104 protein-coding genes, 1 tRNA gene and 1 pseudogene (2 of these 106 only partly in view) are annotated in these 113606 nt (G+C 63.2%); 50 read left to right on the top strand and 56 right to left on the bottom strand.

The window, feature by feature from the left end; all coding sequences use genetic code 11:
• Positions 1 to 731 carry the 5' portion of an alpha/beta hydrolase gene (locus Q0D44_RS01655; RefSeq protein WP_294131416.1) on the bottom strand. It extends 139 nt beyond the left edge of the window, so 731 of the gene's 870 nt are visible here — the first part of the coding sequence; its start codon is at positions 729 to 731; its stop codon lies off the left edge, out of view.
• A gap of 37 nt (positions 732 to 768) precedes the next feature.
• Between Q0D44_RS01655 and Q0D44_RS01650 the strand changes: the two genes are divergently transcribed.
• The 10 genes from Q0D44_RS01650 (at position 769) to Q0D44_RS01605 (ending at position 11662) form a co-directional block, all read left to right on the top strand.
• On the top strand, positions 769 to 2157 hold the full coding sequence (locus Q0D44_RS01650; protein ID WP_294131413.1) for a protein adenylyltransferase SelO family protein: 1389 nt from the start codon (positions 769 to 771) through the stop codon (positions 2155 to 2157).
• 822 nt (positions 2158 to 2979) lie between these two features.
• Positions 2980 to 4413: a succinylglutamate-semialdehyde dehydrogenase gene (gene astD / locus Q0D44_RS01645; RefSeq protein WP_294131411.1), complete on the top strand. Its 1434-nt coding sequence runs from the start codon at positions 2980 to 2982 to the stop codon at positions 4411 to 4413.
• Positions 4414 to 4496: 83 nt separating this feature from the next.
• Entirely contained in the window at positions 4497 to 5300 is an 804-nt protein-coding gene (gene cobA, locus Q0D44_RS01640; RefSeq protein WP_294131408.1) for a uroporphyrinogen-III C-methyltransferase, read from the top strand.
• Positions 5297 to 5593 (top strand): DUF2849 domain-containing protein, encoded by a 297-nt coding sequence (locus Q0D44_RS01635; RefSeq protein ID WP_294131405.1) that lies wholly within the window; start codon positions 5297 to 5299, stop codon positions 5591 to 5593. The genes cobA and Q0D44_RS01635 overlap by 4 nt, the downstream gene beginning before the upstream one ends.
• Positions 5594 to 5596: 3 nt before the next feature.
• Positions 5597 to 7228: a nitrite/sulfite reductase gene (locus Q0D44_RS01630; protein WP_294131402.1), complete on the top strand. Its 1632-nt coding sequence runs from the start codon at positions 5597 to 5599 to the stop codon at positions 7226 to 7228.
• On the top strand, positions 7221 to 7346 hold the full coding sequence (locus Q0D44_RS01625; RefSeq protein ID WP_294131400.1) for a hypothetical protein: 126 nt from the start codon (positions 7221 to 7223) through the stop codon (positions 7344 to 7346). The genes Q0D44_RS01630 and Q0D44_RS01625 overlap by 8 nt, the downstream gene beginning before the upstream one ends.
• Position 7347: 1 nt before the next feature.
• Entirely contained in the window at positions 7348 to 7788 is a 441-nt protein-coding gene (locus Q0D44_RS01620; protein WP_294131397.1) for a DUF934 domain-containing protein, read from the top strand.
• Positions 7781 to 8566: a phosphoadenylyl-sulfate reductase gene (locus Q0D44_RS01615; protein ID WP_294131395.1), complete on the top strand. Its 786-nt coding sequence runs from the start codon at positions 7781 to 7783 to the stop codon at positions 8564 to 8566. The genes Q0D44_RS01620 and Q0D44_RS01615 overlap by 8 nt, the downstream gene beginning before the upstream one ends.
• 354 nt (positions 8567 to 8920) lie before the next feature.
• Positions 8921 to 9832 carry a beta-1,6-N-acetylglucosaminyltransferase gene (locus tag Q0D44_RS01610; protein ID WP_294131393.1) on the top strand — a complete coding sequence of 304 codons (912 nt, stop codon included), beginning with the start codon at positions 8921 to 8923 and terminating at the stop codon, positions 9830 to 9832.
• A 36-nt stretch (positions 9833 to 9868) separates the two neighbouring features.
• Complete coding sequence (locus tag Q0D44_RS01605; RefSeq protein ID WP_294131392.1) at positions 9869 to 11662, top strand: DUF885 family protein; 1794 nt, start codon at positions 9869 to 9871, stop codon at positions 11660 to 11662.
• 130 nt (positions 11663 to 11792) lie between these two features.
• Here the strand turns inward: Q0D44_RS01605 and Q0D44_RS01600 are convergent, their stop codons facing one another.
• The gene (locus Q0D44_RS01600; RefSeq protein ID WP_294131390.1) at positions 11793 to 13280 is read right to left on the bottom strand and encodes a replicative DNA helicase; all 1488 of its coding nucleotides are present in this window, start codon (positions 13278 to 13280) and stop codon (positions 11793 to 11795) included.
• A gap of 122 nt (positions 13281 to 13402) precedes the next feature.
• Between Q0D44_RS01600 and Q0D44_RS01595 the strand changes: the two genes are divergently transcribed.
• The 7 genes from Q0D44_RS01595 (at position 13403) to Q0D44_RS01565 (ending at position 22499) form a co-directional block, all read left to right on the top strand.
• Positions 13403 to 13885 carry a UPF0262 family protein gene (locus Q0D44_RS01595; RefSeq protein ID WP_217675067.1) on the top strand — a complete coding sequence of 161 codons (483 nt, stop codon included), beginning with the start codon at positions 13403 to 13405 and terminating at the stop codon, positions 13883 to 13885.
• A gap of 29 nt (positions 13886 to 13914) precedes the next feature.
• Positions 13915 to 14583 carry a GH25 family lysozyme gene (locus tag Q0D44_RS01590; protein ID WP_294131383.1) on the top strand — a complete coding sequence of 223 codons (669 nt, stop codon included), beginning with the start codon at positions 13915 to 13917 and terminating at the stop codon, positions 14581 to 14583.
• Positions 14580 to 15038 carry a cytidine deaminase gene (locus Q0D44_RS01585; protein ID WP_366008798.1) on the top strand — a complete coding sequence of 153 codons (459 nt, stop codon included), beginning with the start codon at positions 14580 to 14582 and terminating at the stop codon, positions 15036 to 15038. Before Q0D44_RS01590 ends, Q0D44_RS01585 begins: the two co-directional genes overlap by 4 nt.
• A gap of 7 nt (positions 15039 to 15045) precedes the next feature.
• A complete protein-coding gene (gene dcd, locus Q0D44_RS01580; protein WP_217675064.1) occupies positions 15046 to 15600 on the top strand; it encodes a dCTP deaminase in 555 nt (184 codons plus the stop codon).
• Between the two features lie 21 nt (positions 15601 to 15621).
• A complete protein-coding gene (locus Q0D44_RS01575; RefSeq protein WP_294131377.1) occupies positions 15622 to 16392 on the top strand; it encodes a metallophosphoesterase in 771 nt (256 codons plus the stop codon).
• Positions 16393 to 16569: 177 nt separating this feature from the next.
• Entirely contained in the window at positions 16570 to 19356 is a 2787-nt protein-coding gene (locus Q0D44_RS01570) for a TonB-dependent receptor (RefSeq protein ID WP_294131374.1), read from the top strand.
• Between the two features lie 2 nt (positions 19357 to 19358).
• The gene (locus tag Q0D44_RS01565; RefSeq protein WP_294131371.1) at positions 19359 to 22499 is read left to right on the top strand and encodes an amidohydrolase family protein; all 3141 of its coding nucleotides are present in this window, start codon (positions 19359 to 19361) and stop codon (positions 22497 to 22499) included.
• A 65-nt stretch (positions 22500 to 22564) separates the two neighbouring features.
• Here Q0D44_RS01565 and Q0D44_RS01560 read toward each other — a convergent pair whose 3' ends face one another.
• Together Q0D44_RS01560 and Q0D44_RS01555 are read right to left on the bottom strand one after the other, a co-directional pair.
• Positions 22565 to 23254 carry an anti-sigma factor gene (locus tag Q0D44_RS01560; RefSeq protein ID WP_294131368.1) on the bottom strand — a complete coding sequence of 230 codons (690 nt, stop codon included), beginning with the start codon at positions 23252 to 23254 and terminating at the stop codon, positions 22565 to 22567.
• Entirely contained in the window at positions 23251 to 23739 is a 489-nt protein-coding gene (locus tag Q0D44_RS01555; RefSeq protein ID WP_217675058.1) for a sigma-70 family RNA polymerase sigma factor, read from the bottom strand. The genes Q0D44_RS01560 and Q0D44_RS01555 overlap by 4 nt, the downstream gene beginning before the upstream one ends.
• An 89-nt stretch (positions 23740 to 23828) precedes the next feature.
• Here Q0D44_RS01555 and Q0D44_RS01550 point away from each other — a divergent pair, with 89 nt between their 5' ends.
• Together Q0D44_RS01550 and Q0D44_RS01545 are read left to right on the top strand one after the other, a co-directional pair.
• The gene (locus Q0D44_RS01550; RefSeq protein ID WP_294131364.1) at positions 23829 to 25106 is read left to right on the top strand and encodes a S8 family serine peptidase; all 1278 of its coding nucleotides are present in this window, start codon (positions 23829 to 23831) and stop codon (positions 25104 to 25106) included.
• 100 nt (positions 25107 to 25206) lie between these two features.
• Complete coding sequence (locus Q0D44_RS01545; protein ID WP_294131361.1) at positions 25207 to 25824, top strand: hypothetical protein; 618 nt, start codon at positions 25207 to 25209, stop codon at positions 25822 to 25824.
• 126 nt (positions 25825 to 25950) lie between these two features.
• Here the strand turns inward: Q0D44_RS01545 and Q0D44_RS01540 are convergent, their stop codons facing one another.
• From Q0D44_RS01540 to Q0D44_RS01530, 3 genes are all read right to left on the bottom strand, one after another.
• Positions 25951 to 26898, bottom strand: coding sequence for an alpha/beta hydrolase (locus Q0D44_RS01540; protein WP_294131359.1), 948 nt, complete (start codon positions 26896 to 26898; stop codon positions 25951 to 25953).
• A 136-nt stretch (positions 26899 to 27034) separates the two neighbouring features.
• On the bottom strand, positions 27035 to 27742 hold the full coding sequence (ctrA, locus tag Q0D44_RS01535) for a response regulator transcription factor CtrA (protein WP_294131354.1): 708 nt from the start codon (positions 27740 to 27742) through the stop codon (positions 27035 to 27037).
• 208 nt (positions 27743 to 27950) lie between these two features.
• The gene (locus Q0D44_RS01530; protein WP_294131351.1) at positions 27951 to 28844 is read right to left on the bottom strand and encodes a LysR family transcriptional regulator; all 894 of its coding nucleotides are present in this window, start codon (positions 28842 to 28844) and stop codon (positions 27951 to 27953) included.
• A 106-nt stretch (positions 28845 to 28950) separates the two neighbouring features.
• Between Q0D44_RS01530 and Q0D44_RS01525 the strand changes: the two genes are divergently transcribed.
• Both Q0D44_RS01525 and wrbA read left to right on the top strand, forming a co-directional pair.
• Entirely contained in the window at positions 28951 to 29670 is a 720-nt protein-coding gene (locus Q0D44_RS01525; protein ID WP_294131348.1) for a pirin family protein, read from the top strand.
• Positions 29671 to 29777: 107 nt separating this feature from the next.
• On the top strand, positions 29778 to 30377 hold the full coding sequence (wrbA, locus tag Q0D44_RS01520; RefSeq protein ID WP_294131346.1) for an NAD(P)H:quinone oxidoreductase: 600 nt from the start codon (positions 29778 to 29780) through the stop codon (positions 30375 to 30377).
• 126 nt (positions 30378 to 30503) lie between these two features.
• On the opposite strand, the gene Q0D44_RS01515 is transcribed toward wrbA, so the two are convergent.
• The gene (locus tag Q0D44_RS01515; protein WP_294131344.1) at positions 30504 to 32483 is read right to left on the bottom strand and encodes an alpha/beta fold hydrolase; all 1980 of its coding nucleotides are present in this window, start codon (positions 32481 to 32483) and stop codon (positions 30504 to 30506) included.
• 152 nt (positions 32484 to 32635) lie between these two features.
• Between Q0D44_RS01515 and Q0D44_RS01510 the strand changes: the two genes are divergently transcribed.
• Positions 32636 to 34324, top strand: coding sequence for a M28 family peptidase (locus tag Q0D44_RS01510; protein ID WP_294131342.1), 1689 nt, complete (start codon positions 32636 to 32638; stop codon positions 34322 to 34324).
• A 98-nt stretch (positions 34325 to 34422) separates the two neighbouring features.
• Here the strand turns inward: Q0D44_RS01510 and Q0D44_RS01505 are convergent, their stop codons facing one another.
• Positions 34423 to 34866 (bottom strand): DUF6265 family protein, encoded by a 444-nt coding sequence (locus Q0D44_RS01505; RefSeq protein WP_294131340.1) that lies wholly within the window; start codon positions 34864 to 34866, stop codon positions 34423 to 34425.
• 114 nt (positions 34867 to 34980) lie between these two features.
• On the opposite strand from Q0D44_RS01505, the gene Q0D44_RS01500 reads away from it, so the two are divergent.
• Both Q0D44_RS01500 and aguB read left to right on the top strand, forming a co-directional pair.
• Entirely contained in the window at positions 34981 to 35967 is a 987-nt protein-coding gene (locus Q0D44_RS01500; RefSeq protein ID WP_294131337.1) for an agmatine deiminase family protein, read from the top strand.
• 2 nt (positions 35968 to 35969) lie between these two features.
• Positions 35970 to 36818: an N-carbamoylputrescine amidase gene (gene aguB, locus Q0D44_RS01495; RefSeq protein ID WP_294131334.1), complete on the top strand. Its 849-nt coding sequence runs from the start codon at positions 35970 to 35972 to the stop codon at positions 36816 to 36818.
• Positions 36819 to 36950: 132 nt separating this feature from the next.
• Here aguB and Q0D44_RS01490 read toward each other — a convergent pair whose 3' ends face one another.
• A complete protein-coding gene (locus Q0D44_RS01490) occupies positions 36951 to 37910 on the bottom strand; it encodes an acyltransferase family protein (protein WP_294131330.1) in 960 nt (319 codons plus the stop codon).
• Between the two features lie 75 nt (positions 37911 to 37985).
• Between Q0D44_RS01490 and Q0D44_RS01485 the strand changes: the two genes are divergently transcribed.
• The 4 genes from Q0D44_RS01485 to Q0D44_RS01470 are packed head-to-tail and all read left to right on the top strand — an operon-like array spanning position 37986 to position 42017.
• Complete coding sequence (locus Q0D44_RS01485; RefSeq protein ID WP_294131327.1) at positions 37986 to 38663, top strand: RNA pseudouridine synthase; 678 nt, start codon at positions 37986 to 37988, stop codon at positions 38661 to 38663.
• Between the two features lie 30 nt (positions 38664 to 38693).
• A complete protein-coding gene (arfB, locus tag Q0D44_RS01480) occupies positions 38694 to 39119 on the top strand; it encodes an alternative ribosome rescue aminoacyl-tRNA hydrolase ArfB (RefSeq protein ID WP_294131324.1) in 426 nt (141 codons plus the stop codon).
• A 1-nt stretch (position 39120) separates the two neighbouring features.
• Positions 39121 to 40854, top strand: a complete 1734-nt coding sequence (locus Q0D44_RS01475) for a hypothetical protein (protein WP_294131320.1) — start codon at positions 39121 to 39123, stop codon at positions 40852 to 40854.
• Positions 40851 to 42017 carry a glycosyltransferase family 4 protein gene (locus Q0D44_RS01470; RefSeq protein ID WP_294131317.1) on the top strand — a complete coding sequence of 389 codons (1167 nt, stop codon included), beginning with the start codon at positions 40851 to 40853 and terminating at the stop codon, positions 42015 to 42017. Before Q0D44_RS01475 ends, Q0D44_RS01470 begins: the two co-directional genes overlap by 4 nt.
• On the opposite strand, the gene Q0D44_RS01465 is transcribed toward Q0D44_RS01470, so the two are convergent.
• Genes Q0D44_RS01465 through Q0D44_RS01455 form a run of 3 tightly spaced genes read right to left on the bottom strand, consistent with a single transcriptional unit; the run spans position 41999 to position 44516 of the window.
• Complete coding sequence (locus tag Q0D44_RS01465; protein ID WP_217675042.1) at positions 41999 to 42844, bottom strand: class I SAM-dependent methyltransferase; 846 nt, start codon at positions 42842 to 42844, stop codon at positions 41999 to 42001. The two genes, Q0D44_RS01470 and Q0D44_RS01465, sit on opposite strands and share 19 nt — an antisense overlap.
• Positions 42841 to 43248 (bottom strand): GtrA family protein, encoded by a 408-nt coding sequence (locus Q0D44_RS01460; protein WP_294131313.1) that lies wholly within the window; start codon positions 43246 to 43248, stop codon positions 42841 to 42843. Before Q0D44_RS01460 ends, Q0D44_RS01465 begins: the two co-directional genes overlap by 4 nt.
• A complete protein-coding gene (locus tag Q0D44_RS01455) occupies positions 43245 to 44516 on the bottom strand; it encodes a glycosyltransferase family 2 protein (RefSeq protein WP_294131311.1) in 1272 nt (423 codons plus the stop codon). The genes Q0D44_RS01460 and Q0D44_RS01455 overlap by 4 nt, the downstream gene beginning before the upstream one ends.
• 104 nt (positions 44517 to 44620) lie before the next feature.
• Here Q0D44_RS01455 and Q0D44_RS01450 point away from each other — a divergent pair, with 104 nt between their 5' ends.
• Positions 44621 to 45106: a GAF domain-containing protein gene (locus Q0D44_RS01450; RefSeq protein ID WP_294131308.1), complete on the top strand. Its 486-nt coding sequence runs from the start codon at positions 44621 to 44623 to the stop codon at positions 45104 to 45106.
• Positions 45107 to 45271: 165 nt separating this feature from the next.
• Positions 45272 to 46363, top strand: a complete 1092-nt coding sequence (locus tag Q0D44_RS01445) for an RcnB family protein (protein WP_294131305.1) — start codon at positions 45272 to 45274, stop codon at positions 46361 to 46363.
• Positions 46364 to 46417: 54 nt separating this feature from the next.
• Here Q0D44_RS01445 and Q0D44_RS01440 read toward each other — a convergent pair whose 3' ends face one another.
• The 3 genes from Q0D44_RS01440 to Q0D44_RS01430 all read right to left on the bottom strand — a co-directional run bounded on the left by Q0D44_RS01440 (position 46418) and on the right by Q0D44_RS01430 (position 51239).
• A complete protein-coding gene (locus Q0D44_RS01440; protein WP_294131303.1) occupies positions 46418 to 48913 on the bottom strand; it encodes an EAL domain-containing protein in 2496 nt (831 codons plus the stop codon).
• A 146-nt stretch (positions 48914 to 49059) separates the two neighbouring features.
• Positions 49060 to 49878, bottom strand: coding sequence for an arginyltransferase (locus Q0D44_RS01435; protein ID WP_294131302.1), 819 nt, complete (start codon positions 49876 to 49878; stop codon positions 49060 to 49062).
• A 113-nt stretch (positions 49879 to 49991) separates the two neighbouring features.
• Positions 49992 to 51239 (bottom strand): threonine ammonia-lyase, encoded by a 1248-nt coding sequence (locus Q0D44_RS01430; RefSeq protein ID WP_294131300.1) that lies wholly within the window; start codon positions 51237 to 51239, stop codon positions 49992 to 49994.
• A gap of 97 nt (positions 51240 to 51336) precedes the next feature.
• Here Q0D44_RS01430 and Q0D44_RS01425 point away from each other — a divergent pair, with 97 nt between their 5' ends.
• Both Q0D44_RS01425 and Q0D44_RS01420 read left to right on the top strand, forming a co-directional pair.
• Positions 51337 to 52206, top strand: coding sequence for an NAD(P)-dependent oxidoreductase (locus Q0D44_RS01425; protein WP_294131818.1), 870 nt, complete (start codon positions 51337 to 51339; stop codon positions 52204 to 52206).
• A gap of 143 nt (positions 52207 to 52349) precedes the next feature.
• Positions 52350 to 54017, top strand: coding sequence for an amidohydrolase (locus tag Q0D44_RS01420; protein ID WP_294131815.1), 1668 nt, complete (start codon positions 52350 to 52352; stop codon positions 54015 to 54017).
• Positions 54018 to 54023: 6 nt separating this feature from the next.
• On the opposite strand, the gene Q0D44_RS01415 is transcribed toward Q0D44_RS01420, so the two are convergent.
• The 20 genes from Q0D44_RS01415 to Q0D44_RS01320 form a co-directional block, all read right to left on the bottom strand.
• Positions 54024 to 55766 carry an MFS transporter gene (locus Q0D44_RS01415; protein ID WP_294131297.1) on the bottom strand — a complete coding sequence of 581 codons (1743 nt, stop codon included), beginning with the start codon at positions 55764 to 55766 and terminating at the stop codon, positions 54024 to 54026.
• 2 nt (positions 55767 to 55768) lie between these two features.
• A complete protein-coding gene (locus Q0D44_RS01410) occupies positions 55769 to 56515 on the bottom strand; it encodes an FkbM family methyltransferase (protein WP_294131295.1) in 747 nt (248 codons plus the stop codon).
• A complete protein-coding gene (locus Q0D44_RS01405; RefSeq protein WP_294131292.1) occupies positions 56512 to 57657 on the bottom strand; it encodes a glycosyltransferase family 4 protein in 1146 nt (381 codons plus the stop codon). The genes Q0D44_RS01410 and Q0D44_RS01405 overlap by 4 nt, the downstream gene beginning before the upstream one ends.
• Positions 57654 to 58934: a hypothetical protein gene (locus Q0D44_RS01400; protein WP_294131813.1), complete on the bottom strand. Its 1281-nt coding sequence runs from the start codon at positions 58932 to 58934 to the stop codon at positions 57654 to 57656. The genes Q0D44_RS01405 and Q0D44_RS01400 overlap by 4 nt, the downstream gene beginning before the upstream one ends.
• 14 nt (positions 58935 to 58948) lie before the next feature.
• Entirely contained in the window at positions 58949 to 59701 is a 753-nt protein-coding gene (locus Q0D44_RS01395; protein WP_294131289.1) for a methyltransferase domain-containing protein, read from the bottom strand.
• A 63-nt stretch (positions 59702 to 59764) separates the two neighbouring features.
• The gene (locus Q0D44_RS01390) at positions 59765 to 60892 is read right to left on the bottom strand and encodes a glycosyltransferase family 2 protein (RefSeq protein ID WP_294131287.1); all 1128 of its coding nucleotides are present in this window, start codon (positions 60890 to 60892) and stop codon (positions 59765 to 59767) included.
• Positions 60893 to 60894: 2 nt separating this feature from the next.
• On the bottom strand, positions 60895 to 62226 hold the full coding sequence (locus Q0D44_RS01385) for a sugar transferase (protein WP_294131811.1): 1332 nt from the start codon (positions 62224 to 62226) through the stop codon (positions 60895 to 60897).
• A gap of 210 nt (positions 62227 to 62436) precedes the next feature.
• Complete coding sequence (locus Q0D44_RS01380; protein ID WP_294131284.1) at positions 62437 to 64332, bottom strand: XrtA/PEP-CTERM system amidotransferase; 1896 nt, start codon at positions 64330 to 64332, stop codon at positions 62437 to 62439.
• Positions 64333 to 64342: 10 nt separating this feature from the next.
• Positions 64343 to 65878 carry an exosortase A gene (xrtA, locus tag Q0D44_RS01375; RefSeq protein ID WP_294131282.1) on the bottom strand — a complete coding sequence of 512 codons (1536 nt, stop codon included), beginning with the start codon at positions 65876 to 65878 and terminating at the stop codon, positions 64343 to 64345.
• A complete protein-coding gene (locus Q0D44_RS01370) occupies positions 65875 to 67098 on the bottom strand; it encodes a TIGR03087 family PEP-CTERM/XrtA system glycosyltransferase (protein WP_294131280.1) in 1224 nt (407 codons plus the stop codon). Before Q0D44_RS01370 ends, xrtA begins: the two co-directional genes overlap by 4 nt.
• Positions 67095 to 68168, bottom strand: a complete 1074-nt coding sequence (locus tag Q0D44_RS01365; RefSeq protein ID WP_294131278.1) for a FemAB family XrtA/PEP-CTERM system-associated protein — start codon at positions 68166 to 68168, stop codon at positions 67095 to 67097. The genes Q0D44_RS01370 and Q0D44_RS01365 overlap by 4 nt, the downstream gene beginning before the upstream one ends.
• Positions 68169 to 68235: 67 nt before the next feature.
• Positions 68236 to 69306 carry a FemAB family XrtA/PEP-CTERM system-associated protein gene (locus tag Q0D44_RS01360; RefSeq protein WP_294131276.1) on the bottom strand — a complete coding sequence of 357 codons (1071 nt, stop codon included), beginning with the start codon at positions 69304 to 69306 and terminating at the stop codon, positions 68236 to 68238.
• The gene (locus tag Q0D44_RS01355; protein ID WP_294131272.1) at positions 69303 to 70151 is read right to left on the bottom strand and encodes an XrtA system polysaccharide deacetylase; all 849 of its coding nucleotides are present in this window, start codon (positions 70149 to 70151) and stop codon (positions 69303 to 69305) included. The genes Q0D44_RS01360 and Q0D44_RS01355 overlap by 4 nt, the downstream gene beginning before the upstream one ends.
• A 44-nt stretch (positions 70152 to 70195) precedes the next feature.
• Entirely contained in the window at positions 70196 to 71647 is a 1452-nt protein-coding gene (locus Q0D44_RS01350) for an XrtA/PEP-CTERM system-associated ATPase (RefSeq protein WP_294131269.1), read from the bottom strand.
• A 21-nt stretch (positions 71648 to 71668) separates the two neighbouring features.
• Positions 71669 to 73270 carry a hypothetical protein gene (locus tag Q0D44_RS01345; protein ID WP_294131267.1) on the bottom strand — a complete coding sequence of 534 codons (1602 nt, stop codon included), beginning with the start codon at positions 73268 to 73270 and terminating at the stop codon, positions 71669 to 71671.
• Positions 73267 to 74181, bottom strand: coding sequence for an AAA family ATPase (locus tag Q0D44_RS01340; protein WP_294131265.1), 915 nt, complete (start codon positions 74179 to 74181; stop codon positions 73267 to 73269). Before Q0D44_RS01340 ends, Q0D44_RS01345 begins: the two co-directional genes overlap by 4 nt.
• Positions 74182 to 74195: 14 nt before the next feature.
• Positions 74196 to 75716, bottom strand: a complete 1521-nt coding sequence (locus Q0D44_RS01335; protein ID WP_294131262.1) for an XrtA system polysaccharide chain length determinant — start codon at positions 75714 to 75716, stop codon at positions 74196 to 74198.
• 2 nt (positions 75717 to 75718) lie between these two features.
• Positions 75719 to 76366 carry an XrtA/PEP-CTERM system exopolysaccharide export protein gene (locus Q0D44_RS01330; protein WP_294131259.1) on the bottom strand — a complete coding sequence of 216 codons (648 nt, stop codon included), beginning with the start codon at positions 76364 to 76366 and terminating at the stop codon, positions 75719 to 75721.
• Between the two features lie 133 nt (positions 76367 to 76499).
• Entirely contained in the window at positions 76500 to 77732 is a 1233-nt protein-coding gene (locus Q0D44_RS01325; protein WP_294131257.1) for a pyridoxal-dependent decarboxylase, exosortase A system-associated, read from the bottom strand.
• Positions 77729 to 79261, bottom strand: a complete 1533-nt coding sequence (locus tag Q0D44_RS01320; protein ID WP_294131256.1) for an acyl-CoA ligase (AMP-forming), exosortase A system-associated — start codon at positions 79259 to 79261, stop codon at positions 77729 to 77731. The genes Q0D44_RS01325 and Q0D44_RS01320 overlap by 4 nt, the downstream gene beginning before the upstream one ends.
• A gap of 50 nt (positions 79262 to 79311) precedes the next feature.
• Between Q0D44_RS01320 and Q0D44_RS01315 the strand changes: the two genes are divergently transcribed.
• Together Q0D44_RS01315 and Q0D44_RS01310 are read left to right on the top strand one after the other, a co-directional pair.
• Complete coding sequence (locus Q0D44_RS01315) at positions 79312 to 80316, top strand: GNAT family N-acetyltransferase (protein WP_294131254.1); 1005 nt, start codon at positions 79312 to 79314, stop codon at positions 80314 to 80316.
• 28 nt (positions 80317 to 80344) lie between these two features.
• Positions 80345 to 80635 (top strand): phosphopantetheine-binding protein, encoded by a 291-nt coding sequence (locus Q0D44_RS01310; RefSeq protein ID WP_294131252.1) that lies wholly within the window; start codon positions 80345 to 80347, stop codon positions 80633 to 80635.
• A 46-nt stretch (positions 80636 to 80681) separates the two neighbouring features.
• Here the strand turns inward: Q0D44_RS01310 and trxB are convergent, their stop codons facing one another.
• The 5 genes from trxB to Q0D44_RS01285 all read right to left on the bottom strand — a co-directional run bounded on the left by trxB (position 80682) and on the right by Q0D44_RS01285 (position 85979).
• Positions 80682 to 81644, bottom strand: coding sequence for a thioredoxin-disulfide reductase (trxB, locus tag Q0D44_RS01305; protein ID WP_294131250.1), 963 nt, complete (start codon positions 81642 to 81644; stop codon positions 80682 to 80684).
• Between the two features lie 184 nt (positions 81645 to 81828).
• A complete protein-coding gene (locus tag Q0D44_RS01300) occupies positions 81829 to 82566 on the bottom strand; it encodes a peptidase (protein ID WP_217675016.1) in 738 nt (245 codons plus the stop codon).
• A 25-nt stretch (positions 82567 to 82591) separates the two neighbouring features.
• Positions 82592 to 83464: a transglutaminase family protein gene (locus Q0D44_RS01295; protein ID WP_294131248.1), complete on the bottom strand. Its 873-nt coding sequence runs from the start codon at positions 83462 to 83464 to the stop codon at positions 82592 to 82594.
• Between the two features lie 21 nt (positions 83465 to 83485).
• Complete coding sequence (locus Q0D44_RS01290; RefSeq protein WP_294131246.1) at positions 83486 to 84418, bottom strand: alpha-E domain-containing protein; 933 nt, start codon at positions 84416 to 84418, stop codon at positions 83486 to 83488.
• A gap of 151 nt (positions 84419 to 84569) precedes the next feature.
• On the bottom strand, positions 84570 to 85979 hold the full coding sequence (locus Q0D44_RS01285; RefSeq protein ID WP_217675013.1) for a circularly permuted type 2 ATP-grasp protein: 1410 nt from the start codon (positions 85977 to 85979) through the stop codon (positions 84570 to 84572).
• A 139-nt stretch (positions 85980 to 86118) separates the two neighbouring features.
• On the opposite strand from Q0D44_RS01285, the gene Q0D44_RS01280 reads away from it, so the two are divergent.
• The 4 genes from Q0D44_RS01280 to Q0D44_RS01265 all read left to right on the top strand — a co-directional run bounded on the left by Q0D44_RS01280 (position 86119) and on the right by Q0D44_RS01265 (position 92437).
• Positions 86119 to 86955, top strand: coding sequence for an alpha/beta fold hydrolase (locus Q0D44_RS01280; protein WP_294131242.1), 837 nt, complete (start codon positions 86119 to 86121; stop codon positions 86953 to 86955).
• A gap of 97 nt (positions 86956 to 87052) precedes the next feature.
• Positions 87053 to 87129: transfer RNA gene (locus Q0D44_RS01275), tRNA-Met, on the top strand.
• Between the two features lie 281 nt (positions 87130 to 87410).
• A complete protein-coding gene (locus tag Q0D44_RS01270) occupies positions 87411 to 91610 on the top strand; it encodes a hypothetical protein (protein WP_294131239.1) in 4200 nt (1399 codons plus the stop codon).
• A 35-nt stretch (positions 91611 to 91645) separates the two neighbouring features.
• On the top strand, positions 91646 to 92437 hold the full coding sequence (locus Q0D44_RS01265; RefSeq protein ID WP_294131233.1) for a hypothetical protein: 792 nt from the start codon (positions 91646 to 91648) through the stop codon (positions 92435 to 92437).
• A 155-nt stretch (positions 92438 to 92592) separates the two neighbouring features.
• On the opposite strand, the gene Q0D44_RS01260 is transcribed toward Q0D44_RS01265, so the two are convergent.
• On the bottom strand, positions 92593 to 93345 hold the full coding sequence (locus Q0D44_RS01260; RefSeq protein WP_294131231.1) for a DUF6118 family protein: 753 nt from the start codon (positions 93343 to 93345) through the stop codon (positions 92593 to 92595).
• A gap of 18 nt (positions 93346 to 93363) precedes the next feature.
• Positions 93364 to 96354: a Ti-type conjugative transfer relaxase TraA gene (gene traA / locus Q0D44_RS01255; RefSeq protein ID WP_294131229.1), complete on the bottom strand. Its 2991-nt coding sequence runs from the start codon at positions 96352 to 96354 to the stop codon at positions 93364 to 93366.
• A 173-nt stretch (positions 96355 to 96527) separates the two neighbouring features.
• Here traA and Q0D44_RS01250 point away from each other — a divergent pair.
• Together Q0D44_RS01250 and Q0D44_RS01245 are read left to right on the top strand one after the other, a co-directional pair.
• Positions 96528 to 96834 (top strand): annotated as a pseudogene (locus Q0D44_RS01250) (conjugal transfer protein TraD).
• A gap of 22 nt (positions 96835 to 96856) precedes the next feature.
• A complete protein-coding gene (locus Q0D44_RS01245) occupies positions 96857 to 97087 on the top strand; it encodes a conjugal transfer protein TraD (RefSeq protein WP_294131226.1) in 231 nt (76 codons plus the stop codon).
• On the opposite strand, the gene Q0D44_RS01240 is transcribed toward Q0D44_RS01245, so the two are convergent.
• Complete coding sequence (locus Q0D44_RS01240) at positions 97084 to 98598, bottom strand: HEPN domain-containing protein (RefSeq protein ID WP_294131223.1); 1515 nt, start codon at positions 98596 to 98598, stop codon at positions 97084 to 97086. The genes Q0D44_RS01245 and Q0D44_RS01240 overlap by 4 nt on opposite strands.
• Positions 98595 to 99047 carry a hypothetical protein gene (locus tag Q0D44_RS01235; protein WP_294131221.1) on the bottom strand — a complete coding sequence of 151 codons (453 nt, stop codon included), beginning with the start codon at positions 99045 to 99047 and terminating at the stop codon, positions 98595 to 98597. The genes Q0D44_RS01240 and Q0D44_RS01235 overlap by 4 nt, the downstream gene beginning before the upstream one ends.
• An 861-nt stretch (positions 99048 to 99908) precedes the next feature.
• Between Q0D44_RS01235 and Q0D44_RS01230 the strand changes: the two genes are divergently transcribed.
• A complete protein-coding gene (locus Q0D44_RS01230; RefSeq protein WP_294131219.1) occupies positions 99909 to 100136 on the top strand; it encodes a hypothetical protein in 228 nt (75 codons plus the stop codon).
• On the opposite strand, the gene Q0D44_RS01225 is transcribed toward Q0D44_RS01230, so the two are convergent.
• Positions 100133 to 100624 (bottom strand): hypothetical protein, encoded by a 492-nt coding sequence (locus Q0D44_RS01225; protein ID WP_294131216.1) that lies wholly within the window; start codon positions 100622 to 100624, stop codon positions 100133 to 100135. The two genes, Q0D44_RS01230 and Q0D44_RS01225, sit on opposite strands and share 4 nt — an antisense overlap.
• A gap of 10 nt (positions 100625 to 100634) precedes the next feature.
• A complete protein-coding gene (locus Q0D44_RS01220) occupies positions 100635 to 101768 on the bottom strand; it encodes a HigA family addiction module antitoxin (protein ID WP_294131214.1) in 1134 nt (377 codons plus the stop codon).
• Between the two features lie 109 nt (positions 101769 to 101877).
• On the opposite strand from Q0D44_RS01220, the gene Q0D44_RS01215 reads away from it, so the two are divergent.
• Complete coding sequence (locus Q0D44_RS01215; RefSeq protein ID WP_294131211.1) at positions 101878 to 102762, top strand: helix-turn-helix domain-containing protein; 885 nt, start codon at positions 101878 to 101880, stop codon at positions 102760 to 102762.
• A 92-nt stretch (positions 102763 to 102854) separates the two neighbouring features.
• On the opposite strand, the gene Q0D44_RS01210 is transcribed toward Q0D44_RS01215, so the two are convergent.
• Positions 102855 to 103157, bottom strand: a complete 303-nt coding sequence (locus Q0D44_RS01210; protein WP_294131208.1) for a type II toxin-antitoxin system RelE/ParE family toxin — start codon at positions 103155 to 103157, stop codon at positions 102855 to 102857.
• Positions 103154 to 103459: a type II toxin-antitoxin system RelB/DinJ family antitoxin gene (locus Q0D44_RS01205; RefSeq protein WP_021316614.1), complete on the bottom strand. Its 306-nt coding sequence runs from the start codon at positions 103457 to 103459 to the stop codon at positions 103154 to 103156. Before Q0D44_RS01205 ends, Q0D44_RS01210 begins: the two co-directional genes overlap by 4 nt.
• A gap of 550 nt (positions 103460 to 104009) precedes the next feature.
• Between Q0D44_RS01205 and Q0D44_RS01200 the strand changes: the two genes are divergently transcribed.
• Both Q0D44_RS01200 and Q0D44_RS01195 read left to right on the top strand, forming a co-directional pair.
• A complete protein-coding gene (locus Q0D44_RS01200) occupies positions 104010 to 104225 on the top strand; it encodes an AlpA family phage regulatory protein (protein ID WP_021316615.1) in 216 nt (71 codons plus the stop codon).
• On the top strand, positions 104222 to 104416 hold the full coding sequence (locus Q0D44_RS01195) for a helix-turn-helix domain-containing protein (RefSeq protein ID WP_096060525.1): 195 nt from the start codon (positions 104222 to 104224) through the stop codon (positions 104414 to 104416). Before Q0D44_RS01200 ends, Q0D44_RS01195 begins: the two co-directional genes overlap by 4 nt.
• Here the strand turns inward: Q0D44_RS01195 and Q0D44_RS01190 are convergent.
• Positions 104391 to 105605 (bottom strand): site-specific integrase, encoded by a 1215-nt coding sequence (locus Q0D44_RS01190; RefSeq protein ID WP_294131183.1) that lies wholly within the window; start codon positions 105603 to 105605, stop codon positions 104391 to 104393. The genes Q0D44_RS01195 and Q0D44_RS01190 overlap by 26 nt on opposite strands.
• A gap of 535 nt (positions 105606 to 106140) precedes the next feature.
• Between Q0D44_RS01190 and Q0D44_RS01185 the strand changes: the two genes are divergently transcribed.
• The 4 genes from Q0D44_RS01185 to Q0D44_RS01170 all read left to right on the top strand — a co-directional run bounded on the left by Q0D44_RS01185 (position 106141) and on the right by Q0D44_RS01170 (position 107300).
• Complete coding sequence (locus Q0D44_RS01185; protein WP_006948571.1) at positions 106141 to 106356, top strand: cold-shock protein; 216 nt, start codon at positions 106141 to 106143, stop codon at positions 106354 to 106356.
• 77 nt (positions 106357 to 106433) lie between these two features.
• Positions 106434 to 106646: a hypothetical protein gene (locus tag Q0D44_RS01180; RefSeq protein ID WP_217675011.1), complete on the top strand. Its 213-nt coding sequence runs from the start codon at positions 106434 to 106436 to the stop codon at positions 106644 to 106646.
• Positions 106647 to 106743: 97 nt separating this feature from the next.
• The gene (locus tag Q0D44_RS01175; RefSeq protein ID WP_294131168.1) at positions 106744 to 106941 is read left to right on the top strand and encodes a hypothetical protein; all 198 of its coding nucleotides are present in this window, start codon (positions 106744 to 106746) and stop codon (positions 106939 to 106941) included.
• Entirely contained in the window at positions 106941 to 107300 is a 360-nt protein-coding gene (locus Q0D44_RS01170; protein ID WP_294131166.1) for a glycine zipper 2TM domain-containing protein, read from the top strand. The genes Q0D44_RS01175 and Q0D44_RS01170 overlap by 1 nt, the downstream gene beginning before the upstream one ends.
• A gap of 56 nt (positions 107301 to 107356) precedes the next feature.
• On the opposite strand, the gene Q0D44_RS01165 is transcribed toward Q0D44_RS01170, so the two are convergent.
• From Q0D44_RS01165 to Q0D44_RS01150, 4 genes are all read right to left on the bottom strand, one after another.
• Positions 107357 to 108286, bottom strand: coding sequence for an FAD-binding protein (locus Q0D44_RS01165; protein ID WP_294131163.1), 930 nt, complete (start codon positions 108284 to 108286; stop codon positions 107357 to 107359).
• Complete coding sequence (locus Q0D44_RS01160) at positions 108283 to 109032, bottom strand: electron transfer flavoprotein subunit beta/FixA family protein (RefSeq protein ID WP_294131161.1); 750 nt, start codon at positions 109030 to 109032, stop codon at positions 108283 to 108285. Before Q0D44_RS01160 ends, Q0D44_RS01165 begins: the two co-directional genes overlap by 4 nt.
• Positions 109033 to 109129: 97 nt before the next feature.
• On the bottom strand, positions 109130 to 110329 hold the full coding sequence (gene sucC / locus Q0D44_RS01155; protein WP_294131159.1) for an ADP-forming succinate--CoA ligase subunit beta: 1200 nt from the start codon (positions 110327 to 110329) through the stop codon (positions 109130 to 109132).
• 146 nt (positions 110330 to 110475) lie between these two features.
• Entirely contained in the window at positions 110476 to 110799 is a 324-nt protein-coding gene (locus tag Q0D44_RS01150; protein WP_294131156.1) for a hypothetical protein, read from the bottom strand.
• A 75-nt stretch (positions 110800 to 110874) separates the two neighbouring features.
• Between Q0D44_RS01150 and Q0D44_RS01145 the strand changes: the two genes are divergently transcribed.
• Positions 110875 to 111273, top strand: coding sequence for a low affinity iron permease family protein (locus tag Q0D44_RS01145; RefSeq protein ID WP_294131154.1), 399 nt, complete (start codon positions 110875 to 110877; stop codon positions 111271 to 111273).
• Positions 111274 to 111284: 11 nt separating this feature from the next.
• Here Q0D44_RS01145 and Q0D44_RS01140 read toward each other — a convergent pair whose 3' ends face one another.
• Both Q0D44_RS01140 and nhaA read right to left on the bottom strand, forming a co-directional pair.
• Positions 111285 to 111464, bottom strand: a complete 180-nt coding sequence (locus Q0D44_RS01140; protein WP_147418732.1) for a hypothetical protein — start codon at positions 111462 to 111464, stop codon at positions 111285 to 111287.
• Between the two features lie 118 nt (positions 111465 to 111582).
• Complete coding sequence (nhaA, locus tag Q0D44_RS01135) at positions 111583 to 112779, bottom strand: Na+/H+ antiporter NhaA (RefSeq protein ID WP_294131151.1); 1197 nt, start codon at positions 112777 to 112779, stop codon at positions 111583 to 111585.
• Between the two features lie 122 nt (positions 112780 to 112901).
• Between nhaA and Q0D44_RS01130 the strand changes: the two genes are divergently transcribed.
• On the top strand, positions 112902 to 113606 hold the 5' portion of the coding sequence (locus Q0D44_RS01130; protein ID WP_294131148.1) for a glycosyl transferase family protein. 684 nt of this gene lie beyond the right edge of the window; 705 of the gene's 1389 nt are visible here — the first part of the coding sequence; the start codon lies at positions 112902 to 112904; its stop codon lies beyond the right edge, outside the window.

The following is a 113606-nucleotide window of genomic DNA, read 5'->3' as shown; positions in this document are numbered from 1 at the left end:
GTCTCTGCGCTCAGCAGGTCGGATCGTTCGCCGCGCAGCAACAGCGTTGGAATATCGCGGAAGGCCGCCATGACCGGCCACATATCGACGCCCGCCTCGCTCCCCATGGCGCGGATCGGTTCGGCGATGCGCATGTCATAGTCCAGCACGATCCGGCCCGCGCTGTTCAGGCGATAGAGGCGCTTGGCCATGGCCAGCCATTGTTCCAGGCCATAGGTGGGATAGACGTCGCGATTGCCCTCCTCCAGCGCGCGGGCGGCATGAACCCAGCTGGGGTGCGACTGATTGACGCCGACATAGGTGCGGATGCGCGCCAGGCCCGCTTCGTCCAGCGCCGGGCCGACATCGTTGAGCAGCGCGCCCGCCAGCCATTCGCGGTGGGTCGCGGCGACCAGCATGGTAATGAGTCCGCCCAGCGACGTGCCAACCGCAACGAAACGGGTGATGGCAAGATCGGCCAGTAACCGGCTGATATCCTGTAAATAAGTCAGCGGCACATAGGTCATCGGGTCTTTGGCCTGGGCGCTTGTCGCGCGCCCCCGCATGTCCGGGCAGATCAGCCGCCAGTCGCCGGCAAACCGCGCGGCCAGCGGCTCGAAATCGCGCGCATTGCGGGTCAGGCCCGGCAGGCACAGCAGTGGCGGGCGGCCATCATGACCCCCGGCATAGTCCCGGTAATGCAGCCGCAGCCCATCGGGGGACCACCAATATGCGTCGCTATAGTCGACCAAGCTTGATCCTTCAGGTGTCGCTCCCCCATATCGCCTTATGAACCATATCCCGCAAGCCGCCAAATATAGCCCCGCCAGCGAAATCGATGCGCTGATGCCCGACATCGCCGATCCGGTGAGCGCGGCGGACTTTCCGCAGACGATCCTGCGCTTCCGCAACGACCGGGCGGCGGCCACGGTGGGGCTGGACGGGCTGAGCGATGAACAATGGATCGCGCATTTCGGGCGGTTCGCGCCGCTGGAGGGATCGCTGCCACGGCCGCTGGCGCTGAAATATCATGGCCACCAGTTCCGCCATTATAATCCCGACATTGGCGACGGGCGCGGATTCCTGTTCGCGCAATTGCGGGACGATGCGGGGCGCCTGATGGACCTGGGTACCAAGGGCAGCGGCCAGACGCCCTATAGCCGCTTTGGCGACGGGCGGCTGACGCTGAAAGGCGGGGTGCGGGAGATATTGGCGACCGAAATGCTGGTGGCGCTGGGCGTGCCGACGTCGCGCACCTTCTCGATCATCGAGACGGGCGAGGCGCTGGAGCGTAACGACGAACCATCACCCACGCGCGGCGCGGCGATGGTGCGCCTGTCCCATTCGCATATCCGCATCGGTAGCTTCCAGCGGGCGGCCTTTCATGAGGATAAGGCGCTGCTGGAACGACTGACCGACTATGCTCTGACGCGGCTCTATGGTGAAGTGCCGGGCGACAATCCGCCCGCGCAACTGCTGGGCCGGGTGGTCGAGCGGACAGCCGATCTGGCGGCAAGCTATATGATCGCGGGGTTCGTCCATGGCGTTCTGAACAGCGACAATATCAACGTGACGGGTGAGAGTTTCGACTATGGCCCATGGCGCTTCACGCCCTTGTGGGACGCAGGCTTTACCGCCGCCTATTTCGATCATCAGGGCCTCTATGCGTTCGGGCGGCAGGCCGAAGCGATCCATTGGGACGTCGCGCAACTGGCGGTGTCGCTGCGCGCGCTGGTCGAGGCCGAGCCGCTGATCGCGCAGCTGGAGCGGTTTCCGGCTTTGTACGGCGAGGCTATGGCGCGGCGCTTTTGCTGGCGGCTGGGGGTTGTGCAGGGGGACGACGTCAACGCGATGGTCGAGGCGGCGGTGCGGGGGATGGTGACGACCGGGACCGGAATCGACCGCTTCTTCCATGACTGGCGCGGCGGGGTTCAGCGCGAAGGCGCGGATTATAGCGATGCGGCCTGGGGGGCGTTTCGGGATGCTGTGGCAGGGTTTGAGGCTGTGCAAGGGGCGCGGGATCATGACTATTGGGCGGACGAAGCACCCTGCTCGATGCACATTGACGAGGTCGAGGCAATCTGGGCCGCGATTGCGGAGGGGGATGACTGGGGGCCGCTGCACGCGAAGGTCGCGGCGGTAAGGCGGATGGGCGCGGCGTATGGGGTAGCCCGTTGATGGATTGGCAATGGATGACCATTTGCAGACATTTTAATCGTCAGGAATCAATCCCCTAACCTGACATTCCAATAAGCCGGAGCATCGCAGGCATGAGGCTTCCAATACGAAACTATCTAACCACGCCCCTGACGATCTTTATCGAACCTGTCTGTGACCAGCATGAGGTCCCGGTTGGCGGCGAAGCGATTGTTACTCTCGAAGACGGGTATCCCCATTCTATCGATGTTCATCCTGATCAGTGGGTTTCGATATGGAATGAAGGCCCCGAATGGGCAAGGGTTGAGATTTTCAGCGAGCATCAATTTTCCATACCAAGCAAGAAAGCCGACTAAGCAATTTCGGCCAAAGCGCGACATTCATAACGCCGACTTGCAGACATTCTGCGCTTTGATACAAAGTTCCGATGGAAGGTTTGTTTTGGTCAGTGATCTTTACGTTGTGGATGGTCATTGTCGCACATTTTGCGTCACCGTGGTGGATGATCGTGCTTTTGACTCCACTGCCCATATTGATGGTTTGCGTTTGGCCGGTCGCGAAAGCAGTTTTCCAAGGCAAGCTTAGAAAACCGGACGATCTTATAGATAGCGAGCGCAACTGACGGAAGCCTACCGGGCAATCGCTTTGAAAGCCGACAGTCCGCTCCCCACACACCTCCGTCATCCCCGCGAAAGCGGGGACCCATCGTGCATCCCACGATCCAATGGTATGAAGAGACATGGGTTCCCGCTTTCGCGGGAATGACGGGTAGAGAAAATTCCCGCTTTTTGCTTCCCGCCCCGCCCCCTTCCTTCCTTAACCTTTTTCCGCCATATCAGCGCCATGGCCGCAACCCTGACATCCCATGAACCCGCCACCGGCGTCCTGCTCTGGCAGGGCGAGGCGGGGGATGTGGAGGCGGAGGTTGCGCGGGCGCGGGCGGCGTGGCCGCGCTGGGCGGCGCAGCCCATCGCCTACCGGATCGAAACGCTGCGGCGCTTCGTCAATGTCGTGCGGCGGAACGAGGATGCGCTGGCGGACCTGATCGCGCGCGAAACCGGCAAGCCGCTGTGGGACGCCCATGCCGAAGTGGCGGGCGTGATGGCCAAGGTCGACATTTCGGTCGCCGCCTATTCCGAACGCACCGGACAGAAGCGGCTGGAGGCGGCACTGGGCGCGCGGCAATCGGTGCGGCACAAGCCCCATGGCGTGATGGCGGTGCTGGGTCCTTATAATTTCCCCGCCCATCTGCCCAATGGCCATATCGTCCCGGCCCTGCTGGCGGGCAATGCGGTGGTGTTCAAACCGTCGGAGAAAACCCCGGCGGTGGGCGAGATGCTGGTGAAGCTCTATCATGAGGCTGGCGTGCCGATCGAGGCGATGCGGCTGTTGCTGGGCGGGCCGGACGCGGGCAAGGCGCTGGCGGCGCATCCCGATGTCGGCGGTATCTTGTTCACCGGATCGGCGCAGACCGGCATCGCGATCAACCGGCAGTTCGCCGCGCAGCCATCCAAGATATTGGCGCTGGAGATGGGCGGCAACAATCCCATCATCGTGTGGGATACGCCCGAAATCAACGCCGCCGCCGTGCTGGTGGTGCAGTCCGCCTTCCTGTCGAGCGGGCAGCGCTGCACCGCGGCCAGCCGCCTGATCGTGAAAGACAGCATCGCCGACGCCTTCATCGCGGAGGTCAAGAAGCTGGCCGACCGGCTGATCGTCGACCATCCCCATGCCGACCCCACGCCCTATATGGGTCCGGTGATCGACAATCCGACCGCTGATGGGCTGACCGAGAGTTTCCTGTGGCTGATGAGCAATGGCGGCAAGCCGATCAAGCATATGGTGCGGCCCAAAAAGGGCCTGCCCTTCGTCAGCCCCGCGATCATCGACGTGACCGCCATGACGGAACGGCCCGATGTCGAACTGTTCGGGCCGTTGCTCCAGGTCATCCGCGTCGCTGAATTTGGCGATGCGATCGCGGAGGCGAACAATACGCGCTATGGCCTGTCCGCCTCGCTGATTGGCGGAACGCCTGACCAGTATAATCAGTTCTGGGCCAATGTCCGCGCGGGGGTGATCAACTGGAATCGCCCGACCAATGGGGCATCCTCCTCTGCACCGTTCGGGGGCGTCGGCACTTCCGGCAACCACCGGCCAAGCGCCTATTATGCCGCCGATTATTGCGCCTATCCGGTGGTGTCGGCGGAAATCGAGCAGCCGCGCGCCTCGATCGGCGTCGGGCTGAAGGACATTGATATCAGCGCGATGGGCGATTGACGCCCTGCCCGGACAAGATTTCCTAATCCCCGACATACCCATTCTGAATTGAACTTCGCCTGCGCATTGTCCACATGCCGAGCATGGCTGACCCTGTATCTGATCCTGTTGTACCCGCCACCGTCCATCTGGTCGGCGCGGGGCCGGGCGACCCGGAATTGCTGACGATCAAGGCGGTGCGGCTGATCCGCGATGCGCGGCTGATCGTGCATGACGGGCTGGTGTCGGACGAGATTCTCGCGCTGGCGTCGCCCGATGCAGAACTGATCAGCGTCGCCAAGCAGCGCAGCCGCCATTCGATGCCGCAGGAGGCGATCAACGCGCTGCTGGTGCGCTTTGCGCTGGCGGGCGAGTCTGTCGTGCGGCTGAAGGGCGGCGATCCGTTCATTTTCGGGCGCGGCGGCGAGGAAATGGAAGCGTGCCGGGCGGCGGGCGTGCCGGCGGAAATCGTGCCGGGCGTCAGCGCCGCCATCGGCGCGGCGGCGCAGGCACAACTGCCGCTGACCCATCGTGACGCATCGAGCGCGGTCACCTTCGTGGCGGGCCAGTGCAAGGGACTGCGCGATCAGGACTGGTCTGGCCTAGCTGGTCAGGGTCGCACGCTTGTCATCTATATGGGCGTGGCGACGGCGGCGCAGATTGCCGACAAGCTGATCGCCGACGGCGTGTCGCCTGCCTTACCGGTCGCGGTGCTAGAAAATGGCACGCGGGCCGATATGCGCACGCTGCGCACCCTGCTCGCCGACCTTGGCGATATGGTGGCGCGGGAGGCGGTGGTCAGCCCGGCGCTGATCGTTGTGGGAGAGGTAGCGCGCTACGCGCTGGCACAGGACGTGCTGGCGGGATGGGCGCAAAGACAGGAATATGGGGCGGAGATGCGTTCGTGAAGATTTTGACGGGTAATGATCTGGCATCGGGCGACGTCATCTGGTGGGCGGGCGATGGCTGGTCGCGGCAGGTGGGCGATGCGGCCGATGTTGGCGCGCATGGCGATGATCTGGCGCGCGCGGAGGAAGCCGCGCTGCGGGTCGTGGGTGCCTATGTGATCGACGCGACCCTTGGCGAGGATGGCGTGCGCCCGGCCCATATCAAGGACCGCATCCGCGCCTTCGGCCCGACCGTGCGCCCCGACCTAGTCGAACAACCAACCGAAGCCGACATCGGCAAGTGGGTGATCTGAACCATGTATCGTTATGACAGCTATGACCAGGCCATCGTCGACGCCCGCGTCGAGGAATTTCGCGACCAGACCCAGCGCCGCCTTACCGGCGCCCTGACCGAGGACCAGTTCAAGCCGCTGCGGCTGATGAACGGCCTCTATCTCCAGCTGCACGCCTATATGCTGCGCGTTGCCATCCCCTATGGCACGCTGAGCGGCAAGCAGATGCGCAAGCTGGGCGAGATTGCGGGCAAATATGACAAGGGCTATGGCCACTTCACCACGCGCCAGAACCTGCAATATAACTGGATCAAGCTGGCCGATGCGCCCGACATTCTGGCCGAACTGGCGACGGTCGAGATGCACGCCATCCAGACATCGGGCAATTGCATCCGCAATATCTCGTCCGACCAATATGCCGGTGTCAGCGCCGACGAGGTAGCGGACCCCCGCCCCTGGGCCGAATTGCTGCGCCAATGGTCGAGCTTCCACCCGGAATTCACCTATCTTCCGCGCAAGTTCAAGATTGCGGTGATCGCGTCCGACGATGATCGCGCGGCGATGCGGCTGCATGACATCGGCCTGAAACTGGTCGAGCGGGACGGTGTCGTCGGCGCGGAAGTCTATGCCGGTGGCGGCATGGGGCGCACGCCAATGGTTGCACCGCTTATCAGGGACTTCATCGCTGAAGATGAGATCATCTCTTATCTGGAAGCCTGCCTGCGCGTCTATAATCGCTATGGTCGCCGCGACAATAAATATAAGGCGCGGATCAAGATACTGGTCCATGAAATCGGCGTCGAGGAATATAAGCGGCAGGTCGAGGAAGAGTTTGCGCATATGCGTGAACTGGGCCTCAATCCGCCGGTTGAGGAACTGGCCCGCATCCGCGCCTTCTTCGCCGCGCCCGCTTATGAAAGCGGCTTGAGCGACGATATCGACCGCAGCAACCCCGCCTTTGCCCTGTGGGTGGACCGGCAGGTCGCGGCGCACAAGGCACCCGGCTATGCGATCGTCAATATCAGCCTAAAGCCGATCGACGGCATCCCCGGCGATGCGTCTGCGGAACAGATTGGTCTGGTCGCGGACCTCGCCGAAGCCTATTCGTTCGATGAACTGCGCGTCACGCACGCGCAGAATCTGGTGCTGCCCCATGTGAAGAAGGCGGACCTTTACGCCGTCTGGCAGAAGCTGGTCGCAGCGGGGCTGGCGGAGGCCAATCTGGACCTCATCACCGACATCATCGCCTGCCCCGGCCTCGACTATTGCGCGCTCGCCAATGCGCGGTCGATCCCGCTGGCGCAGAAGATCGCGGCACGCTTTGCCGCGGCGGAGCGGCAGGCGGAGATAGGCGAACTGAAGCTCAAGATATCGGGTTGCATCAATGCCTGCGGCCATCATCATGCCGGGCATATCGGCATTTTGGGCGTGGACCGGCGCGGCGTGGAAAATTTCCAGCTGCTGCTGGGCGGATCGGGCGCGGAAGATGCCTCGCTGGGCCAGATCACTGGGCCGGGCTTTTCCGAAGATGGCGTGGTCGATGCGATCGAGAAGGTCACCGACATTTATCTCGCCGAGCGGGAAAGCGGCGAACGCTTCCTCGACACCTATCGCCGCATCGGCATGAAGCCCTTTAAGGAGGCGATCTATGGTTGATTATACACAACAGCCGTTCGCCCTGAGCCTGTCGAAGGGTTCCGCTGAACGTAGTGAAGCGCCTTCGCTTCGCTCTGGCAAAGGCTTCGACTTCGCTCAGCCCGAACGGGAATTGTAAGATGGTTGAATTTCTCTCCTTCCGCGACGGCGAGTCCACGCAGGAACCCGCCGTGACGGTCGAATCCTTCACCGGCCAGTCCAACGCCACCGCCGTCCGCATCGAGCCGGGCGAGGATGCGCGCGAATTGCTGCCCCATCTGGACCGTATCTCGCTGATTGAGGTGAATTTCCCCGGTTTTGGCGACGGGCGCGGCTATTCGGCGGCGCGGATCGTGCGGGAGGCCGGCTATACCGGCGAATTGCGCGCGGTGGGCGACGTGCTGGTCGATCAGATCGTGGCCATGCGCCGCTGCGGCTTTGACAGCTTCCATCCTGCCAAGGCGCTGGACGATGCCGCCGTCGAACGCGCGCTCAATCGTTATGATGACGTCTATCAGAAGGCGATCGATGGCCGCAGCCCCATTTGGGCCAAGCGGCACCCGGAGACACAAAATGGCTGAAGCCGCCCGCACGCTCGACATCATCGACGCCCGCCCCGCCTTTACGCAGGGTGACGCGGACGCGCTCAACGCGCGGTTTGACGGTGTCGGCACGCTGGACATGCTCAAGACCGTCTTTGCCAAAGGGCTGGCGGGGAATGTCGCGGTCGTATCCTCCTTCGGCACCGAAAGCGCGGTGCTGCTGCATCTGGTGGCGCAGGCGGACCCGACCGTTCCGGTGATCTTTGTCGATACGCTCAAGATGTTCGCCGAAACCTTGACCTATCGCGACACGCTGATCGACGCTTTCGGCTTTACCGACAGCCGCACCGTGACGCCGATCGCCGAAGTGATCGCGAAGAAGGACGAGACCGGCCTGCGCTGGTCCTATGATCCCGATGGCTGCTGCGACATTCGCAAGGTCGAGCCATTGAAGCGCGCCAAGGAAGGCCTCGACGCCTGGATTTCCGGGCGCAAGGCGTTCCAGTCGATCACGCGGCAGAATCTGCCCCGCTTCGAGGTCGAGGATGGGCGGCTCAAGATCAATCCGCTGGGCGACTGGACCAAGGATGATCTGGAGGCCTATTTCGCGCAGCACGCCCTGCCCCGCCATCCGCTGGAGGCCCAGGGCTATCTGTCGATCGGCTGCGAACCCTGCACGTCCAAGGTGCAGCCGGGCGAGGACCCGCGCGCGGGCCGCTGGCGTGGCTGGGACAAGGTGGAATGCGGCATCCACTCGCCCGTCACGCCGATCCCGGTGGTCGATCCCGAAGATCCCGCCAACATGCCGGTATTCTGATCGTCTGGATTAGCCTTACTTCAGATTGAGCCTCAACCTCCGTTCGTTTCGAGCGAAGTCGAGAACGGTCGCGCGCAGTTTCTCGACTTCGCTCGAAACGAACGGAGGAAGTGAATAACGTCCGGCGCTGGAGAGGGGTTCGGGGGGATGCTCTCCCTCATTTACGCGCACCCCTAAGAATCGCGGTGCATCATCCCCATATGCCGTTCTCGGCATATGGCCGGGGCGGCCTCGCTTCGACCTGAACCCCCTATGCCGGTCGAACCTCTCGCTTCGATGATTTTCCAAAAGGCTGGAAACACCTGCACCGCATCGGTCACCCGACCGATGCGCGCCTGATGGAGTGTGCCCCGCATGATCGCCTATCTCATCCTCGTCCACCGCTTCCCCGAACAGTTCAAGCGTATGTTCCGCGCCATCTATGTGCCGGGCAATCATTATCTGATCCATGTCGATCACCGGTCGGGCGCTACGATGCAGGCGGATGTTGCCGCGTTCCTCAAACCCTACGCCAATGTCGCAATGCTGCCGTCGCGCAAGATGCTGTGGGGCGGATATAGTCTGGTCGATGCCGAACTGCGTGGCATGGCCAAATTGCTGGAGATGGGCGCGGACTGGCGCTATTTCATCAATTTGAGCGGGCAGGATTTCCCGCTCAAATCGCAGGCTTACATCGCCGACTATCTGGCACAGCATGACGGGACCGAGTTCATCCGCGCCGTGCCGCAGCAGGCCGTCCGCCCCGACACGATGAACCGGCTGAGCCATTATTTCATCGAAGCGTTCAACCGCATCGTCCGCACCGGCATCCCGCGCCGCCGCATGGCGGGGATCACCCCCTATATCGGCACCCAGTGGAAGGCGGTCACCCGCGATTTCTGCGCCTTTGTCTGTAGCGACCCCGCCGCGCTGAAATTCAAGAATTTCTACCGCCGCACGCTGATTGCTGACGAAGGCTTTTTCCAGACGGTGATGATGAACGCCTTTGCCCCTGACAAACAGGTCAATGACGATCTGCGTACGATCGACTGGATTCCCGATGGCGACATCAAGCTACGCCCCCGGACATTCGTGACCCGCGACGCGCTGCGGCTGACGCTCAGCCCGGACCTGTTCGCGCGCAAATTCGATGCGCAGGAGGATAGCCATATCCTCGACCTGCTGGAGGCCTATCTGCTGACGCCCGCCGCCACGGTGCTGCCCAAGCAGGCCGAACCGCACGCAACAATATTACAAGCCTCTGGACGGATCGCATCAGCGGCTTAAGAGTCTCCCTTATTCAAAGATAAGGGAGTCCCAGCCATGGACCGTCGTGATTTTCTGCTGTCCTCCGGCGCCGTTGCCATCGCCGTAGCTGCCCCCCGCGCTTTCGCGCAGGGCAGCGACGATGCGCGGCTGTCGGCGGCCTTCACCGCCATTTTCGAGCGGCAACTGGACCTCTCGCCCAGCTTCGTCACCAGCCTGGGGCTGGACAAGGGCGCGCGGGCGGGAGCGAAGAGCCAACTGGACGACAATAGCAAGTCGGCGATGATGAAGCGGCTGGCCGCAACGCAGGCGGCGATCAAGGAACTGGAGGGATTTAAGTCCGCCAGCCTGTCCGCTCCGCAGCGGCTGAACCTTGACGTCATCCTCTATTCGCTTGGGCAGCAGACGGTAGCCCCGGCGACATTTGGCCTGAACAGTGCAGTGCGCCCCTATCGTATCTTCCAGCAGGGCGGCAGCTATTTTTCGACGCCCGATTTCCTGAACACCGCCCACACCATCAATGTGGCGGCGGACGGCGACGCCTATCTGGCGCGGCTGGAAGCGTTCGCCCGCAACCTGCGCACCGATAGCGCGATGCAGCGGGACGAGGCGGCGCGCGGCTATCTGGCACCCGGCTGGTCACTGGACCTGACGCTGGGGCAGATGAAGAAGCTGCGCGATCAGCCTGCCGCCAGCAGCAGCCTGGTCCAGTCGCTGGTGAAGCGCGCGGCGGCCAAGGGGATAGCGGGCGACTGGCAGGGACCGGCGGCAGCGATTGTCGAGAAAAGCATCTACCCCGCGCTCGACGCGCAGATCGCGATGATCGAGGGGCTGCGCGGCAAGACTACGGCGGGCGATGGCGTATGGCGCACCCCGCGCGGCGAGGAGATTTACGCCGCCGCATTGAAGAGCGCGACCACCACCGACCTGTCGGCGGCGGACATCCACGCGATGGGGGTGGAGCAGGTTGCCGACATCAGCGCGCAGCTTGACACGATCCTGCAAGGCGCGGGCTATACCAAGGGGACGATCGGCGAACGGCTGGCGGCGCTGAACGCCGATCCGTCGCAGGTCTATCCCGACACGGCGCAGGGGCGCGCCGATCTGATCGCCGCGCTCAATGCCGAAGCCAAGCTGATGCAGGCGAAATTGCCGCAGGCCTTTGCAACCATTCCCGATACGCCGCTCGAAATCCGCGCGGTGCCGGTCGAGATTCAGGATGGCGCGTCGAACGGCTATTATAATCGCGCGGCGCTGGACGGGTCGCGCCCGGCGATCTTCTTCATCAATTTGAAGGCGATAGGCGACTGGCCCAAATATACGCTGCCTGCACTCAACTATCATGAAGGGGTGCCGGGGCATCACCTCCAGATTTCGACCGCGCAGACGGCGGGCGACATTCCCATGCTACGCAAGACCGCCTTCATGAGCGCCTATAGCGAAGGCTGGGCGCTCTATGCCGAACAGCTGTCGGACGAGCTGAAGGGCTATGCCACCCCGCTAGACCGGGCGGGGTATCTGCAATCCTTCCTGTTCCGCGCGGCGCGGTTGGTGGTCGACACAGGCATTCATAGCAAGCAATGGAGCCGTGAGAAGGCCACCGCCTATATGGTTGAAAAGACCGGCTTCACCCAGGCACGCTGCCAGCGTGAAGTGGAGCGTTACTGCACCCAGCCGGGCCAGGCGACCAGCTACAAGGTCGGCCATGGCGTATGGAGCAAGGCGCGCGCCGCGGCGCAGGCAGCGATGGGTGACCGCTTCGATATCAAGCAGTTCCACGCCATTCTTGAGGAAGGCGCGATGCCGCTGTCGATGCTGGAGGCAAGGGTTGCGGCGAGGGCGAAGGGCTGAATAATCCTCCCCGGCACGGGGAGGTGGCGGGCGCAGCCCGACGGAGGGGGATGGCGTATCAGCGCTGCGCCAAGCAGCACGCCCCCTCCAGCACTTCGTGGTTCCCCTCCCCGTGCCGGGAAGGAACTTCTTACTCGTAATCCAGATCCTGATAGCTGTCGTCCGCCACGTCGGAGAAGCGCGTGATGCGGGCGTCGAATTTCATGCGGATGCGGCCGGTGGAGCCGTGGCGCTGCTTGGCGACGATCACTTCGGCCAGGCCATAGATGCGGTCCATATTTTCGCGCCAGATGGCGTAAGCCGCTTCATCCTCGACCTTGGGCTCCTTGGCCGCTTCGTAATAATCCTCACGGAACACGAACCAGACCATGTCAGCGTCCTGCTCGATCGAGCCGGATTCGCGCAGGTCCGATAGCTGCGGCCTCTTGTCCTCCCGCTGTTCGACCGCGCGGCTGAGCTGCGACAGCGCCAACACCGGCACATGAAGTTCCTTCGCCAAGGTCTTGAGACCACGGGAAATTTCCGAAATCTCGTTGACGCGATTTTCATTGCCGCGACCCGTCCCTTGCAACAGCTGGAGATAGTCGACGACGATGAAGCCAACATCATGGCGGCGCTTCAAGCGGCGCGCGCGGGTACGCAGCGCGGCGATGGTCAGGCCCGGCGTATCGTCGATGAACAAAGGCAGTTCCTGCAACTCGCGCGCGGCGCGGGACAGGTTCTGGAAATCGGCCCGGCTGATCTTGCCCATGCGCAGCGCTTCACCGCTGATGCCCGATTGTTCGGCCAGCACGCGGGTCGCCAACTGGTCAGCCGACATTTCGAGGCTGAAGAAGGCCGTCTTGGCCCCCATATTCTTTTCCGGCGGAATACCGTCGGCATTGTCGCGCAGCCAGCGGGACGCGGCATTATAGGCGATGTTGGTGGCCAGCGAGGTCTTGCCCATGCCCGGACGGCCCGCCAGAATCATGAGGTCCGAATTGTGCAGACCACCGATCTTGGCATTCAGGCTGTTGATCCCAGTGGTGATACCCGACACATGCCCGCCGCTGTTGAGCGCGCGTTCGGCAACCTGCACGGCGGCGGTCGACGCGGCAAGGAAGCTCTTGACCGACCCGCTTTCGCCCTCCCCTTCGGATACTTTGTAGAGCGCGACTTCGGCTGCCTCTATCTGTTCGCGGGGATTGACATCCTCGCTCGTATCCATTGCATTTTCAACCAGTTCCCTGCCAACACTGACAAGCTGTCGTAGCAAGGCGAGGTCGTAGATCTGCGACGCGAAATCGCGCGCGCCGATCAGCGCCGCGCCATTGCCGGTCAGTTGCGCCAGATAGCCCGCGCCGCCCAATTCCTTGAGCGCCGGGTCCTGATCCAGCATGGGTTTGAGCGTCACCGGATTGGCGACCATGTCGCGGTCCAGCAGCTTCATGATCGCATCATAGATGCGACCGTGCATCGGCTCGAAAAAATGCTCCGCCTTGATCTTGAGCTGCACATCCTCCGCCAGCCGGTTGTCGATCATCAGCGCGCCGAGCAGCGCCGCTTCCGCCTCCACATTGCGAGGGAGTTCAGGCGCGCCGGTTTCGGCGGCGGGATTCATTTTCACCAGTTCGACCATGGCTCTCTATTCCTCCGCCCGCCGTTCCTGTGCAAGGCCCAAGGTCGAAACGACGATGGGTAGCTGTGGATAACTCCCCCTTGCATTTCGCGGCCTGCCGCCGCACTGAGGCTGATCGCAATATGGCCGACCCGCGCATCATAGACATCAAGCTCGACGAGCGGACGATCCTGTGGCGCAATGCCGACGTCGAACAGGAACGGCGCATCGCGATCTTCGACCTGCTGGAGGATAATATGTTCGCGCCGCAGCGCGTTCATGCCGACGGCTATGCCGGCCCATACAAGGTCGTGCTGCGGGTCGAGGACGGGCGGCTGGTGATAGAGATTAACCGCGAGGATGACAGCGCGCTCGAAGCCGTCATTCTGGGACTGGGCCGCTTCCGCCGGCCGATCCGCGAATATTTCGCCATTTGCGACAGCTATTATCAGGCGATCAGCAATGCCTCGCCCGCCCAGATCGAGACGGTCGACATGGCCCGGCGCGGCATCCACAATGATGCAGCAGAAATGCTGCGCGAGCGGCTGGAGGGCAAAATCGCGGTCGATTTCGACACCGCCCGCCGCCTGTTCACGCTGATCTGCGTGTTGCATATCAAGGGGTAAGGACAATCGGACGGCTGACTCTGGGGGGATTGCTGGTCCGCGTCGGGCTGACGCTGGCGCTGATCGCGGCGCTGGCGCTGGCGCTGTTCCTCTATGCCCGCAACTGGGCGCCGGACCGGGGCGACTATCCGGTGCAGGGGCTGAGCGTCAGTTCCGACAATGGCCCGATCGACTGGGGCACGCTGGCGGCGCAGGGGGCGGACTTCGCCTATATCCGCGCGGCCAAGGGTGCCGACTGGCGCGACCCCGCTTTCGCCGCCAACTGGCGCGGGGTACGCACCGCCGGGATGCGTTATGGCGCGATGCTGGAATTCAGCCTGTGCCGCCTCGCCAGCGATCAGGCGACCCGTTTCATGACCACCGTGCCGCGCGATAACGCCGCCCTGCCCCCAGTCATCCGGCTGGCCTTCGACCCGACCTGCACCGCGCGGCCGGGCCGCGACCTGTTGCTGTCGGAGTTGAACACGCTGGTCAATCTGGTCGAAAGCCATGCGGGCAAGACGGTGCTGCTCAACGTGACCGAGGATTTCGACAAGCGTTATGATGTCGGCTCCGGCATCAACCGAACCTTATGGCTGGACGGCAATTTCTTCCCTCCCGATTATGCCACAAGGCGCTGGGTGATGTGGACAGCCAGCGACATGCGGCATATCGACGGGATCGACGGTCCGGTCAGATGGGATGTGGTGGCGCCATGACGCGCGAGGCAGAGATTGCGGAACTGGTGACGGCGGCGCGCGCGGCGATGGCCAATGCCCATGCGCCCTATAGCCGCTTTGCCGTGGGCGCCGCGGTGCGGCTGACCGATGGCAGCATAGTCACCGGCTGCAATTTCGAGAATGCGAGTTACGGCCTGTCTCTCTGCGCAGAAACGGTTGCGCTGGCGACCGTCAATGCGCAGGGGCGCTTCGCCGATGTCGCCGCCATCGCCGTGGTCGGCGGGGCGATGGATGGCGCTGGCGCGGCGATCGTCACCCCCTGCGGCCGCTGCCGCCAGGTCATGAACGAAGCCGAACAGATAGCCGGACGCCCGCTGGCCATCTATTGCGCGACGCCCGACGGCGCGCAGATCGTCGAACATACAGTCGCAGCATTGCTGCCCCATGCCTTTGGTCCCGCCGACCTGGGCATCACTCCTGTCAGGAAGAACTGAACATCCCATGTCGATATTGTCGGATAAGTGGATTCGCGAACAGGCGCTGACCAACGCCATGATCGAGCCGTTCGTGGAGAGCCAGCGGCGCGACAATTGTATCAGCTATGGCCTGTCCTCCTATGGCTATGACGCGCGGGTCGCCGACGAGTTCAAGATTTTCACCAATATCGACAGCACCATCGTCGATCCCAAAAATTTCGACACCAACAGCTTTGTCGATCGCAAGACCGACTGCTGCATCATCCCGCCCAACAGCTTCGCGCTGGCCCGCACGGTCGAATATTTCCGGGTGCCACGCGACGTGCTGGTGATCTGCCTCGGCAAATCGACCTATGCCCGCTGCGGCATCATCGTCAACGTCACCCCGCTGGAGCCGGGCTGGGAGGGGCATGTGACGCTGGAATTTTCCAACACGACGCCCCTGCCCGCCAAAATCTACGCCAATGAAGGCGCGTGCCAGTTCCTGTTCCTGAAAGGGAATGAGCCGTGCGAGGTCAGCTATGCCGACCGGGCGGGGAAATATATGGGGCAACAGGGCGTGACGTTGCCGCGCCTGTGACGACGTGCCAGACTGTGACCCATGAAATGGTTGCGGACATGGCTGGCACGCGGGACGCCGACTGAGGCATCGCCTCCGCCGAGTGTGGGCGACCGCCGCGTCTATGCGATTGGCGATGTGCATGGCCGCGCCAACCTGCTCGACGCCCTGCTGATACTGATCGCGCGCGACGATGCCGAGCGGGGTGCCATGCCCCCGCACATCGTGCTGCTCGGCGACCTGGTCGATCGCGGTCCATCGTCGCGGCAAGTGATCGACCGGGTGATGGCCATGGTCGCGTCGGGCGGCGATGTGCGCTGCCTGAAGGGCAATCATGAGGAAATTTTCGTCCTGGCGGCACGGGGCGAAGTGCGGGCAGTGCCGGTCTTTCGCCGGATGGAGGGCGCCGCCACGCTGGCCAGTTACGGACTGGACCCGATCTTGTTTCATGTCATGACCGATGAAGAAATTGCGACATGGATGCTGAACCATGTGCCGCGCGAGCATGTCGATTTTCTCGACGCCCTGCCCGATCAGGTCGAAATGGACGATTATCTGTTCGTCCATGCCGGGATCAGGCCGGGGGTGCCGATAGAGGCGCAAAACGGCGCGGACCTGCGCTGGATCAGGCGCGAATTTCTGGACCATGGCGGCGCACATCCCAGGATGATCGTGCATGGCCATAGCATCACGGATGATGTCGATCTTCAGCCCAACCGGATCGGCATCGACACCGGCGCCTATTATTCGGGGCGACTGACCGCAATTGGCCTGCAAGGCACGGATCGCTGGTTTCTCCAGACCAACGACTGAGCTGGTCCGCATTAATATTTTTGCATTGCAGCATCACCAAATAGCCTCTGCATCAGTCATAAGCTGTTGAGAAACATTCCATGGTTGCGACCTTGGGAAAAGCATAGCGGATTGCTACCTTTGCTTCGTTTCAAAGGGACAGAGCAGCCCAGATGCTGCCTTCCAGGGGAACAGATCATGCGTGCTATTCATGCGTTAACCGGGCTTTGCCTGGCGTCTTGCCTTGTGCCTTCTTCCCAAGCCTTCGCAGCTGCAAAACAGGATTTGGCGCTGAGCCAGCGTCATAAGTTCGATATTCACGTCCAGCCGCTCAGCAGCGCGCTGCGCCAGCTTTCAACCCAGTCGGGCGTGCGCATCCTGTTTCCCTATGATGAGGTGGCGGCTATCCGCAGCCGCCGGATTCAGGGCTGGCTGTCGACGCAGGACGCGCTGGCGCGGCTGCTGGCGGGTACGGACCTGAAGATGGAACAGGCCGGTGTTGGCGTCATCGCGCTCGCCGCCCCCGCCAACCGCAGCGTCGCACGACGCAGCCCCCTTTCGCTCCAGTTCGCGCAGGCGAGCGTCGCGGGCAGCGCTGCCCCGGCCGCGCTCGCGCCTGCCCCCGAACCGATCGAGGATTCAACGCCGATCATCGTCACCGGCACGCGCGCGACCGCGCGGACAGTGGCCGACAGTCTGGCGCCGATCGACGTGCTGGGTGCCAAGGATCTGGAGGCGAGCGGCAAGCAGTCGGTGCGCGACCTGCTCGGCACGCTGGTGCCGTCGATCAACGTGTCGAACAGCGGCGCGGGCGCAAGTTTCGCGGTCAAGACGCTGTCGCTGCGCGGGCTGGCGGGCGACCAGTTGCTGGTGCTGGTCAACGGCAAGAGGCGGCACAATACCGCCACCCTGTTCATCAACGGCACCACCCAGAACGGCCAGTCGCCGCCGGACCTGGACCTGATCCCCTCCACCGCGATCGAACGGATCGAGGTGCTGCGCGATGGCGCGTCGGCGCAATATGGATCGGACGCGATCGCAGGCGTCGTGAACATCATCCTGAAAAGCGACACAGCGGGCAGCGCGTCGCTGCTGGGCGGCGGCACCGCCGATGGCGGCGGCGAACAGGGCCGGTTTCAGGTCAGCAAGGGCTTTGGCATTGGCGATGGCGGCCATGTCCATGTGACGCTGGACGCCTTCCTTCAGGGGCGTACCTATCGCAGCGCGCTCAATCCGGGGCAATTCTACGCCAAGATTGGGTCGCTCTATCCCGGCCCGGCGGCGGGTGTCGCCGACCCGCGCGAGGCAACCGTCGATCGCAACGTCAACAAGGGCGGCCAGCCGCAGGTGTCGGGGATCAATTTTTCCTATGATGCCGCATTGCCGGTCAGCGAAGCGGTGGAACTCTATCTGTTCGGCACAGCCTCGCGCCGTCATTCGGACGCCTGGCTGACCTATCGTTTCCCCGATGCGCCTAACAACATCCCCGAACTCTTCCCCAATGGCTATAGCCCGCACCTGCATATTTATGACGAGGATTTGCAGGTGTCCGGGGGCTTGCGCGGCGACCTGTCGGACACGCTCCATTATGACCTGTCGAGCAGCTTTTCGCGCAACTGGGTGAAATATCGCGAATCGAGCGTCATCAACGCCTCGCTTGGCCCGGCCAGCCCGACCAACCTCTATATCGGATCGGTGACGGCGAAGGAGTGGACCAGCAATCTCGACCTGCAAAAGACGCTGGAAGTGGGGCTGGCCGAACCACTGCTGATCGCCGTGGGCGCGGAATATCGCTGGAACAGCTATGCGATCGGCGCGGGTGACCCGGAATCCTATATCGACGGGGGCTATCGCTCCACGACCGGTCCCAATGCAGGGGTGTTGCGCACGTCCGGGTCGCAGGGCGTGACCGGCTTCCCGCTCTCTGCCGCGGGCAAATGGAGCCGCAACAACTGGAGCGCCTATATCAACCTGGAACAGAAGATCGTTCAGGGGGTCGAGGTCGCGCTGGCCGGACGGCATGAGGATTATTCCGACTTCGGCACCACCGACACGGGCAAGGCATCGATCCGCATCGCCCCGTTCGAGGGGCTGGCCTTCCGTGGCACTGCCAGCACCGGCTTCCGCGCGCCGACGCTGCAACAACAGCATTATTCGTCAGCCAGCACGATCAATGTCGGCGGCGTGTTGCTGCCGGTGTCGGCGCTGCCCGTAGACTCGCAGGCCGCGATCGCGCTGGGCGCTCAACCGCTAAAGGCGGAAAAATCGACCAACTTCTCCGGCGGTATCGTCATCACCCCGGCCCCGCGCCTAAACATCACGGTCGATGCCTATCAGATCAAGATCAAGGACCGCATCCTTCTGTCCGAAACATTGCAGGGACCGGTCGTGCGGGCCGTGCTGGCGGCAGCGGGGATCACATCGTCGGCGGGCGGCTTCTATTTCTCCAACGCGGCGGACACGCGGACGCGCGGGCTGGATATCGTCAGCAGCTATCGCGCGGACTTGGGTGATCTGGGCAATGCCATGATCAGCCTGTCGGCCAATTTCAACAAGACGATCTTCACCCATATCGACCCGCTTGCCCCGCAATTGGCCGGGGTCGGCGTGCTGATCGGCCGGTCCAAGCAGGGCGATTTCACCAAGGGGATGCCGCGCGACAAGCTGATCGGCAATGTCCTGTGGACCAAGGGGCCAGCCAGCCTGAACCTGCGCGCGACGCGATACGGCACGATCACGCAGGTGCATCCAACCACCGCCGCACTGGATGCAAAGATCGATCCCAAGGTCATCTTCGACCTGGAACTGGGGGTCGAGCTGCGCAAGGGGATCAAATTGTCGGCAGGCGCGAACAATCTGTTCAACACCTATCCCAACAAGCTGCCGGTCGCGCTGCAGGGCAATGGCTTCTCGCTCTACAATCAATATTCGCCCTATGGGACGAGCGGGGGCTTTTACTATGGCCGCCTGAATCTGGAGTTCTGAGCATGACGAGCAGATCGGGCGTCAGCCGTCGCGAGGCGATCGCGGCGGGCGGGATCGGCTTGCTGGCTGCGGGGAGCGCCGGGGCGGTGGGCGATGCCCGCGCCCCGGCAACGGGCAAGGAGACTATGGTGAGCGTCGAGGACGCCACCAATGTCGCGCTCACTTTGTCGCCCGACGGCAGCCGGATCGCCTTCGATCTGCTCGGCATATTATGGACGATGCCAGTCGCGGGCGGGCCGCTCAAACGCCTGACCGGCGATTTTGACGATCTCGCCCAGCCCGACTGGTCGCCCGACGGGACGCGCATCGCCTTCCAATCCTATCGCAGCGGCAATTTCCACATCTGGTCGGTCGCGGCCGATGGCCGCGACATGCGCCAGCATACGGACGGGCTGCTGGACGATCGCGAACCGCGCTGGTCGCCCGATGGCAAACGCATCGCCTTTTCCAGCGACCGGGCCGACGGGCGCTATGCCATCTATCTGCTGGACGTGGCGTCGGGCCGGGTAACGCCGCTGTCAAAAGGCACAACCAATGACAGCGAACCCTGCTGGTCGCCCGATGGCCAGCGCGTCGCCTATGTCGCGGGCGGCACGAAACTGGTCGTGGCCGATGTCATAACAGGCGCGGTGACCGAAATCGCATCGGTGCCGCCCTCCCCCGACCGCTTCAACCCTTCCGCGATCATGGCCCCGGCCTTCGCGCCAGACGGGCGCATCGTCTATACCCGCGTCCAGCCGGGGTCTGTGACGCTGGTGGTGGATGGCAAGGATGTGATCGCGGGAGAGGATCTCTACCCCTTCCGACCCGCCTTCACCGCAGACGGCGCGATCCTCTACGGCTCCGGCGGCAAGCTGCGCCGATGGCAGGATGGCAAGGCGAGCATCGTGCCGTTCACCACGCAGGTGCCGGTCACGACACCCGATTACACCAAGAAGGCGCGAGACTTCACCTCCACCACGCCCAAACCGGTGGTCGGCATCGCCGCGCCCATGCTCTCGCCCGATGGCAACCAGATCGTTTTTGCCGCGCTCAATGATCTGTATCTGATGCCCGTCGGCGGCGCGCCCCGCATCCTCGTCGGCGATGCCTTCCACAAATGCGATCCGGCCTGGTCGCCCGATGGCCGCACCATCGCCTATAGTTGCGACCAGGGCGGCACGCTCGACCTGTGGCTGCATGACGTCAGTACCGGCAAGGAACGGCAGTTGACCAACATCCCCGACAAGGCGGTCGCCTGGGGCAGTTGGTCGCAGGACGGGACGCTGATCGCCTTTCTGGATCAGGAAGGCGCGCTGCATACGGTGGAGGTCGCGACCGGCACTGTGCGCAAACGCTTCGATGCGATCTGGGAACCGGGACGCCCAAGCTTCGGCCCGGATGGTCAAACCATCGCCTATGCCGCGTTCAAGCCGGTGACGGGCCGCTATCGTGAGGGATCAAGCCAGATCTTGTCGGTCGATCTGGCCACGGGCAAAGGCACCTATCGCCCGGTGTTCGATGGCAAGTCGCTCGGCACGCGCGGCCATGACGGGCCGGTCTGGTCGCCCGATGGCAAGTCGATGGCGTTCATATTCGCCAGCACCCTATGGGTCGCCCCGGTCGCGCCGGACGGTCGCTTCACCGGCACGCCGCGCCAGGTCAGCACGGAACTCGCCGACGCGCCAAGCTGGAGCGGTGATTCCCGGTCGCTCCTGTATCTAAGCGGCGGCAAATTGCGATTGGTGCCGGTCACAGGCGGCAAGCCGCAGACCGTGCCATGCCGCCTGACATGGGCCAATGCCAAGCCTTCGGGTCGCACCGTCATCAGGGCTGGCAAGGTCTGGGACGCCCTGTCCCCGACCTACAAAAGCGGCGTGGACGTGGTGATCGACGGCAACGTCATCACCGCGGTCACGCCGCACGGTGGGGGCGCGCCGTCCGATGCCAATGCCCGCTTCATCGACGCGCCAGACCTGACGTTGATGCCGGGCCTGATCGACATGCACACCCATCGGCAGATGGCGGGCTATGGCTATGGCGACCGGATGGGGCGGCTGTGGCTGGCGATGGGCATCACCGCGACCCGATCCCCCGGTTGCCCAGCCTATCATATGGTCGAGGACCGTGAGGCGATCCAGAGCGGCAGGCGCGTCGCCGCGCGCCATTACGCCACTGGCGAGGCGATCGACGGCGGGCGCATCTTCTACAATTTCATGCGCCCTGTGACCGAGCCAGGGCAGATGGCGCTGGAACTGGAGCGAGCGCGGCTGCTCGATTATGACATGGTCAAAACCTATGTCCGCCTGCGCCACGATACGCAAAAGGAGGTAGTCGACGCCTCCCACCGCATGGGGATGCACCTGTCGTCCCATTATCATTATCCCGCGCTCCACAGCGGCATGGACTGCATGGAACATACCGGCGCGACCAACCGCTACGGCTATTCTCGCACGGTCACCGCGCTGGGCGGCGGCTATCATGACGTCAATGACCTGTTCTCGGCGGCGAAGGCCGGACGGACGCCAACCCTGTTCGCCGCCACTGCGCTGCTGGGGCTGGATGACAGCTTCACCCGCGACCCCCGGATCACGACCCTTTATCCATCGTGGGAGTTCGCCAAGCTGACCGGGCGGGTGAAAGCCATGTCGGGCGAAGGCGGGCCGGTGATGCTGGCATCGCTGGAGCGGCAGGTCGCGCAGATCAAGCAGATGCTGGCAGCCGGATGGCACCCCCTGTCCGGCACCGACGCCCCCATAGACCTGACCGCGATCAGCCTGCACCTCAACCTGCGCGGCATGGTGAAATATGGCGTATCCCCGCTCGACGCCCTGATGATGACGACGCGCTGGTCGGGCGAGTTTCTGAACGAACCCATCGGCCGGATCGCGCGCGGAATGCTGGCGGACCTGATTTTGGTCGAGGGCGATCCGTTACAGGACGTCAGCGCAGTCGCTAATGTGCGGCAGGTGTTGGCGAACGGCGTGATCCATACGCCAGACACGCTGATGGCCCCGTTCGTGGGCGTCAGGCCGCAAGCGGACCTGACGCCAGTGCTACCAATGCTGGCCGACGCCCACCAGCATATCTGGTGGCATGATGCGGACTATGTGGAAGCCAGCCGGGCGGCCTGTTGCGCCGGTCATGCAGTGGCGCATGTCTAGGCGCGACGGACTAAATCTTCAGCCGGGGTGTATTTCGGCAAGCTGATGGCGAACGGGTAATGGTTTCAACGCCACCCCTTCCCTCGCGCCGCCGCCTCCGCCGCTGCATCCACCGGCGCACCGTCGATCAGCGCGTCCACCGTCGCCATGACCCGCGCGTCGCTGGAGGACGCCTGCCGATAGGCACGCCCCTGCCCCGCACCCGGCAACGCCTGCTGCACGTACCAGCCATCGCCCTCGCGGCAGGCGACGCCCGCGACCGCGCCGTCGAAGCTGCGGCACCAGCCGCCGCCCTTGCGCTGAAAGGTGAGGCCGATACGGATCGCCGCGTCGCCCTGCGCCGACGCCAACTGGGTGTCGAGCGCCTGCGCCAACGCGCCCTGCGCGACCATGACGCCATCATGCAGGCCGATCGGGCCGCCCTCACTGCCGGTCAGGCGGCCAAGGCTGAGGCCCAGAACGAGACTGGCAGCAATCGCCCCGCCCGTCACCCAACCGCGCCAGCGCTGCGCCGGGCGCACCAGCGGCACGACCCTGGCGCTCTCCTCCACCAGCGCGCGCATCGCCCCCGGCACCGGCTCCTGCGCGATCGGCGCATAATGGCCCGCCAGCCGCTCCCGCAAGCGGCGGTGCATCGCCAGTCGCTCCGCCAGCGCCGGATCATCCGCCACAGCGCGATCGACGCGGCGGCGGGTCACTTCGTCCAATTCGCCATCGACCAGCGCGATCAGCATGGCTTCGTCAATGTCGGTCATGCCGCTTCCCCCATCAGTTCGATTAGCGCCCCGCGCCCGCGAACCAGCCGCGACGTCAGCGTCCCCATCGGCACCCCCAGCACGGCGGCGGCTTCCTTGTAGGACAGCCCCTCCACCAGCACGAGCGCGATAGCCTCGCGTTGTTCGTCGGGCAGCGCCTGCATCGCCCGGTCGACGTCGGTCAGATGGACATGCGCCTCTATATCCCGGTCGCCTGCATGGCCGACATGCTCGCCCGCTTCTGCCGGGGCAAAGGTTTTGGCGGCCCGCTGACGCGCGCGGGCTTCGTCGATCCACAGGTTGCGCATGATCCTATATATCCAGCTGTCGAGGCGGGTGCCGGGCTGCCACTGGTCGCGCGCCTTGAGCGCCCGCTCCAGCGCGGCCTGGCACAGATCGTCGCCATCGGCACGATCGCGCGAGAGGCTGGCGGCAAAGCGCCGCAGCCTGGGCAGGATCGCCAGCAAATCATGCTCGAACGACATCGGGCCTCCAATCACATGTTCCGGGGATGAAACGGGCCTGCCCGGTCGTTTCATCCCACAGCCGAAGAAAAAACGGAAATATTTGTGCGATGGATCATTATGCACCCGAAAGGACCGGTGAGAGCGACATGAGACTGACCCGCCCATGGATGATCGCGGGGCTGATCCTGATCGCACCGGGCGCGCAGGCGCAATTGCTGGGCGGTCCGGTAGGCCAGGTCGTACCCGATTTGCTGGACCAGGTCGGTGGCGTTATTGAAAGCAGCGGGCTGGAGCGCCTATCTCCGGCACGGCTGGCCGATACGTTGATCGCGGCGCGGGCGGCGCGGATCGGCGATCTGCTCCGGCGGCATGGCGATATGGTCGAGCTGGACGACCGGCGTGAGCCGGCACGGCGCGGGGTGATATTGCTGACCGGTGCGGATGCAGCCAGTCTGGATGCGCTGAGGGCCGCGGGATTTGGCGTAGAGAGCGAGGCGGTGGAGGGGCTGGGCCTCAGCATCGCACGGCTGCAAGTGCCACAGGGTCGCAGTCTGGCGCGGGCGCTGAAAGATGTGCGCCGCATCGCCCCGAAGGCGCAGGCCAGCGCCGACAATCTTTATTTCCCCGGTGGGTCAGCCAGCGGCGCGGCGGCGGGAGGACTGGCAAGCAGCGGCACGGTCGGTCGCGGCGCGGCAGGGCTGATCGACGGCGGGGTCGCGCGGCATCCGGCGCTGAGCGGGCCGATCGAACAGCGCGGCTTTGCGCGCGGTGCGCCAAGGGCCAGCGCCCATGGCACGGCGGTAGCCTCGCTGATCAGCGGCACGGGCAGCGTGCGCGGCGCGGCACCGGGCGCGGCTTTGCTGGTCGCTGACGTCTATGGCGACGATCCGGCTGGCGGCGGCGCCTTTGCGATCGTGCGCGCTCTGGGCTGGATGGCGGCGCGCGGGGTGCCGGTCGTCACGGTCAGTCTGGTCGGGCCGGACAATCCGCTGCTGGCAGGCGCGATCCGGCTGGCGCGCGACAAGGGCGTTACCGTGGTCGCCGCCGTCGGCAATGATGGCCCGGCCGCACCCCCCGCCTATCCCGCCTCCTATGCCGGGGTGATTGCTGTCACGGGGATCGACGGGCGCGGGCGGCTGCTACCCGAAGCCGGGCCCGCCGCCCATGTCGATTTTGCCGCGCCGGGGGCGGATATGAACGCGGCGCGAAGCGATGGCGGCAAGGGCGCGGTGCGCGGCACCAGCTTTGCCGCGCCGCTCGTCGCCGGGCGGTTGCTGGCGCGGGGCAGCCTGACCGCGCTGCGGGCCGAAGCAGAAGCGCCAATGGGCAAGGCGCGCGGCTTCGGCCAGGGTATCATCTGCGCCACATGCAGAAATAATGACTGATTTTTAGTCTGTTACGCATTTTTTCCGCCTGCGCGGGATGAAATGCCTGCCTCCTCCCGTTGTCCCTGCATCGCATCGACAATCAACAAGGAGATGAGCGATGAAGAGCAAGTTCATGATCGTGGCGGCCTGTATCGCAACGCTGACCGCAGTTCCCGCTTCGGCCCAATTGCTGGGCGGCAGCGGCGGCGGTGGCGGTCTGCTGGGTGGATCGGTCGGCGGCCTTGGCGGAGCGCTGGGCGGATCGGGCAGCGGTGGTCTTGGCCTCGACCGCAGCATCGACCTGGACAATGGCCGGGTCGGCGCTAGCGGGTCTGGCAATGGCCGCGCCGATGGCAGTGCCAGCGGTTCGCTGACCCGCAGGGACAAGAGCCGCAGCGGCAGCGCTTCGGGTTCGGCCAGCGGATCGGCGGGCGGCAGCCTGGCGGTCGATACGCTCGGCACCAGCGATGCGCGCAATGCCGTCGGCAATGTGCGTGACCGGGCCGATAGCGGCGTCGGCGCAGTACGGGATCGGGCAAGCGGCGCCGTCAGTGCAACGAAGGACCGGGCTGGACAGGCCGCAGGCGCGGTTCGGGATCGGGCTGGATCGGCCGTTGGCAGCGCCACTGGCGCTGTGAACGGCGCAGCATCGATCGACGCCAGCGGCCAGGTTTCTGGGGGTGGACAAGGTGCCGGTTCGACCGGTGCCGCTCCCGAAAGTCAGGCGGAAGATTGACCCCGCAGGGGAAAGGGGGGCGGCGGCCAAGTTCCAAGCCGTCGCATCCCGCCCCGCCGCCTGACCGGGCCGACGATTTAGAAGGCCATCTTGGCCAGACAGGATCGTCGGCCCATTTTTTTTGCGTCAGTCGAGGACAAGCATCCGCGCGATCGCATCGGTCAAATCACGCTGAGCGCGTTGCGCGACCCGCGCGGTCGCCATCATATCGAAGGCGTGGATAGCGCCCGGATAAACATGACATTCCACGGGCACCCCTGCCCCGGCCAGCCGCCGCACAAAATCGAGATCCTCGTCAAGGAACAGGTCAAGCGCACCCACCGCCACATAGGTCGGCGGCAGGCCAGCCAGATCATCCGCCAGAGCGGGCGAGAACCAGCCCTTGCGCGGGTCGTCGGAGCCATAATCGCCACGCAATGCCCCCCAGCCAAACTGGTTGGAGGCGCGTGTCCAGATGAATTCGCCCGTGCTGGCCGATTGCCAACGGCAGTCCGGCCCGCCGGTACGATGGTCGAGCATGGGATAGATCAGTATCTGCCCGGCCAGCGCAATGTCGCCCCGGTCCCGCGCCATCAATGCCAGCGCCGCCGCCAGCCCGCCGCCCGCACTTTCGCCCATCACGACAATGCGCTGGGGATCAACACCCAGCGTATCAGCCTGCGCCACCAGCCAGTCGAGCGCGGCATAACAATCCTCCTGCGGCCCCGGAAAGGCCGTTTCGGGCGCGAGCCGATAATCGACCGAGGCAGCGACGAAGCCCATCGCTTCGGCCATCGGCCCGATCGACCGGCTCGCCATATCGGCCGTGCCCAACACCATCCCGCCGCCATGGATGTGCAATATGGCTGGACGCGGCGGGCGGGCAGGATCGGCATTGAAGATATGCAGCGGCACATCGGGCGCGCCATCGCGGCCCGGAATCAAGCGGATGTCGGGGGACGCCACTGGTCCGGGCACCTCCATCGCCGCCATGCCCTCCCGCATCATCGGCAATATGTCATGGCTCAGATCCAGTTCCGGCAGAAAATCCAGCACGGGCACGATTTCGGGGTCGATCAGATGGCGGGTCGTCATGGCCTCTCCTAAGATATTGTATCCTTATCGAACAATATCTTAGGCCAAGTTCAGTCGAGCCACAACGGAAAAGGCCGACGATCCTTACAGATCATCGGCCTTTCCACCCCCTGGTAAGCGCGTGTGGCGCGAAGCGTCAGGCGACCTTGGCCTGTTCTTCCATCGCCTCTTCCGGGTCGCGCAGCACATAGCCGCGGCCCCAGACGGTTTCGATATAATTGTCGCCGCTGCACGCCAGCGCCAGTTTCTTGCGCAGCTTGCAGATGAACACGTCGATAATCTTGAGTTCCGGCTCGTCCATCCCGCCATAGAGATGGTTGAGGAACATTTCCTTGGTCAGGGTCGTACCCTTGCGGAGCGACAGCAGCTCCAGCATGGCATATTCCTTGCCGGTCAGGTGAACGCGATTGCCGTCCACTTCCACCGTCTTGGCATCCAGATTGACCGCCAGCTTGCCGGTGCGGATGACCGATTGCGAATGGCCCTTGGACCGGCGCACCACGGCATGGATACGGGCGATCAGCTCTTCGCGATGGAAGGGCTTGGTCACATAATCGTCGGCGCCGAAGCCGAAGGAGCGGACCTTGCTATCCATCTCGGCTATGCCCGACAGGATCAGCACCGGGGTCTGCACCTTGGCAGCGCGGAGCTTTTTCAGCACGTCATAGCCGTGCATGTCAGGCAGGTTGAGATCCAGGCAGATGATGTCGTAATCATACAGCTTGCCGAGATCGAGACCTTCCTCGCCCAGGTCGGTCGTATAGACATTGAAACCTTCGGTCGTGAGCATCAGCTCAATCGCCTTGGCGGTGGTCGGTTCATCCTCAATCAGCAGCACGCGCATGTGAAGCCCCTTTGTGTCGCAGGTCCGTTCACCCCACCAGAACGGCGTCCGCATCAATTCATTAACCAAAAAACTTCTGAAGGACAAAGGTTAATTTTTCGCTAACCCGCAGAAATCCACGAGTCGCCCAAAAACGAATCTATTTACAAAGAGTTGAGGCCGAAACGATTCCTTGCGAGTCAAGAAAGATTCACCTGCGAAACGAGCGTCAACAGCCGTGATGCCTAGTGATGAAATCCAGCAGCGCATCGACGCGGGCGGGGCGTAGCCGCGATGGCGGCGTGACGAGGTGGAGGCCAAAGGGCGGCGCGCGCCAGTCGATCAGCAACTCCTCCAGTTCGCCATTGGCCAGCGCTTCGCCGACGATAAAATCGGGCAGTCGGGCAATGCCGACCCCCGCGCGCAACGCAGGAAGCATCGCGTCCCCGCTGTTGACCGTCAGGCGCGATCGGACCTGCACCACCACATTCTGCTGCCCCGGCCCCGTAAAGCGCCACACGTCGGGCGTGGTCACATTGGAATAGCACAGACAGTCATGGCCGCTCAGGTCCGAAGGATGCACTGGCCTTCCCCGTACTGCCAGATAGGCGGGCGACGCGACGAGATGGATATGCACATCGGCCAGGCGCCGCGCCCGCAGCGAACTGTCGGGCATGTCGGCGATACGGATGGTGGCGTCCAGACCCATTTCAATGAGGTCGATATGCGCGTCGGACAGATGCAGGTCGATGTCGACCAGCGGATGCTCCTGGGTAAAGCGGGCAATCAGCGGGGCGATGCGTTGCAGGCCAAAGCTCATCGGCGCGCCCAGCCGCACGACGCCCGACAGATCGGCGGTTTCTTCCCGCGCCGCCTCCTCCGCCGCCTGTCCTTCGGCAAGAATACGATGGGCGTGATCGGCCAGCCTTTTGCCGCTTTCGGTCAGCGCCAGACGGCGGCTGGTGCGGTTGAACAGGCTGGTGTCGAGATGCTCTTCCAGCCGGGTCACGGCCTTGGACACAGTCGCCTTCGACACGCTCAGCGCCTTGGCCGCGTCGGTGAAGCTGCGATGTTCGACCACGGCGGCGAACATCGCCCAGGCCTCAAAATCAGGTAGTCGCATGGGGAAACAATCCGTTTCAATGCTGCGTGTTTCGGAAACGATCCTGATGACTAGATTAGCGGAAAGCAAGCCGGAATGTCCGGTCGATATTCGGAAAGGCAAGGATATGAACACGCACACCGCAAACCGTATCGAGCGCCGCCCCTTCGCGTCGCTGGGCCATGCCGATCATGGCTGGCTGAACGCACGGCACCATTTTTCGTTCGCCGACTATCATGACGAGGACCGCATGAACTGGGGCGCGATCCGGGTGTGGAATGATGATGAGATCGGCCCGCGTTCGGGCTTCCCGCCCCACCCCCATGCCGACATGGAAATCATCACCTATGTCCGCACCGGCGCGATCACGCACAAGGACAGCCTGGGCAATCAGGGCCGCACCGAAGCGGGCGATGTTCAGGTGATGTCGGCCGGCACCGGCATTCGTCACGCGGAATATAATCTGGAGGATGAGACCACCACTTTGTTCCAGATCTGGGTCATCCCGCGCGCACGCGGCGGCAGCCCAAGCTGGGGTGCCAAGCCGTTTCCCAAGGATGATCGGTCGGGCAAGCTGGTTGTGCTGGCCAGCGGCTATGACGAGGACACAGAAGCCCTGCGCATCCGCGCCGATGCCCGCCTGCTCGGCGGAACCATCCGGGCGGGCGACAGCGTAACCTATGACAGCGCGGACGGCCGCCACCTCTATCTCGTGCCCGCCACGGGACGGATCAGCATCGACGGTGAGACGCTCGAGGCACGGGACGGCGCGGCGATCATCGGCGGCGCGCCCATCACCATCACCGCGATCGAGGACACCGAAATCGTCCTGGTCGATAGCATCTGAAGTTACCGGCCCGTCCTTCCCCCCGGACGGGCCGGCCGCCGCCCGCGCACCCTCCCCCTCCCCTTGCGCGGGCGGCACCCTCTTTCCACCCTATAAGGAGACACATCATGGCTAAGGTTCTGGTTCTCTATTATTCCTCCTACGGTCATATCGAAACGATGGCCAAGGCCGTTGCCGAAGGCGTAGCCGCGGCTGGCGCTCAGGTCGATATCAAGCGCGTACCCGAAACCGCGCCGCTCGAAGTCGCCAAGAACGCCCATTTCAAGCTGGATCAGGATGCCCCCGTCGCAACCGTCCCGGAACTGGCGGACTATGACGCAATCGTCATCGGCACCGGCACCCGCTTTGGCCGGATGTCGAGCCAGATGGCCGCCTTCCTCGATCAGGCCGGTGGGCTGTGGGCGCGTGGCGCATTGAACGGCAAGGTCGGCGGTGCCTTCACCTCGACCGCCAGCCAGCATGGCGGGCAGGAAACCACGCTCTTCTCGATCATCACCAACCTGCTGCATTTCGGCATGACCATCGTGGGTCTGGACTATGGTTTCCAGGGCCAGATGGGCGTGGACAAGGTGCGCGGCGGATCGCCCTATGGCGCGACCACGCTGGCCGATGGCGATGGCAGCCGCCAGCCGTCGGAAGAGGAACTGGACGGCGCCCGCTATCAGGGCCGCCGCATCGCCGAAACCGCGATCAAGCTGCACGGCTGACGGTTATCGACTGATCACATCGTCTAGCGATTGCAGCTGCCGAGCCTCCGGGTCGTACCAAAGGTTAAGGCAAGCGGCAGGAGGCTGGCGCGCCGGGACTGTGCGCCAGCCTCCTTTTTTACGTGGCTACTTCCCCGCCGCGAGCAGGAAGTCGGCACTCTGCTGCAACATATCGGCGCGGGCATCGCTGTCGTTCAGGCTGTGGGTCAGCCCATCATAAATGACGAGTTGGCTACGCTTGCCTGCGCCTTCCAGCTTGCCTTGCATGATCTTTGCCTGGCTGATGTCGACATTGCCATCGTCAGTGCCATGGAACATCAGGACGGGTGCGCGAAACTCTGCGGCATGGTTGGCGGGGGAAGCCTGTTCGGCCAGCTTGCCGCTGCCCAAATAATCCTGTTGCAGGAAGAAATCGCCCCAGAAGCGCCGGCGGCGCGACATGTCGCCAAGGTCCGTCACCGGCGCGACCGCGACCACCGCCTTGAAAAGCGCAGGGTCGATCGCCTGCGCCTGCAAAGCCGCGTAGCCGCCGTAGGACCAGCCGAAGATGGTCAGCTTCGCGGGATCCGCGATCCCTTGGGCGACGAGCCAACGCCCGGAATCCACGACGTCGCCAATGGCCGTACGCCATGATTTGAAGCCGTTGCTGAGAATCCAGGACTCACCAAAACCATAGGAACCGCGGAACTGCGGTTGAATGACCGCGAAACCGCGCGCGGCGAAATATTGGACCATCCAGTCGAAGCCCCATTCGTCGCGCGACTCCGGGCCACCATGCGGCATGACGATCGCGTGCAATCCCTTGGCACTCTCCTTGCCCGGCGGCAGGGTCAGATAGGCCGGGATCATCGTGCCATCGCCAGCCTTGTAGCTGATGGTCTTCATGACGGCGAGAGTCCGCCCAGCCAATTCGGGCCGATCCGGCATGACCGGCGACAATTTTCGAGCGGCGCGATCGAACAGATAATATTGCCCAGGATCGACGTCGCTCCCGGCCCACAGGAGCACACGGTTGCCATCTTTGCTCATGTCGCTGATGTGGGCAGTCTTGCCGCCCAGCGCCTTGCCGAGCGAGGCCACCAGCGATTTGATCTTGTCGTCGAAATAGACGGTTTCGTTATATTCGTCGGAATAGCTGACACCCACGACGCGCCGATCTCGCCCGACCCTGACTAATCCGTCCACGTCGACGCGAGGGTGCGAGAACAGCACCGTTTTCTCAAGACTGCCGTCGAGTGCCATCGTCACAACCGCGTTGCGACCGTTCGTCCGTTCAAAACCGTAGGCGATATTCTTGTCTGCATCGACGGCAAGCGGGTAGAAACCGCTTCTATCTCGCGTGTCATAGACTGACAGGTCGCTCCACCCCGATCTGCCAATCGGCCGGTAGAGAAATTTGTAGGTTCCTTTCGCGTATCCCGACCCTTTATTCTCCTGAATCCCCATGACGCGAATGGCACCATGTCCATCGGAGATATAGGCGACAGCCAAGGTCTGCGGCTGTTCGATCCGCTTGCTGGAACCGCTGCGCGTGTCGATCCGGTCGACACCCAGCCCATCCAGCTTCTTTTCGACCAGACTGCCGATCTTGGCCTCAGGCACGTAAGATCGGGTCATCAATATCTGCCCGTCTTCCGCCGGCAACAGGTCGACGATGGTGCCGCCACGAAAATCCACGTTCAAGGCATTCGCACCGCGCCTCTGGCTTAGCAGCTTGGCATTGCCGCCGCTCGCATCCACGGCGAACATGTTGCTGGCACCATAGACATCATCATTATAACGCTGTTCGCCATAAATCTGACATGCCAACCGGTCGGTCCCGACCCAATCGCAGCGGCTGAGATAATTAGGCTTGCCGTCGGTATTCGCAATGACGACCGGCTCCGCACCCTCTTTCGCGTCCAGGACATAGGCGCGCGTCGTGCGCCCCGGCCCGGCGGCGATCAGCGCGATCTTCTGCCCATCTGCCGACAGGCTGCCGTCGATCACCGTCTCCCGCGCGCCAAAGGCCTTGGCAAGGTCATCAGGCTGGGTCTGGGCGAGTGCGCCCTGCGCGGTTCCAGCCGCCAGTAGCGCCGTTATCATTGCCTTATCGAAACGGATCATGCCCCGCCTTGCCCCCAAATTCTTCCTGTTGGTTCAGGGGCTAAGCGAAGCCGTAGAATGGCGCAATCCCCTTGCTTGCCCTTGCCCTCGCACAATGGCATCACGGGACATCACAATCGTATAACAATGATTTTTTTGAGGGATATGCCCTGATGCGAACGTCTTTGCTGGCCCTTGCGGCCACCCTGGCCCTGCCACTCACCGCCTGCACCAGCGACGGTGCCGATGCGCCGCCTGCGTCGGCATCCGCCAAGGCTCCGGCTGCGGTCGAGCCGTCGATCGACACGATGAAGCGGCTGGTGAAGGAATTGTCGTCGGACGGCTATGAAGGCCGCGCGCCCGGTTCTGCGGGCGAGGAAAAGACGCTGGCGCTGCTCGCCGCCGAGTTCGGCAAGCTGGGCCTGAAACCAGGCAACAAGGGCAGCTGGTTTCAGGATGTGCCGCTGGTCGAGATCAACGCGAAGAATGTGTCACCGCTCAGCTTCACCGGAGGGAAGAGCGCGGTCAGCGCCACCTATGGCCCGAAAATGGTCGTCGGCGCCTATCGCACCACCCAGCCGAAAATTGCGGTCAAGGACAGCCCGGTGGTGTTCGTCGGCTATGGCATCAACGCGCCTGAAAAGGGGTGGAACGATTATGCCGGGGTCGATGTGAAGGGCAAGACGGTCATCATCCTGGTCAATGATCCCGATTATGAAACGCCGGGGCTGACCGGGCCGTTCAATGGCCGGGCGATGACCTATTATGGCCGCTGGACCTATAAATATGAGGAAGCCGCGCGGCAGGGCGCAGCCGCCGCGATCATCGTGCATGACACGGTGCCGGCCGCCTATGGCTGGAATGTCGTGCAGTCGAGCTGGACCGGGGCGCAGCATGTCGCCGACAGCGCGGACGGTAATGCGGGCCTTTCCGCCGCGATCGGCTGGATACAGAAGGACAAGGCAGCGGCCCTGTTCGCCAGCGCCGGGCTGGACCTGACCGCCCAGATGGCGGCGGCGAAAAAGCCGGGGTTCAAGGCGGTGCCGCTGGGCGCGGTCAAGGCGTCGGTGTCGTTCGACAATGAGCTGCGCAAACATATGTCGAAAAATGTCGTGGCATTGCTGCCCGGCAGGACGCGACCGGACGAGTATGTCCTCTACAGCGCCCATTGGGACCATCTGGGCCGCTGCCAGGCCGCACCCGATGGCGACGACATCTGCAACGGCGCAGTCGACAATGCGACCGGCACCGCGGCGCTGGTGGCGCTGGCGCAGGCCAATGTGAAGGCCGGGCCGACCGACCGCAGCCAGGTGTTTCTGGCAGTGACGGCGGAGGAATCCGGACTGCTGGGTTCAGCCTATTATGGCAGCAATCCGGTGTTCCCGTTCAGCCAGACCGTGGGCGGCGTAAATATGGACGCACTCTCGGTCGCGGGTCTTGCCAAGAATGTCGTGGTGATCGGCAAGGGCAAATCGCAACTCGACGCCTATCTCGACCGGGCGCTGGGCGCGCAGGGCCGCGTCGCGACTTTGGAGCCGACCCCGGAGAAGGGCTATTATTACCGCTCGGATCATTTCAGCTTCGCCAAGCATGGCCTGCCGATGCTTTATTTCGAGGGTGGCGAGGATCTGGTCAATGGCGGCACGGCAGCAGGCATGGCCGCGGCGGAAGATTATACCAAGAACCGCTATCATGGACCCAAGGATGAATATGATCCCAATTGGGACTGGACCGGGGTGCTGGCCGACCTGAAGCTTTACTATAGCGTGGGCCGCGACCTGGCGACCGGCAGCGACTGGCCCAACTGGGTCGAAGGCGACGAATTCCGGGGCATCCGCGACAAGGATCGGGCGGGGAAATAAGGGCTGCCCGGTGCTCCCGCGCAGGCGGGAGCCCAGTTCCAAGGTCTCAAATGGGCTCCCGCCTGCGCGGGAGCACGTCGCTCATTTGGCAGGACAGTTTACTCCCCCATCGGCGCATAGGACCAGCTTTGCTTTTCGCTGCCGTCGATCTTCGAGATTTCGGCCTTGAGCAGCTTGCCGTCGCGCCAGTAGCGGATGCGCTGGGGATAATCATGGGTGGCGTCCGCAAACACGATCTCCGTCGCGCTCTGCGATTCGATGGCGAAACGTGCGGCGCGCGCGCCCTTGGGCGACGCATAAAAGGCGATGCTGCCGTCGGGGTCGATCTGGATGCGGGTCTGTTCCCAGAATTCCAGCGTCTCCCCCTTCCCCGTGCGCGCCGCGCCCAGCAATATACCGCCGCGCGGGCCGGACCAATACTCCTCCGACCAGCTCTCACCGTTGCGTTCGACCCATGCCCCCGCAATCCAGCCGGGCAGCTCGTCCGCTTGCGCCGTCAAAGGCGTCATCGCCAGCATGAGGCTCATGATTAGTGCGCGCATGATCCGCTCTCCCCCTGTCCAGACCGGACGCGCCACGCTATGGAGCGCCCCGACCCATAATATCACGCCCCATAATATCACGCATCGCCGCGACTGCCGAGTGAGGACAGACAGATGACATTCCGTATGCCTGCCGAATGGGCGCCGCACGACTGGACCTGGATCGGCTTTCCGACCAACCCTGCCGAATGGCCCGGCGCGTTCGAGGAAGCGCGAGCGCAAATCGCCGCCTTTGCCAGCGCACTTCATGCCGGGGGCAAGGGCGAACATGTCCGGCTCGTTGTCGCCAATGCCGCCGATGCGGACGCGGCGCGGGCCTTGGTTGCGCCAGGCGTCGCGATCGTCGAACAGAGATTAGGCGACGTCTGGCTGCGCGACACCGCGCCGATCGCGGTGCTGGATGGCAATGCGCGGGCGCTGGTCGATTTCGACTTCAACGGCTGGGGCGGCAAATATCAGATGCCGGGCGACGAGGATATAGGCGCACGGCTGGCGGCGACCACCGGCCTGCCGACATCGACGCAACATTGGATATTCGAGGGCGGCGCGGTCGATACCGATGGCACCGGCCTGTTCGTGACGACCGAACAATGCCTACTGAACCCCAATCGCAATCCTGATCTGGATCGCGGCAAGATAGAGACGTTGCTGGCCGGGAGCCTTGGCCTTTCCGACATGCTCTGGCTGGGCGACGGGTTGCTGAACGATCATACCGATGGCCATGTCGACAATCTGGCGCGCTTCGTGGGCGAAGGCCTGCTGGCCCTGCCGATCGCCACGACCGATGATGATCCCAACGTGGCGATCTACGCCGATGCACGGGCGCGCGCCAAAGCGCATGGCGTGACAGTGGTGGACATCCCTTCGCCGGGGCTGGTGATAGTGGATGGGGAGGCTATTCCGGCCAGCTATATGAATTTCTATATCGGCAACGCGGCCGTCATCGTGCCGATCTATGGCCGGCCCAATGATCAGGCGGCACTCGATACGCTTACCCCTTTCTTTCCGGGACGGGATATTGTCGGCCTGCGCAGCGATGCCATATTGTCGGGCGGCGGCAGCTTCCACTGTTGCAGCCAGCAAATGCCTTCGGTGGGATGACCATGACCAAAGTAACCGTTGCCGCGCTACAACTCGCCTTCACCGACGACATGGCCGAGAATATCGCCCGTGTCGCGACCCATGTGACCAAGGCCGCCGCGCGCGGGGCGAAGATCATCCTGCCGCCCGAATTGTTCGAGGGGCCCTATTTCTGCCGGGTCGAGGATGAGGCTTTGTTCGCGCGGGCGCAGCCGGTGGACGAGCATCCCGCCGTGCAGGAAATGCGCAAGCTGGCCAAGGATCTGGGCGTCTACATCCCGACCAGCTTTTTTGAGCGCGACGGGCAACATCATTATAATTCGCTGGCGATGATTGACGATCAGGGCGAGATTATGGGCGTCTATCGCAAGAGCCATATTCCCGACGGGCCGGGCTACGAGGAAAAATATTATTTTCGCCCCGGCAATACGGGCTTCAAGGTATGGCCGACCAGATATGGCACGATCGGCGTCGGCATCTGCTGGGACCAATGGTATCCCGAATGCGCGCGGGTGATGGCGCTGATGGGCGCGGAAATGCTGTTCTACCCGACCGCGATCGGCTCCGAACCCTATGATGCGGACCTCGACACCAGCCGAATGTGGCGGCGGGCGATGATCGGCCATGCCGTGTCCAACTGTATGCCGGTGATCGCCGCCAACCGCATCGGCGAGGAGGATGGCCAGTCCTTCTACGGCCACAGCTTCATCAGCGATCAGTGGGGCGATTTCGCGGCCGAAGCCGACGCAAAGGATCTGGGCGCGCTGGTCGCGACGCTCGATCTGGCGCAGGCGCGCACCCACCGCGCAGGCATGGGCTTCTTCCGCGACCGGCGACCCGACCTTTACGGGCGGATCACGCAGGACATCTGAACGAGACTGACGGCGATTTTAGGCTGAAGCACCAACATCCGTTCGTTTCGAGCGAAGTCGAGAAACTGTAACGCAGCGCCAGCGTTTCTCGACTTCGCTCGAAACGAACGGATGCGGGGCAATATGCCTCAACTACAGCAGAATGCGCTTTGCCGGTGGACAGGCGCCGATGAGCCGCCACAACAGATATGGCACGATCAGCGCAATCGCCAGTAACCACGTCTTGCCCATATAGGGCGAGAGATAGTGGATGAAGGCCACATGCAGATACATGATCACCAGCGACGCGCGCCCAAGCGACGCCAGCGGTGCGGCATAGGGCGCGATGCGGCGGGCGATGGCGACGATCAGCAGCGATGTCGCGATCGCCGACCCGATCGACAAGAACGGCCAGCCATAATCGGCGACCTTCATGTTGAGCGTCGGGAACCAACCTGCCAGGCCCGCCAACGACAGCAGCGCTAGCAGCCCGAACATGGCGTTGCGCCAGCCGACCCGCGCCCACGCCGCACCTGTCCAGAGCAACACGAACGCCATCGGCACGGCGAGCAACCCCAGCGGCGACGCCTGCGTCATCCAGCCCAGCGCATAAGCCGCGCCCGTGACAGGAACCAGCAACAGCACCCAGCCCCGGTCGAACGGATCGGGCCAACGGCACAGCGCGATATTGAACAGGATGCGCGCGACCATCAGGCAGGGGACGAACCAGAAAATCGTATAAGGCCCGCGCAGCCAGAAGCCGCCCAGCAGGATGGGCAGCAGATCGCCCGGCCATTGGTGAAAAATCGGCCGCCCGCCCTTCATGGGCTCGATCATCTGATCCGCGACGATCAGCAGCGTCAGGAAGATGGCATAGGGCCGCATCTGGCTCGCCAACTGGCGCAGGGTGAAACGCACGACCGGCTGCGGCCGCGACAGCATTCCCGACAATATGAAAAACAGCGGCATGTGAAAGCTGTAGAGCGCATCGCGCACCGGCCCGCGCGTCCACACATGGCCGATCACGACGGCAAGGATGCCGATACCGCGCGCGACATCGACCCAATCGAGCCGGTCGCCCGCTTCCTTATCGATCGCCCCCCTATGCTCCATCGCCTCCACGCCCTATAGGACGGGACGCGCGCGTCAATGCGCCCCTGCCCTGTTTCCCGATCGGACCCCTATCCCTTGGCCCTGCTTACCGACCATGTTCTCTTCATCGATGGCGAGGCCATCATTCTCGACAAGCCAGCCGGCCTGCCGGTCGATGCCCCGCGTGACGGATCGATCGCGCTCGAAAATCACCTGCAATCGCTGACCTTCGGCTTTGCCCGCTGGCCGCTGCCGGTCCACCGGCTGGACCGCGACACCAGCGGCTGCCTGCTCCTCGCCCGCAATCCCAAGGCGCACAAGCGTTTCGCCGGCGCGTTCGAGGCCGGGACGGTCGCCAAACGCTATGTCGCGGTCGTTGATGGCATCCCCGCCGAAGAAAGCGGCACGATCGAACTGTCCCTCTCCAAGATCAGCAGCGCGAGCGAAGGCTGGCGCATGATCCCGGCCAAGGCGGGCAAGGTCGCCGTCACCCATTGGCGCAAGGTTGCGGAGAAGGACGGCCGTGCATTGATCGCCTTCACGCCCCAGACCGGCCGCACCCACCAGATTCGCGTCCATGCGCTGCATGGCCTCGGCTTCGGCATCGTCGGCGATCCGGTCTATGGCGAAGGGGGCGTGCCGATGCTGTTGCACAGCCGGTTCCTGAGCATCCCGCGCGGCGACAAGCCAGCGGCGGAGGCGACCGCTCCCCTGCCCGCCACCTTTGCCGACGCCGGATTCGGGCAAGCGCTGCTGGATGAAGCCGGGCTTTGACCGGCGCGGTCGAGCGGATACAATTGCGCCATGGTCGCCATCGCCATCACCCGCTCGATCGCCATCGATAGCGACGAGATTGTCGAAACCTATACCCGCGCGTCGGGTCCGGGCGGGCAGCATGTCAACACCACCGACAGCGCGGTATTGCTGCGCTTCGACGTGGCAAACTCGCCCGGCCTGCCCGACGCGGTGAAAAATCGGCTGGCGGACTTGGCGGGATCGCGGATGACGCGCGAGGGCATACTGATCCTGCGCAGCGAAGGCGCGCGGTCGCAACTGCTCAACCGGCAGGATGTCCGCGACCGGCTGATCGCCCTGATCCGCGAAGCCACCATCGTCCCCAAAAAACGCCGCCCGACCAAACCCACCAAAGCCTCGCAAAAGCGCCGGGTAGAGGGCAAGGTGAAACGCGCGACCGTCAAGCAGGGGCGCGGCAAGGTGCGGGTGGAGTAAGATGGCCTTGGGGGGCAATGACCGGGTTGGGGATGCAGCGGTAGCGCACTGGACGCGGCGAGCAGCGCTGTGGCTGCCGGTTGGGCTTGGCCTGCTGCTCGCGATCGCCATGGTCGGTGTGCTGATCGATCCGGTGCATGACAAAAGGCAGTTCAGTGCCTTCCTGTTCGTGCGGCAGGATCTGGTCGTAACACTCGCCGTCGCGCTCTTGCTCCGTTTCGGGCTGGTGCCCGGTCAGGCTTCGCGGTCGGCCTGGACGGCGGCACTAGCGCAGCAGCCATGGCTGATCGCGCTGGGGCTGCTGCTGGTCTGCCGGGCGGGACAACACTGGCTGCTGGCAGGCCATGACCTGACCCGCGACGAACAGATGGCGCATTTCGACGCGACCATCTTTGCCGCCGGGCGACTCAACTGGCCGATTGCGCCCGACTGGCGGCCAATGGCCGATGCGCTCAACCAGTTTTTCATCCTCCCGATCGCCGACCGGCAGGCGTGGGTGTCGGCATATCTGCCGGTCAACGCGGCGGCGCGCGCCTTGCTGGCGACATTGGGCGATGAGGGGATTACCAGTCCGCTGTTCACCGCAATCGGCGCTCTGGCACTCTGGCGGATCGCGGTGCGACTGTGGCCCAACGATGCAGGTGCGCGCGGGGTTGCGTTGCTGCTCTACGCCGGATCGTCACAGGTCGTCATTCAGGGCATGACCGCACACGCCATGGCGGCGCATCTGGCGCTCAATCTCGTCTGGCTACTACTGTTCCTGCGCGGCGGGGCGTGGAACCATGCGGGCGCGGTCCTTATCGGCTTTCTCGCGACAGGGCTGCACCAGCCGCTCTTTCACCCATTGTTCGTGTTGCCGTTCCTGATCGCCTTGGTCGCGCAGCGCCGCTGGCGTCCAGCGCTGAGCTATGGCGCAGCCTATCTGACGATCGGCCTGTTCTGGCTCAGCTGGCCGCACCTTGCCGCGACATGGGCGGGCGGGCCGATGCAGGTGATATCCGCAACCGGCGACCGGCTGGGCTATGTCGACCGCATCCTCGCCATGCTGCGCGATCTTGGGCCGGTCAGCCTTTGGCTGATGGCGATGAACCTGTTGCGCTTCGTCGCCTGGCAGCATCTGCTGGCGCTTCCGCTGACTGCGGCTGGCATTGGCCTTGCCTGGCGCGCGCCACTGGTGCGGCCGCTGCTGGCGGGAATATTGCTGCATATCGGCGTGATCGGCTTGCTGCTGGCCTTTCAAGGTCATGGCTGGGGCTATCGCTACCTTCACGGTGTCATCGGCAGCCTGTGCCTGCTGGGCGCACAGGGTTGGCATAGCCTGCAAGGGCGCTGGCCGGGGCCACGGTTGTGGGTCTGGAGCAATGCCGCGACCTTCCTGTTGCTGCTGCCGCTGCACGGCTGGATGGCTGCGCGGCTGACGCTGCCCTATGCGCAGCTATCCACAGCAATCGACCGGATGCCAGAGGATATTGTGGTGGTGGATGAAGGTGCCGTCGCCTTCGGCAGCGATCTGGTGTTCAATCGGGCCGACCTGTCCAACCGCCCCATCCGGCTGTTGGCAGGCAGCCTGACGTTGGAGCAGATAGTGGCCCTGTGTCGCAAGCGGAGCATTGCCTTCGTCGGCGCGGACAAGCTGGCGCCGATTCGGCAGATGATCGACGCGCAGCCGGGCGATCAATCTCATTTCCGCGCGTTGCAGGCCCAATGCGCTATAGCGAAAGCGCCACGGCCATGAAGGAGCCGCGCCATATCTGCATAGTCTATGATTGCCTGTTCCCCTGGACGATCGGTGGAGCCGAACGCTGGTATCGGGCGCTGGCAGAGCGACTGGCAGCGGACGGCCACCGGGTCACCTATTTGACGATGACCCAGTGGGACGCCGACGCAGAGCCTGACCTGCCTGGCATAGACGTCATCGCCGTCGCCCCGCGGATGTCGCTCTACAACGACGGCAAAAGACGGATCGCGCCGCCGCTGCGTTTCGGCCTGGGCGTGCTCGCCCATCTCATCCGGCATGGACGACGCTATGACGTCATCCATCTCTGCTCCTTCCCCTATTTCGCCTTGCTCGCGGCATGGGCAGCCCAGCCTTTCGGCCGCTATCGCATTGTCTGCGACTGGTTCGAAATATGGAGCCGGGACTATTGGCGCGACTATCTGGGGCGGTTGGGCTGGGTCGGCTGGATCATTCAGCATCTTTGCGCAAAGGTCCGGCAGCGCGCGCAGGTGTTCAGTCGCCTGCATGAAACGCGCCTGCGCGATCTGGGGCTGCGCGGGATCATCACCTATCTGCCTGGCCTGGCTCAAGCCCTGCCGGAGGGTCAGCGCCAGCCCGCACGCACGCCCCCTACGGTCGTCTATGCCGGCCGGATGATCGTCGAAAAGCGTGTGTCGCTGCTGGTCGATGCGCTGGCCATCGCACGTCGCAGCGTGCCGGACCTGCGCGCGATCCTGTTCGGCAACGGCCCGGAACGTGCGACTGTCGAGGCGCAGATCGCGGCGCTGGGTATGGCCGACACCATCACCCTGCCCGGCTTCGTCACCGCCGACGTGCTGGACCAGGCGATGCGTCAGGCGCTGTGCATCGTCCAGCCGTCCGAACGCGAAGGCTATGGGCTGGTCGTCGTGGAAGCATCCACGCGCGGCGTGCCCGCGATCGTCGTCGTAGGTGCGGACAATGCGGCAGTCGAGCTGGTAGAGGACGGGATCAACGGCTGTATCGCCGATCCAGCAACGCCAGAAGCATTAGCGGCGGCGATCCTCCGTATTCATAGCAAAGGCGACGCCGCGCGCCATTCTGTGTCCGCATGGTTCGCCGCCAATGCAGAGCGGCTTTCGGTCGAAAGTTCGATAAAAGCTGTGGCGGCAAGCTATAGCGATCAATCGCGCGGTCGATGACCCACAACCAGCAAGCAGGACTGCGCGCTCGACTGATCTGGCTCCCCATCTGTCGCAATCATTTTCGCGATGCCCGATGCCAGCGACGCCGGCAAAGCCATCCGGTTTTGAAGATCGCGAATTTTGAGCGCGCGCTGGATTTCAATCGGACGGCTCCGCCCAAAGCTGAGGCTATGGAGCAGGCCGCCTGTCACCCGCGACAGATTTTCCCAGCGACGGGTTTCAGTCTGGTCGAGATATCCTGACGCATTGTCGACCGCTAGACCATGGCGGCCAGCCATATCATGCCAATCCAGCGCCGACAGATAGTGAAAATGCGCCAACCGCTTGTCGAGATCATCCAGATAGCGTTCGCGCGAAATGCCCGGAACAATGCTGCCACGAAGATTTTGGTGAAAGCCGGGCGCAGGGACGGTGAAGTAAAAGCGTCCACCGGGCTTTAGAACCCGACCTACTTCGGCGATCACACCTTCCAGGTCAGGGATATGTTCCAGAACCGAGTTGGAAATGACATAGTCGATACTCGCGTCCGGTTCAGGGATCGCTTGCGCCGCGCAGGTATGGATACGGTCATAGAAAGCATAGGAAGCCGCTGCTTCGGTTTCGAGCGGATCGATATCAACACCGATCAAATTCGGCGTCATCCCTATGCGCTTGAACAATATGTCGGTCAGGATGCCGTCACCGCAACCAAGATCCAGCCCAACGCCGGCGGAATCGAAAATGCGTGCCAGCTGTTCGATTTCGATCCCGCGCCAAAACGCGGTGGCGGGTTGTGCAGGGTAACGGGCGACAAATTCAGCAAGCAGATCATGGCTGGCAATCATGGAAGTATCCCTTCAGGCGATGTCGATGGACGGGCAATCAATGCCCAGTGGCTAACCAAATATGTCCAGAAAAATAGCAGGATGGTGGCTGCGGGGGCCGCCCAGAGCATGTCGATGCGGCCCAGGTCGTGGATCAGGAACAACGCAATCCAGGACAATGGAATATTAAGCAGCAAGGCGAAGGCGTATCTGCAAAAGGCATCCCATGACCAGGACGTCGCGAAGGTCAATCGCGCCTGCAACAGGAAGCCCACTGGAATGAGGATAGCCGCGCTGCTGAGCACCCCGATGGTATAAGATAGTCCTGCACGGTCGATACCGATCAGGATCAGATTGCTCAGCGCCATACAGAATAACGATATGATGATGTAGCGCGGACCGCGCCGGAGGAACGCGCTATTCATGCCGCCATCCGGGCGTTATGTAGCGAGACCGTTGCTGCAGGCGCGTGATCCGTCGCAACAAATCGCGCATCGTGACCAACCATGATCGCAAGCAGAAAGCCCCCGAATATGGTCTGTGCGCCAGTCGCGCCCAATATCCCCGCCAGCACGAGCGGAAGCGGGTTGGGCAATGCGACGAAACCATGATTCGACCAGTACCAGGCGGTCGCAGCAAAAATAGCAAGCGACGCTGCGATCTGGGCCAACCCCAGCGCCAGCATCCCCTCCAGATGGAGCAACGATCCCAGCCGACTGACAGCAGGGCGCAGGCGGCGATAGCCCTTGGTGACGCCATGGAGGTGGCTGGCCACGGCCATCAACAAAGCGAGATGGCCAGTGGTGAAGATGAAGCCGCTGGCGATCGACCAACTGACACCGAACGGGGTCTCACCCTGAAAAATGCCAAGCCAGAAGCCGATCGCCACCATCAGGACCAGCGCCGAAAGCCCCATGGCCAGCGCGGCCGGCACCCCGAACACCCAGGTCGGGCTGAGCATCAGCAGATAGCGCAGATGCCGCCAGCCATCGCGCCAGGGGCGCAGGTGCGGGGCGCGATCGCGCAGGTCGACCGACAGGGTGGCGGGAACCTGGGCAATGGTGAAGTCGCGCAGACTGGCCTTGATGACCATTTCACTGGCAAATTCCATGCCGCTGCCCGACAGGCCGAGCGTCATGAAGCCGTCCTTGGTGATCGCGCGAAGGCCGCAATGGGCATCGTCTATGCCGGATCGGAAGAAGAGATTGAGGATCCCGGTCAGCACCGGATTGCCGATATAGCGGTTTTTCCACGGCATCGCACCCGGCGCAATCCCGCCCTGGAAACGCGATCCCATGCACAGGTCAGCGCCGCCCATCAGCGCGCCGATCATCGCCACCCCATCGGTGAAGTCATAGCTGCCATCGGCATCGCCCATCAGCAAATAGCGCCCCCAGGCACCCTCGCAGCCACCGATCAGCGCTGCGCCATAGCCGCGCCGGTCAACGGCCACGACGCGCGCGCCCATATCGGTCGCCAACCGCTGGCTACCGTCAGTGGAGCCATTGTCCGCAATCACGATTTCGCCGAACAGGCCATGCTGCGCCTCGATCAGGTCCAGCGCTCGGCGGGCGTTGGCGATGCAATGGGGCAGGCTGATCGCCTCATCGAGGCAGGGCATGACGATCGACACATCGATGGCGCGAGCACTACCACGCAGGTCGGACAGGTTTCGCGCGGTTTCTACGAACATCGTCACCCTCGAAATGACAGGCTTTCGATCGGGATAGACTTATTTGGTTAACGCTTTCTTGCCACCCTCTGGCCCTGCCCCGCTACCGCGCCTATATCCGCCCCATGTTCGACTTTGCTCCCACCGATACCGCCGACAAGGCGACGCTTTACGCCGACCTGCTTTTCGCCGCCGATGCGCTGACGCGCGACGAGCCGGATCAGGTCGCCAACATGGCCAATGTCGCCGCGCTGATCTGGCAATATTTGCCCGACCTCAACTGGGCGGGCTTTTATCGCATGGTCGGGGGCGAATTGGTGCTGGGGCCGTTTCAGGGCAAACCCGCCTGCATCCGCATTCCGCTGGGGCGCGGGGTATGCGGCACGGCAGCAGCGACGGGCGAGACGCAACTGGTGGCTGATGTCCATGCCTTTCCGGGGCACATCGCCTGCGATGCAGCCAGCGCGTCGGAAATCGTCGTGCCGGTCATGGTCGATGGCCAAGTGATCGGCGTGCTGGATCTCGACAGTCCGATTGCCGCCCGCTTCGACTCGGATGATGCGCAGGGGCTGGGGGCTCTGGTCGCGCGGATTGCGACGCGGATCGGCTGATGCGTTAACCCTCTTTCCCGCTACAGTCGCGCATTTCCGCCCCGTTTCGGGACAGGATTTAACCCTCCGACTCATGGATAGGCGCGGATCGCCATGCTAAACAGAGCGTTAGCATTTTGACCCGCCTGGCGCTTTCCCGCCGCGGGAAAACAGGGAGCGTTAACCATGCGGACATCCGGCCTTCTCCTTCTGGGCGCGAGCATTGCGCTGGCGGGCGCAGTTAGCCCGGCACTGGCGGGCAGCGGCCCGGCCATGGGCCACGGCACGACTGGTGGCTGGTCGGGCGGCGGATGGAAAGGCGGCGGTCGGCCGATGACCCATGCACCCCGACCGGGGATGAACTGGAATGGCGGGCATCGCTGGGGTCCGCGCCAGAATGGTCGCTGGTATGCTGGCTGGCGCGCGCCGGGTGGCTGGAACGGCTATCAGCGCCCGGTCTATGGCTATGTCCTGCCGCGCTACTGGATCAGCCCTTCTTATTATATCGGCAATTACGGCGCCTATGGCCTGCCCGCCCCTGCCGCTGGCTATGGCTGGTCGCGCTATTATGACGATGCGGTGATGACCGACCGTTATGGCCGGGTCTATGACAGCCGCAGCAACGTCGCGTGGGACCGGTATGAGGGCGGCTATGGCGACGATGGCTATTATTATGATCGTGATGCGTATCGGCGGCCCGACAACGGCCTTGGCGGCGCGGCCATCGGCGCAGTGGTCGGCGGCGTTGCGGGCAACCGCATCGCCGGGCGCGGCAATCGCACCGCAGGCACGCTGATCGGTGCGGGCGTTGGCGCGATCGCTGGCGCGGTGATCGACAAGGCGGAGGATGCCCCCCGCCGCGGTGCTGCGCCGCCGCCGCGTCGTCCAGGTGCGGGCTATGATTATGGCTATGGCTATGCCGACGACAGCGTGACCACCCAGAATGATTATGAAGGCCGCTGGACCGGCACCTGGACGACCGCCGATGGCAGGCGCACCAGTGGCACCTATGAAGGCCGGTTCGAGGGCGAAGTGCGCGGCGCGGGCGTGGATTATGATGCGCCAGCCTATGCAGGCCAGCCCCACTGGGCGCAGGGACCAGCGCATGTCACCACCCATGGTGGTGGCGGCTATATATCGGGCGGCTATTATTACCCGGCACCGATCGTGACCACCGTTACGATCGAGCCTGCGGTCACCACGACAACGACGACGACCTACGTCACCCAGCGCGTCGGCTATCGCAAACCAACGCGCCGGGCATGCCGCTGCAAATAAGCGCTTGAGGGCGACAAATCAGGGCCGCGCCTTGCAAGGGGCGCGGCCTTTTCATTATGCCCTGGGTGGCGTGATAACGGCAAAGGGCTGCGGGCGGCCCAGGTGAAAGCCCTGGCCGATGATGCAGCCATGGGCGAGCAGCCGATCGGCCTGGGCCGCGCTTTCCACCCCTTCGGCGACGACATCCATGCCGAAACTGCCGCCCAGCTTGACGATGGCATCGACGATCGCGGCGTCACCTGCATCCTGTTCGATGTTGGACACGAAGCTGCGATCGATTTTGAGGATATCGACCGGATATTGTTTCAGGTGACTGAGCGAGGCAAAGCCGGTGCCGAAATCGTCCAGCGCGACGCGCACTCCCGCATCTGAAAAATGCCGCAATACGCGCCCGACCTGCCCCGCACCCCGGCCCAGAAAAACAGTCTCGGTCACCTCTATTTCCAGATGCTCCGGCGGCACCGCGAACAAAGCGAGTTGCTCCAGCACGCGTTCGGCGAAATCGTCGCGGGCGAAATCCGCGGCGGAGGCATTGATCGCGACCCGACCGGGATCATGCCCGGCCTGCAACCAGTTGCGCACATCGCGCAACACCGCGTCGAGCATCTGCCCGGTCAGCGCGACGGCGATTTCAGCATTTTCAAAACCCGCCGCTATGCTGCCCGGCAATTGCAGGCCCAGACGCGGATGGTGCCAGCGCAACAGCGCTTCATAGCCCAGCACCCGGCCACTGCGCATATCGACCTTGGGCTGATAATAGGGGGTGACCAGCCGATCGGCGATGATCTTCCTTGCCATGCCGATCATCGAACTGCGCTGCTGCGCCTGCGCCCGCAGGTCGGAATGGAACAGGGTCAGACGGCCACGCCCGGACGCTTTCGACGCGTAAAGCGCCAGGTCGGCCGCCTTGAGCAGGTCCGCCGCCCGGTCGCCATGATCGCCGAACAATGCGCCGCCAATGCTCACCCCGCAATCGATCGATCGGCCATTGTGGACATGGGGTATGCGCAGGCTCTCGATCAGTTTGGCGCACCACGCCTCCAGCGCCGCGCCGTCGGTCAATGATGGCGCGATCAGGCCGAATTCGTCGCCCCCCAGCCGCCCCAGCACCGCATCGGGCGGCGCGAGGGCGGCAAGGCACCGGGCAAAGGCGCAAAGCAGGGCGTCCCCCGCATCATGGCCGAGCGAATCATTGGTGCGCTTGAGATCGTCAATATCGAGCAGCAACAAGCCAAAGCGGTTGCCGGTGCGCGCCTGCCGTTCCGCCATCTCGTCCAGCGTCGCCTGCCACAAGGCGCGGTTGGGCAGGCGAGTCATGGGGTCATGCGTGGCGGCCCAGCGGATGCGATCCTCCACATCACGCTGTTCAGTGACATCCAGAAAAGTGACGATGACGCGCAGCGCCCGTCCCGATTCCGATCGCGTGGTCCAACCACTGCTCCTGATCCAGCGCAGGGCGCCATCATTGGCGCGGTGGACCCGCAGCGTCGCCTCGAAATGCGGCGGCACGGCCCCGGCCGCCACCGCGTCCAGCATGACACGCAGGGTTTCGCGATCGTCGGGATGGACCAGCGACAATGCCAGTTCGCTGGTCGCCGGCTGATCCTCGCTCAGGCCCAGCATCTGGCGAAATTCAGCCGACCAGCGGCGTTCCCCGGTCGTGGCGTCGAAATCCCAAATGCCCAGTCGCGCCGCCTGCACAGCCAAGCGGGAACGTTCCTCGCTGTCGGACAACGCCTGCTGGGCCAGTTTTTGTGCGTGGACATCCTCCAGCGTCCCATACCAGCGGACGATCTGCCCCTGCGCATCGCGGCGCGCCGCTGCGCGGGCGCGCATCCAGCGATAGCCGCCGTCGCGCAGCCGGATGCGATAATCGACATCTATCGGCGCGCCGGACTCCAGATGCGCGCTCCACACAGCGACAGTGCGGGTCAGGTCATCGGGGTGCAGTGCTGCAAGCCAGCCCGTCCCCAGCGCCTGCTGCGCTGTCATGCCGGTCAGGTTCAGCCACAGCGGCCCGACTTCCTCGATCGCGCCGTCAGGTCCGGCAGTCCATGGCACCATCGGGCTGAGGTCGACCGACCAGCGATAATGTTCGCGGCTTTCGGCCAGCGCCCTTTGCAGCGCGCGTGCGTCACGATCATGGCGATCGTGAATATCCTCGACCGTGCCATAATAGCGGACAAGGGCATCCGTACCGGTCATCCGCCGCAAACGAATCAGGCACCAGCGCCGCTCTCCGTCAGCACCCGGCAGGCGCAAGGTCAGGGGCTGTGGCTGTTCCTCTGCAATCGCCGCCATCAGCAGGGTGCGACGGTCTGCGCGCTCCAACAAGGCGCGCCATGTCCGACCAGTTAGACCGCTATCCTGGTCGGTCGACAATATCCGGCCCCGCGCATCAGCAATCCAGCGCGACACGGAAGGCGACAGATGGTCAAAGACCGGCGAAAAGAGTATTTCATTTCGATATGGTAATGAATGATCAATGCGTTGACCGTTTTCCAGCACCCGCCGGAAGTCGTCAAACCGGCGTTCAGCAAAGCGATCCATCGCCAGCCCCCGCCCATGTCGCCGTCATTGCGTTCATCATGGCAGGACTAGCGCAGAAAGTTAAATAACCTCCTCACCATCCTGTCATTTTGGTCGGATTTACTTGGCGCGCATGAAAATCGCCAGAAATCAATGTAATCAGGCTGCTATTTGCGAAACATGCTCGCCAGTTCGACTGGCAGCGGGGGTTCATCCCGTTGGGCCACGTCACGAATAGCCTGATCCTGTTCATCAGGATCGAAGCGAACCCAGCCAGCCCGGCTCAATTTTTCAAGTGGGCGATAGCGGACCTTATATTGCATCCGCTGCGACCCATCGACCCAATAGCCCAGATACACATAGGGCAGCCCCGCCGCCGAAGCGCGCAGGATATGGTCCATGATAATGAAATTGCCCAGCCCCGGACGATTGTCCAACTCAGTGTCGAAGAAGCTGTAGATCATCGACAGGCCGTCGCCCTGCCGGTCGGTCAGACAGGCACCGACCAGCTTACCGACGCGCCCGTCAATGCCAGGTTCGCGATATTCAACGATATGGCTGTCGACCGGGGTCTGTTCGACCATGTCGGCAAAATCCATCTCGTCCATCTCGGTCATGCCGCCGCCGGGGTGACGCGCGGACAGATAGCGCTGGAGCAGCGCATATTGCTCCTCGGTCGACCAGGGCTTGCACGCGGTGACGGTCAGGTCGCTATTGCGGCGGATCAGCTTGCGCTGGGTCGCGTTGGGGCGAAATTCATCCGTAACGACCCGCACCGACACACAGGCCGAACAGTCGGCGCAACTGGGGCGATAGGCGACATTCTGGCTGCGACGAAAGCCTATCCGGCCCAGCGCATCGTTCAGTTCAGCGGCATTGTCCCCATTCAGCTCGGTAAACACCTTCCGCTCGCTCCGCCCCGGCAGATAGGGGCAGGGCGAAGGATTGGTCACGAAGAAACGGGGAAACCGAAAAGGTGCAGTCACGCTCCAATATCCCCTTCGTGGCGGCGGCGCGGGTGGATCATGTCCCGACTATGCCGTTGCCGCGTCCCTATGAAAAGAGCGTTTACCACGAAAAGTAAACTGCTGTTCGTGTATCAGGCGACCTCAATCGGCGCGACCTCATAGCCCGCCTCGCCCAGTGCCGCGATCAGCCGCTGGAGATGGGCGCGATCACGGGTTTCGCACTCGACGTCCAGGCTCAGCCCCTTGGCTGGCAGGTTGGTGAAAATGCGCTGGTGCGCCAGTTCAAGGATATTGACCGCTTCCTGATCGAAAATCTTGGCAACATGAAACAGCGCGCCGGGTCGGTCCTGCAGGATGATCCGCAGCCGCGCCAGACGGCCCGACCGGGCAAGGTCGCGCAGCAGCACATTGGCCAGCAGCCGCGTATCGATATTGCCACCGGTCAGGATCAGCCCGACATTGCGCCCGACAAATTGTTCGCGATAGGTCAGCAGCGCTGCAAGGCCCGCGGCCCCTGCCCCTTCCACCACGGTCTTTTCGATCTGGAGCAGCAGGCTCAGCGCCTCTTCCAGCCGCCGTTCGGTAACCAGCAGCACGTCGTCCGCCAGCCGCTCGACGAAGCGGCGGGTCAGTTCGCCCGGTTGCTTGACCGCGATGCCCTCCGCCAGCGTATCGCCGTCGCAGGCAAGGGTTTCGCCTTTGATGAAATCATACATGGACGGATATAGTTCGGCCTGCACACCGATCAGACGGATGTCGGGCTTCATCGCCCGCGCCGCTGTCGCCATGCCGGAAAACAGGCCACCGCCGCCGATCGGGATGACCAGCGTGTCGATTTCCGGCGCATCCTCCAGCATTTCGAGCGCAACCGTCCCCTGCCCCGCCATGATGTCCGGCTCGTCAAAGGGATGGATGAAGGTCAAGCCCTGCTCCACCTCCAGCAACCGGGCATGGGCATAGGCGTCGTCGAATTTCTCGCCATATTGCACCACGGTCGCGCCATGGCCCTGCGTCTGGGTGATCTTCACCGTGGGCGTCGTCGTGGGCATGACGATGGTGACGGGCACGCCCAGCCGCTTGCCATGATAGGCCAGCCCCTGCGCATGGTTACCCGCCGACGCGGCGATGACGCCCTTCGCCTTGGCCGCATCATCCAGTTGCAGCAGGCGGTTGAGCGCACCGCGCTCCTTATAGGCGGCGGTGAACTGGAGATTTTCGAATTTCAGATAGACGTTGCAGCCCAGCATGTTGGAGAGCGTCTGACTAATCAGCGTCGGCGTCTTGACGATGGAACCGGCAATCCGGGTCCGCGCGGCAAGAATGTCATCGACGGTTATCGGCAGCGGCAAGGCGCTCTCTATCTTGGCTAAGCTGTTCATGGAGCCGCCCCCTAGCGGAAAATTGCGCGTGAAGAAACTGGCACTGTCGGAAAACTGGCCCTATGGCTGGGTCTGGCGCAGTAAATATACGGGGCATATGGCTAATATCGCGTTTATCGGCCTGGGCGTCATGGGCGGCCCGATCGCAGGCCATCTGGCAAAGGCGGGGCATAGCCTCACCGTTTACAATCGCTCCATCGGCAAGGCGAAAAGCTGGGCGGAGGCCTATGGCGGCATGGTCGCGATCAGTCCGGCCAAGGCAGCGGAGGAAGCGGACATCGTCATCAGCTGCGTCGGCACCGACGATGATCTTAGCCAGGTGACGCTGGGCCGCGAAGGCGCATTCCGCACGATGAAGCCGGGCGGACTGTTCATCGACCACACCACAGTGTCGGCGCGGATCGCGCGGCAATTGTTCGTGGAGGGCGAAAGCCGCGGCATCCATAGCGTCGATGCGCCGGTATCGGGCGGTCAGGCGGGGGCTGAAAATGGCAAGCTGTCGATCATGTGCGGGGGCAGCGAACCGGCAGTCACTGCCGCAAAGATCGTCATGAACGCCTATGCCGCGCGAATCGTCCATGTCGGTGGCGCAGGCGCGGGCCAGACGACCAAGATGGTGAATCAGATCTGCATCGGCGGCGTGTTGCAGGGACTGGCCGAAGCTTTGCGCTTTGCACAAGCTGCGGAACTGGACCTGGACGCGGTGTTCGAGGCGATTTCGGGCGGCGCGGCGCAAAGCTGGCAGATGGACAATCGCTGGAAAACGATGGCGCAGGACAGTTTCGATTTCGGCTTTGCGGTCGACTGGATGCGCAAGGATCTGGGGCTGGCACTGGAAGAAGCGCGGGCCAATGGCGCAACCCTGCCGGTGACCGCGATGGTCGATCAATTCTACGCCGATGTGCAGGCGCTGGGCGGCAACCGGCAGGATACCAGCGCATTGGTGCGAAGGATTACGCGGGCGTGAGCAGTATCTTGCTGTGTCGTCATCCTGACGAAAGTCAGGATCCAGAGTCTCCCGCGCTGTGCGTGGCGTCCTGGATCCCGGATCAAGTCCGGGATGACAGAAGGAAGCGCGGATTGGCGAGGTGGGTGATTGCCCTCGCCGCCATGACCTTCACCCTCCCCGCCTTCGCGTCCGGCGTGATCGACAATGTGAACGGCATGGCGGTCGATCCCAATGGCAAGATCGTGCATTTCCGCGCATTGCTGATCGACGATGATGGCAAGGTCGAAAAATTGCTGCCTGACCGCTATCAGGAGCCGGAATATAAACCCAAAAAGCCCAAGCGTGGCCAGCCCTGGCCCGAACGGCCCAAGGGGCTGTCGTTCAGGATGGATGCAGGCGGCAAGACGCTGATCCCCGGCCTGATCGACGCCCATGGCCATGTCATGGGCTTGGGCCTGTCCCTCATCACGCTCGACCTGTCCAATACGACATCGCTGGCAGAAGCGCAGGCGAAAATCCGGGCCTATGCGCAGGATGGCGCGGGACGCAAATGGATCATCGGCACGGGCTGGAATCAGGAACAATGGGGGCTGGGTCGATTCCCGACGGCGGCTGATCTGGACGCGGCAGTCAGCGATATTCCGGTGTGGCTGGAGCGGATCGATGGCCATGCTGGCTGGGCCAACAGCGCCGCGATCCGTGCGGCTGGCGTGACGGCCGCGACCAAAGCGCCTGCCGGGGGTCGAATCGAAATGGCAGCGGGCAAGCCGGCTGGCGTATTCGTGGACAAGGCGATGGACCTGATCGCCAAGGTCGTTCCCGAGCCTGCGCCCAAGGACCGCGACATCGCCTTTGAAAAGGCGCAGCGCGCGCTGCTGGCGACCGGCATCACCGGTATTGCCGACATGGGGACCAGCATAGAGGATTGGCAGGCATTCCGCCGCTCGGCCGATCGCGGGGCGCTGCGCGTACGGATCATGGCCTATGCCGCCGGGCTGGAGAATATGACGCTGATCGCCGGGCCGGAACCGACGCCATGGCTGTATGACGACCGGCTGCGGCTGGGCGGGATCAAGCTGGTGCTGGACGGCGCGCTGGGGTCGAGCGGGGCGTGGCTCAAGGCCGACTATGCCGATGCGCCGGGCCAGCGCGGCCTGCCGATGATCCCCGACACCCAATTGCGCAACATCATGAGCCGGGCGGCGATGGACAATTTCCAGATCGCCACCCATGCCATCGGCGACGCGGCGAATAGCGAGATACTCGACGCGATTCAGGAATTGGCGGAAACCTATAAGGGCGACCGACGCTGGCGGATCGAACATGCGCAGATCGTCAGCCCGGCCGACCTGCCCCGCTTTGCCCAGTTCGGCATCGTCGCATCGATGCAGCCGGTGCATGAAGCGTCGGACTGGCGCATGGCGACCGCGCGCCTGGGCGAGGCGCGGCTGGCGGGTGCCTATGCATGGAAGGCGATGCTCGACAATCGCGTGCCGCTGGCCTTTGGGTCCGACGTGCCGGTGGAAAGCCCCAACCCCTTTGCAGGCATCGCCGTCGCCATGAGCCGCGAGGACGCCAAGGGCGAGCCGGTCGGCGGCTGGTTGCCGCAGCAAAGGGTAAGTTTCGAGGCGGCGCTGGATGGCTTCACCCGGCAGGCGGCCTATGCCGGGTTTGCGGAGAAACGCTTTGGCAGTCTGGTGCCGGGGCAGCGGGCGGATTTCCTGCTGATCGACCGGGATATTTCGACGGCGCAGGCGGCGGACATTCGCGCCACACAGGTGCTGGAAACATGGATTGGCGGCAAGCGGGTCTATGTGAAGGGGCAGTAGCCCGCTTCACATGGCGTTGTCCGCTGCATTGAGCGCATCCTCGAATGTTTCGGGCAACGGCGGCTGGACCGGCTTGTCACAGCCCTCTTCCTTCATATGCGCGCGCAGGGCGTCCATCCGGCCCAGATTCCAGCGCGCCAGCGGCACGCCCAGCGGCCGGAATTCGGCGCGGTCGAACAGTTCGACGACATAGGATGCGCAGAGTTCGTCAACCTGATCGAGCGTCAGCATCCCCAGATTCATCACCATCGGCTTGCCCGGCACGCCGTTGCGGCCACGCACCAGATCCGTGACGTAGAGGCCGCCGCGCGGATCGACCAGCACGACATCGGCCTGGCTGGAATCGATCAGCCGGTGGCTGGCGGCATAAGGCGCAACGAATGCGTGGGTGCGCCAGACCAGGAAGATGCTGGCAAGGCCGGTGATGAACAGGCCGACAAGCAACGGCCTGAGAGCGCCCTGCGGCCGGAAGCGCGCCCAGCCAAGGCCTGCCAAGAGGCAAAAGGGGCCGATATAGCCATGAGCATAGCGAAAGCCCCATCCATAGCCCTGTGCCAGCGCCAGCGCACACCCCGCGACACAGCCAAGCGCCAGCGGCAGCGCGATCTCCTGCCCCAGGATCGCCCGCCTCCAGCGCATCGCAGCGATGCCGAGCGCGGCCAGCGGGACCATCAATATGTTATTCCAGGCGACGAACCGGCTGAGATTGACCAGTGGTTGCCAGCGATCGCCCAGCCGCTGGAACAGGCTGCCGACTTTGTCCGCTACCCCGGCGGACGGGCGCACATCGGCGGGTGCGCCCAGCATATCGAGCAGGAAGGCGGGCCAGATCTTGGCCCAGACGATGACGATCGCCACCAAGGTCAGCGCGTGGAAGGCCGCGACCGTCCAGCGGCGGGCAAGCAGCATCCACAGGATGAAGGGGGCGATGAAGATTGGCGGGAAATGCCACTGGTGCAGCCCCGCCGCGACCAGCGCGACGAGGCCCGCGCTGACATGGCCGATCACGCCGCCGCGCAGCACCAGCGCCAGCCACACCATGTTGAGCGCAAAATGGCCGGTCATGGCATAGGGCGTCATCGCCGTGATCCACAACTGGCTGGACGAACAGCCCAGCAGCACCGTCACCCACACCGCATCGGGGCGATCGGGCATCAGATGCAGCGCCACGCGCCAGAGCGCGAACAGCCCGGTGAAGAGCAACACCGGTCCCGCCATATTGGGATCGCCCAATTGCCAGAACAGCGCCTGGATCGCACTGTTCACCGGCAGATAGGCGGCCGTCCAATAATCCGCCGCGCCGAAGGGCGAGAAGAATTCGGGCATGATCGCGCGGCGATAGGGTTCCCATTCGACCGGGATCGGGCGCGCAAAAAGCCCTTCGCGCATATAGGCGGCGGCGAAACGGGCGACCTCCTCATCGCGGGAAATGGCATAATCCTGAAACAGGGCATAATGGCCCGCCCAGGCGGCCAGCCCCATCAGCACGATCAAAGGCACGACGATCCGCGCAGTCGGTCGCGGCAGTATGATCCCGCGCCCTTCGGCAAAGGGCGCGGCAAGCGCCAGCAAAAGCAGCGGGACGATGAGCGCGGGGAAATCCTGATCCAGGAACAGGATAACCGCCAGGCTGATCCCCTGCCGGTAGGTAACATGCCACAGGAAGGTCGCGGTCAGCCACAATGTCAGGCCGATCGCCCCTGCCAGAAACAGACGGCGCGCACTGACAAAGGACGCGGGCGCCTCCATGATCAACCCTGAACCAGCGCCCGGTTGACGAAAATACCGTCCATTTCGACAAGCAGCGGAAAATGGCCCTTGTTGTTGGCGAAGAAGGCAGAGGGGATGAAGGCCCGCGCCTCCAGCCAGTCGATCATTGCACGATAGCCGGTGCCACCTTCATAGATGGGCCGCACCCCCAATTCGGTCTGAACGCCCGTCATCTGGGCCAGCGCCGCGCCCGCCCCTTGGCAGACCGACAGGTCATGGCCCTGCGTGTCCATCTTCAGAAATGGTCGGGCAAAGCCATACTGGCCCACCAGTTCAGGCAGCAGCGTATCAAGGCGGCGGCAGGGCGTCGCGACCGTCTGCGTCACCTTGTTACGGCTCGCGAAAATATCATCCTGCGCGCCCGATGGCGTCTTGAGTGACGAGAATTGATCGGCGGCCATGATGTTGAAATCGGCGGTGCCATCAAAGTCCGACAGCGCCATGTTGAACACATGCCAGGCACGATCGGACGCCGCGCGCTTTTGCAGTTCGGCGAACACGGCAGGGTTCGGCTCGAACGAGAGGATGAGGCCGCGATAGCCCGCATCCTTGCGCGCCATCGTCGCATATTGGCCGCGATTGGCGCCGACGTCGAACAGGCAGTCGACATGGAAAGCCGCCAGAAAGCGCTTCAACGCCTGAATTTCGGGATATTGATGCACCCGCCCCGCCAGGGCGAGGCGCAGCGCGAGCAGACGGTCGGCGGCTTCACGAACGTAGCGGTTCATGCGCGCGCGGCCAGCACTGCTTTGTAGATGCCGATCGTCGCCACCGCCATATCCGTCCAGTCCCCCATTTTCGCTCCATGGGCGCGCGCCCGCGCTCCCTGTTCCTGCCTGATGGCGGCGCTTTGCACCAGCGGCAAGAGGGCTTGGACGAGCGCCGATGTATTTCCGACCGGAAAGCGGATCGCGACGCCATCGGGCAACTGACCGAACATGCCGGCGTCGGATGTCACCATCGCCTTGCCATGGTGCAGCGCGGAGAGGAACGCGCCGCTTGAATCGATGTGGCGATAGGGGAAGGCGATGACATCGGCCTTGGCCATATGCGCGTCGAGGCGGCCTTCGGTCAGGAAACCCAAGTCGGTGAGCAGCCGGTCGACAAACCCGGCGGCGCGGACCTTCTCCAGCAGAGGCGCGACATCCATGAAGGGCTTGCCCGCCAGCACCAGTTCAAAAGCGTGGCCCGACTGCCAGAGCTGAAGGCAGGCATCGATCAACAGGTCGACGCCCTTATAGGGGCGGATCGTGCCGAAGAAGAGGATGCGCGGCAGGACGGGATCGGGGATGGCGGCAAGATCGGCGGGGGTGGCCGCCGCCAATTGCATAGGCGGGTGTGGCGTCACATGAATGCGTGCCGGGTCGATGCCCTGCCCCACCAGCGCCGCCCGCGTAGTGTCGCCATGGATGATCAGCGCGTCGAACTGGTCGAGCAGCGCGCGGTAACCCCGGCCCTGCACCCCGGCATCGGCATGATAGGCGTCGGCATTATGGACGGTGTGGACCAGCGCGGCGAGCCCCTTCAGGCGGCACAGCATCAGCCGGTCGGCAGGCGCGAGCGGTAGCCACTGGACATGCACGACATCGGCGGCGGCAAGCGGCGTCAGGTCACCCAGCGCGCAGGACAGGCCATAGTCTGCCGCCTTGGCCAGGCGGAAAGCGCGCCCTTCGCCAAGCCGGTCACGCAATGCTTCGCTGTGGCGGAAGAAATGTGGGGCGTAGCGATAGCCCTGCGGCACGATCGCGTCGGTCGCGCGCATCGGGCGGGCGTATAGGGTGACGTCCGCCCCCTCCCCCGCCAGCGCCGCGCACAGGCTGTCGTCATAGCGCCCGGTGAAGAGCGAAGGATCGAGCATCGCGACTTTCACGCCCGCACCAGCCGGCGCAGCGAGACGGCGTGCAGGGCCGCTGCCAGCAGCAGGGTCAGCGCGTAGAGGCCAAGGAAAGCGAGATCGAACCGCTCCGGCCAAAGCAGGCGGGCCAGCGGGACGCTAAGCAGCGATCCGGCTAGGAAGAGGAGCGAACGGGCCAGCAGGTGGGAGAAGCGCCCCAGCGCCGCCTGCACATAGACCGAGACGCACAGCAGCACGAGGGCAAGCAAGGCTACGACGATCAGGATCAGGTCCGCCCGTTCGATGCTCGCGCGGCCGTCAAACAGGATTGCAAACAGCCATTCGCCGACGCTGAGCAGCACGACGGATAGCGCCAGCGCAAAGACCATCGCTGCGCCCAGCGCCCGGCCAAGCAGTTGGCGCAGCCGCACTCTGTCCCCGGCATGATAGGCGCGGGTGATGCGGGGCAACCCGGCTTCCACCACGGCGCGGACCAACATGGACAGTGACCTGGACATCTTGAACAGAAAATCGAACAGCAGCATCGGCCGAGCATCGCTGGTCACCAGCGCGATGGTGAAATAGGGCGCGTTATAGGCGATGATGTCGGAGACGGTGAAGGCGGCGGACGCGCCTATGTCGCGCAGATAATGGGCGCGGACATGGCCGCCGCCGACGCGGAAGGCGATCCAGTGGCGCGGCTTCATGCCAAGGCGATGGTGGACATGGGCGATGGCCCAACCGATCACAAGGATGCTGACCGCCAGTTGTAGTGCGAGGGACAGGCGCGGATCGAGGCCTGCCAATATCGCCAGCAGCAAGGCGATGGTGACGACCCGCCGCCCGCAATCAAACGCCTCCCACAGGAAATTGCCGTCCACCGCCGCCAGCGCCCGCTTGGCTAGCAGACCGGGCAGGTTGAGACAGGCGGACAGGAAGAAGAGGAGGAATAACAAGGGCATGGCCGTGCCGATCCAGCCCGCGGCCAGCGCCACGAGCAGGATCAGCGTGCCGCCCGCGACGATCAGGCCGAGGAACAGGAACAACACCCCCATCTCCTCCAGCCGGAACGCGCCTATGTCGGCTTCACCGTCGCCCAGCCAGTGCCGTCGCAGCCGGGCATAGATGATGCTGGTCAGGCCAAATTCCGCCGAAACGGTGAAATTGCCGAAGGCTACGAGGAGCAGGAAGGACTGAAATTCCGCCAGCGGCAGCGCACGCACGAACACGAAGGTGACGGCAAAGCCCCAGACCAGCACGAGGCCGACATTGGCGAGCTTGACCAGCGCAAGGATGCGGGCGGACGCCTCCATCCGCGCGAGGATGCTCACCGCGTCGCGGCTCCAACAGGCTTGCGGGCGCGGAACAGCCGATCGTCCAGCGCATAGAAATGGCGGGTCGCAACGTCGATCCCGGCGGCGTCGATTTCCTCCAGATCAAAGCCAGCCGCGCGGATGCGGTCGGCGAAATCCGGGCCATATTGGCGGACATGGTCCCACTGGCCGAAGCGCCGCTCCCGTTCGCGCGGGGGCATGGCGAAGCTGCCATCCTCGGTCGGTTTGGCCCATAGCGGCACGATCAGCCAGGCTTCGCCGCCGGGTTTGAGCGCGCGCAAAATGTTGCGCAGGACGGCCATATCGTCGGGGACATGCTCCATGACGTGACTGGCGTAGAAGAGGTCGTAGCGATCGGCGTCGGCCAGTTCCATCAGGTCGACGCGGTGCATGTTCGGCACAGTGTAGCGCGACGGATCGAGATCAGCAGGGACATAATCGGCAGCTGCGGAGAAGCGACGGACGAGGCTGGCTTCATTGGGCGCCATGTGCAGGATCGCGCCGTCTGTCGGCGCGGCCAGCGTCCCCTGCGCGATCAGCCAGTTCATCAGCCTTTCGCGGGGCGATGCGCCGCAGTCCGGGCAGCCCCATTCTCCATTGTCGCCATAGCGGAAGAAGCCGACCACGGTCGCGCCACAGGCCGGGCAACCCCGGCTGGCGCGCGCGCCCAGCGCCTTGCGCAGCTTGAGCGCGCTTCGGGTCAGATGCTTGCCGGCAGCCTTGGCCACCCGCTGAACAGTAATCACGTCAGTCTCCGACTGGGGAACAGCATTGGCGCTATACAAGATCGCACGGCTTTGACGAGAGGGTCAGCGCGACTTGGCGGGATTCCAGATGGTGACGGTGCGGCCGGTCATCGCCTTGGCCACCCCTTGCAAAGTCGCCGCATAGGCGATTAGCACATCGACCAAGGCGGCGAATGGTCCGCTTTTGGCACGGATGCCCCGCCAGATGACCAGCGCCACAGCCAGCGCGCCAACCATGTAGAGCATCGGCGAGACGCGCATCGCCAGCGCACCCGCCGCGACGGCGCCAGTCAGGATGAACAACCCGCCGAACCAGCGCACGATCTTGCGGGAGGCATATTTGAAGCGGTCGATCACGGCCATGCGCCGCAATTGCCGGCGCAAATGGCTGTGCGTGTGCCATGCGCGGGCGGCGATGCGGACCTTGCGGCGATATTCGTCCTTTCGTGCCGTCACCAGTTTTTCGCGCGCAATCACATCCCTGGCCTTCACCAGTCGTTTGCCCGCGAACACCACCGCCATGGAGACGGTCAGGTCATCCAGCACGCTGTCGGGGAAATCGGGATAGAGGCTGCGGCGGATCGAGAAGATCGAGCCATCCGCCCCCAGCACATTGCCGGTGCGCGACTCCTCATCCTTCAGCCGCTCCTCGATTCGCCAGTAGAGCGAACCGACCGACGCGGTCGCGCTTTCGCCCTGCCCGACATAATGGAGCGACCCCAGCACGCCACCGATATCGGGGTCGGCGTAGCGGGCGAGCAGGCGCTCAATCGCGTCCGGGTCGAGCAGAACATTGGCATCGGTGAAGATCATTATGTCCCCGCGCGCGCGGGCGGCGAGCTGCTTCATGCCATGGGCCTTGCCGCTGCGGCCGGGACCACGGATCAGCGTGACGAGATCGCCCTGCGCCGCGATCAGATCGCCCGTGCGGTCAGACGATCCATCATCGAAGGCGAGGATTTCCAGCGTCGGGTGCAGCCCCTTGAGCATCGCCAGATTGGCGAGCTTTTCGGGCATCGCATCGGCTTCATTATACGCACAGAACAGCAGCGAGGCAGTTGGCACCGGCACCGTGACCGGCTGTTCCGGGCGCGTCGGCAGCGCGCGGAGGATGAGCGGATAGAATAGGAACGGCCACAGCACCGCGACCAGCGAGACGATGAGAAGCGCGCCAAGCCACAGGTCGGTCATGCTCAATAGGCCTTGTGATGGAACAGCACGCCCAGCGTCGCGACAATGATGCGCAGATCCCGCCAGACCGACCAGGCGGTGACATATTCAAGGTCAGACTGGAGCCGGTCGATCAGATCCTGATGATGGTCGGTCGATCCGCGATGACCGCGCACTTGCGCCAGACCCGTCATGCCGGGCTTGATACAGTGGCGCGCCCAGTACCGCGCGTCGACCTCCCAATAGAGGGTGTCGCCCGCCTTGGCTGCGGCGGCGTGGGGGCGCGGACCCACAATGCTCATATCGCCCTTCAACACGTTGAAAAGCTGGGGCAGTTCATCGATGCTGGACTTGCGCAGGAAGGCGCCGACGCGTGTGACCCGGTCATCGTCGCGGGCCGTCAGCGTCTCGGCCTTGCGGTCGCTGGCGTCGGCGCGCATCGAGCGAAATTTGTAAATCTGGAAGGATCGCCCATCCTTGCCGATGCGTGGCTGGCGGAAGATGACCGGGCCGGGGCTGGTGAGTTTTACCGCCAGCGCGGCAACGATCAGAACCGGCGAGAGGATGATAGTGGCAGCGCCAGCGACGATCAGGTCGAACAGGCGTTTGATCAGGCGGTCGCGAAACTGGAGCGGCCCGCCCGCGACGATGATGGTCGGCTGGCCGTCAAATTCATCGACCCGCGCAGGCGCGAAGCGGAGCAGTTCGGGGACGACGATTTCGCCCCGCGCCGACAGCGATTTGAGCGCGGCTGACCAGTCGTCCATGCGGTCGAGCGGACAGGCGACGATGACTCGCTCCGCCATGCCGACCGCTTGCGCCAGCCGCGCCGCCATGTCCGCATCATGCCGTTCGGGGCGCAGATCGGCCGCGTCCGCTTCGATGATCAGCATGTGCGGGCCGGTTTCGATGGCGACGCCATCCATGATGACGGCGGTCAGATGCGGCACTTCGCCCAGCAATCTTTTAGCCAGTCGCACGACGACAAGCCGCACCAGCGCGACCGAAACCGCGCCAAGCGCGAGCCCGACAATGAACGTCAGACGCGACAATTGTTCGGCGATCTTGCCCAGATAGACGATCAGCAGCATCAGCAATGCCGCCTGCGCCAGCGCCAGCAGCGCGCGGAAAATGCCGCGCCGGACATTTTCAAGGCTGTGGATGCCATAGCCCCCGCCCTGCACGCCGAGCAGCGCATAAAGCGGCGCGATCATCGCGAACATGACGAGGCCATGCGGCTTGCCCGGCTCCCCCCACAGCGCGCCCAGCACGAACCAGTTGGCGGCCAGAAACGCGCCGAACAGCCCCGCCATGTCGCCAGCCAGGCACAGGGCATAGAGCCGCAGCCGGACCATTTCCTTGGAGACTGTCACTGATGCGCCCCGATTATCACCATGCGCCCCGTTGGCACCGGGCGCGGCTGGTTGCAAGGGGGAGACTCGCCGCCCCATCCGTTCGCTTCGAGCGAAGTCAAGAAGCCGATGGCGCATCGCAGAGTTTAGCTTCGCTGAACTCGGCCCTGCCTCGTTTCGCTCGAAACGAACGGCTGTGGGCGTATATTCGAGTTAAATCCCGAACAGCCGCTCCAGCGACTTGTCCAGCATCAGCAATTGCCACAGCAGCCGCCCATGATCGGCCATGCCGGATTTGTGATCGGCGGCGATTTTGGCCAGCGCTTTGGTATCGAACCAGCCGGTGCGCGCCAGCGACGATCCGCCCGCGATCGCGGTAGCCTCGCCCGCCAGCGCGCCGCGAAACCAGGCGCTGATCGGGGTCACGAAACCCATTTTCTGGCGATAGAGAATATCCTGCGGCAGATAGGGTTCCATCGCCTTTTTCAGCAGATATTTGCCGCTGTTACCCCGGATGCGCTGGTTGACCGGCAGGCGCGCGGCAAATTCGACGAGGCGGTGGTCAAGCAACGGTTCGCGTGCTTCCAGGCTGACGGCCATGCTCATCCGGTCGGTCTTGGTGAGGATATCGCCGGGCAGCCAGATGCGGATATCGGCATATTGGGCGCGGTCGAGCGGATCGCGCGCGGGGGCGTCGGCCATCGCCTTGATATAGCGGTCCTCCGCCCGATAGGCGCCCAGACGGCTTTTCATGTCCTGGCTGTAGAGGCGATGGCGCAGCGCGTGCGGCGTCACTCCAACCGACGCAGAATAGGCGGCCCCGCCCTCCCCCGCCAGTTCAAGGAGGGTCGATTTGGCCCGCAGCGCGCGCGGCGCCCAATCGGCCTTGGGATAATATTTGCCCAGCGTGCCGAACAAGGGCTGACGGACAGAGGCCGGGATCAGCCCGCGGAGGCGCTCGCCCTGCATCTGGAAGCGGTGACGGCGATAGCCTGCAAAGGCTTCGTCCGCGCCGTCGCCCGACAGCGCCACTGTCACCTGTTCGCGCGCCAGTTCGCACACGCGGAAGGTCGGCAGGGCGGAGGCGTCGGCAAAGGGTTCGTCGAAATGGAAGGCGAGCCGGTCGATCAAGCCATAATCATCGGGCGATACGATGCGGGTGCGGTGATCGGTCGCGAAGCGGCGGGCGATGCGGTCGGCAAAGGCGGTTTCATCAAGCGAGGCTACGTCGAAACCGATGGTGCAGGTCTTGACCGCCTGAGTAGAGGCTTCGGCCATCAGAGCGACGACGCTGCTGCTGTCCACCCCGCCCGACAGGAATGCGCCAAGCGGCACATCAGCGACCATGCGGGACCGAACGGCCTGCCGCATCAAGGCGACCAGTTCTTCTTCCAGTTCCTGCGGTTTGGCCTTGGTGCGATCGGCGAAGCTGACATCCCAATAGCGGTGCGGCTGCGGCAAGGGGCGGCCACGCACCAGCCGCAGCGTTTCGCCCGCGCCCAGCTTCCGCACGCCCGCAACCATGCAGGCGTCGTCGGGAACATAGCCATAGGCCATATAATCCTCGACCGCTGACAGGTCCGGCGCGCGGCGCAGCAGCGGATGGGCGAGCAGCGACTTGAGTTCCGATCCGAAGATCAGGCTGCCGTCGGACAGCAGCGCATAATGGAGCGGCTTGACCCCCAGCCGGTCGCGCACCAGCCAGAGCGACTGCGCCCGCGCGTCGAACAGGGCGAAGGCGAACATGCCATTGAAGCGGTGGACGCACTCCTCGCCCCATTGGCGATAGCCATGGAGGATAACTTCGGTGTCGCTATGGGTGCGGAAAATGTGGCCCTTGGCCTCCAGTTCCGCGCGCACCTCTCCGAAATTGTAGATTTCGCCGTTGAAGATGACCGCCAGCGATTCATCCTCAGTCAGCATCGGCTGCGCGCCGGCTTCCAGATCGATGATCGACAGGCGCAGATGGCCAAGCCCAACGCCCGGCGCGGTCCAGATGCCGCTGCCGTCCGGCCCGCGATGCGGCATCGCGTCCAGCATGGCGCGCACCCGCGCGGGATCGACGGGCTTGGCCGTTTCGAGATGGAAGATGCCTGCTATGCCGCACATGCCAACCGCCCTAGCGCAAGCCCATCGCGCGGTCAGCCAGAAGTTTCACGTCGCCCATATCGCGCAGGAAGGCGCGGATCGCGGCGTCGGCGGGCTGGCCTTCGCCCTCTTGCGCTGAAATCAGGATGGCCACGGCGCGCTGGTCCTGTCCCAGCAGGCGGGCCTTCATCGTTTCGATCTTGACCGTGGGGCGGCTGCCGGTCGGCGCGCCCTGCCCCATGAGATAGAAGCTGACGACATGGCGGACTACGGGTCCGGGCGCGGTAATCTGCTCGCCGCGCGCATTGGCTGGCGCGCGGGCGGGTGAGGACCAGACCCATTGGCTATCGGGGTCCGCCGCGCCCTGACCAAAGCCGACCAGTTCGCGGCCTTCATCCTGCTGGTCATAGGCGACGATGGTGAGATCGACGAGTTGCCCTATGGCGTTGCGATAATGGCCCGTGACGCGATGATCCGCGCCATCGAAACGGGGCGTCCAAGGGTAGCTTTGTACGGTTTCCGTGCGGGTCCAGCCCTTCACCACCGGCAGGTCGATTCGCTCAGGCAGTGGGTCTGCGCTGGCGGCTGTCGCGGTCAGCCAAAGCGGCGCGGCGACGATCAGCGCGAGGGCGATTCCCGCCACGGTGCCGGTCGATGTCCGATGCCGGACCGCACCCTGCAACTGTGCCGGATCGAACCAGGGATCGCCGGGCTTGCGATCGAAAAAGGGCCAGGCGGTCGCCATCACGACGATCATGATGATCGCGAAAAAGACCCAGCCATAGACGACATGATCGAACCCGACGGCGGCGTCCACGCTGGTCAGGTGCGCGACGAGGATGGTGGCGAAGGCGCGCACGCCATTGGCCAGCACCGACAGGCCGAGCGCGCCGGTCATGAACAGGATGCGGCGCGGCCAGGTGCGGAAGCAGACATTGCACTCCAGCACGCCATAGGCAGTCATGGCGATCAGGAATTTCGCGCCCGAACAGGCTTCGGCCACCTCGAAATAGCCGGTCGGCGTGGTGATGAAGATGCCCTCCATATGGGCAGGCACCCCCGACAGGTCGAGGAAGAGCATGGCCAGCCGCGCCGTCACCAGTTGGAGCGGCGGGACGATTTCCTCACCGAAAGGCACCATGAAGAAGGCGTAGAAGAGCGGAAAGATGAGGGCGCGGGCCACCGCTGGTCCCAGTAGCGCGATGGTCGCGCCCTGCAGCATCATGATCAGCGCGCCATGGCGCACCATCGCCACGCCCGCCGCTGCGCCGACCAGCCAGGCCAGCGCACCCAGCGCCAGCCAGATCAGCCCCGGCGTCCAGGCAACCGGCTCCAATTGGCGCAGGCCGGGCCAGCGTTGTTGCACCAGCCAGGCGATCAGCGGTGGAATGAAGAGGCAATGGCCGAAGGTGGAGGCGTTCCACCAGATCGATACCATCGACCAGACATCGGCATGGAACAGCGCCAAAATGGCAAAGGCGACCACGCCCAGCGCGGTCAGATGGCTGCGCCAGCCGGTCAGATCCACCAGCGGCATCCGGCCAAGCGGCAGCGCGCGGTCTGTCATGCCGCCTGCGATCCGGCGTCGCGGCCTAACAACAGGTCGGGCAATCCCGCCAGCGTCGCCGACCAGCGATAGCGCGCCTCCATCCGTTCGCGCGCGGCCACGCCCAACCGGGCAGCGCGCGCGGGATCGGCGAGCAGGGCGATGACTTTGGCGGCCTCTTCCGCCGGGTTGGCGGCGACGAGAAATTCGGCGCCGTCTGTAGCGTCTATCCCTTCGGCGGCCTGCGGAGAGGCGACGACGGGCCGGGCCATCGCCATGGCTTCCAGCACCTTGTTCTGGATGCCGCGCGCGATTCGTAACGGCGCGACGACGACGTCAGCCGCCGCCAGCCAGCCGCGCACATCAGGCACCCCGCCAGTGACGATCACGCCGGGCAGGTCGGCCAAGGCTTCAACGGCTTTGGCCGGATTGCGGCCGACGATCGCGAAGCGGGCCTGCGGGTGGACGGTCTGGATCGCCGGCAAGGTCTGGCGCGCGAAACTTTCGACCGCCTCGACATTGGGGCGATAGTCCATCTGCCCTGTAAAAACGAGCAGCGGGCCGGTGCCATGGTCAATGGCGGGAAAGGCGGCGGCGGGATCGAAATAATCGAGCGCCACGCCATTTTCCAGCGCAACGATACGGTCCGGCCCCAGCCCGGAGGCAGCGCGGAACAGTGCCGCTTCGGCTTCGCTGACGAAGGAGCAGGCATCGGCGCGCTTAGCGATGGCGCGCTCGAAATCGAGCAGCACCCGTCCCTCGCGCCGGTTGATCCAGGCCATGGGGCCGGAGCCTTCCGCGCCATAAGCGGCATACTTGGCCGAATCGAAATCGACGAAATCCATCAGGAAACGGACGTTAGGCGAGAGTTGCGGCACGAAATGCGCCATCTGCGCCGAATAGGCGACGACCGCCCGCACGGGGCGCTGCGCCAATGTCTGCGCCACCCATTGATGCAGGCCGGGGTGATCGAACAGCGACACCAGTAGCGACTGGCGTTTGGCGAGGCCGGTCAGCCCGGCAACGACCTTCGACCGGTCGCGCCGCAACAGACACTGGCTGGCGGCAACCTGAGCCAGTTCACCCGCATAACCCATGTCGCGATCATCATCGCCAAAGCAGCCGACATGGACCGGCGCGATTTGCGCGAGGCGCTTGAGCAAATGGTAGGAGCGGATCTTGTCGCCGCGATCGGGCGGGAACGGGATGCGATGACACAGAAACAATATGTCGCCGGTCATCCCAGCCCCCGCGCAATATGCGGGCCAATCCAGGTCGCGATCGATTCGGGCAGCTTCTTCCACAATTCTATCTTGCGCCGATATTGCGGCGAGAGCGGATTGACGTCGCGCGTTTCCTTGCCTGGCGCGGTGCGCAGATAATAGCCGAGCGGTTCGCCTTCAAAGCCCCAGGTCTTTTTCCAGGCCGCGGGGCCGGTGCCGACCTTCGACCGGCCAAAGTCGAAGATCGTCAGACCGCGCTCACGCGACTGGCGCATCAGCAGGAAATAGAGGACTTCATTCGAGCGCGTCGCCCGCGCGCCCTCTGCTGCGCCGTGCCAGTAAGGCATACAGGCGCCACGATGATAGAAGCTGATGACCGCCGACAGCGGCTTGCGATCCTTCGACACCACAGCAATATCGGCATCCTCACCCAGCCGGTCGAGCATGGCGTCGAACAGCGCGCGGGGGAATACCGGCGTGCCGAGATTATGGACGCTATGGGCATAGAGACGATAATGAATGTCGCGCAGGCGTTTGTCGCGACCACATTCAAAGGTCAGGTCATTGCCCAGCCCTTTGCGGATTTCCGCGCGGTGGCGCTTGGGCACGGCCTTGAGTTCCGCCTCGTCATCAGCGGCCAGCGGTCGGGAGAAGCCCAGATAGGCGTCGGCTTTCTGTTGCCACACCGTGCCATCGGGTGCTTCCCCGCCACGCAGTTCCAGCGTCGAGCAGCCCAGCTTTTCAGCCAGCGTCCAGGCGGCATCGGCGAGCGCAGGACCAGCCTTGCGATGCGTGGTCAGCAGGCCACCATCGACGGCAAAGCCGCTGCCCACCAGCGCCCGGCCGAACAAAGCGGAGCGGATATAGGTAAGCGGCAGCAGGCCGATAATCTCGCCGCCCGCCATCCGTGCGACCAGCATCTTGGCCTTTTGGCCCGTCCCCGCCTCGACGCCCATGATCCAGGCGGGGCGGTGGAAGGGCGTCGAATCGGGATGTGCGCAGACCCAGGCGTCCAGTTCAGCGACGCAGGCGGCGTCGGTCAAACGCGCCTCCTCGACGATGACGGCCAGTCCGCTAATCATATTCATGGACGTCATTCCTGTTACCACCCTGCCGCCCGATCTACACGCAGGGGCTGAACATTTCGTATCCGTTTCAACCAAGGCCGCGCGAAATGAACGGACCGATGAGATTGGCGATCGGTAGCGGCAATTTTTTCCACAGCGCAATCCGGCTCTGATAACGGGCGCTGCCGGGATCGACATCGCGCCGCGCGCCGTCCGCTGACCAGCCATGATAGACAAGAGGTCGGGGATCGAAGCCGAAGCTTTTTTTCCATGCCGCCTGTCCGCTGCCGACCTTCGACCGGCCAAAGTCGAACAGGGTCATGCCGCGCGCACGGCCATGCGCCATCAGGCGATAATACATCAGTTCATTGGACCGCAGCCGCCGCGCATCCGCCAGGCCGCCACCCCAATAGGGCATGACCCGCCCATTATGGTAAAGCGTCAGCACGGCGGAGACCGGTCGCTCACCCTCCCGGATGATGAGAATATCGGCATCTTCGCCAAAATGGTCCAACACGGCATGGAACAGGCTCCGGGGAAATACCGGCGTGCCAAGGTTGCGGACGCTCGTGGCGTAAATATGGAAATGGTCGCGCAAATGGCGGGCACCGCGGCCAATCTCCACGCTCAGCGCCGGATTGGCGAGCGCCTTGCGCAGTTCGGCGCGATGCTTGCGCGGGACGGCCAGCAATTCCGCCTCATCATCGGCGGCCAGCGGACGGACGAAACCGACATGCGCGCCGTCCAGCCTCTGCCAATTGTCGCACGGCGTCGGACCACCCCGCAATTCCAGCGACAGGCCACCGCGTTCAGCCGCCAAAGTCTGGGCCGCCACCGCCAGCACGCCGACAGCGCGCGGGTCGTCCGCCAATATCCCGCCATCGACAGCGAAAGCAGTGGACACCAGAGCTGCACCGAACAGGCGGCTGCGGACATGGTGCAGGGGAAGGATGCCACTGATCCGCCCCGACGGCCCGACTGCCGCCAGCAGCAGCGCGCGATTGCCGGTCGCCTGCTCGATCGCATGCAGCCAGGTGGGGCGATGGAAGGGCGATCCGTCGGCATGACCCAGCACGAAGGCATCGACCGCGCGCGCCTGCGCCGGGTCGGTCAGGTCCATCATGGTGACGGCCATGCCTGCGCCATTACCCAGCATCATGGCGCGAGCGCCGCCTGCGCGTCGGCCAGCGCATCCACCCGCGTCCAGGCAAAATCGCGGGTCAAGCGGCGCAGCTTGGCCGCCATGACCGACAGGTTGGTGTAGTGGCGCACCCGCGAGCGCAACGGCGCATCGGTGCGGCGCGGCTGGTCCGGGTCGATTTCCCACGGGTGGAAATAGATGATCGCGGGCCGCCCCGCCTGTGCATTGACCTGCCGGATCGCCCAGCGCGAAAATGGATAAGGCAGCAGTCGGAAGAAGCCCCCGCCCCCGGCCGCCAGCGTGTGCTTGCCCAGCTTTGCGGTCGTGACGGGCAGTTCGACCAGATCGGACCCCGGCACCGGTTTCCACGCAAAACGCGGCGAATCGGGCCAGCCATAATGATCGTGCCGGATCGGCGCGACGCTGGAGGAATAGCGATAGCCCTCCTCCGCCAATATCGGATGCGCCCACGGCGTGCGTGGGTCGATGGAGAAGCTGGGCGCACGATAGCCGGTGACCGCCTGTCCGCTGGCATCCTCCAAGATCGCGCGTGATTTGCGCAGGTCGGCGCGAAACTGCTCCGGCGTGAAGGTGAATACGCGGGCATGGTCATAGCCATGGCTGGCGACCTCATGGCCCGCCTCGACGATGCGGCGCATCAGCGCAGGATAGCGTTCCGCCACCCAGCCCAGCGTGAAGAAGGTGCCGGTAACGCCCGCTTGCGCGAACAGGTCCAGCACCGCGTCGGTATTGCCCTCGACACGGTGGGTCAGGCCGTCCCAGTCGGCGCGCCGGATCGTGCGCTCAAATGCGCCGACCTGAAACCAGTCCTCGACATCGACGGACAGGGCGTTCTGTATCATGTTGCGCACCTTGGTCGGGCCGCCCGCCGGGGGCAAGTCCTGTGTCAGGCGGCTGCGCTGTCGCGCGGCGCGGCCATCTGTTCTTCCCGCTCGACCCAGTCGACCAGCAGCGTCAGCACCCGGCGCAGCGCCGTGTCCTGTTCCTCGGCACGGAACTCCAGCGATTGCAGCCGTTCCTCGATCAGGGTGAAACAATCCTTGAGCGCTTCTGGATCGACCGTCGGCGCAGGGGCGAAAGGCACATGGGCCTGCACCGCGCGCAGCGAGGAGATTTCCGCCCGCAGCCCTTCAATCTCCGCCAGCATGTCGTTGCGCAGCGCTTCGACCTGTGCCGCGTCGATCGTGGCGACGGGTTGCGGCATGGCCGGTTCCGGCTGAGGTTGTTCGACGGCCACAGGCTCTTCCACCGCTGGCTCTTCCTCGGCGGCCCATATCTCAGCCGGTTCCTCCACAGCGTCGAACGCCGTATAAAAGGGTTCGTCCATTTCGATGTCCGGCGATAGCTCAGCCGTCGGCAGATCCTCGATCACCGGTGCGGCAAAGGGGGCAGCGAAAGGTGCAGGTGCAGCCTCGTCTGCCTCTTCCTGCTCGGCGACGGCCTCTACCTCGGCTTCCGCCATAGCTGCTTCGTCTGTCTCTTCGACCGTGTCGAGCAGCGACGGCGCAACAGGTTCAGGGGCGACATCGACATCAAGCCCCATGTCGGCGACAACAGCCTGCACCACATCCGCGTCTATCTCGCGCAACTGGTCGATCGCGCCCATCAGCAGCACGCGGCTGACCAGTGCGTTCAGGCGGCGGGGCACGCCACCGGTCGCGGCGTAGAGCGCCGCGAAGGCGGCAGGCGTGAAGGTCGGGTTGCCGACCCAGCCCGCCACGGTCAGGCGATGGATGATATAAGGCTCGACTTCCTTGCCCATCATCGGTTCGAGATGGTGGGTGGCGATGACGCGCTGGCGCAATTGCTCCAGCTGCGGGGATTTCAGCAGGTCGCGAAATTCCGGCTGACCCAGCAGGAAAATCTGGAGCAGCGATTGCCCGCCCAACTGGAAGTTGGACAGCATCCGCAATTCCTCGATCGCGGACACGGGCAGGTTCTGCGCCTCGTCCACGATCAGCAGCGTGCGCCGTCCGGCGCGCGCTTGGGCGTGAAGGAAGGCTTCGATTTTTTGCAGCGTCGCGGCCTTGGGCAGGCCATCGGTTGCCAGGCCGAAGCTCTGCGCGGCCAGGCGCAGCATGTCGTCGCCCTCTACCTGGGTCGATACGATCTTCACCGCCGTCAGCCGCGCGGGGTCGATCGTCTGCATCAAATGGCCGACCAAGGTCGTCTTGCCCGCGCCGATGTCGCCGGTGATGACGATGAAGCCCTCCCCCTGCGCCAGACCATAGCCCAGATAGGACAAGGCCTTGCGATGGGTCGCGCTTTCAAAATAATAATGCGGGTCCGGCGTCAGCTGGAACGGGCGGCCCTGCAATCCATAATATTGATCGTACATCTAAATTCTCCAACCGACCCGTTAGAAGCTGTAGCGCAGGCCGACCTGGCCCATCGCGTTGATCACCGTGTCGATGTCGTCAGCCTGCACGCCGTCCACACCGACCGATGCCGATGCCGACAGGCGACGGGTCAGACCTTTGTAATAGCTGGTGAACGCGCCATAATTGAGGACGTCGGGACGTCCGCCGCTGGCGTCGAAATAATTGACATAGGCAACGGTATCGATGCTGTTGCGATCGTTGAACATATAGGTCATCGACGCATTGCCGTACCAGTTCTGGTCCTTCGACCCGCGCACAAGGACGCTCTGACCCTGCGGCGTGATGAACTTGCGCTGCGAATAGCCTGCCCCCACGCCCCAGCCCCACTGGCCGCGCCGCAGCGAATATTGAGTCGAAACGCCGCGATAGCGGAAATTGGCGTCGGTAATGCCCGCCAGCGCATCGTTGAAGCACTGTCCCCCGCCGGTGGTGGAGAAGGCGCAGCCGGTAATGTCCCCGGTGAAGGGGTTGCGCGCCACATCAAAGCTGCTGCCCGAAAGCGCGGCGGCGTTGGCCGTGATCAGGCGACCGAAGCTGTCGATACCGTCGAACACTATGACGGCAAAGCTGCTGTTTGCGCCCTGCCATGTGAAGCTGCCCTGATAGGTCATGCCGCCATAGCGCTGGCCGACCTGCGCCTGGAGCGAGGTGCGGCGGCTGGGCCGCCACAATACGCCCGCGTCCCAGATAATGTCGTCAAATTCATAGATCAGCGCGCGGGGCGAGCTTTTGTCGGTGACATAGCGACCGTTGCGAATGACCGGCACGCCCGCCGAGTCCAGCAGAGGCGAACGCTGACTGATCTCGATCTGCTCATAGCCGATGCCACCGATCAGCGCGACGGTGCGCGATACCGGCAGCGTGGCGTCGACCCTACCCCATTTGTCCTCGAACCGCTGGTCGAGCTGGCTTGCATCCTCGCGGTCATAGCCCGCACTGGCCGTAAGGCCGACCGGCAGCAATGTGCCGGGGGCAAAGCCGACCGATCCGTTCAGGTTATGCGTCCAGCTGTCCGCAAAGGAGCCGCTGACGGGCGCGTTGGAGAGGTTGGAATCAAGTTCATCCTCCACCCGCGCATAGCCAAGCCGATAGGAGCCGTTGACCGTGATGTCGCCAATCTGCGTCGTGTAGGCCGGGCCGATATAGCCGGCATAGACCTGGCTGGTGTAGCTGTCATTGAGCGTTGATGCGCCCGACAGGCCATCAGTCCGCACGCGCGACGCCATGCCGCCAGTGTGGAGCGACAGACCACGCGCGACATTGACGGTCGCGCTGGCGATACCGCTCAGCACATCCTGATCGGGCACCTGTTTGCTCCAGCTGAAGCTGTGATTATATTGCAGGTCGATCACCGCCTCTACCCGGCGGGTCTGGACTTCGGCTGTTACTCCGGCAGTCACATTGGTATAGGTCAGCACATCGCCATCGCCCTTGAGCGGACCCATGACCACCTGATCCACGCCGATATAGGGCGTGACATTGACGCGCCGATTCGCGCTGGTCGTCTGGGCGAATGCGGGCGCACTCGCTGCGGCCAGCGCGGCGAGCGATGCGCCGCTGATCCACTGACGGACGGTCATGACGAACTATTCCCCTTGGCATAATAGCTGCCGAAACGGCGGCCGCCGCCGTTGAAGCGGACGGCATTGAGCAGAAGCTGGACCTGCGCGCCGCCCTTGAGCATCCCGGCAGCGTCGCGCAGGGCGCTTTCCGATGTGCTGTCGGCGCGCACGACCAGCAGCGCGATCGCGACATGGCTGGCCAGCACGGCGGCGGGCGAAGCCGCAAGCAATGGCGGCGAATCAAAGATGATGATGCGTTCGGGCCGTCCCTCGGTCAGCCGCGCCAGCAACTGTTCGGTGCGAGCGGACGACAGATATTCGGTGTCCGCATTGCTGCGGTGCCCGGCGGGCAGCACCGACAGCGACGGGATGTCAGTGCGGATCACACAATCCTCGATCGCGATCGTCGGATCGGCGAGTGCGTCCATCAGGCCGGGACCACCCGCCAGCCCCAAAGTTTCGGGGATACCGGGCTTGCCGAAATCCGCGTCCACCAGCAGGATTTCGCGATCCTTTTCCGCCGCCAGGCTGAGCGCCAGATTGACCGCGCAAAATGTCTTGCCCTCGCCGCTATGCGCCGAGCAGATGAGGATGCGATTGCCGCGTTCCTGCCCCTGCAACTGGGCGAGCAGGTCGCGCTTGAGCAACCGGAACTCCTCGCTCATCGCGGTGACTGCGCCGTCGGGGCGCAGGAAGCCGGCCTCCTCCAGCTTGATACGGTCGATCGGCTGGACCAGACCGGTCCAGGGCAAGGCGCGAAAGGCCGACGGTGAAGCCGACACAGGGTCAGCCGCCACAGGTGCGGGTGGCAGGTCGGCAGGAATATCGACGGCAGGCGCCGCACGACCGCGCAGGGCGGCGGAGAAATCATAGATTTCCGTCGCCCGCTCGATCAGCGATCCGCCCTTGATGGAGCTATGCTGGTTCATGGTTCCTGGCTCCTTCACGCCATACCGCGCTGGACGAATTCGACGACGATCAGCAGCAGGCAGACAGCGGCCAAGCCCCCGCTGGCACCGGCAAACCATTTCATCCGCTGCTTATCGATGGCGACCTGCGCCGCACTGATCGTCTGGCTGATGGAACCTGCGACCGGCAGGCCGATCGCCCGTTCCAGCCGCGCGGCAGTGGGGAATGTCCCCTTGAGCTGACCCATCGCAAAGGCGACGCCGACACCTGCGCCGATCCCCAGGATCAGCACGCCCAGCAACAGCAGCGGCCGGTTGGGCGCGGCAGGCGCAGTCGGCACGCTGGGCGGGTTGATGACGCGGAACTGGACGGAGCCGGTCTCGGTCTTGACTTCGCCACGCAGGCGGATTTCCTCGCGGTCGGCGAGCAGCTTGTCATATTGGGTCTTCAAAACCTCATAATCGCGGTCGAGCTTTTCCTGCTCCGACGCGACGCCGGGTTCATTGACCTGCTTGGCCATCATTGTGTTGAGATCGGCCTGCAACTGCGCCTTGCGCGTGCCGAGCGCCTGCACCGTGGCGGCGCGTTCGGCCTGCATGGAACGGATCGACAGATAGGCGGGGTTGGGCGTGCTGCCGCCACCAGCGTTTGCGCCGCCGCCTGCCTTGCGCAGGGCTTCGACCTCACGCTGGGCCGCGATCACGTCAGGGTGATTGGCGGTCCAGCCGCGGGCGCGCATCCCGGCGAGGTTGGACTGAGCCTGCGACAGCGCGGAAGGCCCACCCGACGGGCCAACGCCCGGCAGGCTTTGCGGTGTACCCGCCAGCTGACCGTTCATCGCGCTCAAGGCGCTTTGCGCCTGAACCAGTTGCGAATCGATCGTGTTGATTTCCTGCCGCGCGGCATCCATCCGCTGACTGATCGAACCGGCACCGGGCAACAGCCCGACATAGCGCTGCGCAAATTCAACGCGGCGCTGGTCGGCGGCCTCCAGCTGCTTGCCCCGCGCCGCGATCTGCTGGTCGAGGAAGGCGAGGCTCTGCTTGGTTTCGTTGCGGTCGCCGGAGAGATTTTCCTCCTGGAAAATATCGATCAGCTTCTGCACGATCTGCTGTGAAATCCGGGCGTTCGCGCCGTCCGACAGGCTGCTGTCGGCGGACGCCGCAGTGATGTCGATCATGCTGGGGTCAGCCTGCGCCATGACAGTGATATTCTCGCGCAGCTTGGTGATCTTGGCCGCAATGTCGCGCGGGCCGGACACGCTCTGGGACAGGTCGGTGTTGCGCACGACCTTTTCCAGATTTTCAGTGCTGGCCAGCGTGCTGCGCACCCGGTCTAGATCCTGCTGCGACTGGACCTGGGTGATGCCCACCTTGTCCTCCAGCAGCGACTGGGTGTTCACATAGACCCGCGCCTTGGACTGATAGCTGTTGGGGATGAGCGCCACGCCCAGCCAGCCCGACATGCACACGCCCCAGGCCACGCCCAGCGCGACCCAGCGTCGGCTCCAGACACCGTGGAGCAGCAGCAGCAATTCGTCGTAGAGACCGGCCATGATCAGAACATGCTTTCGGGGATGATGATGACGTCGCCGGGGGCGAGCATGACGTTCGCCTTCGTGTCGCCCTTTTTGAGCAGGTCGTTGAGGCGGACCTGATATTCCTGCTGCTTGCCGGTATTCTTGTTGAACCGGACCAGCCGCGCGCGGTTGCCCGCTGCAAATTCGGACAGGCCACCGACCGAGATCATCGCGTCGAGCAAAGTCATATTGGCGCGATAGGGGATGGAGGCGGGCTTTTCGGTCGCGCCGACGATCCGCACCTGCTGGCTGAAAGTGCCGCTGAAATTGTTGACGATCACCGAAACCAGCGGATTTTCAATATATTGGGTCAGCGCCAGCTTGATGTCGTCCGCCAGCATCTTGGGCGTCTTGCCCACGGCTGGCATGTCGGTGATCAGCGGCGTGGTGATGCGGCCATCAGGGCGCACCTGCACCTTTGCGCCCAGTTCGGGATTGCGCCACACGAAGATGGTGAGGTCGTCCAATGGGCCGATGATATATTCCTCGCCCGGCCCTTCACGCGTCGAAACGAAGGAGGCTGGCGGCAATTGCGGTCCGCTGGCACCACCCGATGCGCAGCCCGACAGGACGAGCGCGGGCAGCGATGCACCGATCAGGAGCCTGGAAACCGACACGAAACGCATAATCTCACCTCTTTGTGCGGCCATGCGCGACCAGCCGCCAAAGAGGGCAAGGCGGGCCGGTCAGCACAGGGCTTCCGACCTCTTCTTGCCGGGAAAGGGTAAAGATACCGTTAGGAGTTAAGTCACCAACAACTCATCCAAGTAAAACTTCACGAGGACTTGGATGACCAAGAAATGCAGCGGGGCTGGCCGATGCGCCATAGGCTCCGGCAAGGAAAATGGCGATCAGGTCGCCTTCCTGCACCGGCGGCAACGCCACCTTGTCGCCCAGCCGGTCGATGGGCGTGCAGAGGCAGCCCACCACCGTGACCGGATCGCCCGCGGGTGCTGCGCCAAAATGGTTGGCGAGTGCGATCGGATAGTTGCGGCGCACCACCGTGCCGAAATTGCCGCTGGCCGCCAGTTGATGATGCAGCCCGCCATCGACGACGACGAAGGTTTCGCCCTGGCTGACCTTCACATCAATGACGCGGGTCAGATACACTCCCGCCTCCCCGACCAGCCAGCGCCCCAGTTCGATCGCAAAGGCGCTGCCCTGCAAGATGGGCGGCAGCGATTCGAGCGCGGTGTCGAGCGCAACGCCGATCGGGCGAATGTCGAGCGGCACGTCGCCGGGGAAATAGGCGAGGCCAAAGCCGCCGCCCAGATTGACCAGCGGCGGGGTAACGCCAACCGCTTCGGACAGGCGGGCGGCCAGCGCGATCGTCGCGGCCTGCGTTTCGATGATCGCCATTGCGTCCAAGTTTTGGCTGCCCGCAAAGATATGCCAGCCGCGCCAGTCCGCGCCGCCGTCTATCATCGCGCGGGCGAGAGCGGCGGCCCGTTCGGCATCGACGCCAAAGGGCTTGGCCCCGCCGCCCATCCGCATACCGGAGCCTTTAAGATCAAAGTCCGGGTTCACTCGCACCGCGACGCGCGGGGTCTTGCCGATCCGCTGGCCGATGGCGAGCGCGCGCCGCCCCTCCCCTTCGGATTCCAGGTTGAGCGTCACCCCGGCAAAGATCGCCGCTTCCAATTCGTTATTGCGCTTGCCCGGCCCGGCAAAGCTGATCCGCGCCGGGTCCATCCCCGCTGCCAGCGCCATCTCCAGTTCGCCGCCCGACGCAATGTCGAAGCCATCGACCTGCCCCGCCATCGCGCTCAGCAGCGGCGCATAGGGGTTCGCCTTGATCGCATAATGCAGGTGGAGCGCAGCGGGCATCGCTTCTCGGAAGCGGCGGATCTGCGCCGCGACGATATCCATGTCATAGGCAAAGAGCGGCGTGTCGCCTGCTTCATCCACCAGACTGGCCGCGCCATAGCCGCCGACCAGCAACATCCCCTCTTCGCCCGCGAACCAGGCCGGGATCGGTCCCATCGGTTTCAAATGCCATACTCCCGCGCCAGTGCGACTCGATCAATCTTGCCGTTGGGATTGCGGGGAAAAGCGGCCAGCACAAGGGTTTCGCGCGGCTGCATGAAATTGGGCAGTTCGGCTTTGAGATGCGCGGCGACTGCTGGGGCAACGTCCGGGTCGGCGGATCGCAACAGGAGTTTCACCGCCTGCCCCAGCCGATCGTCCTTCACCCCCAGCGCCACGGCTTCGGACACACCCGGCACGGCGACGGCTGCTTCCTCTATCTCGGTCGGGCTGATGCGGTTGCCCGCCGACTTGATCATCGCATCGTCTCGCCCAACGAAATAAAGCAGGCCTTGAGCGTCGCGCCGCACCGTGTCACCCGACCAGACCGCCATGCCGCCATAGTGGGATGCGGGCGGCGCGGGCTTGAAGCGTTCGGCGGTGCGGGCGGCATCGCGCCAATAGCCCTGCGCCACCAGCGGGCCGCAATGGACCAGTTCGCCCGGCTCATCATCGTCGGTGATGCTGCCATCGGGACGGACCACCACTATCTCGGCAAAGGGGATGGCCGATCCCATCGAGTCGGGGTGGCTGTCGACCAGCGCGGGCGGCAAATAGGTGGAGCGGAAGGCTTCGGTCAGGCCATACATGGGATAGAGGTCGGCCTGCGGGAAGATCGCGCGCAGCTTTGCCACCAGTGGCCGGGTGAGCGCGCCGCCACTGTTGGTCAGGCGTTTGAGCTTGGCCGCGACCTCCGGCGGCCACTCCAGTTCGGTCAGTTGCACCCAGAGCGGAGGGACCCCTGCCAGCGTCGTGATGTCGCGCCGGTCGACCAGCTTCATGACGTCCCGCGCGGTCAGATAGTCGAGCGGATAGACGCAGCCGCCCGAAACCCAAGTTGAAAACAGCTGATTCTGGCCATAGTCGAAGCTGAACGGCAGGACGCAGGCGGTGCGGTCTTGCGGCGTGAGGCTGAGATAGTCGGCCACCGCGACCGCGCCCAGCCAGAGATTGGCGTGGCTGAGCATCACCCCCTTGGGTCGGCCGGTCGATCCGCTGGTGTAGAGGATGGCGGCAAGATCGTCTGCTGCTGCGTCCGACGGCCCCAGCGCTGTGCCGCCGCTCATGGCGCAGGCGGCGTCATCCTCTCGGTGCAACTGGCATCCGTCAGGCACATCGCCGGGTGTGAGCGTAGCGAGTCGCGCGGTCGTGCCGATCAGCAGCGCCGCGCCGCTGTCCGCCAATATATGCGCCACCTGCGCGTGCTTGAGCAGCGGGTTCACCGGCACATGGACCAGGCCCGCGCGCGGCGCGGCCAGCGGCATCAGCGCGGCCACCGGCCCCTTGGCGATCCAGCTTGCGACCCGCGCGCCCGGTGCCAGCCCGAACCCCGCCAGCCAGCCAGCCAGCCGCCCCAGCGTCTCCTCCAGCTCGGCGAAATTATAGCTGCCCGACCGCCCGTCCAGCGCCGCGCGCGCTGGATCGCCCCGCAACAGCAGGTGATCGATCGGCAGGATCGCGGCAGTCGGTTCAGCTTGTGGCACGCTTAACTCCATTTCCAGACTTTGGCCCTAAGCCCTGTCCAGACGAATGCGGAGATAGTCGGTTGCCGACGACAAGGGAATATCACAGCCTCGCAGATGTGCGGGACGCGCTGCATGGCCGTCTCGACCGCGAAGCTGTGCCTTGCCTGTTCGGGCGGTATGACTGGTTCGACCTGCTGCACCGCCATTGCTTTGCCGATGTCCCGGTTCGGGTGGTTGTGGCGGAAAAGGATGGCGCGCAGGCGTGGCTGTTCCTACTTGGCCGCGACAGTCGCCGGGTGTCGGCACTGGCCAACTGGTATAGTTTTGACTGGTCGCCGCAATTTACGGGTGATCCCGATGCGGGGCAGCGGGCACGGTTGCTGGATGCGCTGAGCGGTCATCTGTTGCGCACCACCAGCCAGATTGATCTTTATCCGGTCGCGGCGAGCGCCGAGTTGCTTGCCAGCCTGCGTCGGACGGGATGGTTCGCTTTGTCGCGGCCAATGGGCGGGCGGCATATTTTGCAGGTCGCGGGGCGCGATTTCGCGACCTACTGGGCCAGCCGTCCCGGCCGTTTGCGCACATTGGTCAAGCGCCGGGTGCGGGGCAGCCGCTATGACCTGTCGATTAGCGACCGGCTGACCGACGATCTGTGGCGCGATTATGTCGATGTGCACGGGCGCAGCTGGAAGCAGCCGGAGCCAGGCCTCGATTTCCTGCGCGCTTTGGCCGAACGGGAGAGTGAGGCAGGCACGTTGCGGCTGGGCTTTGCGCGGGACGGGGAGCGCGCGGTCGCCACCCAATTGTGGACGGTGGAAAATGACGTGGCCCTCATCCACAAACTTTCCCATGATCGCGCCCATGACGCCGGATCGCCCGGCACGTTGCTGAGCCATGCGATGTTTGCCCAGGCGATTGATGGCGATCGAGTCGCGATGATCGACTATGGCACCGGCGACAATCCCTATAAGAGCGACTGGATGGAGGAGCGGGTGCCGCTCCACCGCATCGACGCCTTCAACCCGCGCCATGCGTCCAGCTGGCTGCCAGCGGCCCGCACGGCCATTTCCGCGCTTGTCGGATAGGTCGGGAATGACTAGGACGTCGCCCACCATGCGGGCGCATAATTCTCAGCCGGTCGACCGGACCGATGACATCGAGCTTCTGACGCGGGCGCTGTTGCGCGACGTGCTGGGCCTTTCGCAGGATCAGGTCGACGGGTTCGACGCCGACACGCCCTTGTTCGGGGCGCTGCCGGAGCTGGACTCCATGGCGGTCGCGGGGCTGCTGACCGAAATGGAAGATCGCTTCGACATATTGATCGAAGATGACGATATCGACGGCGATACGTTCGAGACGTTCGGGTCGCTGGTGGCGTTTGCGCGGGGCAAGGTAGCGGGCTGAAAGCCCCACCCCAACCCCTCCCCTGAAGGGGAGGGGCTAACATAGGTTACGCCTCGACCATCGCCTCAAAATTGGCTTCGGCCAGGAATTTCTCCACGTCCAGCGCCGCCATGCAGCCCATGCCCGCTGCGGTCACCGCCTGTCGGTAGATTTTGTCGGTTACGTCGCCTGCCGCGAATACACCGGGGATGGATGTACGGGTGGTGCCCTTTTCGACCAGCAGATAGCCCTCGTCCATCGGCAGCTTGCCGGTGAAGAGTTCGGTCGCGGGGTGGTGGCCGATCGCGACGAATCCGCCGTCGGTCGGCTCATGCGACTTTTCACCGGTCACCGTGTCAATGAGGTCCACGCCGACCAGCCCTTCGGGCGTGCCGCCGCCGACGAATTTATCGACCGCCTTGTTCCACAGCACCTTGATGTTCGGATGGGCGTGGAGGCGCTCCTGCAAAATCTTTTCGGCGCGCAGCGTATCGCGGCGGTGGATCAGGGTGACGTCATGGCTGTGGTTGGTAAGGTACAGCGCTTCCTCTACCGCGGTATTGCCGCCGCCGATGACCACTACCTTCTTGCCGCGATAGAAGAAACCGTCGCAGGTGGCGCAGGCGCTGACGCCCTTGCCCTGCAAATGCTCCTCCCCCTCGACGCCCAGCCATTTGGCCTGCGCGCCGGTGCAGATGACCAGCGTGTCGGCGACATAGACCACGCCGCCGTCGCCGGTCAGACGGAACGGGCGCTGCGACAGGTCCACGTCCACGATCTGGTCATACATCATCTGCGCGCCGACATGCTCGGCCTGTGCCTGCATCTGCTCCATCAGCCATGGTCCCTGGATCACGTCCTTGAAACCGGGGTAATTTTCGACGTCGGTGGTTATGGTGAGCTGTCCGCCCGGCTGCATCCCCTGCACCACGATCGGCGCCAGACCCGCGCGCGCGCCATAAATGGCGGCGGACAGGCCTGCCGGGCCGGAACCGAGGATCAACATGCGGGTCGAATGGGTGGCGGTCATATCAGGCTTTCAGCTGCGATTCGTGTTGATGGGAGAGATAGGCAGTGACGGCGCGCAGGCAAGCGAAGGATTTGCTTGGAGGAGGTGAAGCGGGGGTGTGGGTGGCACGCCGGATGATCCATCTGCGGCCAGAAATCGGAGAAAATCCAGCATTGAAACGGGCTTTATCGATACCCCGCGCGGCTCAATCCAATACGTTGGGCAAATCCTCAAACCCTTTGCGGAGCGCGGCGCTCCAGCTTTGGGAGATCATCGCGAATTCTTCATTGTCGGCTTCGATGCGGGTGCGGACGCGGAAGTCGAACCTGTCGGTGGGGATGACCGTCAGGTCGAGCGGCATACCGACGGAAAGGTTGGAGCGCAGGGTCGAGTCCATCGATACCAGCACCGCCTTGGTCGCGTCCTCCAGCGTGGTTTCGCGCTTGATGATGCGGTCCAGGATCGGCTTGCCATATTTATGCTCGCCAATCTGGAAGAAAGGCGTGTCCTCGGTCGCTTCGATGAAATTGCCCGCGCTATAGACCAGATAGAGGCGCGGTTTGCCGCCGCGGCGCTGGCCAGCGATCATGATTGAGGCGCTGGCACCGGAGCCGCCCATTTCGATGCTTTCGCGATAGCGGGTCTGCATCGCGCGCATCGCGTCGCCGACGATCTGCGCAACGCGGTGCATGGTGCTGCAATTGAGGATGGTTTCGACGTCGGGGTCGAGCTTGGCGTCCTTGATCGCCTTGCTGAGCGTGGCCTTCACCCCCTGGGTGATGGACAGGTTACCCGAACAGAGCAGCGTAATGGCCCGTTCGCCCTCGACCAGATAGGTGAAGCTCTTACGAAAACGAGCGATATTGTCCATGCCCGCATTGGTGCGGGTGTCGGACAGCATGACCAGTCCCTGGTCAACCCGCACCGCCACACAATAGGTCATTCGTCCCCGGCCCCCGAAAGCTTTTTCAATGCTGCGCGTCGGACGGCGGGATAGACTGCTGCTGTTGCCGCTGCAACTGCCGTTCCTCGACGCCGCCATCCGCCTGCGCGATACGGACGTCCGCGTCAATCGAGATATCGCCCGCAACCGTGATCGTCCCCCGGATCGGCGCGGCCTCGTCCGCGTCGAGGCCGCTGGCGACGCGCAGATAGCGTTCGGTCACGCAGACGCGGTTGGAGGGATCGAAGCCGACCCAGCCGAGTTCCGGCACCAGCGCTTCGGCCCAGCCATGGGTTTCGTGCAGTTCGCTGCCATCGCCCGCCAGCAGATAGCCCGACACATAACGCGCCGGAATGCCGAGCGATCGCGCCCCGGCGATGAAGATCTGGGCATGGTCCTGGCACACCCCTGCCCCCAGCGCGAAGGCCTGCGCAGCGGTGGTGGCGGAATTGGTAACCCCGGCGCGATAGCCCACGGCGTCGATAACGGCCGCGGACAGCGCATGGAGGCGCGCCAGTGGCCCGTCGCCTTCGGGCGTGGCGCGCGCCATGGCGGCGATGCCATCCGACGCGCGGGTGAGCGCGGTTTCACGCAGATAATAAAGCGGATTGACCCGGCTGACCGGCGCGCCGACCACGCCATGAGTCTCGCGGGTTTCGACCAGCCCTTCCGCCACGATGACGGCATGATCCTGCCGGTCCCGCCTGATCCAGATCGTCTCCATCTCGCCATAGCTGTTGGGGCGAAAATCAGTGAGCACATCGCCGTTCACGCTGACCTGCCAGTCCAGCACGGTTTGTGCAGGGGTGCTAACCGGCATCAGCTTGAACCGCATCGCAACCCGCCCGGCCGAGGCGTCATAGCGATAAACGGTCTGGTGGCGGACGAGCAATTTCATGAAAGGCCCCCCTTCCCCGGTTTAGCCGAAATGATAGGCCTGGGCGATTTCCCCGCCCAGCTGGTTGGTCATTTTCAGCCCATGCTGCACCGTTTCGTGCAGGCCGAAGCGGAAGATTTCACCGCTGTCGAGTTGCTCCAGCGCGGCCACCATCTGCTGCACCGTCTCATGACAGGCGGCGCGCGTCCCGTGCCAGCCCTCCAGCCGGTGCAGGCGATAGGCCAGTTGGTCGTAGCAATAAGCGACGCTGCGCGGGAACATGCGGTTGAGCATCAGGAAATCGGTGATCTGCCAGGGCGTATAGGTGCCGCCATAGACATGATGATAGGCGCGGCTGCCCGACAAAGCGTGCAGCACCGACGTCCATTGATAATGGTCGCGATTGCCGCCGATCACTTCGGTTTCGGGCAGCAGGACATAATATTTGACGTCCAGCAGCCGCAGCGTCATCTGCGCCCGCTCCAGCGCCGAGCCACAGCGCAGGAAATCATGGCCTTCATTGCGCAACTGGCCCGAATGGGTGGCACCGCGGAAGGTCATCACCCGCGTCTTGACCCAGTCAATGAGGGCGGGCAGCTGCTGGCGCGCTTCGCCGACATCATAGCTGTCCAGCTTGCGCCAGCCGTCGTTCAGCGCTTCCCACATATCCTGCGTCAGCATGGTGCGCGCCGATTTGGCGTTGGACCGGGCTTTCAGCAGGCAGGAGCGGATCGAGCTGGGGTTGTCGAGGTCCAGCATCAGAAAGGACACGACATCGCTTTCGGTCACCTGCACCCCTTCGGGGAACTGGTGGCCGCTACCGGTCGCCCGCACGACAGAGCGCCATTCGTCGCGATGATGCGCGCCGGGCAGGATGGCCATACGCTGCCCCATGGTCAGCAGCCGCGCGGTGGCCTCGGCCCGCTCCATATAGCGCGCCATCCAGTAGAGATTTTCGGCGGTCCGGCTCAGCATGAGAAACCCTCAAAACCTGCGTTTTCAAAGCCCCTCCCCTTCAGGGGAGGGGTTGGGGTGGGGGCGTGAGGCGGGCGCAGCACCAAGACGATGGCCCCCACCCCCGGCCCCTCCCCTGAAGGGGAGGGGTGATTGGAGGATCTAACCATCATCAATCCTGCATGACCCAAGTGTCCTTCACCCCGCCACCTTGGCTGGAATTGACCACCAGCGACCCTTCGGTCAGCGCGACGCGGGTCAGGCCGCCGGGGACCAGGCGCAATTGCTTGCCGACCAGGCAGTAAGGGCGGAAGTCGGCGTGGCGGCCAACCACGCTGGCGGGACCAAGCGTAGGGACGGTGGACAGGTCCAGCGTCGGCTGGGCGATGAACTTGCCCGGATCGGCGCGGATGCGGGCAGCATAGGCTTCCACTTCGTCCTTCGACGATTTCGGCCCGATCAACATGCCATAGCCGCCCGATCCATGGACCTCCTTGGCGACCAGATCGTGCAGATTTTCCAGCACATAGGCACATTCGTCGGGCTTGCCGCATTGCCATGTCTGGATATTGTCCAGAATCGGCGCTTCGCCCAGATAGAAGCGGATCATTTCCGGCACATAGATATAGACCGCCTTGTCGTCGGCAATGCCCGATCCGGGGGCCGAGGCCAGCGTGACACCGCCGCTGCGATAGACGTTAAAGATACCCGGCACGCCCAGCAGACTGTCAGGCCGGAACACCAACGGGTCGAGATATTCATCGTCGATGCGACGATAGATGACGTCGACCACCTTTGGTCCCAGCGTGGTTTTCATCCACACCCGGCCTTCATCGACGAACAGGTCCGCCGGTTCGACCAGCTCGACCCCCATCAGGTCGGCCAGAAAACTATGCTCATAATAAGCGCTGTTGAGCGAACCGGGGGTCAGCACGACGACGACCGGGTCGCCCTTGCACGCCGGGGGCGCGACTTCCTTCAGGCTCTTGAGCAATTCGGCGGGATAGTCATCGACCGGTGCCACGATCCCCTGCGCGAACAGTTCGGGGAACATGCGCGTCATAATGTCGCGATTTTCAAGCATGTAGGACACGCCCGACGGGGTGCGGCAATTATCCTCCAGCACCTCGAAACTGCCCGGACCCGTGCGGACGATGTCAATGCCGACAATATGGCTATAGACTTTGCCCGGTGGCGAGAAGTCGGCCATTTCCGCCAGATAGGCGCTGTTCTGATAAATGATGTCGGCAGGCATGATGCCGGCCTTCACGATTTCGCCGCGATGATAGACGTCGTGCAGGAACGCGTTGAGCGCGCGGGCGCGCTGGCGGATGCCCTTGTCCAGCACGCGCCATTCCTGCGCGGTGAAGATGCGCGGCAGCAGGTCGAAGGGGATCAGCCGTTCGGGGTCGCCCCCCTCGCCATAGACGGCGAAGGTGATGCCGATGCGGCGGAAAATCGCCTCTGCCTCGTCCAGTCGACGGTTAAGCCCGGAAATGCCCGTTCGCTCCACCCATTTCTGCACTTCAGCGTAGCAGGGGCGTATCGAACCATCAGGCTCAAACATTTCATGGAAGGGCAAGTTGTCGATCCTCCCTCAGCCATCATGGCCGGTTGTGCGTTGCAACATTAGGACTTGGCCCAAAAAAGATTGCAACAGAAAAATCGCGCTGAACCCTGCGATTGCGTTATTGTGGGTCCGTAACGGTATGGAAACGATCATGTTGGGCAAGAAAACAGGTCTGGTGGCGGCCACATTGATGCTGGCCTCCTGCGCTTCGGGTGTGCGGGAACAGATTTATAAAGCCGACGCCACGCCGATCAGCGTGGCGCAATGGACCAAGGCACCGCCCCAGTCGCTGCCGGTGCGGACCGAGGATGGGCTGGCGCTGACCGGCTATTATTGGCCGGGCGATCCGGGCGACCGCGACGTCATCCTTTTCTTTCATGGCCGGGGGTCGAACCAGGGGGTCGCGGCGCGCTATGCCGAACATCTGACCGGGCGCGGCGATCATGTCATTGTCGTCTCCTATCGCGGCTTTGGCGGCAATCCGGGCAGCCCGACACAGGCCGGGCTAATGGCGGACGGTCGCGCCTTCGTGGCGCGGGCGCGAGAACTCATCGGATCGGACGCGCATGTCTTTCTGGTCGGCCATTCGCTGGGCGATGCAGTGGCGTTGCATGTCGGGGCGACCGTGCCGGTGACGGGCGTGGTCACACTGTCCACGTTCGACAAGCTGGAGGAATCAGCCCCCGGTGGCTTGGGCATGCTGCTACCCGACAAATGGAATAATCTGGACGCGTCGACCAAGATTGATGCGCCGCTGGTCATGATGCTTGGCACCGCCGATGACAGGGTTGATCTAAGCCAGGCCGACGCGCTGTTCGCCGCCGCGGGCAAGCCCGCCACCCTGCTGACCGTGCCGGGTGCAGGCCATAATCCCGACATGAGCCAGCTTGGCCCGCTGGTGAGCGAGGCGGTCGGCGCGATCGATTCGGGCGCAATGGCGGCCTATCCCACGGCGCTGCCCGCAGGCTGGAGCGTGCGCCGCAAATAAGTTGCCTGCCACCCGCATTACCCCCGTTGACCGACCCGCCCCCGCTGCGTATAGCGCCGCCTCACCGCAGGGCGACACGCCCCGCGCGGCCCCATGGGGCGGAGTAGCTCAGCTGGTTAGAGCAGCGGAATCATAATCCGCGTGTCGGGGGTTCAAGTCCCTCCTCCGCTACCATTCAAGTGTTTTATTGTGTTGTTTTTACACGATAAATTGCTAAGCCTCAAAATAAAAAGCCACATTTGTTCCCACGTTCCGACGGGGTCCTTATGGTACGATTCGGAACAGGGCGGGACGCAACCGGGCTTTTCCAGTTGGCGGCCCTTAAGCGTGGTGCAGTGAACGGTTCAACAGCGCGTCGATTGCTGCCAAGGCATTGATCGCAACAGCCCGGGCCTGTAGCGCTTCCCCTTTGCGCCTTACGCATCCATCGGTATGAAACAAATAGGGGGTGCTAATTGGCTGATTCCGCGTTGTTCATTTCTGGTGCGCTTTTTACCACCGACTACCTCATCGAAGCGATAAAGGTCACGGCGGCCTATCGTGCCGTCGATGTGGCGGAGTTGCGCGCGCGTCTGGGTCAAATCGCCGCAGTATTCCCGCAAAATCAACGCACGAATGAAAGCCAGACCGAGGACGATTTCATTTGGCCGGTGCTTGCGGCGCTTGGCTGGTCGGATTCTCTTCGCCAGCAGAATCTTACCGTTAGCGGGCGTGATGACGTGCCCGATGGCCTGCTGTTTGCCAACGCAGCGGCGAAGGCGTCCGCCAACGCGCAAGGCGACCAGTGGCGGCGTTATGGGCATGGCCTTGCGGTCGTCGAAAGCAAGCGATGGGCGCGTCCGCTCGACCGTGCATCTGGCCGCGATGAAACCACCGCGCCCTCCACCCAAATGCTCCGCTATTTACGGCGGATTGACGATCTGACGAGCGGTGCGCTGCGCTGGGGTATCCTTACCAACGGCACGCGCTGGCGGCTCTACTGGGCGGGCGCAAGGTCGATTTCGGAAGAATTTCTAGAGATCGATCTCGGCCGCGTTCTTGCGCTTGAAGGCGACGATGCAGCTTCGGATGGAGCTACACGCGACCACTGGCTGCGCGTTTTTGCAGTGATGTTCGGACGTGAAGCATTTCTGCGCGACGGCAGGGACCAACATTCGTTCCACGATCGCGCCCGCGCCGAAGCCGCGTTTTATGAGGAGCGGGTCGCCTCCAGCCTTTCAAAGCTGGTTTTCGATGTCGTGTTTCCCAGCTTGGCAAAATCCATCGCCGAGGCTGCACCAGATGCGCCGCTAATCGACGTTCGCGACGCCGCACTGGTGCTCCTCTACCGTTTGCTTTTCCTGCTCTATGCAGAAGATCGCGATCTTCTGCCGGTCAGCGACCCGCGCTATGACGACTATGCGTTGCGCCCGCTGCGGCTCGACGTCGGGAAGCGCGTGACCAGCGGCGATGCGTTTTCCACGTCCGCCGCGCGCATCTGGTCGCACGTTTTCGACCTATCGCGGATCATCGACAAGGGCGACGCATCGGTCGGTATTCCACCCTATAACGGCGGATTGTTCGCCACAGCCAGAACTCCCCTGCTTATCAGCGCCCGCGTCCCCGACAGCGTGATGGCCATTGCCCTCGATGCCCTTTCCTATGAGCGATCATCCGGTGAGCGCCGCTACATCAATTACCGCGACCTCTCCGTGCAGCAGCTCGGCTCGATCTACGAACGTCTGCTGGAATTCGAGATTGTGCGTGATGATGCTGGCGCACTGGTCGTTCGCCCCAACCTGTTCGCCCGCAAGAATAGCGGCAGCTACTATACGCCGGACGAGCTGGTCGGACTGATCCTCGACGAAACGCTCGAACCGCTCATCACTGAACGGATGGACGCATTCCGCACGGCCCTCTCCAAGCTCAACCCTAAGGACGCTGAAGACTATCGGCGGCGCGAACTGCGGGATGCCGACCCCGCCAATGCAATACTGTCGCTGCGTGTTTGCGACCCGGCAATGGGGTCCGGGGATTTCCTCGTCAGCCTGGTCGATACGCTGGCCGATCATGTGCTCGACGCAATGGCAGAAGTCGCCGCGCTGGGCGTCGATCTGCACTACACGTCGCCGCTCGCCGACAAGATCGAAGATATCCGTGCGACTATCCTGAAAAATGCGCGCGCGGCGAACTGGACGATCGACGAGGAACAGCTCGACGATCGACACATCGTCCGCCGCATGGTGCTGAAACGCTGCGTCTATGGCGTGGACAAGAACCCGATGGCGGTCGAACTCGCCAAGGTCGCGCTCTGGCTCCACACCTTCACGGTCGGCGCGCCTTTGTCGTTCATCGACCATCATCTGCACGCTGGCGACAGCCTGTTCGGTCTTTGGGTGCGCGACGCGATTGACAAGGCGGGCGCGGGCGGCGAGCTGTTTTATATCGATGCGCTGCGCAATGCCCAGCGATCGGCCGAAGCCATGAAAACGATCGAGGCGCTGACCGATGTCGAGATCGCCGAGGCGCATCGTTCGGCGGCGATGTATGATGATGTCGAGCTGATGACCGGCGAACTCGACGGGTTCGTCAGCTTCATCCACGCGCTCGACTGGCTGAACCTGAAGGAGAAGACGGACAAAGCGCTCGTGCGCCTTTGGCTCGATGGCAGCTTCGGTGATCCCATATCAATTGCCCGAGGCCGCCTTGCGCCCGCCACCCACAAGGTCAAGCCAGAAGAAGCGGAGCGCTTCAGCGAGATATTGACCCAAGCTCGTTCGCTGATTGCCGAAGAGCGATTCCTCAACTGGCAGATCTCCTTTCCTGGCGTCTGGAGCAATTGGGCGAGCGCGGGTCGGGAAGGCGGGTTTGACGCCATCGTCGGCAATCCACCTTGGGACAGGATAAAGCTGCAACAGGTTGAATGGTTCGCCGCGCGGCGGCCCGAAATTGCTCTGGCGCAGCGTGCATCTGACCGTGCCAAAATGATTGCCAAGCTCAGAGCGGACGGTGACCCACTTTGGCATGATTTCGCCTTGGCGGACGCGCGCGCGGCAGATACGGCACGGATGGCGCGCTTCAACGGCGGCAAGCGCATCGCCAATCCGGATTACGTCAACACCGTAAAGGCGTTGTCCAAAAAGATGCCGGAAACACAGAGCAAGGTGCACGCCAAAGGTGAGGACGTCTCGATTGGCGGTCCGCCTAAAACCATTCCTGCGCCATCGGACAATTATCCGTTGCTTAGCCGGGGCGACATCAACCTCTATTCGCTGTTCGTCGAACGCGCCCACGCGCTGGTGAAGCCGGGTGGCATGGTCGGGCTGCTGACACCCAGCGGGATCGCCTCAGACTTGTCGGCCAGCGCCTTCTTCCGTGAAGTGGCAGTCGGCGGACATCTGAAGGCGCTCTATGATTTTGAGAACAAGAAAATATTCTTTCCTGACGTGCATGCCAGCTTCAAATTCTGTGTGATTTCGTTCAGCCCGACCCGGACTTTCGGCTCCACGAAAAGCGCGTTCTTCCTACATGGTACGAGCGAACTTGCGGACCCTGATCGCGCCTTTGCGATTGGTGCAGCGGACTTTGCCAGCGTCAATCCCAACACCGGCACCGCGCCCATTTTCCGCTCACGCCGCGACATGGCACTGACCACCGCGATCTATGCCCGGCTGCCGGTGCTGGTCGATCGCTCGGGCGGCGCGCCCGTCGCCGCCTGGCCGGTGCGCTACGCCACCATGTTTCACATGACCAACGACAGCCACCTGTTCCGCACCCGCGCCGAACTGGAGGAACGCGAGGGGGCTTGGAGCATTGGCGGCAACCGCTTCCAGTCAGCGGCGGGCGAATGGGTGCCGTTGTATGTCGGTCGGATGATCCACCAATTCGATCATCGGGCTGCATCAGTCGTCGTCAACGAGGCGAACTTGCACAACCCTGCATTGAGCGGCGATGTAACGTCGGAGATGAAGGCCGATCCGTCATTTCTGCCAGCATCGCAATATTGGCTGCTCGCAACTGAAGCTGTTCAGGGCACCGCGATCGGGTTTCGCGACATAGCGCGATCCACCGATGCGCGGACGATGATCGCTGCAATGATACCGCACCGGGCGGCAGGAAACACCGCGCCGCTCATTCTATCGGACGCTCCACCGTCCAAGCAGGCGCTTTTACTGGGAAATTTGAACGCGCTCGTGCTCGATTACGTCGCGCGCCAGAAGGCTCAGAGCACCCACCTCAATTGGTATATAGTCGAGCAACTGCCGATCATCCCGCCCGCCGCCTATGCCCTAACCTTCGGCAACAAGACCGCCGCTGACATCGTCCGTGAGGCGGTGCTGGAACTGACCTACGCCGCCCATGACCTCGCCCCCTTCGCGCGCGGTCTGGGCCATGTCGATGCAGCGGGTGACGTGCTGCCGCCCTTCATCTGGGACGAGGACCGGCGGCTACGGCTACGCGCCAAGCTCGATGCGCTCTATTTCATCCTCTACGGCGTGTTCGATCCCGCCGACGGTGGCCAAAGCCGCGACGACATCCGCTACATCTATTCGACCTTCCCCATCGTCGAACGCGAAGAAACGGCAAAATGGGGCAGCTATCGCAGCCGCGACCTGTGCTTGGCCTGGATCAACGCACTGATGGCCGGGCAGCCCGATGCCGAGGTTGCGGGATGATGTCCGTGCGACTGTACCAGAATGGAGGCGCATGAATGGCAAAGCTCAATCGTAAGCAGATTCAGGATCGAGCGCGTCAAATTCTTGAAGTCGAAAGCGGTGGTATCCGCTGGGGTGAAATCCTGAAGCGGGTCCATGGCCCTGATCCCGAGACGCCGCCCAACAGCATTCATGGCGCAATTCAGGTGCTATTCCAAAGCTCTGACGACATCGTAAAGGTGGCGCGTGGCACCTACCAACTCGCCAAATATGTCGATGCCGATGCCGCCGATGCAGTCGCCGCCGACGAAGCGATTGCGACGGTGCCGATCAGCAAAGCGACAGCGGGTGCCATCGGAACGCTCACCGAACAAGATTTCTACGCCAGTTTCGCCGAATGGCTGGTCGAGAATGATGAGGCGACGGTAGCCGAGCCTTTGGGCGGGAGCAGCCTTGGGGGCAAATGGGGCACGCCTGATGTGCTCGGCGTGATGAAGCCGCGCGCGCAGGACATCTTCCGCTTTGAACCTCAGATTATCGCCGCCGAAATTAAGGCGACGCCCTCCCAGCCCGTCGTCGCTTTTGGCCAAGCAGTCGCATACCGGCTGTTCTCACATAAAAGCTATATCGTCGTGCCCCGCACGACGAGCAGCGACGATATGAGTCGCTTGAAGTCCTTGTGCAGCATCCACGGTGTCGGGCTGGTAACTTTCCTACTCGACAAAGACGCGCCGGATTATCTCGTCATCATCCTGCCTGCGCTGGCCAGCCCGGATATGTTCTACGTCAACACGATGTTGGAACGGCTAAAGTCGAGCGAGCCTAAACTCCTGAACAAGCTATTCTGAACGATGTGGCGATTCTACCTATGCTGGTATCGCTGATGTCCATGGGAGGTTCGCAGAGCTAGTGGACCGACAATCATTTTCGGATGTGAAAGTGTCCGACAACGGAAATCGCAGGTTTGTTGTCACCGCGCGACGCGGAATCCCTCCCAAGAGTCTCATCGCTTGCTGATACTGATGGTGCAACGCACCGGCTTTCCCACTTTGGCGGCCGTCTGCTCGCACGCGGCAATGGTATCTTCGTTTTCACGAGCCAGGTCGGCGGCATCCACGATTACCTGCCAGCCTTCGGGGTTTCCGGCGCGCATGAGACGGATACCGGCGTCCCATAGGTTGGACTCGCCCAGCACGCGACGAGCAACCCGTTCCGGCCAAAGCCAGCTTTGTGGGCCGATGCTGGCCGCCCAGCCGGGATAGACCAGCCACAGAAGCGACACGGCCAGTGCCGCGCCGCCGCCGCAATAAAGCATGTGCCAGCGCTGTTCTTGTTTGGTCCGAATGGTGCCGATCGCGCGCATCTGATCCGCATGGGCTTGATAATGCAATTCCACCGATTTCTTGATGGTCGCCTTGTCCGTCGCTCGTGCGGCATCCGCCGCCACATCAATCCGCTCCGCCATGCTCTCCGGCGTCAACTGCATGGCAGGTGCGTCCATGATTGTCTTCGTCTGCCCGGCCAATGTCGCGAGATAGCCGTTCATCTTGGCAAGCGTCGGGCCATAGTCCGGAAATTCGAGGCTCTGTTTCTCTATGGCGATATGCTCAAGCGCACGGGCCATGACCGCCATGCGCCCTTCAAGCCGCTCTTCCATAGCGGCCACGCGCTCCGACAGATGGGCGAACGCCTCGGCGGCGGCATTGGGCCGGGGTTCCGGCTCCGGTTCGTTGAGAAGGCTCTGCTCGTCGTCCATGTCATGGTCTCCTTGGGGTTAGCGGCTCATGCCGCGACTGATGTCGCGTCCGTGATCGAAGGGGATGGAGGATGCGAGGTCGTGGGAGAGGCTGCGGCCCGCCTGCTGGCCGATCTCAAGCCCAAGCTCGCGGCTGCGCAGGCCCAGCACGGATTCAAGCTGGGCATCGCGTTCGAGGCTTTTCGCCATGCCCGCCATCTGCTGCGCGGCGCTCTTCGCGCCCCGGAAATTGCCGTCGCGCACAAGCTCGGCATGATGGCGCTGCAACTGCTGCCACCCTTCCACGAACCGATCTGCGCGCTGGAACGGGTCCATGCGGATTTCGGTCTCCAACTGCATCGCGCGTACAGCGGACTGGCCGCGCCCCTCGGCGGCTTCGCGGACAAGCTCCGGGCTGCTGCGGAACGCGGTATTCAAGTCGGACGAACCTTCGGGCCGGATGGCCTCCAGAGCATCGCGCGCCCTGTCGAACGCCTCGCGCTGGTGCGGCATGCCGTCCAGACCTTGTGCGCGGGTCTGCTGGATTGCGTCCAGCGCCTTGGCGTAGCGCTCCACCGCGCCGCGCACGCCGCCTGCGCGCATGGGCTGCATATCATATCCAGGCTGGTGCAGGACGACCCGTTCCTGCGCAGGCGGCTCGGCCTTCGGCTGAAAGCCCGCAAATATGTCGCGTTCCTGCTGCGGGATGTTGGGCCGGAAGTTGTCGAACATCCCGCGTGCCTTTTCGACAATCGGCCTGACGATCTCCGCGATCCGCTCGCCGAAGGCAATGCCGCGCCGCTCGGCATATTCCTTTGCCGGGTCGGCTTGTCTGTAATCGATGGCCATGTCCTTGCCGCGCTCGCGCGAGAGCGTGCGAACAAGCCGGGACTGATCGCGGAAATCATCGCGGCCATAATGAAGCGCCATGCCGTCACGATGGCGGGACATGGCGACATAAGCCCCATGCCGATCCATCCCCGGCGTCGCCAGCACATGCGCCTTGTCCACGGTCATGCCCTGCGCCTTGTGGATGGTGGCGGCATAGCCGTGGTCGAGATCGCGATAATCTTTGGTGTCGAAAGCCACGACACGCCCATCATCGGTGCGGACGGACATATGGCCTTCGTCCACATGTCCGATGGTGCCCAGCGTGCCGTTCTTCACCTCAAGGCTGCGTTCGTTACGCAAGAACATGATGCGGTCGCCAGACGCGAATAGTCGGTCGCCGCGCTCGGTCTTAACCTGGCGCTCGTCGCCTAGTTCAGCCGCTTCGCGCATCGCCGCACGCGCGGCCTCGTTGAGGTCGCGCACCTCCGCATTGGTGTGGGTGAGGATGATGCGGCTGGCGTCAGGGTTTGCCTGCCGTTCGCGATCCCAGCGCGCGACAAGATCGCGGCGCGCATCCTCGCGCGTCTCAGCCTGATGCACCATGTACTTGTCGGCATAGGCGGCAATCGCCTCGCCGGTCCTGCCGGTCGCCAGATGCCGGGTGGCGTTCTGCTGCCAACTCTCATGCTGGCGGCGAACCTGGGTGATCTCGACGCCGCCATGGTGTTCATGAATCGCACGGAACGCCGCGCCTGCCTCGATCGACTGCAATTGCTGCGGATCGCCGACAAGAACGACCTTCGCGCCAACATCGGCGGCATGGGACAGCACGCGCTCCATCTGGCGCGTGCCGACCATGCCTGCCTCGTCAATCACCAGCACATCGCGGGCGGTCAGAAGGTCGCGGCCCTGCGCCCAGCCATGTTCAAGTGCAGCAATGGTCCGCGACGCGATACCGGAGCCATTCTCCAGTCCCTCAGCGGCAATGCCCGCAAGCGCCGCGCCGCGCACGTTGAGGCCCGCGCTTTCCCACACGTCGCGCGCCACGCCCAGCATGGCGCTTTTGCCGGTCCCGGCATAACCCAGCACCAGTGACAATCCGCGCCCGCCCGTTATATGGCGCAGCGCAGATTCTTGCTCTGCTCCCAGAGCAAGGCCACCACTCTCGGTGGCGCGGCTGGCGTAGGTCGCCGCCGCCGAGAGACCATCGCTCCGGTCCATCGCCATCCTATCAGCGGCGCGGCTCATCCGCTGCTCAGTCTCGATCATATCGCGCGATGTGAACCGCTCGTCGCCGCGCCCGTCTTTGCCCAGCGCGATCAGGTCGGGCGAAGTACGGACCGCGCGGATGGCGGCGTTGAACTGCTCCTGCCCGTCACTATGCCGGTGGATGAACATCGCCATATCGCGGTTGGTGAATGTGGCCTGTTGGTGGGTGATGGCGTTAAGCGCGATACCCGGATCGGCGATGATGCGTTCGCCATTCTCGCGCGCGATCTCGCGGTGCATCTCCGCGCGATCGGCTTTCAGCCCCTGGGCGTCCATCCGGTGTGCCGGACCGCCAATCTTGCTTTGCGGTTCGAGGTCTATGCCCTGATCGGCAAGGCTGCGGTGATCGATGCGCGCGTCAATGTCGAGTTCGGCAAGGCGTGCGTTGACGTGGGTCTCCCAGCGTTCGCGCCAGCGCTCGACATTCTCTCGGGTGTTCCATTCGCGCACCTTCGCGCCGAAGCCAGCGGTGCCATCATCGCGCTGCACAACCTCTCGCATGGTGAGCATGACATGGGCGTGCGGCTTGGGCTGGCCGTCCGCGCCGACATCCCAATGCACATTGAGGTCAGCGATCATGCCGCGATCGACAAACTCGGCGGACACGAAATCGCGGGCCAGTTCGATGCCCTGCGCCTTGGTCATTTCGCGCGGAATCGCGAACTCGACTTCGCGCGCAAGCTGGGCGTCCTTGCGCTTCTCGAATGCCTCGACGTCGTTCCAGAGACGTTCGCGGTCGCGCCATTGTTCGGGCGCACCTTCGGGCAACATGATCTCGCTATGCTCGACGCCTGAGCGGGCGCGAAAATCTTGGGGCCGGTCGAGGCGCTCGTCGTGCAGGCGTTCGCCCGCACGATAGGCGGCGGCAGAGACGGCGGAGCGGCCCGCCGCGCGACTGATGACCTGAACAGAGAAATGGAAGATCGCCATGACGATCGTCCATCTACTACGCTCAAGCGCACGTCGGAACGACGTATAAGCGCGCCCTTCTCGAAAATTTCTCGGACGGGACTAGGCGGTGTCAGGCTGTCCCGGCGACTCTACTGCGCGGCGGGCGACATCATCTTATCATAGCGCCATCGTCACTCAATGGAGACTTTGTGATGCGTAAGCCCCGTGATTTTGATTCGGAACTCAAAGCCCTGGCCGACAAGGCGAGGCAACTCAAAGAGCGCCGCGTGCGTCAGCTTGGCGAACTGGTGACGGCGACCGGGGGCCGATGCGCTCGACGCCGATATACTGGCCGGGGCGCTACTCCATGCCGCTACGGTGAAAGACGCGCCGACAAAGGAGGGCTGGCGCAAGGCGGGCGCAGCTTTCTTTCTCGGCAAAGGCGGCAAGGCTGCGGGCGGACCTTCTGGCCAGCAAAGCGGCACTCTCCCGCTCGACGGCAGCGCGGCATCGGCTTGAGGCACAAAAGGCGCGAACCGACATGCGGGACTGGGCCGTCGCACGCCGTGAACGCACCCGGCATCTGATCGAACTGGGCGGGCTTGTCGTAAAGGCGGGGCTGGTCGATCTGACCGACGATGATCGCGCGACGCTCTACGGCGCGTTCCTTACCGTTGCCGACCGGCTGCGCGGTGAGGAACGGGCCAACGCGCTTGCCCTGTGGAAGCGCAAGGGCAAGCGGGCGTTTGAAGCGGAACAGGACGGCGGTTAGCGCGAAACTGACAAGCGCACATTGCCGCCCGGTTCTGCCCGATACTCGACCACCGCCGCTATTGGTGGGCTGCTCTTGTCGCAATAGCGCACGGTTATGAAGTCTTCCCGGATCGCGGGACACAGGCCCGAGCCATAGAGAATGTCCGCGAGCGCGTCGAAGGTCGTCGCCTTGGCACGATAGGCTCCGGTCCACCGCACAGTCCAAATGTCATCATTGGCCTTGACCCGGTAGCCCGCCCTCTGCGCAACATCCATGACTGCGCCAAGCACCGTGTCCTCCCGCACGTCGAAGTCCAGCACGGCGGACAGGTCTGCCGGTTCGGAACGGACGGCCTGCGCGGACCTTATACGCCATAGCGTTGCCTCCGCGCCAGCCATGAAGAAGCACAGGCAGACAATCGCCAAGGGCAGATGGTCAACCCAGCCCATGAAACTTTCGGAGCGCCAGAATCGGCGAACGCGAACGAGCCGATTCCACCGGCCCGGTAACGGGGCGGCACGGCGCACGGTCCGCCATGTCCGTTGCAGCATGTTTGCGCGGGGCACACGCTGGGAAAGCGCTACCGCCGTTGTCGGTCCTGCGGGCGGCGGAAGCATCAGCGCTGGCAGGCTTTCGGCGAGCGAAGCCTGATGATCCGCGACCGCGCACGCCGCACGTTCCGCCAGTATCTCCACCCGCGCGAACGCCCATGACAGTTCCTCGCCCGAAATGCGGTAGGATCGCCCATAGCGCGCTTCGACATAGGCACGGCGAATGCAGCCGAACGCGCGCCGCTCGAACCGGATGTATCGCGGCCATGCCGAACATAGGTGCGGGTCCAGCGCTTCCGCCGCCTCGCGCAGTTCATCAAGCGCATGGGTGCGCGGGGCGTGCAGGCTGATCGACCGCAGGACGCACAGATAGAAATGTTCGCACGCCTGATGCAGCATCAACGCTGCCATCGGCGCATCGCCCCGGTCCCGATAGAAAGCCGCGCCCGCCAGAAATCCGGTTCCGCGCTTATGCCACCGAATGAACTCCGCCACACCCCGAATAGCCCGTTCGCGCATCGGAAGGCGGCGCGGCTCTTTCAGCCGCAACCCCTCCATCTGGTATAGTGCGATGCCCTGTTCTGCGATGGTGACGAAATGCGGGACTCCTTCGACAAGAGCGCCGTTCACCCGCTCAAGGCTTTCTACGGCCAGCCGCACCGGGCGGGAAATTTCGCCATGCTCCCACGCGCGTCGCAGCCGGTCACGCACCAGCCGCCAATCGCGTTCGCTGCGGGCAAGGCGGGGATAGTTGACGATCGCCAGCAGCCGGAACGCTTCCCCCGGCGCGATCTCTCCCCAATCTTTCTCGGCATAGGGACCATGCAAGATCAGGGTGAGGATGCGGCCCGCCCGGAAATGTTCGGCACATCGACCCTTGGTCGTTTCCTCGAACGCCTCGAACATGATCATGGTGACGTGGAGAAGTTCGTCCCGGATCGGTGCGGGCAGATTATCGGCATCGGTGCGCAGCATCATGACCGCGCCTCCTGTGGGCGACGCTGACAACCTTTCGGGCGCGGGTGGCCCGTCACGTCATGCACGCGATCCACCAAGGCACGCACAAGGGGCGTGATCGTGGCGGGAATGAAGCCGCCCGTGCGGGGCCGGTCTTCCTCCCACTCATGATAATGATAGCCCCATTTCCAATAGGGCGAGAGAACCTCAGCCAGTCGCGCCATGTCTGAGCAATCATGACCAAAGCCGCAAGCATTGGCGTAGGCCAGTGCCTTGGCGATGTCCTGTCTGATGTGGCGGGCGTTCCACGCATCGGCAAAGCCCATATCCAGTAGATAGGCGCACAGGGCTTGCTGGGTCACGAAACCGGCCTGATGCAGCGCTTCCTTTGCATGTCGCGGATCGATGAGGAAATCCGCTTCCAGCGTGGTCATCCAGCGTTCCGCATTGTGATAGCGGAAGCGGCTCATGCTTCGCCCCTCTTTCGTCCGCTCCAATGTCGCGGGTTCGTCTTCATGCCGCTGGTGGAGCGGTGCCAGGGTCTTGGCCCAAGGCGAGGCGATGGCCGACGCCGTAACTGGTATGATGGTCAAACCGCGTAGCAGAGCGCGGCGAGATGTACCGATTTTCGAATCGTGAGACGGATGTTCACCTTTCGCCATTGCCTTGCCTCCATCGGCTACGTCCTTCGGGTTACATCTCGCAAAGGACTATCAGATATCGCTTATACAGCAAAAGGGCGGCATTAATCAATAACAGATATCTCTTAATGAACTTGTGATTGAACAGGCGTCATCGTCGGTTACGAAACTTCCATGGGAAGACCGCCGCTCGGAGTGAAAACAACTGTTGTCCGTCTGCCGAATGGCTTGGCGGAGCGCATTGACGATCTGATCGGCCCCAATCGGCGCGCTCAGTTCATCCGCAGCCTCGTCGAAAAGGAGGTTGAACGATTGGAGAGCGAACGTACCGCAAAATCCGGCAGGCAGTCTTCAACCTGAAAGGATAAAGCAAGGCGGCGTATATGCGACCGGCTGCTTGGTAGTGGGTCAGTTTGAAAATCAGGGGTGCAATCGTCCGTAATGACGTGCGACAAGCGGACATGGCATCATTGAAAACTTACGACGTCCGCATTCAGGTACCAGGGCAAAATATCGTACCGCTTGGCCCCGTGTCGGCAGAGAACGACGATTACGCTCGGCACGAACTGGGCAGACTCGTTCGCGCTAAAAACGCTCGAACGCCGCTCAACCCGGATAGCGACGTATGGATGTACGATCTGGAAGGCGCTGAGGTTAAGCCGCAGTCGAAGGTTGGGGAGCACTTAATCGATGGCTAAGCCTCCCAAGCGCCCACGCGATCCGAATCAGCTCGCCAAAATGATGATCGACATTGCAACCGGCGAAGGCGCTCAGGTCGAGCGCACGGCAAACGAGGCGCGGGCTGCGAGAGCTGGCGCGGTGGGTGGCCCAGCACGTGCCAAAGCACTTACCCCACAGCAACGATCTGAGATTGCCAGTGTCGCCGCTCAGGCGCGCTGGAAGAAAAGCGCCGATTAAGCGGCGTCGGGTTCATCGTCCATAGCAGCCAATCGAAGTTCGATATCAAACTCCATATCTGCTGGAAGCAGGTCAACTTGCTGTTCAGTCGGCCGCGTCTCATTCCAATGCAACTGGTCCAGCCGAAGCTGAAGCTGGTCACCAACGCTTTGCTCTCGACGCATCACACAGGCCTTACGGAAATTTTCCGGTTTAGCTTTCGGATCATCGATATCGATGTATGAAAAAGTTAACTGTCCGTCTGCTGTATGCTTGGGATATGCGTGATAGCCCTTGTACGGCCTTCCCGTCTTTCGATCATGGCGCACATCCTGCCGCATCCCCTCTTTGAACTGCTTCGCAAGCCGTTCCTTCGGAGTGAGCGGCGGTGGGGCTTCCCACCCCATTTCCATCGCCATTTCTGCAACGGCTTCGACGTCAATTTCGTCACTACCGGTCTTTTCTTGCCAGAATCGGATAAATTTCTGGCGCTCAATCACTTTCGACATTCAAAAGTCCTCATTCGCCGAGGGGGTAAACATCGCCCCACCCATCAATTGCTACGCCGAAGCCCAAATTACTTCGAATGTTTGCGAGATGCTGGCGGAACCGATCATATCGGCCCGTTTTGCGGTGAAGTTGCCCAGCAAGAATGCCTGGGTGAACGCGAAGTATCTTTGCAAAAGCTAGAAAGTCGCGCTCGGAGAAAAAGGGAGCCTTACGAGCTACAAAACCATCAAGTTTATCGACTGGGATACAAAAATTCTGGGCTGCCGCATTGGCCAACCGCTCTTCTTCGGGGATGCCTGGCCCTTGCCCAGCCTTTTCGCCCTCAAGTTCTGTATCCAATATCATTGCGGATTTGCCATGACCTAGGCGCACATGCTCGAGCTCATGCCGAAGCACGAACCAGAAATTGTCATTTCGATCAAACCGAATAGATAGCCCAACAACAGGTGACAGATCATCCAGCCAGAAACACACCCCATCTATCTTCGCAGAGGGGAGGGACTGGACAATGACGAGCCTGATCCCACACTCCGCCAATATACGGGGAACATGGCGCGCCTCTTCTGGAGCAACCATAAGTTCATGGAGTTTTGGCAACGCGCGCTCAAGAGCAGCTTGAGAGTACTTAGGGACCATAAGTTCTTCACTGATAGACTTGACCCGATAAAGCCACGCCATCTGTGCCGGAGTAGGTTGCGTGTTAACCGCGGTCTTTTTTGCAGCATGAGGCAAAATTTCGATTTGGTCTGCTGATTCCACACCGAAAAACTTCGCTAACTGCGATTCCACTACTCGCATATCTTGCGGACTGTCTGCATTGATCCAGCCCCGCTTAATCATTTCCCCGATGGGAAGATCACCAAAAAGTGTCGCGCGGGTTGCTCTGGCGCGATCTGGCTTCGCTGAAATTCGAGCTACGGCAAGATCATACTTGCGCTGTAATTCAAGAAAGCGATCGGCATCCACGCCGAACACGTCTTCCAGCGCCAACGCAGTTTCAGGCGTGACTGAGCCTTTACCTGCGATGATTTTGTTGATCGTGCTTTCGTCCTTTTCCAACACCACGGCGAGGGTGCGCTTGGTCCAGCCCCTCGCTTCGAGGAGTTCCGCAATCAATTGCCCCGGCGTAGTGTGATCTGTCATTGCCCTATTCCTAACATGCGACCCGCAGGGCCTCAAGCAGAACTTGCGCCATAAGTCAAACTGACCCTTAATGCTTGACTAACGACGCAAATGTTCACATTGAAACTGCGTGAACAAGCTGACCCTCGCAGAGCGCGCCAACATCCTTCACCTTCTCTGCGAAGGTATGAGCATTCGTGCGATCACGCGCCTCACTGGCGCAAGCAAGAACACGGTCTTCAAGCTGCTCATTGACGCGGGCAAAGCCTGCACCGTCTACCATGATGCAACGGTCCGCAACGTGAAAGCTGCTCGTGTGCAGGTCGATGAAATCTGGTCGTTCACCTACGCAAAGCAGAAGAACCTCGCGACGGCGAAGGAAGCCCCGCAAGGCGCTGGTGACACTTGGACTTGGACCGCGCTTGACGCCGATACCAAGATGATCGTTTCGTATCTCGTGGGCGCTCGCGATGCAGAATATGCCATGTGGTTCATGGATGATCTAGCGTCACGCCTCGCTACGCGCGTCCAACGCACAAGCGACGGTCACCGCGCCTATCTTGAAGCCGTAGAGGGCGCGTTCGGGGCTGATGTGGACTATGCCCAGCTTGTGAAGCTGTATGGCAACACAATCAGCGCGCCGGGACATTACAGCCCTGCGGAATGCACAGGCAGCAAGAAAATCCGCCGCGAAGGCAATCCCGACATTGAGCATGTCTCGACCAGCTATGTGGAGCGCCAAAACCTCACGATCAGGATGCACATGCGCCGCTTTACGCGCCTGACAAATGCGTTCTCCCAGAAGGTTGAGAACCACGCTCACGCGGTCGCCCTGCACATGATGTATTACAACTTCGTCCATATCCATAAAACGCTGCGCGTGACCCCAGCGATGGCCGCTGGCGTGTCTGATCGGCTTTGGGAAATTGCTGATATTGCCAAGCTGGTCGAAGAGGCCGAAGCCAAGCCAGCAAAGCGCGGCCCGTACAAAAAGCAGGGTCAGATTCCAAACTGACCCACTACAGGCTGCTTTCCTTCCTGGCCTATCTCAACCAGCCATTCCGCTATCGGCCAATCGTGCACCAACGGTGGGTATCTGGCAGCTTACTACGGGTCGAACTCCGGGGGCATGTCGTGGGGCCACATGCGCGCACCATGGATCACGCGAAGGACGCGCACGGTATTCCCGATGATCTGGTAAGGTGCGATATAGGGCGTGCGCGCGATCACCAATTCGCGCGTTCCTTCGATCCGGCCCGGACGCCCGCTATTCGGGAAATCTTTGAGGCGCTGGGCCGCTGCCTCGATGCGGTCGTCAACGTCGGCGGCAGCTTGAGGGTTATCCTCGGCAATCCAGATGAATATCGCCAAACGGTCGGTCGTGGCGCGATTGGACCAAGCGAGTTTCATTGCACCGGCTTGATGCCCTTTCGCGCATTCGCGCGAAGCTCAGCAAATCGCGCGGAAACCTCCGCGTCGTCAATGTCGGGCCGATCATCGTCCAGCGCCTCCTGCACCCGCGCCCGAAACCACTGGTCATAGGCTTGCCGCTCTACCAGCAGCTCCATGGGGGCAACACCCTCGCGCGCGGTGCGGGTCAGAAGGATGCGCACGGCGTCTGATACCGTAAGACCCATCCTCTCGAAAACGGCGGAGGCGCGGTCCTTCACGTCCGAATCGATTCGGGTCTGAATAAGGGCATTGTTGGCCATGGGATCACTCCTTCGGCTCATATGTAATTCAATCGCATGACAATTGCCATCGAGAAACCGCAAATCATCGTGATACGAGCGCCATCAGAATGTGCAAATCGGCACTGAAATGCCGAAAGCGGCAGTATAGTGCCTACTTCCGGAACTCTATTTCCTATCCCCTTGCGCGCCAGGAAAAAGCGAGACAGCATACGCACAGGAGGCATAGCAAAGGACGGCTTGGCGGGTCGTCAACAAGAGGTCCGCCATGGCGTACGACTCGAACAGGTCGATTGCTATTATTTCACGGGCTAAATGCCCGCTACTTGCCCTTGCAAGGCACCGCCCCGCCCAATCCCGGCAAAAGGCGACCGCCGCTTGCCGCCTGGGGCCACCGATGATCCGCTATCGCCGCCACATGCGCGAAATCTCCGCCGATCCTCGACATTTGCCGCCGTAGGCCCGCCATTGCCCTATGCGCGCCGATTGCCCCTTGCGGGCTGAGGGACGGCCCGCATTGTTCAACTCTCATGGGGGAAAGGTATAACTGGCGAATGTATGGAATAAGTCGATGTCCAACACCGATCGTATCATCCGATTAAAGACCGTTCTGGCCCGCACCGGGCTTTCCCGTTCAACCCTTTACCGCAAGATCGCGGACGGGACGTTTCCCGCTCAAATCCGGATCAGCGTTCATGGCGCTGGCTGGCGGGAGTCGTCCGTCGAACGCTGGATGGCCGATCCTGTCAGCTATCGCGAGGAACGGGCCGGGAGCCATGCGCAATGACCGCGCTCCCGCCCCCCGATCCGATCTGCGTCCGCGTCAATGAAGCGGCGCGCATGATCGGAGTCGGTCGCACCAAGCTCTATGAACTGATCGCTGCTGGCGAGGTCGAAACGGTGAAGCTTGGCAAGGCAACCCGTATCACCACCGCCAGCCTGCACGATCTGGTCAGGCGACAACGCGGAGCGCTGTAGGCTCGGACGCCGTTGCGGCGGCGTCCTTCCCCTTGCCGCTCTGTGCCTCTGTCCGGTCGAGATATTCGGCCCAACGCGCCATGAGGCTGCGCCGCTTCTCGAAAAAGTCGGTGCGCCGATAGGCGGCCTCAACCTTGTTGGGCAGTTTGTGCGCCAGTGCCTTGTCGGTGACCTCCTTCGGGAAGCGCGTTCGCTCCGCTGCCCAATCGGTGAAGGATGAACGGAAGCCATGGACCGTTATCCCTACAATTCCATCATCTCGCAACAGCTTGGTCATAGTTACATCGCTGATAGGCTTCTCGCCATTATAAGAGAACACAAGCCCAGTGTCGCTGGTGCGCTCGTTCCACCGTTTGCGTAGCAACGCTACAGCGGGCGCGGACAATGGCACGATATGGGTTTCCCGTGCCTTCATCCGTTCGCCTGGAATGGTCCAAATGCCCTTGTCCAAGTCAAACTCTGTCCAGACGGCAAAGCGCGTCTCGTTGGAGCGCACGGCATTGTAGATGGTAAAGCGCAGCGCGTCCCGGCCCGTTGTCGGCGCTGCCACCGCCAGCTTCTGCATAAGCGCTGGAACATCGGCATAGGGCATGGCCTCCATATGACCGCGCTTGTCGTTCTGGCGCGGAAGCCCTTTGCGAACGGAACGAAGCGATACTTCCCCCGGCACCCAGCCTTTGACGTGCGCAAAATCCAAAACAACGCTTATGCGCTGCAAAATGCGGCGGGCAGTTTCCGGAATTTCGAGCCAGATCGGCGCGAGCGCCTCGACCACGCAGGCGCTATCTACTTGATCTACCGGCTTCTTGCCGATCTTCGGGAACAGATGCTTTTCGAAGCTAGCAAGCCACTTCGCATGATGCCCGCCATTCCAGCCTTCGCGCAACGTCTCGTGGCAAGTCCGAGTCGCGGCTTCGAAGTTGGGCACGATCTTTCGCGCCTTCCGCCGCTCGGCGACTGGATCAAAGCCCTCTCGGACTCGGCGACGTAGTGCTGCTGCTGCTTCGCGCGCCTCGGCTAGCGATACGTCCAACGCTGATCCCAGCCCATAGTCACGGCGTTGGCCGTGTCTCTGCATTCGCAGAACCCATGTCCGCGCCCCGCTGTCCTTCACGAGCAGGCAAAGGCCACGACTATCGGTATGGCGACCGGGTTTCGCGTTCTTAACTTTCAAAGTTGTTAGTGCCATCAGGTTCGGTTCCCTATTAGGGAATTTTCCGCCTGTGTTCCCACAAACTGGTCCCACATTTCGTAGCAAAAAATGATCCCACTGTTGTTCCCACATTTTGATGCGGGTTCAGACAAATCAGGGCGACCGACCGCGAACAGACTACAACAAAAATCACCGATGTTACAATGTGCTTACGGACGCCATGAACCCGCCTGACACGATACTTTTAGCGACTCCTCCGCTACCATTTTTTCCGATATTCAGCCGTCACCATGTCCGCTGCCTGAGCCGCGTCGATTGCGCCCGGATCAGCCTTGTGGCGGATGCACAGGCGAGACCGGAGCCGCATACCCACCCACGCAAATCCCGCTGCCGGAACAGCACATCCCGTCATGCGATTTGCTATTTGCCACTACCTGCCCTACATAGGCGCTGCTACAGTCGCAAATCGACGGTTTTCGGCGCTTTGCGGCACCTACTTCCTTCTTTCCCTGCCCCTTAGCAACCCGGCGCGTCCACACGGGGTTCGCCGCACAGAAAGAAGGAATACCAAATGAGCAGCATCACTGGCGTCGTCAAGTTCTTCAACGCCGACAAGGGCTATGGCTTCATTGCCCCCGACAATGGCGGTGCAGACGCATTCGTTCACATCAGCGCCGTCGAGCGTGCTGGCCTGGCCACCCTGCGTGAAAAGGACCGCGTGTCCTATGACCTGGAGCAGGACAAGCGCGGCAAGATGGCTGCGGTGAACATCGCCCACGCTGAATAATTCAGACGGCCGGGATCGGGCGCGGGGGTCATCCTTCGCGCCCGGCCCCTTCATCCTTTGATCCTGAGGAGAGCCTCATGGCCGTTACCGACTATCACAGCTTGGCCGCGCAAGCCCGCACCGACGCCGACGCCGCGACCCTCGCCAACGTCCGCGATCGCTGCCTCCGCGCCGAAGCCGCCTGGCTCGCCATGGCCCAGCGTCAGGACCTGACCGACACGGCCCGCGCCCGCCGCGAAACCGCCGCTGCCGACGCCCGCGCCGAACGGCTGGCCGACGCCGCCGAGTAATATCCCCGCTCTCTTTGTTGTCCGCTCTGCCGGAACCCATGGCGTCGCCGCCCGTTGACTGGCCGACATCTTGGACAAACAACAAAGGAGCCACCCCATGATCCGCACCCTGATTTTCGGCGCCATCGCCGGTTATGTCGGCAAGAAGCTGTATGACGACGGCAAGCTGGACCAGTTCCGCGACGATCTCGTCAGCCGCTATAACCAGGCCAAGGCCGACCTGTCCGACCAGCGCGCCGCCGACACCAAAATCTCAACGCCGGTAAGCCACACAGCCACGCCGCTGGTGTCCTGATGCGCAAGCCCCTCCTGGCTGCTGCCCTGGTCGCCATGCTCCCGCTGGGTGCCTGCGTCTCCGACGGTGGCGGCAATCGTGGCTATGGCTATGACCGCCCCAGCGACCGCCGCGGCCCACCCCGTTACGAACGTCGCCCGATCCGCGACGACGAACAGATTTATCGTGATCGCGACGGCCGCTATTATTGCAAGCGTGACGACGGCACGACCGGCACCATAGTCGGCGCCATCGCTGGCGGCGTGCTGGGCAATGTCATCGCTCCGGGTGGCTCGAAAACCCTCGGCACCATCCTCGGCGGTGGTGCCGGTGCCTTGGCTGGCCGGGCCATCGACCGGAACGACGTCAACTGCGAATGAAACGAAAAAGGGCGCGGGATTTTCACCCCGCGCCCTTTCTATTGCGTCACACCGGATTACAGCTTGCCGGTCAGTTCCGGCACGACCTTGAACAGGTCGCCAACCAGACCGATGTCGGCCACCTGAAAGATCGGCGCGTCCTCATCCTTGTTGATCGCGATGATGGTCTTTGAGTCCTTCATGCCCGCCAGATGCTGGATCGCGCCGGAAATGCCGACTGCGACATAGACTTCGGGTGCCACGATCTTGCCGGTCTGCCCGACCTGATAATCGTTCGGCACATAGCCCGCATCGACCGCCGCACGCGACGCGCCGACCGCTGCACCCAGCTTGTCGGCCAGCGGGAATATCACTTCCTCAAACGTCGGCCCGTCCTTGAGCGCGCGACCACCCGACACGATGATCTTGGCGCTGGTCAATTCGGGACGCTCAAGCTTGGCGATTTCGGCACCGACAAAGGACGACAGTCCCTTGTCGCCGGTCGAGGCCACGGCTTCCACCGTCCCCGAACCGCCATCCCGCTGCGCCTTTTCGAACGCCGTACCGCGAACGGTGATGACCTTCTTGGCGTCCTTGCTCTTGACCGTCGCGATCGCGTTCCCGGCATAGATGGGGCGCGTGAACGTATCGTCGCTCTCGACCGACAGGATGTCGCTGATCTGCATCACGTCCAGCAGAGCGGCGACACGCGGCGCTATATTCTTGCCGTTGCTGGTGGCGGGCGCGATGAAGGCATCATGATGCCCCATCAACTCGACGATCAGCGGCGCGACATTTTCGGCCAGTGCATGACCAAAGGCCGCGTCGTCAGCGACATGGACCTTGCCCACGCCCGCAATTTTCGCCGCTGCATCGGCAACGGCGCTGACGCCTTCGCCAACGACCAGCAGATGGACTTCACCCAGCTTGGCAGCAGCGGTGACGGCGGAAAGAGTGGCGTCCTTGACGGCGCCGCCCTCATGTTCAACCCAGACGAGCGTTTTCATGCGGCAACTCCCATGGCCTTGAGCTTGGCAACCAGTTCATCGACATCGGCGACCTTGATGCCCGCGCTGCGCTTGGGCGGTTCGACGACCTTGAGCGTCTCCAGCCGGGCGCTGATGTCGACGCCATAATCGGCAGGCGTTTTCTGTGCGAGCGGCTTGCTCTTCGCCTTCATGATGTTGGGCAGCGAAGCATAGCGCGGTTCGTTCAGGCGCAAATCGGTGGTGATGATCGCTGGGGTGGACAGCTTGACCGTCTCCAGTCCGCCATCGACTTCGCGGGTCACCGACACGCTGTCACCCTCAACCTCAACCTTCGATGCGAACGTACCCTGCGGCAGGTTGAGCAGCGCCGCCAGCATCTGGCCGGTCTGGTTGCTGTCATCGTCGATCGCCTGCTTGCCCAGGATGATCAGGCCAGCGCCTTCCTCTTCCTGCACTTTGGCGAGCAGCTTGGCCACGCCCAGCGGCTCGACTTCCTCATCGGTCTGGATCAGGATCGCCCGGTCAGCGCCCATCGCCAGCGACGTGCGCAGCGTTTCCTGCGCCTTGGCGACGCCGATCGACACGGCGATCACCTCGGTCGCCACGCCCTTTTCCTTCAGGCGGATGGCTTCCTCGATCGCGATCTCGTCAAACGGGTTCATGCTCATCTTGACGTTCGCCAGATCAACACCCGTCCCGTCCGCCTTGACCCGCGGTTTTACGTTATAATCGATCACCCGCTTCACGGGGACAAGGATCTTCATTTCAACATCCTCCACTATAAATGCCAACACGGGCGCGGGCAGCCCGTAACCGGACTACCCGCACCCCTTTTGGTGTCAGTTCAGGTGAAAAGCGGCCTCAGGCTGCCTTCCTCACTTCCGCCACGATCTTGCGCGCTGCATCGCCCAGATCGTCCGCCGGGACGATGGCCAGGCCCGAAGCCGCGAGAATATCCTTGCCCTGCTGGACATTGGTGCCTTCCAGGCGAACCACTAGCGGAACCGACAGATTCACTTCCTTGGCCGCTGCAACGATACCATCGGCGATGATGTCGCACTTCATGATGCCGCCGAAGATGTTGACCAGGATGCCCTTGACCGCCGGGTCCTGCAAAATGATCTTGAACGCCGCCGTCACCTTCTCGGTCGTGGCGCCGCCGCCGACGTCCAGGAAGTTGGCGGGAAATTCGCCGTTCAGCTTGATGATGTCCATCGTCGCCATCGCCAGGCCCGCGCCATTGACCATGCAGCCGATATTGCCGTCCAGCTTGATATAGGCGAGGTCGTACTTGGACGCTTCGACTTCGGCTGCATCTTCCTCGGTCAGGTCGCGCAGTTCGGCGATATCCTTGTGACGGAACATGGCGTTGCCGTCGAAGCCGACCTTGGCGTCCAGCACCAGCAGATTGCCCTGCTTGGTCAGCGCCAGCGGATTGACTTCAATCTGCTCGGCATCGGTGTCGAGGAAGGCGGCATAAAGCGACGAGGCGACCTTCGACGCCTGCTTGGCGAGGTCACCGGTCAGGCCCAGCGCAGCGGCGATCGAGCGACCATGGTGCGGCATGAAGCCGGTGGCGGGATCGACCGAGAAGCTGTGAATCTTTTCAGGGGTCGAATGGGCGACTTCCTCAATGTCCATGCCGCCTTCGGTCGACACGACGAACGCGACTTCGCTGCTGCCGCGATCGACGAGCAAAGCGAGGTAAAATTCCTTGTCGATGTCCGCGCCGTCGGTGATGTAGAGGCGATTGACCTGCTTGCCAGCATCGCCGGTCTGGATCGTCACCAGCGTGTTGCCCAGCATGTCGGTCGAGTGGGCCTTGACCTCGTCCAGATTGAAGGCGAGGCGAACGCCGCCCTTGGCTTCGGCGGGCAGTTCCTTGAACTTGCCCTTGCCACGGCCACCGGCGTGGATCTGCGACTTTACGACATAGAGCGGTCCGGGCAGCTTCTTGGCGGCTTCAACCGCTTCCTCGACCGAGAAGGCGGCATAGCCGGCGGCAATCGGCGCGCCATATTTCGCGAGCAATTCTTTCGCCTGATATTCATGAATATTCATGGAGCGTGCCGTCCTTTTCCATCGAACCGTGATGGCGACGGCTAAAGCACAGACGGAATGGCAGGACCAGCATGATTTCGCAAAACAACTTTGCAAAATTGCAAAACCTCTGCGAAGCGCTGGCCCGGATTACTGCAAAATAAGGCTTAAAACGCGCAGCCAATCGCCGCCTTGCTGGTGACCAGGAAAATCTCTGGATCCTCCAGCGCGCGCACCTTGTAGAGGAAGCGATCGACGCTCATCTCGCCCATGTGAGACTTGCGGAGCGAGGCCAGCGACTGGAGCCGCCGCAACTGCATCAGGCTGAGCCGATCGACCATGCGTTCGGCCATGCAGCCCGCCATTCGGGGCGATAATCCGGCTTCCAGCAGCCCGGTGCGCAGACGCGATTCGGGGGAGACGGTGGCGCAGGAAGCCAGCAGGGATGCGCCCAGAGCGCAGGCGAGGACACGGAAAGCGATGGCTGTCATCAACGCTTCATGGCAACACATGCCTGAACGCAGCATAAATGCGCCGCGCCGCGGTGCGCAGAGGATGGCAGCATCATGGACAAATTTTTCGCGGCCCTGTCGCACCGGGTCGCCAGCTGGGCCGGACAGCCGCTGGCCTTCATATTGGCAAGTTCCGTCGTGCTGGTCTGGATCACCACCGGGCCGATCTTCGATTATTCCGATACCTGGCAGCTGGTCATCAACACCGGGACAACCATCGTCACCTTCCTGATGGTGTTCCTGATCCAGAATGCGCAAAATCGCGACGGATCAGCGATCCAGGCCAAGCTGGATGAGTTGATCCGCGCCGTGGACAATGCCCGCAACGACTTTATCGGCATCGAACATCTGACCGAAGATGAATTGCAGCAGATCAAGGCGGTGCTGGAAAAGGAATGTGGCGACGACGCCGCCCATCATCTGGCGATAGAGCGACTGCTGGAGCGCCGCTGACGCCCGCACCCCTAATGGGCGCGGACGATCAGCCTCTCATTTTCCTGCCGATAGGCATCGATCTGCTCGATATAGCGCTGCGCCAGACTCTCATAGGCGCTCCGCCCTTCCCGCGAGGGGCTGGCCTGCGCCTTGATCAGCGACATCTGCTGGCGATGCAGCAGATAATTGACGTCCGTCTCCATACTCATATTCGCCCTCTCCTGGTATTTTTCCTGGAAGATTGGTCGATTATTGGCGACCTGGCATGAGACACGCCAAGATAGCAGTCAGGCTTATACCATAAGAATCCCGCCTTGGCGAACCCGCCTAACGCGGCGATGGCGCGATCCAGCGCAAGAGGGCATAGCCCGCCAGAGCCGAGACCAGCGACCCCATCAAGATCCCGCCCTTCGCTTCCTCGACCAGCAGCGCCGATCCGGGGAAGGCGAGCGCGCCGATGAACAGGCTCATGGTGAAACCGATGCCGCACAGCATGGCCATGCCATAGACCTGCACCCAGTTCGCACCGGTCGGCCGTTCGGCAATGCCCAGTTTCGTCGCAATCCACACGCTGCCGAACACCCCGATCTGCTTGCCGACAAACAGGCCCAGCGCCACGCCCAGGGGCAAGGGAGCCAGCAACGCACCAAACACCTTTTCATTCAGCGTCAACCCGGCATTGGCAAAACCAAATAGCGGCACGATCAGATAGGCGCTCCAGGGATGCACGCCATGTTCCAGCCGGTGGAGCGGGCTATCGTCCGCATCGGGCGCGCCGGGCGTGCAACGTATGGGAATCGTCATCGCGGCCAGGACGCCCGCGACCGTCGCATGGACGCCCGACAAGAGCATCAGATACCAGAGCAGCCCGAAGCCGATCAGATAGGGGATCAGCGCCTTCACCCCAGCCCGGTTCAATCCGAACATCACAACCAGAACTGCCGCAGCCCCGGCCAGCGCCGCTGTATCCAGCCCCTGACTATAGACCAGCGCGATGATGGCCACCGCCCCCATATCATCGACGATCGCCACCGCCGTCAGGAACAGTTTGAGCGAGGCCGGAGCCCGGTCGCCCAGCAGCGCCAGCACCCCTATCGCAAAGGCAATGTCGGTTGCGGCAGGGATGGCCCAACCATTGGTAAGGTCCGCGCGCCCGCCCGTCACCGCCAGATAGACCAAAGCCGGCACCGCCATGCCCGCAACGGCAGCGATGATCGGCAGCCGCCGCCGCTCCCAGGTCGACAGGCCGCCGTCCAGAAACTCCCGCTTGATTTCCAGCCCGACGAGCAGGAAGAAAATCGCCATCAGCCCGTCATTGATCCAAAGATGCACCGTCATCGGTCCCAGCTTCGGGGTCAGGACCGGACCGACCTGCGCATGGATCAGGTCGTGGTAAATATGTGCGCCGCCTCCGGGCAGATTGGCCAGCAGCATCGCCAGCGCCGCTGCGATCATCAGCAACACGGCGCTGCCCGCCTGCCCGGCCAGAAATTCGCGCAATACCGACGGTCGCGGCTTTGTCATTCTTCGGTTCGTCCTGTTTTATCGCTGCCGGTTTGCATAAATTACGCAAAAGACTTGGAAGCTGCTGACACCAATGCCATCCTCTCCCCTGTCGAGGCATGGGGGTCAAGGCTTTGGGGGACATGCTGGTCGAGGGCCTTGCGATCCTTCATCATGAAATACTGCTCTTCGCCGTTGTCGGCCTGGCCATTGGCGGGATCGACGATTTTCTGATCGACCTGCTGTTTCTGGCGCGCAAGGCGTGGCGCGACCTGTTCATTTATGGTCGCCATGCCCGGATGACGACCGCGACCCTGCCGTCATCGCCCTCCCCTGGCCGCATCGCCATCTTCGTTCCCGCCTGGCGAGAGGCGGATGTGATCGGGCCGATGCTGCGCCATGCGCTGGGACGCTGGGGACAGGCCGATTATCGCATCTTTGTCGGCGCCTATCCCAATGACGCCGCGACGATCGAGGCCATCGCAACCGTGGCAGCGGGTGAACCCCGCATCCTGGTGGGCATCAACCCGCATCCCGGCCCCACGACCAAGGCCGATTGCCTCAATGTCCTGTGGCGCGCCATGCTGGACGAGGAGGCGCGGGAGGGATTTCGCTACAAGGCCGTCGTTTTGCATGACGCAGAAGATGTCGTTCATGCCGACGAAATCCGCCTGTTCGACGTGCTGATCGACCGGTTTCAACTGGTGCAATTGCCGGTGTTGCCGCTCACCGGTCGGGGCACCTGGCTGTCGCGCGCGATCGCCAATCATTATTGCGACGAGTTTGCGGAAAGCCATGGAAAATATCTGACCGTGCGCGAAGCGCTGGGCGCATCGGTGCCGTCTGCC

The sequence above is a fragment of the Sphingobium sp. genome, from assembly GCA_023266575.1.
Taxonomy (GTDB): Bacteria; Pseudomonadota; Alphaproteobacteria; order Sphingomonadales; family Sphingomonadaceae; genus Sphingobium.
The sequence above is the reverse complement of the archived record's forward strand: the minus strand, read 5'-3'. Positions and strand labels throughout refer to the sequence as shown.

Bases quoted from the DNA above. Each gene is read 5' to 3' on its own strand.
- Q0D44_RS01650 (WP_294131413.1), top strand. From the start codon at position 769: ATGAACCATATCCCGCAAGCCGCCAAATATAGCCCCGCCAGCGAAATC.
- astD (WP_294131411.1), top strand. From the start codon at position 2,980: ATGGCCGCAACCCTGACATCCCATGAACCCGCCACCGGCGTCCTGCTC.
- cobA (WP_294131408.1), top strand. From the start codon at position 4,497: ATGGCTGACCCTGTATCTGATCCTGTTGTACCCGCCACCGTCCATCTG.
- Q0D44_RS01630 (WP_294131402.1), top strand. From the start codon at position 5,597: ATGTATCGTTATGACAGCTATGACCAGGCCATCGTCGACGCCCGCGTC.
- Q0D44_RS01625 (WP_294131400.1), top strand. From the start codon at position 7,221: ATGGTTGATTATACACAACAGCCGTTCGCCCTGAGCCTGTCGAAGGGT.
- Q0D44_RS01620 (WP_294131397.1), top strand. From the start codon at position 7,348: ATGGTTGAATTTCTCTCCTTCCGCGACGGCGAGTCCACGCAGGAACCC.
- Q0D44_RS01615 (WP_294131395.1), top strand. From the start codon at position 7,781: ATGGCTGAAGCCGCCCGCACGCTCGACATCATCGACGCCCGCCCCGCC.
- Q0D44_RS01610 (WP_294131393.1), top strand. From the start codon at position 8,921: ATGATCGCCTATCTCATCCTCGTCCACCGCTTCCCCGAACAGTTCAAG.
- Q0D44_RS01605 (WP_294131392.1), top strand. From the start codon at position 9,869: ATGGACCGTCGTGATTTTCTGCTGTCCTCCGGCGCCGTTGCCATCGCC.
- Q0D44_RS01600 (WP_294131390.1), bottom strand. From the start codon at position 13,280: ATGGTCGAACTGGTGAAAATGAATCCCGCCGCCGAAACCGGCGCGCCT.
- Q0D44_RS01595 (WP_217675067.1), top strand. From the start codon at position 13,403: ATGGCCGACCCGCGCATCATAGACATCAAGCTCGACGAGCGGACGATC.
- Q0D44_RS01585 (WP_366008798.1), top strand. From the start codon at position 14,580: ATGACGCGCGAGGCAGAGATTGCGGAACTGGTGACGGCGGCGCGCGCG.
- dcd (WP_217675064.1), top strand. From the start codon at position 15,046: ATGTCGATATTGTCGGATAAGTGGATTCGCGAACAGGCGCTGACCAAC.
- Q0D44_RS01575 (WP_294131377.1), top strand. From the start codon at position 15,622: ATGAAATGGTTGCGGACATGGCTGGCACGCGGGACGCCGACTGAGGCA.
- Q0D44_RS01570 (WP_294131374.1), top strand. From the start codon at position 16,570: ATGCGTGCTATTCATGCGTTAACCGGGCTTTGCCTGGCGTCTTGCCTT.
- Q0D44_RS01565 (WP_294131371.1), top strand. From the start codon at position 19,359: ATGACGAGCAGATCGGGCGTCAGCCGTCGCGAGGCGATCGCGGCGGGC.
- Q0D44_RS01560 (WP_294131368.1), bottom strand. From the start codon at position 23,254: ATGACCGACATTGACGAAGCCATGCTGATCGCGCTGGTCGATGGCGAA.
- Q0D44_RS01555 (WP_217675058.1), bottom strand. From the start codon at position 23,739: ATGTCGTTCGAGCATGATTTGCTGGCGATCCTGCCCAGGCTGCGGCGC.
- Q0D44_RS01550 (WP_294131364.1), top strand. From the start codon at position 23,829: ATGGATCATTATGCACCCGAAAGGACCGGTGAGAGCGACATGAGACTG.
- Q0D44_RS01545 (WP_294131361.1), top strand. From the start codon at position 25,207: ATGAAGAGCAAGTTCATGATCGTGGCGGCCTGTATCGCAACGCTGACC.
- Q0D44_RS01540 (WP_294131359.1), bottom strand. From the start codon at position 26,898: ATGACGACCCGCCATCTGATCGACCCCGAAATCGTGCCCGTGCTGGAT.
- ctrA (WP_294131354.1), bottom strand. From the start codon at position 27,742: ATGCGCGTGCTGCTGATTGAGGATGAACCGACCACCGCCAAGGCGATT.
- Q0D44_RS01530 (WP_294131351.1), bottom strand. From the start codon at position 28,844: ATGCGACTACCTGATTTTGAGGCCTGGGCGATGTTCGCCGCCGTGGTC.
- Q0D44_RS01525 (WP_294131348.1), top strand. From the start codon at position 28,951: ATGAACACGCACACCGCAAACCGTATCGAGCGCCGCCCCTTCGCGTCG.
- wrbA (WP_294131346.1), top strand. From the start codon at position 29,778: ATGGCTAAGGTTCTGGTTCTCTATTATTCCTCCTACGGTCATATCGAA.
- Q0D44_RS01515 (WP_294131344.1), bottom strand. From the start codon at position 32,483: ATGATCCGTTTCGATAAGGCAATGATAACGGCGCTACTGGCGGCTGGA.
- Q0D44_RS01510 (WP_294131342.1), top strand. From the start codon at position 32,636: ATGCGAACGTCTTTGCTGGCCCTTGCGGCCACCCTGGCCCTGCCACTC.
- Q0D44_RS01505 (WP_294131340.1), bottom strand. From the start codon at position 34,866: ATGCGCGCACTAATCATGAGCCTCATGCTGGCGATGACGCCTTTGACG.
- Q0D44_RS01500 (WP_294131337.1), top strand. From the start codon at position 34,981: ATGACATTCCGTATGCCTGCCGAATGGGCGCCGCACGACTGGACCTGG.
- aguB (WP_294131334.1), top strand. From the start codon at position 35,970: ATGACCAAAGTAACCGTTGCCGCGCTACAACTCGCCTTCACCGACGAC.
- Q0D44_RS01490 (WP_294131330.1), bottom strand. From the start codon at position 37,910: ATGGAGCATAGGGGGGCGATCGATAAGGAAGCGGGCGACCGGCTCGAT.
- arfB (WP_294131324.1), top strand. From the start codon at position 38,694: ATGGTCGCCATCGCCATCACCCGCTCGATCGCCATCGATAGCGACGAG.
- Q0D44_RS01475 (WP_294131320.1), top strand. From the start codon at position 39,121: ATGGCCTTGGGGGGCAATGACCGGGTTGGGGATGCAGCGGTAGCGCAC.
- Q0D44_RS01470 (WP_294131317.1), top strand. From the start codon at position 40,851: ATGAAGGAGCCGCGCCATATCTGCATAGTCTATGATTGCCTGTTCCCC.
- Q0D44_RS01465 (WP_217675042.1), bottom strand. From the start codon at position 42,844: ATGATTGCCAGCCATGATCTGCTTGCTGAATTTGTCGCCCGTTACCCT.
- Q0D44_RS01460 (WP_294131313.1), bottom strand. From the start codon at position 43,248: ATGAATAGCGCGTTCCTCCGGCGCGGTCCGCGCTACATCATCATATCG.
- Q0D44_RS01455 (WP_294131311.1), bottom strand. From the start codon at position 44,516: ATGTTCGTAGAAACCGCGCGAAACCTGTCCGACCTGCGTGGTAGTGCT.
- Q0D44_RS01450 (WP_294131308.1), top strand. From the start codon at position 44,621: ATGTTCGACTTTGCTCCCACCGATACCGCCGACAAGGCGACGCTTTAC.
- Q0D44_RS01445 (WP_294131305.1), top strand. From the start codon at position 45,272: ATGCGGACATCCGGCCTTCTCCTTCTGGGCGCGAGCATTGCGCTGGCG.
- Q0D44_RS01440 (WP_294131303.1), bottom strand. From the start codon at position 48,913: ATGGATCGCTTTGCTGAACGCCGGTTTGACGACTTCCGGCGGGTGCTG.
- Q0D44_RS01430 (WP_294131300.1), bottom strand. From the start codon at position 51,239: ATGAACAGCTTAGCCAAGATAGAGAGCGCCTTGCCGCTGCCGATAACC.
- Q0D44_RS01425 (WP_294131818.1), top strand. From the start codon at position 51,337: ATGGCTAATATCGCGTTTATCGGCCTGGGCGTCATGGGCGGCCCGATC.
- Q0D44_RS01420 (WP_294131815.1), top strand. From the start codon at position 52,350: ATGACCTTCACCCTCCCCGCCTTCGCGTCCGGCGTGATCGACAATGTG.
- Q0D44_RS01415 (WP_294131297.1), bottom strand. From the start codon at position 55,766: ATGGAGGCGCCCGCGTCCTTTGTCAGTGCGCGCCGTCTGTTTCTGGCA.
- Q0D44_RS01410 (WP_294131295.1), bottom strand. From the start codon at position 56,515: ATGAACCGCTACGTTCGTGAAGCCGCCGACCGTCTGCTCGCGCTGCGC.
- Q0D44_RS01400 (WP_294131813.1), bottom strand. From the start codon at position 58,934: ATGGAGGCGTCCGCCCGCATCCTTGCGCTGGTCAAGCTCGCCAATGTC.
- Q0D44_RS01390 (WP_294131287.1), bottom strand. From the start codon at position 60,892: ATGACCGACCTGTGGCTTGGCGCGCTTCTCATCGTCTCGCTGGTCGCG.
- Q0D44_RS01385 (WP_294131811.1), bottom strand. From the start codon at position 62,226: ATGGTCCGGCTGCGGCTCTATGCCCTGTGCCTGGCTGGCGACATGGCG.
- Q0D44_RS01380 (WP_294131284.1), bottom strand. From the start codon at position 64,332: ATGTGCGGCATAGCAGGCATCTTCCATCTCGAAACGGCCAAGCCCGTC.
- xrtA (WP_294131282.1), bottom strand. From the start codon at position 65,878: ATGACAGACCGCGCGCTGCCGCTTGGCCGGATGCCGCTGGTGGATCTG.
- Q0D44_RS01370 (WP_294131280.1), bottom strand. From the start codon at position 67,098: ATGACCGGCGACATATTGTTTCTGTGTCATCGCATCCCGTTCCCGCCC.
- Q0D44_RS01365 (WP_294131278.1), bottom strand. From the start codon at position 68,168: ATGAATATGATTAGCGGACTGGCCGTCATCGTCGAGGAGGCGCGTTTG.
- Q0D44_RS01360 (WP_294131276.1), bottom strand. From the start codon at position 69,306: ATGATGCTGGGTAATGGCGCAGGCATGGCCGTCACCATGATGGACCTG.
- Q0D44_RS01355 (WP_294131272.1), bottom strand. From the start codon at position 70,151: ATGATACAGAACGCCCTGTCCGTCGATGTCGAGGACTGGTTTCAGGTC.
- Q0D44_RS01350 (WP_294131269.1), bottom strand. From the start codon at position 71,647: ATGTACGATCAATATTATGGATTGCAGGGCCGCCCGTTCCAGCTGACG.
- Q0D44_RS01345 (WP_294131267.1), bottom strand. From the start codon at position 73,270: ATGACCGTCCGTCAGTGGATCAGCGGCGCATCGCTCGCCGCGCTGGCC.
- Q0D44_RS01340 (WP_294131265.1), bottom strand. From the start codon at position 74,181: ATGAACCAGCATAGCTCCATCAAGGGCGGATCGCTGATCGAGCGGGCG.
- Q0D44_RS01335 (WP_294131262.1), bottom strand. From the start codon at position 75,716: ATGGCCGGTCTCTACGACGAATTGCTGCTGCTGCTCCACGGTGTCTGG.
- Q0D44_RS01330 (WP_294131259.1), bottom strand. From the start codon at position 76,366: ATGCGTTTCGTGTCGGTTTCCAGGCTCCTGATCGGTGCATCGCTGCCC.
- Q0D44_RS01320 (WP_294131256.1), bottom strand. From the start codon at position 79,261: ATGGAGTTAAGCGTGCCACAAGCTGAACCGACTGCCGCGATCCTGCCG.
- Q0D44_RS01310 (WP_294131252.1), top strand. From the start codon at position 80,345: ATGCGGGCGCATAATTCTCAGCCGGTCGACCGGACCGATGACATCGAG.
- trxB (WP_294131250.1), bottom strand. From the start codon at position 81,644: ATGACCGCCACCCATTCGACCCGCATGTTGATCCTCGGTTCCGGCCCG.
- Q0D44_RS01300 (WP_217675016.1), bottom strand. From the start codon at position 82,566: ATGACCTATTGTGTGGCGGTGCGGGTTGACCAGGGACTGGTCATGCTG.
- Q0D44_RS01295 (WP_294131248.1), bottom strand. From the start codon at position 83,464: ATGAAATTGCTCGTCCGCCACCAGACCGTTTATCGCTATGACGCCTCG.
- Q0D44_RS01290 (WP_294131246.1), bottom strand. From the start codon at position 84,418: ATGCTGAGCCGGACCGCCGAAAATCTCTACTGGATGGCGCGCTATATG.
- Q0D44_RS01280 (WP_294131242.1), top strand. From the start codon at position 86,119: ATGTTGGGCAAGAAAACAGGTCTGGTGGCGGCCACATTGATGCTGGCC.
- Q0D44_RS01265 (WP_294131233.1), top strand. From the start codon at position 91,646: ATGGCAAAGCTCAATCGTAAGCAGATTCAGGATCGAGCGCGTCAAATT.
- Q0D44_RS01260 (WP_294131231.1), bottom strand. From the start codon at position 93,345: ATGGACGACGAGCAGAGCCTTCTCAACGAACCGGAGCCGGAACCCCGG.
- traA (WP_294131229.1), bottom strand. From the start codon at position 96,354: ATGGCGATCTTCCATTTCTCTGTTCAGGTCATCAGTCGCGCGGCGGGC.
- Q0D44_RS01245 (WP_294131226.1), top strand. From the start codon at position 96,857: ATGCGGGACTGGGCCGTCGCACGCCGTGAACGCACCCGGCATCTGATC.
- Q0D44_RS01240 (WP_294131223.1), bottom strand. From the start codon at position 98,598: ATGATGCTGCGCACCGATGCCGATAATCTGCCCGCACCGATCCGGGAC.
- Q0D44_RS01235 (WP_294131221.1), bottom strand. From the start codon at position 99,047: ATGAGCCGCTTCCGCTATCACAATGCGGAACGCTGGATGACCACGCTG.
- Q0D44_RS01230 (WP_294131219.1), top strand. From the start codon at position 99,909: ATGGCTAAGCCTCCCAAGCGCCCACGCGATCCGAATCAGCTCGCCAAA.
- Q0D44_RS01225 (WP_294131216.1), bottom strand. From the start codon at position 100,624: ATGTCGAAAGTGATTGAGCGCCAGAAATTTATCCGATTCTGGCAAGAA.
- Q0D44_RS01220 (WP_294131214.1), bottom strand. From the start codon at position 101,768: ATGACAGATCACACTACGCCGGGGCAATTGATTGCGGAACTCCTCGAA.
- Q0D44_RS01210 (WP_294131208.1), bottom strand. From the start codon at position 103,157: ATGAAACTCGCTTGGTCCAATCGCGCCACGACCGACCGTTTGGCGATA.
- Q0D44_RS01205 (WP_021316614.1), bottom strand. From the start codon at position 103,459: ATGGCCAACAATGCCCTTATTCAGACCCGAATCGATTCGGACGTGAAG.
- Q0D44_RS01200 (WP_021316615.1), top strand. From the start codon at position 104,010: ATGTCCAACACCGATCGTATCATCCGATTAAAGACCGTTCTGGCCCGC.
- Q0D44_RS01195 (WP_096060525.1), top strand. From the start codon at position 104,222: ATGACCGCGCTCCCGCCCCCCGATCCGATCTGCGTCCGCGTCAATGAA.
- Q0D44_RS01190 (WP_294131183.1), bottom strand. From the start codon at position 105,605: ATGGCACTAACAACTTTGAAAGTTAAGAACGCGAAACCCGGTCGCCAT.
- Q0D44_RS01185 (WP_006948571.1), top strand. From the start codon at position 106,141: ATGAGCAGCATCACTGGCGTCGTCAAGTTCTTCAACGCCGACAAGGGC.
- Q0D44_RS01180 (WP_217675011.1), top strand. From the start codon at position 106,434: ATGGCCGTTACCGACTATCACAGCTTGGCCGCGCAAGCCCGCACCGAC.
- Q0D44_RS01175 (WP_294131168.1), top strand. From the start codon at position 106,744: ATGATCCGCACCCTGATTTTCGGCGCCATCGCCGGTTATGTCGGCAAG.
- Q0D44_RS01170 (WP_294131166.1), top strand. From the start codon at position 106,941: ATGCGCAAGCCCCTCCTGGCTGCTGCCCTGGTCGCCATGCTCCCGCTG.
- Q0D44_RS01165 (WP_294131163.1), bottom strand. From the start codon at position 108,286: ATGAAAACGCTCGTCTGGGTTGAACATGAGGGCGGCGCCGTCAAGGAC.
- Q0D44_RS01160 (WP_294131161.1), bottom strand. From the start codon at position 109,032: ATGAAGATCCTTGTCCCCGTGAAGCGGGTGATCGATTATAACGTAAAA.
- sucC (WP_294131159.1), bottom strand. From the start codon at position 110,329: ATGAATATTCATGAATATCAGGCGAAAGAATTGCTCGCGAAATATGGC.
- Q0D44_RS01150 (WP_294131156.1), bottom strand. From the start codon at position 110,799: ATGACAGCCATCGCTTTCCGTGTCCTCGCCTGCGCTCTGGGCGCATCC.
- Q0D44_RS01145 (WP_294131154.1), top strand. From the start codon at position 110,875: ATGGACAAATTTTTCGCGGCCCTGTCGCACCGGGTCGCCAGCTGGGCC.
- Q0D44_RS01140 (WP_147418732.1), bottom strand. From the start codon at position 111,464: ATGAGTATGGAGACGGACGTCAATTATCTGCTGCATCGCCAGCAGATG.
- nhaA (WP_294131151.1), bottom strand. From the start codon at position 112,779: ATGACAAAGCCGCGACCGTCGGTATTGCGCGAATTTCTGGCCGGGCAG.